Raw genomic sequence first — 115,343 nt, 5'->3', positions numbered from 1 at the left:
CACATCTTTTTGTGTTTTAATGCCGCCACCAAAGTCTATTACCAAACTGGTATTAGATGCTATTGCTTCCAGAACTTTCCAATTTTTTACAGCCCCGGCTTTTGCCCCGTCTAAATCTACTAAATGCAGCCTTTGCAGGCCAGCGGCTTCAAACTGCTTGGCTACTTCTAGCGGGCTTTCGTTGTAAATGGTTTTCTGGGCATAATCACCTTGTGTAAGTCGTACGCATTTGCCATCAATGATGTCTATAGCGGGAATGATAAAGTTGTAAGTCATAAGTCATAAGTGGTAAGTCGTAAGTGATAAGTAGTAAGCCATAAGTAGTAAATGTTTAAGTAAGCTACTCACTAAATAATCATTTATTCATTACTTACGACTTAACACTTATTACTTACTACTTATCTATTTTTATAAAATTTCTCAATATTTGTTCACCAACCTTTGCAGACTTTTCCGCATGGAACTGCAAACCATAAAAATTGTCTTTATGGAAAGCCGCACTATACGGCTGCACATAGTTGGTAGTGGCAATGGTATATGGGCTTAAAGGCACATAATAACTATGTACAAAATAGCAGTAACTGTCTTCTTCCAAGCCAGCCATCAAGGGTGATTGCAGGTTGTAAATGGTATTCCACCCAATTTGGGGCACTTTTATGCCCTGCTCATCCATGTTTGGCTTGAATAATTTTACTGGTTGTTCCAATATGCCAAGGCAGGGGGTATCATTTTCCTCAGAAAAAGCACACAGCAACTGCATACCCACGCAAATGCCCAGCACGGGTTGTTTCAGATTTTTAATAACTGCATCCAAGTTATTTTCTTTCAAGCTATTCATCGCACTGCTGGCTTCGCCCACGCCGGGGAAAATAACTTTGTCCGCAGCCATGATGGCTTCGTGATCATCTGTTACCGTGGCTGCACCCCCTATCCTTTCAAGTGCATAAAGCACACTTTGAATGTTGCCTGCATTGTATTTAATAATGACGATGCTGCTATTACTTTTTGAAATAGAAGCATTATTTGAAGTTGTATTTTCCATTATTAATAGTTAATGTGTTTTAAAAAGCTTACAATAAAACACTTTCTAAAAAGTTTTTTGTTGCCAAAGCAACATCCGCAGCCCCATCCAATGCTTTTATATATGCTGTCCCAATAATGGCTCCATTGGCATATTTGCATGCCGCATCAAAAGTGGCTTTGTCTTTTATGCCAAAACCCACCAATATTGGGTTTTTCAATTGAAGGGACTGTAGCCTTTGCAAATATTTTTCAACAGCACCAAAATCTTTTTCATTACCCGTGGTAGAAGATGAGGAAACAGCGTATAAAAAACCACTACTTAGAGCATCTAATTTCCTAACACGCTCCTCGCTTGTTTCTGGCGTTACCAAGAAGATAAAATCAAGTCCATATTTTTTAATGATAGCACCGTATTCTGTTTCAAATTCATATTCTGGCAAATCAGGTAGTATCAATCCATCAACGCCTACTGCTGCCGCATCGGCACAAAACCGTTCAAAGCCATATTGTAAAACCGGGTTCATATAACCCATAAGGATAAGGGCAGCACCCCGCCACCCGCCAACATCCCCTAAAGGGGGGGTAAAGGTTTTCAACTGTTCAAATAGTTTTGCTATAGTCATGCCATTTGCCAATGCTTGTGAGCCACTGGCTTGTATTACGGGGCCATCGGCCAAAGGGTCGCTATAAGGCATACCCAGCTCTATAATGTCAACTCCATTGGCTTCTAATGCTTGCATAATAGGAATGGTACTATCCAAATTTGGGTAGCCTGCCGTGCAATAGACATTTAAAACATTATTCGATTTATGTTGAAAAACGGATTGTAGTTTACTCATCCTGTTATTTTAAGTTCTGAATTTTGAATTTTAAATTAAAAGGCTGTATAACTTATTATAATCCCATCGCTTTCATATACGTTGCCAAGTCTTTGTCGCCCCTGCCACTCAAGCAAACCACAACCACATCTTTTGGGGTAAGTTCCAAATTTTTCAAGGCAGACAAGGCATGGGCTGTTTCCAAGGCGGGGATAATGCCTTCTATCTTCGACAAATGGAACGCTGCTTCCAAGGCTTCTTCATCCGTGGCACTTAGGAATACTCCCCTGCCACTTTTAAAGAGGTTGGCGTGCAATGGCCCTATGCCTGGATAATCAAGCCCTGCGGAAATACTATGTGGCTCCACCACTTGCCCGTCTTTCGTTTGCATTACCAAGCTTTTGCTGCCGTGCAACACGCCGGGTTTCCCCAGCTGGGTGGTAGCTGCGCTCATGCCAGAATAAATACCATGTCCTGCTGCTTCCACGGCTACCAATTGCACATCTAGTTCATCTAAGTAATGATAAAATGCACCTGCTGCATTGCTGCCGCCACCTACACAAGCTACTACATGCGTTGGGTTTTCGCTACCCGTTTTCTCCAATAATTGTTCTTTTATCTCTTTGCTGATAACGCTTTGAAAACGGGCTACCATGTCTGGGTAGGGATGCGGGCCTACTACGCTTCCTATAATGTAATGGGTATCTATTGGGTTATTTATCCAATCCCTTATGGCTTCATTGGTCGCATCTTTCAGGGTTTTGCTGCCGCTAGTGGCAGGTATTACTTTTGCCCCCAATAGTTTCATCCTCGCTACATTGGGTGCTTGGCGCTCAATGTCTTTTTCGCCCATATATACAATGCACTCCATGCCTTTCAGTGCGCAAACAGTAGCTGTTGCCACGCCATGCTGCCCTGCTCCTGTCTCGGCAATAATCCTTTTCTTGCCCAAGCGGATAGCCAGCAAAATTTGCCCGATAGTGTTGTTTATTTTATGTGCGCCCGTGTGGCAAAGGTCTTCCCTTTTCAGGTAAATGTTGCTGTTCAACTCTTTGCTTAATCTTTCCGCATAAAACAAAGGCGTTGGGCGGCCTACATAGTCTTTTAATAGCTGGTTAAATTCCTGCTTAAAGGATGGCTCATCCATTATTTCCAAGTATGCCGCTCTTAATTCCGCCACGTTCCGTTGCAGCATCTCGGGTATGTACGCACCACCAAAACTTCCGTAGTACCCATGTTCATCAGGGTTTTGAAAAAGTGCCTGCTGAATAGTTGCAGGTTCTAATGTTTCTATTGTCATCATATATCTAGAATTCTTCTTTTAAAAAATAATCTGAAAATAAGTTGTTCAGAATAGGCATAAACATCTTTGTATAGTTTTAAGCGGATGTTTAATCACAAAGTACACAAAGTGTTTTCGCAAAGAAACACAAAGGAAACACTCTTTTAAGTAAAACGTTCCACTTAAAGGGTACAAAGAACGGTGCAGCTAGGCTAAATAAGCAATACATTTACTGATGGGTGAACTATCAGATTTGGCAACTTTTGTAAAGTTATCAAATCAAAAAAAGGTAACCTTATTGCTTCATCGCAATGATCGGGTTTGAATTGCTGGTGCCATTAACGCCCCCATTGGCATCGTACAAGACTTTTGTAGTGCCTATTTTATCAATTGTGCCATTGTAATTGTAAGACAAGGGCATACCACCTATGGAAGCAATATTGCCATTGTAGTTATACCCTATGGGCGTGCTGCCTACCGAGGACACCCTGCCTTCATAAGTATATTGCATGGGCAAAGTACCTACATTATCCATTAATCCCCGGTAATTATATTGGGGTGTACCTGTGCCAGATGGAACCGATGTGCTGGCAATCCTCCCAAATGGTGTAAGCGTAACGCTGCTGTTACCGCTGGCAAAAGTAACATTATACTTGCCGTCTGGCGCTAGGGTTACTTTATAATCTGGCCTCAAGCCCGATGGCGTACCCGTATTTTGCGGCTGTTGCTGTGTTGTATTTTGTTGCTGGGCATCCTGCCCATTGGCAGCATCTGTACCTATGGCAGGGCAATTGCAGGGCACTGCAGACGTGGGCTTCCTTCCCCTAGCAGGTTTTGAAGTAGTTTGTTTCACCATTGCTGGCCTCAGTGGCGTAAGCGTAGCCGAGCTATTATCGGGATTAGGGGTATTAGAAACAGGCTGTGGTGGTGGGGTAGTAACAGCTTGTTCCGCCTGTCCAGTACCGTTGTAATTGCCCGAGGAAGGGGTGGTTTGCAGGGGCGGTGAGTAATCAGGGGTAACACTTGCAGGGCTGCTGCTGTATGTTTTATACCTATATGCCTTTCGCCTAGGCACGGGAGCAGTAACTTGCTTTTTTACCCCTGAATCTATAGTAACAGGGACGGGCTTTGCAATCCCCATCCCATATACTTTTGCCTCGCTAAACCCCGATGCAGTCGACGGTGCTGGTGCGCCGCTGGGTGCTGCTACGATTTTTTTTTTTACCTCGTTGTTGTTCCACCTAGTTGCCGGTTGCGCTGGGGCAGAAGGTATATTGCCAGCAGGCACGGCCACGCTGTATTTGGGCAATGGGCCAACTGTTTTCCATGATTGGGTGGTGCTTGTTGGCGGCCATGCTGTATAAGTCCTGCCGCCTTTGTTATAATAAGTATTTCCTCTCCATTTCGTAATAATAACGCCATCATAAGGGTCGTTTGCAGCTATGTCATTGTGATTGGTAACCACCCTGCTTTGTACTGCATAGCCCGATTGGGTGCTTGGTGTGCTAGCTACTTTTGCAGGAGCTACTTTTCTATTGTAGTGGAAACTTGCTGGCGGGGTTAAAGATGTGCCGTTATTGCCATCTACATAAGGCTGCGAAGCCCTTGTTTTGTATTGATAAGTATCTTCACTTGTGGTGGTTGTGCTGCTTCCATCTACCACCGGCTGTGCTGTATTTGAATTATACTGGTAAGTATCACCGCTATTAGTGGTTTTGCTCCTTCCCTTCTTCCCATCCACATAAGGCTGCGGCGCCCTTGTTTTATATTGATATGTACCTTCACTTGTTGTAGTTGTACTGTTTCCATCGAAAACAGGTTTCGATGCATCTGTATTGTATTGGTAAGTATTATCGCTTTTAACGTTTCTTCCCTTCTTGCCATCCACATAAGGCTGTGGGGCTTTTGTTTTGTATTGATAAGTTTCATTTACAGTGGTGGTTGTACCTTGTGGTGTATAGGCATTATCGGTCTGAGCAGCAGGAATTATTGTAGAATCTATTTTGGGCAATAATTCTGGGCATGTAGTTTGAACGTTTCCTGGCGAATAAGTAGTAGCGCATTTAGGTTTTGCAGCAACAGCCCCCGTAACCACTTGCGACTGGCTAAAGAGTGCTATATTCAATGTGAATAAGAAAAATATTATCCCTGCAAAATGCTTCATTTCTTTTTATAGAATAGTTCTAATTACTTTTTTATTTCAGTAACAAAATTCCCGACCTTAGCCATGTCTTTTACGCCTGGCGAGGTTTCAAAGCGGCTATTTACATCAATAGCAAATAAATCTTTGGCAACAGGGTTTTTGCTAAAGGCTTTCAAGGCATCCACATCAGCTGGTTGAATGCCACCGCTTAAGAAAAAAGGCTTGTTGATGTTCAAGTTCAGCAATGCGTCCCAATTAAATTTCTTGCCTGTACCACCGTACCCTGCCCCTTCTGTGTCAAACAAAAACATATCTACTACATCGGCATAATCTTTTATTTTCCAAAGTATATTATCGTCCTCGGTAAGCCTAAATGCTTTGATTACCGAGATATAATCCGATACCTTTTCGCAAGCCCTTGGCCCCTCGTCGCCATGCAGCTGCACCAAGTACAAGCCACAACTGTCAACCGTTTGCAATATTTCATCTGGGCTGGCGTTTACAAAAACCCCCACCTTGTTTATTTTACCTTTTATTTTCTTGATGCCTGCTTGAGGGATATGCTTCAACACATAGCGTGGGCTTTTAGGGTAAAAAATGAAGCCGCAAAATTCTACACCCATGGCATCCAATTGGTTTACCTGTGCTGCATTTGTCATGCCACAAACTTTTACTCTCATCTTTCCTCAGTTTTTTACTGCTTCAATTTCAAGTCAGCCACAAAATCGGCAAACGCAATTGCAGGCTTAGGCTGCTTCATAAAATGCTCCCCTATCAAAAAACCTTTGAACCCAACATCCCGTAAAAATACAATAGTATCTGTATTGCTAATGCCACTTTCTGCCACGGCTATTTTATTTGTTGGTATCTCCTTAATAAGTTGTGCCGAAGCCTCTACATTTACCTTAAAATCCTTCAAATTTCGGTTATTTACGCCAACCATATCGATTTCTTCACATATGTGCAGAAGTTCCTCGGCATGATGTATTTCTAATAACACTTCCAAGCCAATGTTTTTAGCTTCAATGGCGAGCTCTTTTACCCTTTCTGGCGACAGGCAGGCCGCTATCAACAATATGACCGATGCACCATAAGCCTTTGCTTCTACCAATTGGTATTCGTCAATCATAAAGTCTTTGCGCAGCAAAGGCACTTCATTAATGGTGGCTGCCAGCAAATCGTCCAGGTTGCCGCCAAAAAAATGATTGTCTGTTAAAACAGAAATGCCCGATGCACCGTTTTGGCTATAAGACGTAGTTACTTCCGCTACAGTAGCCGTCGCATTGATAATGCCTTTTGACGGCGACTGGCGTTTATATTCGGCTATAATGCCCGTTTTTGTTTCATCTAACAAAAATTGCTTTAGCGACAATGCAGGTTTTGAAAAGTGAGGCATTTGCTTTAGCTCGGCAATGCTTTTCAAAGCTTTGGCTTGAGCTACTTCCCCTTTTTTGTATTCTATAATTGTATCTAAAATAGTCACCGTAAGTTATTTTTAATTTTAAATTAATACCATTTTAGCCTTCGTGGCAATAACCTACTGCAAGGCAATTAATTTTTGCAATGCACTGTATGCGGCTTTGCTTTCTAGGCTGTCAACTGCGGCATCATAGGCAACTTCGTAATTAGCAAATTTGCCAGTGCAGTGCAATGCCATGGCAGCATTGGCCAATACCACTGCGTTTTGCGCCCATGTGCCATTGCCTGTAATAATACTCCTGAAAATGGCAGCAGATTCTTCCACTGTGTTGCCACCATAAATGTCTTGTGCCAACACAGTTCGCTTGCCTAGTTGCTCGGGCGTTTTAATGCTTTCCCCTTCGTTGGTAATTACCTTGGTATCATTGGTCAACGAAATTTCATCGTACCCATCCAAGCTATGGATAATGGTAAAAGCCTTGCCAGTAGGCTGTAATAAGTAATTGTATATCCTTGCCATTTCCAGGTTATATACCCCCACCAGTTGATAAGCTGGCGATGCGGGATTAACCATTGGCCCCAGCATATTGAAAAAAGTCCTTACGCCTAGGTTTTTCCTGATAGCACCTACTGCTTTTAAAGCAGGGTGAAATAATGGTGCATGGAGGAAACAGATGCCAGCTTCCTCTACTTCCTGTTTCAGTTTGTCATTGTCGTTTTTAAACTTATAGCCCAATTGCTCCATCACATTGCTGGCCCCGCTAATGGATGATGCACCGTAATTGCCGTGCTTGGCTACTTTTTGCCCAGCACCAGCCACCACGAAACAGCTTAGCGTGGAAATATTGAAAGAGTTTTTGCCATCGCCGCCTGTGCCTACTATATCCATCAATTGATGGCTGCCCAAGTCTATTTTCACGCATAGCTCCAGTAGTGCGTCCCTAAAACCTTGCAGTTCTTCAATGGTGATGCTCCGCATCAAGTAAACCGTCATGAATGAGGTTACCTCGTGTTCATTGTACAGACTCCTGCCAATGCCCAGCAAAGTATCTTTGGCTTGCTGGTAAGTAAGGGTTTTATGTTCAAATAAATATTGTAGTATTTTTTTCATTGTTTGTTTTTTCGCCACTAAGGCACTAAGGCTCAAAGTGGCACGAAGGAATAAAGAAAAGAGAGAAAGAAAAAGGAAAGAAGAAAGGATTTATTTTAAACTTTTCCCTTAGTGCTTCTTCGGCCTTTGTGTATTCGTGGCTATATTTTACCCAAGCCAGTTACGCATTATTTTTTCGCCATCGGGTGTCAATACGCTTTCGGGGTGGAACTGAACGCCTTGCACATCGTATTTTTTGTGTTGTAGTGCCATGATAAAATTGCTTTCGTCACGGGCAGTTACTTCCAATTCCTCAGGGAAACCTTCATCGCTTACTACCCAACTGTGGTATCGGCCAACAATTAAGCTATCATCAAAACCAGTGAATAGTGAACCGTTGACCGTTGACCGTTGACTGTTGACTGTTATGGGCGTTGCGATACCATGAAAAACAGAAGACAGGTTGGTCAATTTACCACCAAATGCCTGCCCGATAGCCTGGTGCCCTAAGCAAACACCTAAGATAGATTTTCTAGGCGCATACTGCTTAATCAATGGCAATAGCAGCCCCGCTTCTTCGGGGATGCCCGGCCCGGGCGAAAGGATGATTTTATTGTAAGTATCTACATCTTCCAACGGGATTTCGTCATTACGGTACACATCTACCTTTAAATGGGTTATCTTTTCTACTAGGTGTACAAGGTTGTATGTAAATGAATCGTAATTGTCGAATACCAAAATACGCAAGCCATCAAAACCGCCTTTGACAGAAGATTGGTTTTCATTGGTCGTTTCTATGTTTATCCCACTCATAATTTTAATTATATAATTTATAATTAGTAATCGCCATAAATCCCTACCACGGGTTTCACCCGTGGCTACTGTTGTTCAACCCTTTCAGGGTTTTTGGCAAACCCAAGCAATTTAAAATTTCTATTTTGGAAAGCTGTTTAAACAAGCAGTCATATTATATCGCTCCTGCTACTTCAATTGCTTTCTTCAATGCATTCAGCTTGTTGTTCACCTCCTGTAATTCGCTTTCGGGGTTACTTGCGGCAACTACCCCCGCCCCTGCTTGGTAAAACAATGTATTGTTTTTGCTAAGGAAGGTGCGTATCATGATGGCATGGTTGCAACTGCCATCAAAACCCATGAACCCAATTCCGCCACCATAATAGCTGCGGTTGGTGGTCTCAAAACTGTCTATCAAGTGCATGGCTTTTATTTTGGGCGCACCGCTTAATGTGCCTGCGGGAAACGTTTTTGCAAGCAGTTCAAAAGGATTGCTGTTTGGCCGCACAGTGGCATTTACTTCGCTTACCAGATGGATAACATGGCTGTAATACTGCACTTGACGGTAACTTTTTACAGTTACCTCATCGCAAACACGGCTAAGGTCGTTCCGGGCAAGGTCTACCAGCATTACATGCTCTGCATTTTCCTTTTTATCCAGCAGCAAGCGTTGTGCAGCTTCTGCATCCAACAAATCGTTGCCTGTCCTTTTAAAAGTACCTGCAATTGGGTGCACGGTAGCTTTTCCATTGGCAATAACCAGTTGGCTTTCGGGCGAAGAACCCATTAGTTTGTAATCACCATAATCGAAAAAGAACAAATAGGGGGATGGGTTAATATTCCTTAATGCACGATATACGTTAAATTCATCCCCTGTAAAGCTTTGCTGAAACCGCCTGCTGAGCACAATTTGGAAAACATCGCCCCTGAAACAGCTTTGTATGCCTTTTTTCACCATTTCTATATAGGCTTCGTCTGTGATATTAGAGGTTTCCAGGCCTTTGACAGTGAAGGGGTAAGCTGGTACGTCTTTGCTTTTTATCAGGCTTTCCACCATTTGCACATCGCTTTCTATGCCAGCCATCTTGTTTTCGCAAAGGTATAGCTCGTCTTTAAAATGGTTAATGGCAATTACATATTGGTAAAGCCTGTAACGCATCAAAGGAATGTGGGTTGACTGTTGACCGTGAACGGTCAACTTGACACTATCAAAAAACTGTACCGCATCATAAGTAGTATAGCCATACAGCCCTTGGGCAAACTTGGCTGCGGCAGCTTCTAAACTGTTGCTGCCATTTCCAGGCTGTATATTGGCTACCTGAAAATTATTCATAAAGTCCCAAACCAATTGAGGCACTTGCTTGGTATCTTTTATCACCACTTGCTCTGGCTTTTGCCCCGGCAACTTATATTCTATATTGCCTGCATCGGTAATTTCTATGCCTGCAATGGCATTGATGCCTATAAAACTAAAACTGTTTTCGGCCACATGGTTGTCTGTGCTTTCCAGCAGGATAGTATCCCTAAACCTGTCCCTCACCCGCAGGTAAATGCCTACTGGCGTATAAACATCCGCAAGCATTTTTTTAATAGAGGTTGTTATATCAATCTTTTTCATCGTTTTTTGAGTTCTACGTTGTACGTTTTACGTTATAAGTTTTACGTTGTAAGTATTATGTTGCTGGGCAAAAAAAAGCCCCGACTAAGTGTCGAGGCTTTTTTCAAATAATATGAAAATGTATTGGCAATGCCACTACAAGCCCCTTGCAAGGTTTGTATGCCACCACCAATTGATATTTGTATTTTTTTGCTTCATTGCAGTGCAAATATGGGCTGTGATTTTATTACTGCCAAATTTTTTTTGTAGGGGCGTATTGCATACGCCCATTACTTAGGTTTATTCGCTTACAATATTTATCAACCCTTTAATGAGGGCGTATGCAATACGCCCCTACCCCCCAAACAATTAATACCCTTGCTGCAAGGCTTTTACAAAATCGGTTACCAAAAAACTAAGCAGCTTGCCAGATGATGTATTTTCTTTTGAGCATTCGCTGATGTGCAGGTATGCGGGCTGGCTGTCCAAAGCAGCCACATGCAGGTATTGCCTGGCTTGTTTTGCGGATATGCCCGTAGGCATAGTTGTGCCATTTTCAATGCAGTTCATGTCTAGCTCTATGCCGCAAAGGGTATCTATGGTAAACTCGGTTGCATGGTTAATGGCTTCTTCAAAAGTCCTTTTTTCATGGAGGAAAATATCTTCATACGTAATGCAGTCTATAAACGGGTTGTTTACCATGTCTATCCATACATTTTGTTGTATCTGGTTTTCTTCCAGCCCTACCACGCAATATTTTTCTAGGTAGCCGTCTTCTTCCGCATAACTAAAGGCATTGCCACTGTGCCGCCCCTCCATGGGGCCATAGTCTGGGCAAGCATCCACATTAATGGCATTTATCTGGGCAATGGGTATCACCCCGCTTTTGAACCAGCCTTTTGCAGCGCCTTTTATACAGGGGTAAGCATTGTTTTGCCCACCACCAACCACAATGGGCAATTTCCTGTTTTGGGTAATGATGTGTATTAGCTGCTCCACTTCATCGTCTATCATGTTCACCGCATGGCGGTAAGCGTCCACTTTTTCATCAATGGTTTGCGCAGATTGTTCTATTACATCATCTACCTCACTAAAATCAAAATGGCCAAGCAACAGTATTTCCTCCCCTCCTAAAAAATCGTTGCTTTGGCTGCTCAAAAAAGACTCCAAGAAAGGTTGCCATGCACTGGCTTCGTTGCAATAACCATGGTTTGCCTTAATGCCAATCCACTCTGGCACACCTACCAATATGTATCTGGCCGAGGTTTGCTGCAGCGATTCCTCCAAGTCCTTTGGGTTTTTAATTACCTGCACTTGCTGCCCTAGCCTAGTCTCAAAGCGGCGTGGGTTGGTATGGGCAAGCACATCTTGCCTTGAATAAATTTTCAGGTGTTGCATATCGTTGGCATTTAAAAATTAAAGTTAGTGGTAATATGGAAAGCCGCATTTATTTTTTCATCGGGATAGCCACAAAGGCTCGAAGGCACTAAGTTTTAAAGGGAGGATGGAATACGATGGGCGCGTTTCAAATCTTCGCTTTTTATTGCCCTTTTTTATTTATTTCCTGTTTTTCGGTGTTTTATTTTTTTTTGCTATTTCCCATTTTTGCCTACAACTCATTGATATTCAGCTATTTTTTATTTTTTTAACCTCATTTTTTATGATAATTTAAGTGAATTTTATGATAGTGTATTGATAATGGAATGATAGTTTTATGATAATGTAATAATAATTTATTGATAATAAACTGAGAAGATTTAGATGGTGGATTATCATTTTCCCCAGTCAGCTAACAACTGGTGCAGGAGTTAAAGCTAAGATGGCTAGTTCCTGTTTTACTGTAAAGTTGGCATGGTTATGTATAAAGCCAAAAATAAAAATCCTATATGGGGGAAATATGCCCCCATGAGCATCCAAAATTTCCCCCATATAGGATGCTTGTGCCAAATAGAGAATAACAAAAATGAAATTTTGAAATATACCCAAAAGGATAGCTATAATCTTTTCTTCCTTCTTGTTGCTACTTTGAGCCTTAGTGCCTTTTTGGCAATATATCCTCTTAATTTGCACTAAGATTTGAAATTACTACCCCCCATTTAGTTCTCTAATGACAAAAATTGGCATACTATCGGATACACATAGTTTTTTGGACGAGGCGGTTTTCACCCATTTTGCCCAGTGCGATGAAATTTGGCATATCGGCGATTTTGGAGATGCCGAAGTTGCCGAAAAGCTTCAAGCATTCAAGCCCTTAAAAGGCGTTTATGGCAATATTGACGAGGCGGGCATCAGGGAAGCATTCCCCCTTTACAACTCTTTTTTGTGTGAAGATGTGCCTGTTTTAATGACACATATTGGTGGCTATCCACCCAAATACAATGCAGCAAGCAAGGCTTTGATGAAGCAATACCGACCCAAGCTGTTTCTTAGCGGCCATTCGCATATATTAAAAGTAATGTACGACGAAGCCTTTGGCTGCCTGCATATAAACCCAGGTGCCGCCGGCAAGCACGGCTGGCACGCCGTGCGCACATTGATCCGCATAGCCATAGATGGCAGCATTATTAAAAACTGCGAGATTATTGAACTTGGGGGGAGGTGAAAAGACTGAAAATACAATTGCCAGCGTTGCAATTTTTTGTACTTTTAATAAGATTTAAATTATAAAATATGTTATACGGACAAGTAAGCATTGACCCGGAAATAATGAGTGGGACTGCGGTTTTTGCAGGAACCAGGGTTCCAGTACAAAATCTTTTTGACTATATTGAAGGTGGCGACGGCCTGCTAGAATTTTTGGACGACTTCCCCTCCGTTTCCAAAGAAGCTGCAATAGCGGTTTTAGAAATGGCAAAACATACATTGACAACTGAAAAGGCACTGCATGAAAATTTTGCTTGATGAAAGTTTACCCAGAAAACTTAAAAATGATTTTGGGATTACGCATGAAGTTTGGACAGTTCGTGACAAAGGTTGGCTAGGGCAAAAAAATGGGACCTTGCTGAAACTTATGATAGCCGATAATTTTGAACTTTTTATTACCGTTGACCAAAACCTCCCCTATCAACAAAACTTAGAATGGCTTCCCTTGACCATATTTGTGCTTTGTGCACCTAACAATAGGCGGGAAACACTTTCAGCACTTATCCCTAAACTTTTCGCTCGACTTGCGGAAGGCAACTTACAAAACGTAATTAACATAAATTAAGAAATAGCGCAATGCCGCTCAACATTGTTTCCCCTCTTTTCCGCAATTCGATGTTTGTACATACATTATTGTTTTATTTTTGGCTTGTCAAATTAAAATATTAAACAAAAAATTAAAACCCATGAGCTTAATAAGCGATTTACATTGGCGGTATGCCACCAAAAAAATGAATGGCACAAAAGTGCCGCAAGAAAAAGTGGATAGCATTTTGGATGCCATACAACTTGCTGCGTCCAGTTTTGGTCTACAGCCTTATACCATATTGGTAATTGAGGATCAGGCAACAAAAGAAAAATTAGTTGCGGCTTCCTATGGCCAACCACAAATTGCAGCAAGCTCGCATTTGCTGGTATTTTGTGCGTGGAAAGAGGTAACACAAGAAAGCATTGATACTTTTATTGCAGACATTGCTGCAAAAAGAGGGGTACCTTTAGAAAGCCTTGCCGAGTACAAAGCCTATATATCAGGGTCGGTAAGCCATTTGAGTAAAGAACAACAAGCCATCTGGAATGCCAAACAGGCCTATATTGCACTAGGCACTGGCCTTGCAGCAGCTGCAGAAGCAAAAGTAGATGCAACGCCAATGGAAGGTTTTCTGCCAGCACAATACGATGAAATATTGGGCCTGTCAGCACAAGGCTTGACTGCTACCGTAATCATGCCATTAGGCTACCGCGATGAAAGCGATTGGCTATCCAACCTTCCTAAAGTGCGCAGGGACAAAGACTTGCTGTTTAAATTTATATAAAAATTACCACAAAGGTACAAATTGGTTAATCTGCCACAAAGGCACGAAAACACAAAGAGGCACAAAGTTTTAAGGGAAGTAAAAAAAGAAGAAAAATTATGCTATCAATATTTTTCAACCTTTTTTTTCTTAGTTTTTTGGTTTTTTGGCTCTTACTGGCTAATAAAGGCATATTTTATGTAGTGCGTACGGTGTGCAACTTTAAAAAGTTGCACACTTTTTAAAATCTCCCAAAGATTTGGCAAGTTCTGGAAAGTTACCAAATCGAAAAACAGAATTTGGATTACTACCAATATGCCATGCCTACCGCATTTTACGAAGGGCTATACCCCTCGCTGCTCTATGCCGCCCTCGCAACTAGCGTGTATACACAAATCTCATTTAAGCGAATGCTGCCCTCTAGCATGTAAACCTCACCCCCCAACCCCCTCTCCGAAGGCGAGGGGGAGCCAAAGCTTTACAAAATGCAAAAGATTTTATGATAAATTCCCTTTGCAGCTATCAATTTTGGTTAAACTAAAAGAGCTAAAAAGATGTGTATATACGCTAGCTTTCAGGGCTATTTTATATACTTTGCCTATTGCCTTGTGTAAATATAGCCTATCTTACCTTAATTCCTCTTGACTTACGACTTACGACTCCCCACTTTTCCATAATTTAGCCCCATGAAAAAGCTGGTGGTATTAACAGGCGCAGGCATTAGCGCCGAAAGCGGTTTAAAAACATTCAGGGACAGCGATGGGCTTTGGGAAGGTTATGATGTTTATGAAGTAGCCACCCCCCGGGGCTTTGCCAAAAACCCTGAATTGGTATTAAAATTTTATAATGACAGGAGAAAAGATGTGGCAAATGCACAGCCCAATACTGCCCATATAGGCTTGGCAGAGTTGGAAAAGCATTTTGACGTGCATATCATTACCCAAAATATTGACGACCTGCACGAGCGTGCGGGCAGCACGCAAGTAACCCACCTGCATGGGGAGATTTTTAAAATGCGCAGCGTGAAAAATGTAAGCAAGGCTTACCCCATCACGGGAGATATAAACGTGGCCGACTTGGCACCCGATGGCAGCCAGCTACGTCCTTTTATCGTTTGGTTTGAAGAAGCTGTGCCCATGATAGAAGTAGCAGCCGACATTGCCAGCAGCGCAGATATTTTTGCCGTTATTGGCACTTCCTTGCAGGTGTACCCGGCGGCTGGGCTGGTAGACTTTGCACCTACTTCCATACCCAAATATATTATTGACAAAAAGATACCTTATACATCGTCTTTAAGCAACCTTACCACTATAGAAAAAGGGGCTGGCGAAGGGGTAAAAGAATTAACCAAACTATTGTTGAAGGGCTTGAAATGATAGTTTTCCACAACCTGAAAAAATTTTAAAAAATCTTTGTTCAAATTAGCAATATATCCTTACTTTTGCCGACCAAATTTGGGATAGTTATGTTAGCAATAGTAAAAATAGCAGGGCAGCAGTTTAAAGTAGAAGCAGGAGATAGCTTGTACGTTCCTCATTTAGAGGGTAACACTGGCGATAAGGTTGAATTTAGCGAAGTTTTGTTGGTTGACAACAATGGTGTACTTACCGTTGGAAGCGACATAAAAACAATAGTAACTGCTGAAATAATTAAAGACCTTGTACAAGGTGACAAGGTGATAGCTTTTAAAATGAAGCGTAGGAAAGGTTTCCGCAAGAAACATGGCCACCGTACTCATTATACCCGTATCAAAATTGAAAGCATCGCTTAATTTAAAGCGTTGTTTTAAAATTGGATGGCAGCAACATTAATTTAATAAATTCAAATCTTTATAAGATGGCACACAAAAAAGGTGAAGGTTCGGTAAAGAACGGCCGGGACTCGAACAGTAAACGCTTGGGCGTAAAAATATTTGGCGGCCAGCCCGCTATTTCTGGCAATATCCTTATCCGCCAAAGGGGTACACAGTACCACCCTGGCAAGAATGTAGGTTTGGGCAAAGACTTTACATTGTTTGCTTTGACTGATGGCTTGGTACATTTCAGGAAAACAAGAGAAGACAAAACAATTGTTTCTATTACAGAGCCAACTGCGGTTGCAGTTGCTGAATAGTAGTAAAATTGCCACAAAGGCACGAAGGCTCAAAGTAGCACTAAGAAAATAAGTAAGGTAAAAAACATTTTTCTTTGCTTTAAGTTTATAAAATATAAGAATAGAGGTAGTTTGAAAAAGCTGCCGCTATTCTTGTTTTTAGGGTTCATTTCAAAACTTTGCTAATTATATTGTTTTACATTAGCTACCCCCTAACCCCCTCTCTGAGGAGCTACTGTGAGGACACATCTTTTTTTAGTGTAATAAAGTGCCTTTAATAAATGTCTTTTGTGTCTAATGTAGCGGCTTTGCCTATGCTTTGCGTCCTTTGAGCGAAGCGTTTTACCTTTTTTTGTCCCCCTTTGCGCCTTCTTTGCGTAAATAACGCTGCGAATCTTTGCGGTTAAACCCTTCGCTTCAATTAAAATGGCCGCTTATACTGCATAGAAACCACCCCGGCCTACGGCCACCCCTCGAGAGGGGAATTGTGTACGCACAGTAGCTCCTTGGAGGAGGTAGGGGGTGGGTCTAGCAACATCACCTATTTTTACATCTTTCAAGTAGTAAACAATAAAAAAGCAAAGATTTAAAATACACCCTATTTTTACGGCTAATTCTTTATTCTTTTCTTAGTAACGTTTCCGAAATAACTTTCCCCATTTAGGTTAATTTTAAAAGGAATATTTAACCACAAAGAACACAAAGATTTTGCACAAAGAAACACAAAGAGAACCCTATTTAAGTTAAAACGTTTCACTTGCCCCCAACCCCCTAAAGGGGGCAAAGAAAAACACAAAGAACAGTGCAAATAGGCTGATAAAATGAACATGTCCTTATTCGGAAATGGGGAAAGTTATTTTAAAAGCGTTACTTAGTGCTTCTTTGAGCCTTTGTGACTTTGTGGCAAAAAAAGTTACTTATCTTATCAAAACAAAAGTGCTTTTCTTATAAAGCACGCCACAAAACGTAACTGCTTTTATTTCATATATAAAAGCCCCAGAGGCTTGCAGCACGCCATTTACCCTGCCGTCCCAGCAATCGTTTATGTTGTTGGTGGAATATAATTTCTGCCCAAAGCGGTTGTATATATTCATCTGTATGTTGGTAATATTGCTCCAAGTACTCCCCCACCTGCTTATGCCAAAGCAATTGTTTACCGTATTACCAGCAGGGGTAAAAGCCGAAGGCACCAAATAACTTCCGTCTGCACCATTTTTTGTTACATTTACCACAACAAAACTATCAGTCTCGCAGCCTTGGCTCGAGTATCCTTTTACCGTGTATCTAGTTGTTTGGCTCGGTATGGCTATTGGGCTTGCCGTGGTGGCGTTTTTATTCAGCAGCGAATCTGCAGGTGCCCAAATATAATGGTCTGCCCCGCTTGCATTTAGCTTTGCACTGGTTACAATGCAGTCTATATCGTTCGATTTTGTAATGGTAAGCGAGGGTGGGTTGTACACTGTAACAGTGGACGACAATGGGCTGCTAACCGCGCAAATGGTATCCGTTGCGGTTACTTTATAAATAGTTGTAACGAGTGGCTTAAAGGTATTGCTGGAAGAATCGGGGTAATTGGCCAAGGATTGCCATTTGTATTTATTGCCGCCAGATGCCGTGATAACAATAAGGCTGTCTTTGCAAATGCCTGTGTTGGGTGTAATGGAAAAAACAGGCAAAGCTTTCACTTTTACATATTCCGAATCTGTAGCTACGCAATTGTTGCTGCCTGTAACTTGCAAATGGTAGTTGGTAGATACCGCTGGAGAAGCATCGGGGTTTAAAGCACTAGAGTCGCTTAACCCTTTGGAAGGGGACCAAATAAAGCCTTTCGAATTGTTTACATTTGCTTGCAACTTAATTGGCTTGCCTACGCAAACCATCAAAGTATCTTTCGGTATAGTGATATTAGGCAGGCTAAGACCCGTTATAGACACATTATCCGTAGCCTTACACCCTTTGTTGGTATATGCTGTAACCGTGTATTTAACCTTCGACACAGACAAGGCAGTATCTATTGGGCTTTGGGCAGTGTCAGCGGAAAGGCCTATTGATGGCTGCCATACAAAACGGCTGGCATTGCTGGAAATTGTGTTTAAAACAAGCGTAGTTTGCAAGCAAATACTAGTGTCTGACCTTGCCATTACGGTAGGCAATGGCCAAGCGTTTACCTTTACGGAATCTTTTGTTGTACAGCCGTTGTTAATATCGGTTACGGTGAGGTAATAGGTTCTGTTATCAGTAGGCATTGCAAAAGGGTTGGAAATAGTAAGCGACGATAAAGATAAATCCGCTTGCCAACTATAAGTATTTGTACTTGGAGTAGTTATACCTGATAATTGGATACTATCTTTAATACAAACCCCTGTGTCTTTGGTAAGCACCAGGCTGGGAGGATTATTTACCACCAGATTCACCGTGTCGGAAGCAAAGCAACCATAGCCATCAAAGCCAGTTACTATAAAAGAAGTGTCTGCCAATGGCTTTGCAATAGGGGTGGCTATTGTGGTGTCGGACAAATAGCTTGTGGCATTCCACTTATAGGTTGATGCACCTGTAGCCTGCAGTTTAAAGCTATCTGCTTTGCAAATAGCACCAGGTTTGTTTAGTATCTTCACAGGAGGGTTGCTCACGGTTGCCACACGGAAAGTATCGGTAGAAAAACAGCCTTTATCACTATACCGCTTCACGGTATAAGTGGTATTAACTAAAGGGGAAACAGTATCCGCTTTTGTGGTGATACCCGTAATCCAACTATAACTATTTGCGGTTGCAGCTATTAATTGTACAGGCTTACCTGAACAAACCGACGTATTCGTTGTAGCAGAAGCAACAGGTGGGATATTAACCAAAATAGTTACAGAATCCTTTCTACTGCACTTGCTATCCGTAACAGTTACAACATAAGTAGTGCTATCGGTTGGTTTTGCAAAAGGATTGAAGATATTTGATGCAGACAAAGTTAAAAACGGAGACCAACTATAGTTATCTGCATTGCTAGTGGCTAACAATTGGATGCTATCACCTATGCAAAGGCTTGAATTTTTTGTAACTGAAAGTGTGGGAAGCGGATTTATGGTTACTTTGAATGTGTCTAATGCAAAACAATGACCATCAAAGCCTTTTACTATAAAAACGGTATCCTGCAATGGCTTTGCAATAGGGTTAGCAATGGTGGTATCGGATAAATAACTATTAGCATTCCAGTTGTAGGTATTTGTACCAGTAGCGTTTAGCTGAAAACTATCTGCTTCGCAAAACTTTGTAATCGTATTGGTAATTTTCACAACAGGGTTCTTGTTCACTGTTACCCTAAAAGTATCGGTAGAAAAGCATCCAGGCATACTAAAGCGTTGCACAGTATAATCAATGCTTGTAGCTGGGCTAACAATGGCGGTATCATTCGTTGTACCTGTACTCCAATTGTACGACAATGCAGGTGCAGCAATTAGTTGCAGCGTATATCCTACGCATAGCGATGGATTCTTTGTGGCAGAAGGCGTTGGAGGGGCAACCACAGTGATTGTTACAGAATCTCGCTTTAAAATAACTGAGTGGAAAGAAAGGTCGTCAAGGGCAAAGTCATTGCCCGTAGTATCTGTATTTTGGTTGATGATAGAAATAGATGCCATTGTACTATCTCCCGAGTTCCAAGTAGTAAAAAACTGCTGCCAAATGCAAGTGTCTAGGCTTGCATGGAAAGTGTCGCCTACCGTTTTACCATTAATAGAAAATTGCAACCGGGCTGGTACATCTTTATATAAAGACTGAACCCACAACGAAAAAACATAATTGGTATAAGGCAAAACAGGAAGGCTATCCTGCCTCCAAACAACAGTTTTTGGAAAGCGCGCGCCATTTACAATCATCTGTTTCCCTTTGCCAGTGGTATGGTCTGAACAATTAGAGATGAAGAGATGCCAATTATTTACATATGCACTTGTGTTTACAGTATAAGCTCCTTCGGGAAAACCGCCATTAGCAGTATCGCTGTAAGAATAATCAGAGTGAAACAATGTATGACCCATTTCAAAATCAGCATTCTTAATTAAATTGGTATCTATTATCTGCGAATTCAAATAATAAGTAGTGGTAACAAGTGGTTTTGCAATCACATTGCCAGTAGTTGTATTTGACAACCCCGCGGAAGGTGTCCAGCAATAATTAGTCAAAGAAACAGCCTTTAATAATACGCTGTCATTTATGCAAATGGTTGTGTCCTTCTTATTAATATTAATAATCAGATTTTCCGTATTAATCTGTACAGGTATTGTTTTTTTTATAGATGTGATACAGCCATTGGTATTGCGTAATGTGATGGTGTAATTGCTATAGGAAGTATAGAGCTTGCTAGGGTTATCAATTGTACTAAAAGTTCCATCGCCAAAATCCCATGAATAAGAATTGGCGGCGAAGGGATAAGAAATGTTGGTAAACTGAATAAGGAGCGGGTTGCAGTTATCCTGCTTGAAACTAAAATCAAGGTTTGGCGGTGTGCATTGGGCAGAAGAACTGTTTATATAGTGAAAAAAAAGAATAAGCAGGAAAAAGCCCTTTACTATGCGTTTAAAAGAAATACTATAAAAAAAGTTTAGCATAAGTATTTTCTAAAAGAAATAAACATACTAAAACAATCTGAAACAACCATTGATATATATGCAATACCCCTAATTTAAAGGGGTAAGTTACTGCATACCTATACACATATATAAGCTATTCAAATTTTAGGGACACTTTTAGTCCAGGAGTCATGCCACAATAAATTTATATGGTGTTCTTACGGGTGTATAAATGTTTTTTACCTAGGTGATAAAGCGGCTAAACTTCAAAATATTCAAAACTCTTTAAAGGTTTTGAATACTGCAAAAACTTTTATGCACCCATTCAAATCCTAAAAAGCTATTGCGGGGGAGGCGGTAAGGTTAGGGTTGGCAAGCTCAGCAGCTTCTATAATGCTATATTCAGACAATATCAAAGCCTTGCCCTTCTTAACGCACACGTCATGCTCAAAATGAACAGACGGTTTGCCATCCCTTGTCCTTACTGTCCAGCCATCATTATCGGTATATACTTCCTTCTTCCCCATGTTTATCATTGGCTCAATGGCAAGCACTAAATTTTCTTTCAGTTTCATGCCATTGCCCCGCTTGCCAAAATTGGGCATATTTGGGTCTTCGTGCAGGTGTTTCCCCAAGCCATGCCCAACCAGTTCCCTCACCACGCCATATCGGTGCTTGCCCTCGGTGTGTTCTTGTATGGCATAAGCAATATCGCCTATCCGGTTGTTTACAATTGCCTTTTCTATCCCTTTGTACAAACTTTCCTTGGTTACCCTGATCAATTGACTAACCGCATCGCTTACCTCCCCTATCACAAACGTATAGGCATGGTCGCCATGCCAACCGTTCAAAATAACACCTAAATCTATACTTACTACATCACCTTCCTTCAATGGCTTGCTGTTAGGAAAGCCATGTACTACTACGTCATTTACGCTTGCACAAATATTGTGTGGGTAGCCCCTGTATTTATAAAAAGAAAGCGTAGCCTTGTTGTCTTTTACAAATGTGGCACAAAGCGTGTCAATTTCCATAGTGGTCATGCCCGGTTTCAGCACTTTTGCTACTTCTGTCAAAGTCTTGCTTACCAAGGTAGCAGCTTCTCTCATCAACCCAATCTCGTGGTCTGTCTTATAGTAAACCAAGTTTTTCGTGTGGCTCATCTTATTCAATATTTTATAGGTTAAACCTTGCCTAGCATAGTATTAAAAAACAAAACCTGTTAGCTATACCAACAGGTTTCATTTATTAAAATAAATTTGAAGTAATTTTTAAATAGACGTAGTGGTACTAACTGTTTGCCTGCCTTGTACTCGGCCGCTGGTCATTAAACCATCGTACTGGCGCATTAGCAAGTAGGTTTCAATTTGTTGCAATGTGTCTAACACAACACCCACCATAATCAACAAACTTGTACCACCAAAAAAAGTGCTGAACGACTGTGTAACACCTAACCTTTGGGCAAACCCTGGCATAATACCTACCACAGCCAAGAAAATAGCACCCGGCAAGGTAATTTTATCCATGATAGCACCAATATAATCTGCAGTAGGCTGGCCAGGCTTTACACCCGGTACAAAACCATTGTTGCGTTTTAAGTCCTCTGCTATTTGCTTAGGGTTAAATATCAATGCCGTGTATAAGAAGGTAAACCCAACTACCATTACTGAATAAATAACCATGTACCAAGCATTGCTATGGTCGCTAAATATCCTTACAAACCCTTTTGCAGAATCTAAATTGGTAAATGAAACCAATGTAGGTAGGAACATTATAGCTTGTGCAAAAATAATTGGCATAACACCAGCACTATTAACCTTTACAGGCAAAAATTGCCTTGCCCCACCAAACTGCCTGTTGCCAATTATTTGCTTGGCGTAGTTTACAGGTATTTTGCGAACGCCTTGCACCAAGATTATCAACCCAACAATAATTAATATCAAGAATATTAACTCAATAAGGAATATCAACAACCCACCACCAGATTTTTCAAACTTAGCTGTAAATTCTTGGATGAGTGATTGTGGCAAACGAGCCAAGATACCCACCATGATAATAATGGAAGTACCATTGCCCAAGCCTTTGTCTTGTATTTTTTCGCCTAGCCACATTACAAACAAGGTACCTGCTGTTAACGTAACAATGGTAGAAAAAGCAAAGAAAGGCTGGTAAGCAGGTATCAATGCTTCGGCATAGCCAGGGCTTTTTAAGTAAGCCACATAAGCACCAGCTTGGAACATGGTTACCACTATAGTAAGGTAACGAGTCCATTGATTAATTTTTTTACGCCCACTTTCTCCTTCTTTTTGTACTTTCTGCAATTGAGGGATTAATATCGTCATCAACTGCATAAAGATAGAAGCCGATATGTATGGCATAATGCCCAATGCAAGTATAGATGCTTGTGAAAATGCCCCACCAGCAAAGGTATCGAACAAGCCTAGCAACCCATTTTTAGAACTGCCAGCTTTGGCAGCCTCTAATAAATTTGGATTGATACCTGGCAATGTAATTTGAGTACCGAGTCTATAAGTCAATACAAAGGCAAGTGTAACTATTATTTTAGTCCGCAGCTCTTCAATAGCCCAGATATTCTTTAAGGTGTCAATGAATTTTTTCACTTGAGTTAACTTGAATTAATTTAAAAGCCTAAAACCAAAAAAAACGCATCTTTTTGTGATGCGTTGGGCAAAGTAAGCAAAATTATTTTACTATTTCAACACTACCCCCCAAAGACTCAATTAATTCTTTGGCTTTGGCGCTTAAAGCATTTACTTTAAATGCTAATTTAGTTTTTAATTCACCTGTGCCAAGTATTTTTACCTTGTCAGTTTTAGAAATCAAACCGTTTGCATATAAATTTTCTATAGAAAATTCAGGGAATGCATATTTCTCTTGCAATTTTTCAATTTGACCCAAATTGAACACAGTGTATTCTACCCTGTTGATATTTTTGAAACCACGCTTAGGTATCCTGCGCTGAATAGGCATCTGGCCACCTTCATGTGCATTTTTACGTTGATAACCAGCCCTTTGTTGGCTACCTTTATTACCTTTGGTAGAAGTACCACCTTTACCACTTGCTTCACCGCGGCCTAACCTTTTTTCTTTGTGTGTAGAACCTTCTGCGGGTTTTAAATTGTGTAATTTCATGTTTGTTGATTTTTTACTTACGGGGTATCACCCCTCGCATTGTTTTAAAAAAAATTCCAAATTACATTCCTAAAAGGAAAGCATTTGGAATTTAAAAAGATATAGAAATATTAAGCTAACTCTTCCACTTTAACCAAATGACTAACTTTCTTAATCATTCCCAAAATTTGAGGAGTGCCTTCCACTTCTTTTACAGCGTGCATTTTTCTCAATCCTAAAGCAACCAACGTTTTCTTTTGGCGCAAAGACCTGTCAATACCGCTTTTTACTTGTGTTATCTTAACTATCATAAAATTAAATTTGTACTATCAACTGTTGTAAGGCAGCTAATATAATTAACCATTAAATACCCTGCTCAACTTTAAGTTACGAGTTTTAGAAATTTCGATAGGTTCACGGAGCAATGATAAGGCTTTTATTGTAGCTTTTACCACATTGTGTGGATTAGCAGAACCTAAGTTCTTAGCCAAAACGTCTGTGATACCAGCACTTTCCAATACAGCACGCATACTGCCACCTGCAATAACACCGGCACCATGAGCGGCTGGTTTTATTAAAACCTTGGCTGCACCTGCTTTAGCTAATTGCTCGTGTGGTATTGTACCATGAGAAATAGGAACTTTTACCAAGTTCTTTTTTGCATCTTCAATGCCTTTAATGATAGCTTCTTGTACTTCTTTTGCTTTACCCAAGCCTTGTCCTACAACACCTGCTTCATTGCCTACAACTACTAGTGCTGAAAAGCTGAAAGTACGGCCACCTTTGGTTGTTTTAACAACGCGGTTTATGGCAACTACCTTGTCTTTCAACTCTACATCGCCGCCTGCTTTTATTTTAGTATCAATTGGTTTAGACATCTATCTAAATATTATTTTTTGTAATAGGAATTAAAATTGTAACCCGCCTTCTCTTGCACCATCAGCTACTGCTTTGATACGGCCGTGGTAAAGGTTGCCGCCCCTGTCGAAAACACAGGTAACGATACCCAATTCTTTTGCTTTCAAAGCTATTGCTGCACCAACAAATTTAGATTTTTCAATCTTTGGTACTTTTTGGGCAACAATATCTTTTTCCCTTGAAGATGAAGCAGCCAAAGTAACTGCATTTTCATCATCAATTAATTGTGCATATATTTCAGCATTGCTCCTGAAAACAGAAAGACGTGGTTTTGTTGCAGTGCCTGCAATTCTTTTACGAATACGAAACCTTATCTTTTGCCTTTGAACTAATTTACTTTTCATGTTTTTCTATTTAAACCACCCGATTCTGCCGGGCGATAATTTACAATTATTTACCTGCGGCTTTACCAGCTTTTCTCCTAAGCACTTCACCAGCATATTTAACACCCTTGCCCTTGTATGGTTCAGGTTTACGCAAGCTCCGTAATTTAGCAGCTACTTGCCCAATCAATTGCTTATCAATTCCTTCTAAGCTAATCAATGGGTTTTTACCTTTTTCAGTAAGTGTATTTAGTTTCAATTCACTAGGAATCTCAAAAATAATATTGTGAGAATAACCTAGAGCTAAATCTAAAGTGTTGCCAACATGAGCAGCTTTATAACCTACCCCTACTAGTTCCAAGTTTCTTTTATACCCTTCAGTTACACCAGTAACCAAGTTATTTATCAAAGCCCTGTACAAGCCGTGCATGGCACGGTGGCGGATTTGATCTGTTGGACGAGAAATGATTAATTCATTCTCTACTATTTCCAATTTAATATCCCTGTCCACAGCTTGTTTTAATTCGCCTTTAGGACCTTTAACAGCAACTACATTGTCGCTGCCAATTTTAATTGTTACACCTGCTGGTATAACAACTGGTTTTTTACCGATACGAGACATAATAGTGTCTTTTAGAAATTATGAAATGTTAACCTGTTTTCAGCCCCGGTAAAAGGGCTTAGATGATCAGGGAAATTATAAACAATTAGCTGATATAGCAAAGCACTTCGCCACCTACGTTTTGAGCTTTTGCTTGCTTATCTGTCAAGATACCTTTAGAGGTACTAATGATAGCAACACCCAAACCATTGATAACCCTTTTTATTTCAGTAGGCTTCGCATATTGGCGCAAACCTGGGCGGCTCACCCTCTCCAAAGAGCGGATAGCAGGCTGTTTGGTATTAGGATCGTATTTCAAAGCTATCTTTATCAAGCCTTGCTTTGTATCCTCTTCGAATTTGTATTTCAAAATATACCCTTGATCGTACAAAATTTCAGTCATACGCTTCTTTAAATTAGAAGCAGGTATTTCCACAATCCTGTGTCCAGCCATTTGAGCGTTACGAATCCTTGTTAAAAAATCTGCAATAGGATCAGTTACCATACTTTTATGAATTAATCAGTTCTTTAAAATTTATTATTGGTTATTCCCTCGAAAGAAGGATTTACCAGCTTGCTTTTTTTACGCCAGGAATTTTTCCGTTCAATGCCATATCGCGGAAGATAACACGGGATATTCCAAAATAACGCATATAACCTTTAGGCCTACCAGTTAATTGGCAACGATTTTTCAATCGTACAGGTGAAGCATTTTTTGGTAATAAGTCCAAACCTGCATAATCTCCGGCAGCTTTTAAATCTGCACGTTTCTTTGCAAATTTTACCACCATCTTTTCACGCTTTCTTTGTCTGGCTTTAATTGATTCTTTTGCCATGTTATTTAGTTATTATCTTTTTTAATGTTTTTAAACGGCATCCCTAGTTCTTTTAGCAACTCATAAGCTTCTTCGTTAGAAGTTGCAGTAGTTACAAAAGTAATATCCAAACCAGTTATCTTGTTTACCTTGTCAATATCTATTTCTGGGAAAATTATTTGTTCAGTAACACCCAGCGTATAGTTTCCACGGCCATCAAATGCCTTATCGCTAACGCCTTTGAAATCACGCACACGTGGTAATGCTACAGAAACCAAGCGGTCTAAAAATTCAAACATTTTTACGCCACGCAAGGTTACCCTTGCACCAATTGGCATACCCTTACGGAGTTTGAAATTGGATATATCTTTCTTAGAATAAGTTGCAACTGATTTTTGACCAGTGATAGTGCTTAATTCATCAACAGCAATATCAACTAATTTCTTGTCAGTAACCGCACCGTTAACGCCACGGTTAATACAAATCTTTTCTAATTTAGGAGCTTGCATTACACTTTTGTAAGCAAACTTTTTCATTAAAGCAGGTATAACTTCCTTAGAATATTTATCTGCTAACCTCGGAGTATATTTTACTGTATCCATTATCTGATTACCTCCCCTGATTTTTTAGCTATACGAACTAATTTACCTTCTGTCCTGTCACGCTTTACTTTAGTAGGCGTTTTTGTTTTTGCATCCCACAACATCACATTTGAAATGCTGATGGCTGCTTCGTGCTTTTCAATGCCCCCTTTGGTGTTTTGAGCTGTAGGCTTAATGTGCTTAGTAGCCAATGCCACGCCTTCCACAGTTACTTTGCCTTTTTCAACATCAACCTCAAGGACAGTCCTAGGCTTTTTTAAATCTTTATCATCGCCAGCAATCACAACTATGGTGTCGCCTTTCTTGATATTGAACTTAGGTTTAAATCTTGTACTCATTTTATTTAGCATTTAGCTACTAGCTTTAAGCCACTAGCTGATTAACTTATTTACTACTTCTTCTTAGCAGCCTAGCTTGTTTAAAGAACTTCCGGTGCCAAAGAAATGATTTTCATATACCCTTTGTCACGAAGCTCCCTAGCAACTGGCCCAAAAATACGAGTACCACGGGGATCATCGGCATTGTTTAACAATACAACAGCGTTGTCGTCAAAACGGATATAAGAACCGTCTTTCCTGCGCAATTTGTTTTTTGTACGAACAATAACTGCTTTTGAAACTGTACCTTTTTTAATGCCACCTGCCGGTATTGCATCTTTTACAGTAACAACAATTTTATCACCAATTTTTGCATAATCCTGCCCGCTGTTGCCAAGTACCTTTATACAAAGTACTTCCTTAGCACCGCTATTATCTGCAACGTTCAATCTACTTTCTTGCTGAATCATTTTCTTAAGCTTTTAACCTTTTGCAAAGCATCGGTTACTGTTTCAATTTACATTCTTAGCAACTATATGTCAATACAGTTGAGAATAAAAAAAATTATTTTGCTTTTTCAATTACTTCAACCAGCCTCCAGCGTTTTGTTTTGCTAAGAGGGCGTGTTTCCATAATTTTTACAACGTCACCAATTGTACACTCATCTTTTTCGTCATGAGCGTGGAATTTGGTAGTCTTTTTTACGAACTTACCGTAAATAGGGTGTTTCACCTTTCTTTCAACAGCAACTGTAATAGTCTTAAACATTTTATTACTAGTTACGATACCAACCCTTGTTTTCCGTAAATTTCTTTCAAGTACTGTTTCCATTATTGCAGGTTTATTAAGCCAAAGCTCTTTTTTGTAATTCCGTTTTCAAACGGGCAACGTCTCTCCTCAAGCCACGGATACTTACTGGGTTTTCAATTGGGGATATTGCGTGTGCAAATTCCAATTTCTTTAAACGTAATGTATCTTCCTGGATGCGGGCACTTAAATCACCATCGCTCAGGCTTCTAACTTCTTTATTAAATTCTACTTTCTTTACCATTTTATTTCTCTTGATAATGTTAGGGAAATACCAACAATTGTTTACTACCCTTGTAAATCCCTCCGTATTACAAATTTTGTTGCAATTGGGAGTTTTTGAGAAGCAAGCAACATCGCTTCTTTAGCTGTTTCTTCGCTTACGCCATCACACTCGAAAATGATGCGGCCTGGTTCTACTACTGCTGCCCAGTATTCAGGGTTACCCTTACCTTTACCCATCCTCACCTCTGCAGGCTTGTTGGTAATGATTTTATCTGGGAAAATCCTAATCCAAACATTCCCTTCCCGTTTCATGGCACGTGTCATTGACTGACGGGCGGCTTCTATCTGGCGGTTGGTTAACCAAATTGGTTCTAGTGCTTTCAAAGCATAAGACCCAAAAGCTATATAAGAACCACGTTTTGCAACTTCGCGAATGCGGCCTTTCTGCTGTTTTCTATGCTTACTTCTTTTCGGCTGTAACATTTTACTAAAAATTTGATAATGTGATAATTTACTAATTGCTTGGCTGTGCTTGCAGCCATATATTCATTAGTGAATTAGTTCCTCCTTTGTCCGCCACCTGCATTACCGCCTGGGCCTCTTCTGTCTCCACCACCCGCTGGCCGGTCAAAACTCCTCCTGTCGCCACCACCTCTTCTATCATCTCCGCCTCTGCGGTCATCTCCACCTCTCCTATCGCCACCACTCATTTCATTTTTTGCACCTGCTATAGTGTTCGGGTTCAATTCGCGTTTGCCAAGTACTTCACCTTTGCAAATCCAAACTTTAATACCAATTTTACCATAAACAGTTTGAGCAAAAACGCTAGCGTAGTCAATATCCATACGGAAAGTATGCAATGGTGTACGGCCTTGTTTAATTTCTTCGGAACGTGCTATTTCTGCACCACCCAAACGCCCGCTAACCCTTACTTTAATCCCTTCTGCACCCATGCGGAGCGTAGAAGCAATTGCCATTTTGATAGCCCGTTTAAAGTTGATCCTATTTTCAATTTGCCTTGCAATAGTATCGCCAACAATAGTAGCGTCTAGTTCAGGGCGACGGATTTCAAGGATATTGATTTGCACATCATCCTTTTTCGTCAATTTTTTCAATTCTTCTTTAATACGGTCAACCTCTCCACCGCCTTTGCCGATAATGATACCAGGCTTGCTAGTGTGTATGGTTACGATTAGTTTACCTAAAGTACGCTCTATCACAATTCTGGCTATGCCACCCTTGCTAATACGTGCAGTGAGGTATGTACGTATTTTATCGTCTTCGATTAACTTACCAGCGTAATCATTCTTGCTGGCATACCAGTTGCTCTCCCATCCACGGATGATACCTAACCTATTGCCAATCGGATTTGCTTTCTGCCCCATATTATGGTTTCAATTAATTTTTTGAATCTACAATTATTGTTACATGGTTACTACGCTTGCGTATTTTGTAGCCCCTGCCTTGTGGTGCAGGCCTCATGCGTTTTATAACACGGCCACCATCTACGAAAATCGTTTTTACAACCAAATTGCTATCAGCTGCTCCAGCACCTTCATTTTTTTGCTCCCAGTTGTTAATTGCGCTTTTCAGCAATTTAGCCAAAGGGGTAGCATTGTGTTGAGGGTGGAATTCTAAAATAGCCAATGCTTTTTCTACTTCCATACCCCGAACCACGTCTGCAATCAAACGCATTTTGCGTGGCCCTGTTGGGTAATTATTTAATTTAGCTATTGCTTCCATTTTAACCAGTTTCTATTTTTTAAACAGGCAAACCTGTTTGTTTAAACTTTATTTTTTAGCACCAGAGTGGCCCCTGAAATTCCTAGTCGGCGCAAACTCGCCTAATTTGTGGCCTACCATAAACTCAGTTACATAAACTGGGATAAATTTGTTGCCATTGTGTACTGCGAAAGTGTGGCCTACAAAATCTGGAGTAATTGTACTTCTACGACTCCAAGTTTTAATAACACCTTTTTTGCTTTTTCCATCATTGATGTTCAACACTTTTACTTCAAGGTTAGCATCAACGTAAGGACCTTTTTTAATCGAACGACCCATATTTGTGTGTTTTTTGTTTATTCTCCCGTTTTGAGGCGAGATATTTTAACAATTAAAAATTACTTGCTTAATTTTTTGCCATCCCTGCGTTGGATAATCAGCTTATCGCTTCCTTTACCCTTCGTCCTGGTTTTTTCACCCTTAGCATATTTACCAGTACGGCTACGTGGATGACCACCAGAAGCCCTACCCTCGCCACCACCCATCGGGTGATCTACTGGGTTCATCGCTACACCCCTTGTCCTTGGCGTACGGCCTTTCCAACGGTTAACACCTGCTTTACCAGCTTGTTCAAGGCTATGGTCGCTATTAGATACTACACCAATTGTTGCATAACAGTTAATCAATAGCTTCCTCAATTCACCGCTAGGCATCTTGATTACAGCATATTTTTCTTCTTTATTCGCTAATTGAGCAGAAGTACCAGCACTGCGTACCATTTTGCCACCTTGACCTGGCTGCAATTCAATGTTGTGAATCATTGTACCCAAAGGCATGTTCTTCATTTGAAGGGCATTACCAATTTCAGGGGATACTGCATCGCCAGAAATTACTTTTGCACCTACTTGAAGGCCTTGAGGGGCTATGATATACCTTTTTTCGTTATCAGCATATTGCACCAAGGCAATAAACGCTGTCCTGTTCGGATCGTATTCTATTGAAAGAACTGTTGCTTCAAGATTAAACTTGTTGCGTTTGAAATCAATGATACGGTATTGCTTTTTGTGCCCACCACCAATATACCTCATTGAACGACGCCCTTGAGCATTACGTCCACCTGATTTTTTTACAGGCTCCAACAAACTTTTTTCTGGTTTATTGGTAGTAATTTCAGCGTAAGCATTCCCAATTCTCCAACGGGTACCCGCGGTCATTGGTTTGTATTTCTTTAATGCCATTTTTTTAAATTTATTCGGATTTATCGGCTCCGGCTACCCTATTAAATATTTGCGTACAAATCAATTGTTTCACCCTCTGCCACTGTTACAAATGCTTTTTTGTAAGAAGGCTTTACACCTTGTATCAAACCAGCTTTCGTTTGGCGGGATTTGTTTTTCCCTGGGGCTACTGCTGTATTTACAGTTAAAACACTAACACCGTAAAAAGTTTCAACTGCTGTTTTTATTTCTAACTTGTTGGCCTTCCTATCTACTTTAAAAGCATAACAACGCAATTTTTCTTGTTGCTTGTTTGCTTTTTCAGTCAATAAGGGCTTTACCAAAACATCTGTAAGTTTCATCGTAAATTATTTGAAACATTTTTAAATTAAGCTTCTACCAATTCTTCTTCCTCTGTAAAAATATTCACAGCATTTTCTGTAAATACCAATATGTCTGCGTTCATAATTTCGTAAGTATTCACATCTGCCAAAACAGTCGTGGTTACATTAGGAACGTTGCGGGTGCTTAGGTACAACTCATCGTTGTACTCTGGCAAAACAATGATTGTTTTTTTGTTGTCAACATTCAATGCTTTCAAAATGGCCAAGGCTTGCTTGGTTTTTGGGGCATCGAAAGTAATATCTTCAACAACTATTATTGCAGCATCTTTTGCTTTATAAGTAAGTGCAGATATTTTAGCCAAATCTTTCACCTTGCGGTTCAACTTTAAGTTGTACTTGTGTGGTTTTGGGCCAAATATGGTACCACCACCCTTGTACAAAGGGTTACGGATATTACCTTTCCTAGATCCACCAGTACCTTTTTGTTTGTGCAGCTTGCGGCTTGCACCTTGTACTTCAGCACGGGTTTTTACTTTGTGCGTACCTGCACGCCTAGCGGCTAGGTATTGCTTTACAGCCAAATAAACTACGTGGTCGTTAGGCTCTATACCAAAAATACTTTCTGGTAGTTCAACAGTCTTGCCTGTTTTTTGCCCTTGTATATTTAAAACGTCAACTTGCATTGCTCTTAAAAATTAAAATTGATTACTTCTGAATTAAAACGATTGAACCGTTGTGGCCTGGTATAGAACCACTAATAAGGATGTAGTTTTTTTCAGGGAAAATTTTCACGACTTTCAAGCCTTTCATTTTCACCCTGTCGCCACCCATACGGCCAGCCATCCTTAATCCTTTAAATACACGGGAAGGATAAGAAGAACCACCCAAAGAACCTGGGGCTCTTGAACGGTCATGTTGACCGTGAGTAGCTTCACCAACACCAGAGAAACCATGGCGCTTTACAACACCTTGAAAACCCTTGCCTTTTGTAGTGCCAACAACTTCAACAGCGTCACCTTCTGAAAATATATCCAAGGATACAGTTTCACCAATATTTTTTTCGATTGAATAATTGCGGAATTCTTTTACAAAGCGTTTTGGTGCAGTTTGTGCTTTTGCGAAGTGGTTAAGCTCTGCCTTTGTAGTGTGTTTTTCTTTTTTGTCAACTATGGCTAGTTGCAATGCCGTGTAGCCATCTATTTCTACAGTTTTAACTTGCGTTACTGTATTTGGCTCGGCTTCAATGATGGTGCAAGCAGTGTGCTTGCCATCAGCAGCAAAAATGCTGGTCATTCCAATTTTCTTTCCAATAATACCTTTCATCTTTTTTGCGGTTTTGCCCCGCTAAGGTGTTAAGGACATCCCGGTGATGAAACCTGGATTCAATCCCTTGTTTGCTACCGACCTTTTCCTTTGTTTCCTGCTTATTGAAAAGCGGAGGGGAAGTACCGGGAGTAAACAAACCTCGAAGGGCCTGTTTATATGTTACCTTCAACTTATTAGTGTTGAAGAATTTTTTTAATCAGCGCTCTTTTTTTTGGTGTTACCCAAATTGAGAGATGAGTTTTATTTCAATTTTCTTTCCTTTACTATTAAAGGGAGAGTTATGCTTTAATTTCTACTTCTACGCCAGAAGGCAAATCCAATTTACTTAAAGCATCTACTGTCCTTGAAGACGAAGTGTAAATGTCTAACAAGCGCTTGTGGGTAGCTAACTGGAACTGCTCACGGCTTTTCTTGTTTACGTGTGGCGAACGAAGCACAGTGAAAATACGCTTGTGTGTAGGCAAAGGAATAGGACCAGTTACTACAGCACCCGTACTGCGTACGGTTTTAACGATTTTCTCAGCAGACTTATCTACTAAGTTGTGATCGTAAGATTGTAATTTTATTCTAATTCTTTGTGACATAGACTTTAGCCCATTTCGATTTGGGAGTGCAAATGTAGGGGGATATTTTGAAACAATTACTATTCTTCAAAAATATTTTTTTATTTCTTTGAGGAATGTGGATAAGTGTGTGTTATTGGCTTTCACTACATATACATAGGCTTGTCGTATAATGTCTTGGTCGTACCCTTAATGTATTCGTCCATATTTTTATATAGCCCTTCCTTTATTAGCCATTCAGCTTCGCTTTGTTCAAAAGCACTGGAGATAACATGTACCTTAGTCGGAGATTGTGATTGCTTTTTTTAGGGTTCAGTTGCGCTGCCTTTATTGTCATAAATTATATTGCAGGTTCATCAATAATCTATTTGAATTGTTGAAAGATAAATAAACATGATAGGACAAAAAAAAGGGGATTCTCTGGCAAGAATCCCCTTAGGTGGAGCTGAGGGGAGTCGAACCCCTGTCCAAACAAATCCGCCATAAGCCTTCTACATGCTTATCCTATATATTGGTTGTAGGGTACAGGCAGGGAAAAGGCAAACCAATCTGCACCTTAGCTGGATAGTCTTTTGTTGCAGGCACAGCCTACCGCAACAGCAGCTTGTATTTAATTTGAGTCGGCGGGAGGGCATGGTAACAAGCCAACCTGCCCAACGGCCCTAATGAGTGACTAGTCTCTGACTAGGCAGCCATGGCATACTGAGTATTGCCAATTAATGTTTGAATATTCAGATTTAAGTGCTAATTATCCAACGCACTGCATGCTTATACCTACAAAGAACTTTGCTGTCGAAACCAGTACAGCCCCATAGCAAGCCGCAAAAATACGGAACATAAACTGTTTGGGGCATAATAATTTGCTTTGTTTGCCACAAAGGCACTAAAGCACGAAGGGGCACGAAGAAAAAAGAGGCAAAAGATTTTGTGCCAACTATTAAATATTTCCGTACCACAATAACCCTTCAAGGGAATTTGCCACGAATGCACGAATAAACACGAATAAAAAAATTAGTGCCTATAGGAATGCAAAGTTACTACCTCCATTCCGGTCCCTATGTCGTGTTTGGCATCTTTTTTATACGTTTGTACGCATGAAGGATATGGCGGCGGCACAAGTGTATGAGCAACAACTAGAAACCCACTTTAAAAAACTGGCTGGTTTAAACAATACAAAAACTAGGCTTGCATGGGGGCGTTTCCTTTGTGTTGCCATTACTGTTGGGCTAGCTTACCTTGCTTTTCCGTTTTCATTTGCCACAGGGTGTATTATTATTTTGCTTGGTATTGCATTGTTCCTCATTCTGGTAGCAAAAGATGCAAAGAACAGCAAGGCAATAGCACACACAGAAATATTGGTGCAGGTTAACAAAGAGGAACTGAAAATAATGCAGCACCAATACCTGCACCGTGAAAACGGGATAAGCTTCTCCCCTGCCTTGCATGGCTATGCTAACGATTTAGATTTGTTTGGCCCAGCATCTTTGTACCAATACGTCAACCGTTGCAGTACCCAGCAGGGTAAAGCATTGCTTGCAGCTAATTTATTAAGTGCATTGGGCAATAAAGCCATTGCCGCAAGGCATGAAGCCATTAAAGAATTGGCTAGCAATGTACAGTGGCGGCAACAATTGCAAGCCATTGGGCAACAAGAGGCTGTTACCATTGCCACCCAACAAAAAATAAAAGACTGGCTGCAAGACACCCAAGCCCTTTTCCAAGAAAACTACTGGAAATTTGTTTTGCCTATGTATGCTACTTTTACCTTGGGTGCCATACTGTTAAACATATTAGGCTTATTTGCAACTTACCAATTGTCGCTTCTGCTGGCATGCTGCCTTGTTTTTGCCTTTTGGCAAAGCAAAAAAGTAATGAAGCCTTATGAGCAGCTCTCTAAGATAGTGGCAGAAACAAGTGTATTGGCAGCATTGGTTACCTTGATAGAAGATGCGCCATTCAGCACGGCTACTTTAAAAGCATTGCAGCAGCAACTCATCCACAACAATACCAAGGCATCTGTGGAAATAGGCGCATTAAAAAGCATTTTGCAACGTTTTGACCTACGCTTAAATACTTATTTGTTCTTGGTGCTAAACACCGTTTTCTTGTGGGATGTATGGCAAGCTAGGGCACTGAATGCATGGAAACGGGACAACAAACATTTTATCACCCATTGGTTCGAGGCAATTGCAGAAATGGAAGTGATTAACTCATTGTCCATATTATCTTTCAACCACCCAAACTGGTGTTTCCCCAATATTGCAGACAATTATTTTACCCTTGAAGCTACCAATGCAGGGCATCCGTTAATCAACCCTGACAAAAGCGTTGCCAATTCCTTCAGCACCCATGGCACTGGCAAAATATCATTGATTACAGGCTCCAACATGGCTGGCAAAAGCACTTTCCTTAGGAGCATTGGCTGCAACATGGTGCTGGCATTGATAGGCAGCCCCGTTTGTGCCGAGGCATTTACCGTTGCTAACGCAAGGCTGCTGAGCAGCATGAGGATTGCAGATAACTTGGCAGAAAGCACTTCTACTTTTTATGCCGAGCTCAAAAAACTTAGGAGCATTATAGAAGCAGTAAACCAAAAGGAAAAAGTATTGATATTGCTGGATGAAATACTGCGTGGCACCAACTCGCTTGACAGGCACACAGGCTCAAAGGCATTGATAAAGCAATTTATAGCCCAGAACACCGTGGCCATCCTTGCCACCCACGATGTAGCCTTGGCGGCAGAGGAAAGCAACTACCCCCAAAATATTGCCAACTACCACTTTGATGCACAAGTTGACGGCGAAGAACTATATTTTGACTACAAATTGAAAGCAGGTGTTTGCACGAGTTTAAACGCATCTATATTGATGCGGAAAATTGGTATTGAAATGGGGTAATGGTAGGGCAAAACGAATACCCTTGTTCATTTTTTATAATATCTATTTTATCTGGCTTTTTATTAAAATAGTTTTAGTTTTGCTAATTTTGAGCCTTTTTGCGGTTTCAGATTTTTTTTTTAAAATCCAAACATTCTTTGTAAACCATTGATTATCAATATTATTAGCCGATTTTTAGTAGAAAAAATAAGTATCATTTTATGATATTTTACTATCATTGAATAATACCAAAATAATACCAAACTGATAGTAGAATAATAGTTTTATGATAATAAAGTGATCATTTATTGATAAGGGATTATAATACCCTAATTTTAAAAAACTACTATTTTAATATTAGTAAAAAAAGAACTACGATACTGCTGCCTGAAAACTAGCTTTGTAAATGCTTTGTATCAGGTGCATTCATGGCACAAAGATAAGTTTTTTTTAAATAGCCTCTGTTTTTGGAGAAATCAAAAAACGCAGCCCTAGCGAAAAAGTTTTATGCACCCTTATTAATTAGGCGTAAGAAGTAGGTAATATGTAGCAAGAGGTGCATTTCAAATCTTTACTTTTATCTTCATGGAGCGAAGACCAACAAAGGGAAAAAACCGCTTTTAAGCGGTAAAACCTACTACTTTTAACATGCTTATTTCAAGTATATCTCATCCCTAACATAAGTGTTGTTAAGCCAAAAGCATTGTTTTGTATATTCATTTGCCTGTGTTAGCCTGTCTGTTGTGGGCAAAGGGTAAGTGTCTGCCGCATCTTTGGCATGTGGCCTAACGTGTGAAACAGTATTGAATTTTTTATTGGGGAAATTGGTGTAGCGGATATTGTTCTTTATTGCTTTTACAATGGTTCCATTTCCAATAATTTCTTTAGTTTTTGCCCATACCTTTTCAGTTTCTTGAATGTCTGAATAAGGCATGTTCCAAAATTTTACTTTCCGCAAAACAAGTGCTTCATTTTCAAATTGAAAGAATACAAACAAAAATTTGTGTTCCAAAATATCTTTAAAATCCGAATCGTCCCATTCTTGGTGTACAATTTCCTCAAATTTGAAAGCAGGAAACGACATGTCTTCTTTTGGCAAGTTGTTTTCTTTTAGCCTAACCGTTTTTACAAAGATTTCTGCCTTTTCAAATTCTTCAATTTGTTTGTCTAACTCAATGCCCAATATTGCCTTGGTTAAGTTGGCGTAAAAACTTTTTGCCTTGGTGTTTATTTCAGCACCTATTTTATCAAGTATTTGCTGGATGCTATTGTTGTAATATGGCTCGAACTTGGAAATTACAATTTCCTCAATGGTTTGCTTTTTGGCAACGGCAACCGATGGGATAAGTTTGCCATAAATCCCTATTGTTTCCTCGTTTGCTATCGTAGCAATGATATGGTTTACATAACCTTGTTTCAAAGAATAGGCTCTTTGTTTTGCAGGAATATCACAAAACGGTTGTTTTCGTGTGGTGTTTGCATTTGCACCTTTTGTGCAAGCCCCTAAATAAAATGTATCTCCTTCTGAAAGTTCGTGTGCCTTTCCATCTGCAATTTTTTGTTTAATCAGATGCCAATCCTTTTTGATGATTTCCAAATCTGTGTTTGGGAAATTCCATTCATCAACTAACTTGATAACAAAATCAAGTATATCGTAACCAGCTTGGTGCAGGTAAAATATCAAAAGGATGTTGGCATTCTTTTTCCAAAAAGAACTGGTTTCAAATTCTTGGTTTACTACTTCAAGATAGTTGATGATATTGAGTACCAAACGTTCTTTAGAACGGTACTCCTTGTTTTGTAATGATACACATTGTCGGTTGATCAAAACATACAATGAGTATAGGTTTGCATTATGCTAAATGCAGAACTTATTAAGGAATTTGGTTTAAGAATTAAGCAATTACGGATTGATAAAAATTTAAGTCAAGAAAAACTATCTTTTGCAACTGGTTTTCACAGAACTTATATTGGGATGATTGAAAGAGGTGAAAGAAATATTTCTCTCACTAACATGGCTGTATTTGCTAAAGTATTTGAAATCAATATTTCAGAACTTTTGGATTTTAGCTCCATAAATCCAACACATTCTTTTAAAAAATACGAAATTAAAACAGAAGATTAATGTCACGAAAACATTCGTTTATTTTGACATTATCTAACAATGTCACCGAAAAAGAAGGGGTTAATTACCTAATTGAAAATTATACTGGGTTTTTCAAAATTGATTTGGCAACCAAGAAAGAATTGTTAGATTTATTGCAGATTAAACATAGCTTTTTGCAAGCCTTCGATTTAATTTATATTCCAGAAATGGTTGGTAAAATTATAAATACTCATTTTTTACAAACTTATCTTGAAGACATCATTCTAGTTGAACTAAAAACTACAAAAAAATATTTACCTGAAAATCCTAAAGGCTTCTTTTTTGGTGCAACTGAAAATGAATTTAATTTTGGTGCTATTTTAGGTAGTAAATTTCGATTTTGTTTTGTTAGCTTGAATGAAAAAGGTTCTTCTTTTGCTTTACTAACTATTCAAGAATTAGAGCAACGAATTAGGAACAAGAGGATTCAATTTCAAATTAACTTATAGCCTAATTATTATTTCGTTGTAATTGATTTGTTCAATGTGAAAGAGTATGTTTTTATAATCGTCACCATTACATTGACCATTTTCTAATCTTTCAGCTAAACTGAAAACTTTATAATAAGGCTCAAGTGTTTTTTCGCCGTCTTCATCCAATTCCCAATCAAAAGTTTCTGCCCAATCAAAAAGCTCTGGGATTATTTTTTCTATATTGTTTTCTATTAATGTTTTAATGTTCATTTTTATTCTATTTCTCTGAAATGAGTTTGTGTATCGACCACCATAAAACACCTTTCTTCCCGATTAGCCCTTTTGAGTTTTTTAGGGATGTTGCAACTGAATAGTCTTGACAAGGAAACCCGCCCACTAATAAATCGTGGTCTGGAATATCCTCTACTTCAACAGTTGAAATATCTTGGTTGCAATGGTTTTCTTTACCAAAGCGATGCTCGTAAACCAAAGAGGCATATTGGGTTTTAGTGGATGGTTCCCATTGGTTACTCCAAACAATTTCGTATTGCGGTTCTATTTGCTCCTTAAAGCCCGATGAAGCAGATTTGTTTCCCCATCCTTCAAGCCCTATTCTAAACCCCCCAACCCCTGCAAACAATTCAACAACTTTTATTTTATTTTCCATTTTTGAATTGGTTTAAGCTGAACTCCGCAATTATTATCATTATTTGTAAAAGTAAAACCTTATTTGCTGAATTATCAATATGATAGGAATGTATTTACTTAAAATTTGTTTTTTTCAAAATGCTAATATATTTAGTTTACCTTCGTTCAATATTTAGATTAAAGAATGGGGGCAAAACAACCCAAGCTAAATCGTAGTTCTTTTTTTACTAATATTAAAATAGTTGTATTGCCAAAATAGGGTTTTGTTTTATGGGCATAAAATCACTCAGTTTTTCTCACAAATCACTCATAAATCACGCACAAATCACTCAAAAAGTACGCACAAAATACGCACAAAACACGCATAATTTTTTTCCGATATTGTTGATAATCAATGTTTTAAATGAGTGAAAGCGATTTTTCAAAAACGACAAATGAGCAAAAAAAATCGAAAATTGGCAAAACTGAAACTATTTTAATAAAAACCCCAATAAAATGGATATTATAAAAAATGTGCAAAGGTTTTCGTTTTGCCCAGCTAGCGGACGAAGCTAATAATAAAAGTAGTGTTTTTATGAAGCCGTAATTTTAAAATTAAAAAAAAAATATTAATTTCAAATAACTAATAATTTAAAGGTACTTTGGTTGCCTAAAAAGCAGCAGATGAACAATAGTATATCGAAATTACTTCAAAAAAAGCGGAAGCAAATCTTGGAAGATTGGATGACAAGGCAATTGGCCAACGAAACGCTCCGGGAAGATTTGATGAGCAATGAAGATTTAAGGGAACAGTCTAGCGAATTGCTTGATGCTTTGCTAAAGGCTATTACAGATACGAACATGACGGAAGAAAATGCTTCCGATTTTGAAACCGTAAACGAATTATTGTCAGGCATTTCTATATCAAGGGCAAGGCAAGGTTTTTCACCAAGGGAAACAGGCATTTATGTTTTTAGCCTAAAAGACGCTTTTCAGAAAGTTTTGCAGGATGAATTAAAAAGCGACCCCACTGCTTTGTACGAAGCTAGCTTAAAAATAAACAAGTTGATGGACAACTTAGGTGTAACCACCTTTGAAACTTTCATTAAAGGCCGTGAGGAAGTAATTATTCGTCAAACGAGTGAAATTACAGATATTTCAACGCCAGTAATCCGCCTTTGGGATGGCATATTGGCATTGCCTATCATTGGGACTTTGGATAGTTCCCGGACACAAGTTGTAATGGAAAATTTGTTGGAGGAAATTGTACAAAGTGGAAGCACCATTGCCATTTTGGATATTTCTGGGGTACCTGCTGTAGATTCTTTAGTAGCGCAACACTTGATTAAAACAGTGGCCGCAACGAGGTTGATGGGTGCTGAATGTATCATCAGCGGCATACGCCCAGAAATTGCACAGACAGTTGTGCATTTAGGCATCGATTTGTCTAATATTGTTACCAAAGCCACGCTTGCGAGTGCTTTAAAATATGCTTTCGGATTGTTACAATTAGAAGTGAAAAAATCGCTCAAATAAAAAAATATACTATAAGTTATGGACCGTATCCCTATTTTAAAAATGGGCAATTTGCTGCTGGTAACTATCCAAATAGACCTTTATGATCGTTTGGCAACAAATTTGGAAGCAGACCTAGTGCAAATGGTATATAAAACACAAGCGAAGGGTGTATTGATTGATATTTCGGCGCTTTCAATTGTAGATTCGTTCATGGGGCGCATTCTGGGGAATATCGGGAGTATGTCTAAGATAATGGATGCCGAAACCGTGGTAGTTGGGATGCAACCGGCGGTCGCCATTACGTTAATTGAATTAGGCTTGGAATTAAAAGGCGTAAGCACGGCATTGAACATAGAAAAAGGGATGGAATTACTTAAGAAAAAAGTGGGCTCATACGATAAAGAACTATTGGACGATGAAGCTAATACTGAATAAAGATGCAATTCAAATTGAAAAAGAGCAGGATGTGGTGCCTTACCGCAACCGTGTAAAAGAATATGCAGTAAAAATTGGTATGAGCCTGGTAAACCAAACAAAGCTGATTACAGCCGCAAGTGAACTAGCACGTAACATGCTAAAATATGGCGGCGGTGGAAAAGCAACTATAGAAGTGGTAAGCGAAAATCGAAACACGGGCATCCGCCTAATATTTAAAGATGAGGGGCCTGGCATAAAAGATATTGCAATGGCTATGAAAGACGGATTTTCCACTGGCAAAAGTTTGGGGATTGGGTTGCCGGGAGCTAAAAGGCTTGTAAGTGAATTTGACATAAAAAGCATTGTAGGTGAAGGAACAACTGTTACCATTTTAAAATGGAAAAATGGATAGGATTGCCTAAAATAAATAGTTCCTACTCACCACATAGGACATCTAGGTAATTTGCCACGAATGCACGAATAAGCACGAATAAAAACATTAGTGCCATTAGTGCATTCGTGGCTACAAATAAAAGTGACAACTTGATTAGTAATGTATATATAGTTTGAATAATCAACTCAAAAATGGTCAGAAGGTTTCATTCATATTTTAAGGCCGATGATAGAAGCTATTTTGCTATCCTCAAAAAAGAAATCCATGCACTAGCGGTAACTGGTAATTTTTCTACCCGGAAAGTAGGGGAAATAGACATTATAGTGTCTGAACTAGCTAGCAATTTGGTGAAGCACGGGGGCGGGGGCAACATACTGGTAAAACTAATAGAAGAAAACAATATACAAGGAATTGAGATTATAGGCATAGATAATGGGCATGGCATTGCAAACCTAAGCCTTGTTTTGGAGGATGGCATTTCTACAAAAAATACGCTTGGGCACGGCATGGGCGCCATGAAAAGATTATCTGATGTTTTTCAGGTATATTCCCAAAAAGACTGGGGTACCATTACTTTAATCAGGGTTTTTAATGAAGAACCTGCCCTATATATCAAGCCTCCAAAAATAGATATTAGAAACCTTATATTGTCTTTGCATAATGACAATGCCTGTGGCGATGGATTTTATTATACCCTTTCCAATACCCACCTCAAACTTTTTTTAGGCGATGGGTTAGGCCATGGGCCAGAGGCCGAGCTAGCAATTGAAAAAGCAGGGGAAATATTCCTGAAATCTACCGAAATAGAACCCGTGCCAATTATCAGGGATATACATTTGAATGTAAAAAAAACAAGAGGGCTAGTAGGCACCATAGCCGTTTTTGATATTACCGAAAGAAAATGGGCCATCTGTGGCGTTGGCAACATTTCTATTAAAATTATCAATAGCCAAAGTTCAAAAAATTACCTTTCTTACAATGGTATTATTGGGTTAAATTTACCCAATGCCCTCAACACACAAGAAGTTGCTTATGAAAAAGGGCAAACCATTATTATGTGCAGCGATGGCATCAAATCGCGATGGGACTTATCAAAACACCCTGCTATTTCCCGTTATGACCTTTCTGTGTTAACCGCCTGCCTAGTGAAAGATTTTGCCCGCAACACAGACGATACTGCTGTAATGGCCTGTAAAATAAATTTATAAAATGCACGAAATAGCAAAAGTGACCCTTGAAAATGAGATGGATTTAATCATGGCGCATAAGCGCACCATGAAACTTGCAGAAATTGCAGGGCTATCCCTTTCTGCTCAAACCACTTTTGCAACTGCCGTGTCGGAAGTGTCGAGGAATATTATTGATGGAAAAAAAAGCGGGTTGCTTTCGCTATGCGTAGAAAGCGATCAGCATGAAAAGTATATTGTAGCTTGTTTGAAAAATGGGAAAAGCAATGAGCCAAAATCGTTTGATGGCTTAGCACACGCCAAAAAATTAGTAAACAAATACAATATTTCTACCAAGGGCAACCAAACCACCATTGAACTCTACTATTATATTTCTCCACCTTTTAAAATTGACATCCATAAGCTGGATGAATGGAGAAGCCTATTCAGGAACGAACCGCCCATATCACCTTACGAGGAACTGAAGCAGAAGAATGAACTGCTACAGGATTTGGCCGATAAAGTGCAAAAAAGTGAAACACAGTTTAAAACGCTTACCAATTCTTTGCCGCTGATTATATTTTCCATGGATAATGCAGGGCAGCTTTTGTATGCCAATGAATGGTTGCAGGAATTGACAGGCAAAACAACTGAACAGTTGAACAACAACGAATGGAAAACAATTGTACATGAAGAAGAATACGAGGCGTTTACAGCATTATTGAAGAACAATGGAAAGAAAAATGCCGCCGCCTCTAAAATACAAGCCCGCATTAAAAATAAAGATGGCGAAGAATACCTTTGGCATCAAATATCCTTATCCCCCCTTAAAAACGACAAGAATGAAATAATCAACTGGATTGGTTATATTGTAGATATTAATACCCAAAAAATATACGAGGATACTTTAAAAGATAACATTGAACTGAAACAAACACAAAATAAACTGAATGAAAACCAGCAGGCACTTGAAAATATTATCGGGGAACTGAACCGCAGTAATTTGGAATTGCAACAGTTTGCCTTCATTGCATCGCACGACTTGCAAGAACCTGCGCGTAAATTATTATATTATACAGATTACTTGCTCAGTACTTATAAAACAATTGACGAAAAGGGGATTGGCGTTTTAAATACGATGAACTCCTCCGCCAAAAGAATGCGTAGCCTTATCCATGACCTACTTTCCTTTTCACAAATAAATAAAGCAGAAGTAAACTTTAAACAGGTTGATTTGAATGAAGTGGCTTCAACGGCTTTGCAGGATTTGGAAATATTGGTAAACGAGAAAAATGCCATCATTAATATAAGGCCTTTGCCCACTATAAGTGGCGACGAGGAAATGATTAGGCAAGTATTTGAAAACATTATTAGTAATTCCTTGAAATATTCCAAAACAGGGATTGCCCCCCAAGTTGACATTTCCTCAAAAATGGAAGAAGGTTTTTTGGTTATTACTTTTAAAGATAATGGAATAGGCTTTAATGAAAAATATGCATTACAAATATTTACGCTGTTTCAACGATTGCATAGCAGGGAAATTTATAAAGGAACAGGATTGGGGCTTGCTATTTGCCGTAAAATTATAGAATTGCACAAAGGCCGCATTTGGGCAACAGCAGCAGAAGGGGAAGGAGCCATTTTTTGTATTTCATTCCCTACCTCCATTTAATTCCCTTATATTATTAATGAGTATGAATTGGAAAATCCTTTTGGCAGACGATGATCTTGAAGACAGGATGATTATAAAAGAGGCATTAGAATCTTTTGATGCAGGAAACATTATTTTATTTGCCAAGAATGGAGCGGATGTATTAGATATATTAAACAAAAATTACCTTTTAAATAAAATACCCCAACTAATTGTATTGGATTTGAATATGCCTTTGCTGAACGGCACGCAAACATTAACACTGATTATGGCCGACGAACGGTTTAAGCACATTCCCGTTGTGATTTACTCTACCTCTATCAATCCGCTAGAGAAAGAAAAATGTATGCAATTGGGGGCTCGCTACTATATAACAAAGCCTATTTCGTATCAGGAAAGCATACAAACCGCCCGTCATTTTTTGGAATTATGCGAGTGATTGAGTAAGATTGTATGTTAGTAATTTAAACACTTCAAAAGTGCCAAATATTGTAATTGACAAAAAACTTGAAAAATTTAGGGGTAAAAATTTGTTCCCAGAAAAGCTAAAAAGGGCAAATGAAATTTTAGCAAAAACAGGGTTGCCAAAACTTAATAAGTAGAAGGAAACCGCTAGTCCAAGTTAATCCTAGTGTCATAGAGTGCAAGTCTTTGGATTGCACCCTCGATTTGCTATTCCTGCAAATTAAAGGAACAAGCAACCTAAAACATCAAGCGATTAATTTATAGCAGTTCTAACAGCAACCTCATCTACACCAATATGGCTGCCTTGTTTACAACAGGCTGCCCATTTGCAAGGGCAGCAATGTTGGAAAGCGTGGTGAATGCTATTTGCTGCAAAGCCTCGGCGGTAAAAAAAGCTTGATGTGCTGTTACTAACACATTGGGGAAACTCATTAAACGCTGTATCTGGTCGTCCTGTATTATATCCCCAGACAAATCTTTAAAAAACAATTTTTCTTCCTGTTCATACACATCTATGCCAAGGTAGCCAATCTGGGCAGATTTTAAACCTTGTATAGCTGCTGCTGTATCTAGCAGCCCACCTCTGCTGGTGTTGATAAGCATAACCCCTTTTTTCATCATTTGGATGCTGTCTGCATTGATGATATGTTTGGTTTGCTCGTTTAAAGGGCAGTGCAATGAAATAACATCCGCCTGCGAAAATATGTCTGTTAAAGGGTGATATGTTACGCCTATTGCTTCTAGGCGTTTGTCGGCAATTAAATCAAAAGCCATCACTTTACAGCCAAACCCTAGCATAATTTTGCAGAAAGCCTGCCCAATATTGCCTGTTCCCAGCACGCCAATAGTTTTGCCATGCAAATCGAACCCCAACAACCCATTTAACGAGAAATTCTGCTCCCGCACACGGTTGTAGGCTTTGTGGGTTTTCCGGTTTAAGGTCATTATCATGGCGACTGCATGTTCTGCCACTGCCTCTGGGGAGTAGGCAGGCACACGGCAAACCTTTATGCCCAATTCCTTGCACGCAGCCAAGTCCACATTATTGAAACCTGCACATCGCAAGGCAATTATTTTTACGCCATTGCGAGCGAGTGTTTTCACAACCCTAGCATCTAGCTTATCATTTACAAACACACAAACGGCCTGCGATTGTTGCACAATGCCTGCAATGTGTGGGCCTAGGTGGGTATCATAATATTCCAACTCAAAACCAAAGCCTTGGTTGCAAGCAGTAAAAAATTGCTTGTCGTAAACCTGCGTAGAGAAAAAGGTAACTTTTACTTTTTCCTGTATTTCCTGATTGCCCATATAGTGCAAGATAGGTGGCAAACCCTGTGTTCCATATAATTTTATTGCCACACCCCCATGAGCGTTTCAAAATTACAAATCTATAGTTCTGCTAAAAAGGTATTCCTATTGCAAAAAACAAACGCCTAAACAGCTTCCTAGTTAGCAACCAAATTCTTAATAACTAACTGCCAAAAATAAATTTAATCACATTGTATAAGAAATTTATGTTACTTGTAAATAAAGATTGTATATTGTAACAAAGAGTAATTATTTTTACGTAACTTTTTTTCTGCATGGCACTTTACAAACAGATTTTACCCATAGTTCTTATACTATTTTTCATGGCTTCATGTAGCCGGGAAGCAGACCTTACCCCTACTGGAACGGGAACTGCCACTAGCGACCCCACAAAGCCTACTTATACCCCACCTAGCCCGACTGGCGACACTTCAAGCACTGGAGGTGGAACAGGTACAGGTGGCGGCACCACTACAGGAGGTGGCAGTATAGATTCACTTGCTATTGCTTATACAAACCTTACCCCTTGCGCAGCTACCAATTCCGTTGCTTCTTTTACACTCTCGGGCATAAACATCCCATCCAACGCTACTTATGAGTGGTACTTTGGCGATGGGCAATTTGTTACAACAGGCCCGTCCACGGTTTCCAATACTTATAAAACTGCGGGAACATATACCGTTTTAGTAAAAATAGACACTGCTGGCAAATCAATAAAAAGCTATTCAAAGGCTATTACCGTTGTTGGGTCTGCTGGATCGCCTATTGCAGCATTTACGGCACAGTTATTAAACCCAGGCAACATAGGTAACAATTATGCTTTTAATGGCAGCAGTTCAAAAGTAGCATCTGGCACAATAACTACTTTTTTCTGGGATTTTGGGGATGGTTCTAGCAATGCCACAAACAATAGCTATGTTACCCATGCTTACAACCAAACTACTGCATCGCAAGATTTTTCTGTAACCCTCAAGGTAACAAGCGATGCAGGCTGCACAGGTAGCAAAACCACAAGTGTAAATGTGCCAGCAGGTACTGCCAATACAGCTATTAGTGGTAGTTTTTCCAGCACCGCAACAAGCCCATGCTCGCCTAGCACAGAAAAATTCACATTTACAAGCGCAGCAATCAATGTGCCCGCTGGAGCAGTATATAACTGGACATTTGGAGACGGGGCCACGGCTACCGGCAACCCAGTACAAAAAACATATACTACTAGCAAAATATACACTGTAGCAATGAATATTGTTTCTAGCAGCGGTGTTTCTTTGTATTCTGTTTCGCAATCTGTTACTGCTTTTGGGCAAAACGTTAGCCCAGTGGCTTCGATGGATATACAGGCTTTTGGCAACACGGTAAACAGCTTTACTTTCCAAAGCAATTCTTCCGTGGGCAACGGCACTATTACATCAAACGCATGGGATTTTGGGGATGGCTCTACTGCCACTACTCCATCTATAACCAAGACCTATACACAAAATGCCGTGGCTACTACCTATACCGTAAAACTTGTTTCGACATCGAGCGCAGGCTGCACGGCAAGCATTTTGCGTACATTAACCGTACCCGCTAAATAATTTAATGATTACCATTAATTGCTTTTAGCTTTTAAACCTTTTTTATGAAACATTTATTTTACTTCATATTCGTTGCATCCATCCTTATTTCATGTACCAAACAGGTAGATACAAGCGGTATTGCTACCCCCACCACGCCCACCACAGGAAGCACGGTTGCACCGTCTATTAGATTTTTTAATGTGATGGATTATGGGAACGACACGGTGCTAATAAACACGGCAAGCACCGGGGCATTAGCTAGGTACTACCCTACGGCCTACCTAAAAGGAGTTATTGGCAGCAATAATATACAAGTGATTTTTGGGGGCAACACAGTTGTAAATGTAAATGTAAATTTGTTGGCAGGTTCGTCATACTCCTGCTTCATTTACCGTGTAGGGTATGACTGGAAAGTATCGGTAGTTGCAGACGACCTTAGCACCCCTACGGCAGGCAACACAAAAGTACGTGTGTTAGATTTTAGAACCCAGGCTTATTTCAGCTATATAAATGTGCATTTTTCCAGCCCAGGCAACCTGTCGTTAGACTATACTTACAGGAACTTCCTCGATCATCTCAGCTTTGATACTTATACTGTTTTTAAAACGATTACCGCAGGCACTTATACTATTACCTTATCAAATTCTAGCACAGGGGCTACATTAAAAACAGTGTCTAATGTGGTTTTTGCATCAACAAAAATCTATTCTGTGATATTAATGACACAAGCAAGCCAAACGGCTGCTGATGCCTTGAATAATATACAAGTGGATGTGGAGCAGCATTATTAAAAAGGCTTATTTATATAAGGTACCTATTGGATATGCCCCTACATAAATAGAATTCATTATTGTTTCTTTATAAAAAACAACCTTAGCTTTTCTTTTAATACTAGGAATATAAAAACAGAATTGGTTACAAAATATCGCTTAAAGAGCCTTTTTGGTTCTTGTGAAAGGCGGTATAACCATTCAAGGCTATTGCGCTGCATCCACTCTGGGGCTCTTTTTTGGAGGCCAATCATCACAGGCAAAGCCCCTCCTATACCTACCATTACAGCATTTATCTTGCCCCTCATGGAGGCCATCCATTTTTCTTGCTTAGGGCAACCTAGAATTACAAAAACCATACCTGCGCCCGAATGGTTTATCTTGCTTATCACTGCTTGTTCTTCCTCTATTGTCAATGGCCTAAAGGGTGGGGAATAATACCCTATATTGGACAATGCCGGATAATGCTTGCTGATATAAATAGCTGTGCTTGCAATCATCTCATCTGTGCCGCCATAAAAAAAAATAGGCAGTTGCTGATTCTCAGCTTCTTCAAGCAAAGAAGGCAACAAATCCATGCCGGCTACCCTATCCTGTTTTATGCCATATAACCATTTTAAAGCCACCACCAATGGCATACCGTCTGGGGTTGTAATGTCTGCATTGCAAACAATATTTCCAAATACTTTATTTTGAAAAGCTTCTACCAGCATGTGCACATTGGCCACGCATACATAAGCAGATGTTTTAGCTTTTGCTAAATTTACTATCTCGCTTACGAAATTGCCGTAACTACCCAAAGTAAGTTTAATAGATAGGAAATCTTTTTTCAATGCATGATTTTTAAAAAATGTAAAAAGACTTAAATACATTAATCCAGCGACCACAATAATCAATAAAATAATTAGTTACCCAATTATCTTGCCTGGGTTGCCCACAACAACGGATCCAGCAGGCACATCTTTGATAACAACAGAACCAGCTCCTATTTTTACAAAATCGCCAATGTAAATAGGGCCAATAATACAAACATTAGAGCCAATATCTACATTGTTTCCAATTACAGGGCTTTTTGAATAAGTGCCGTCTTTGAGCATTTTGCTGCCCATGGTAGTACAATGCCGAATAATGCAATTATCACCTATTATTGTACCATCATTTATTACTGTAGCTTGGCCGTGGTGTATGGCAAGCCCTTTACCAACTATAGTTTTGTAGGGCAGCTCGGTTCCTAAAAACCATTCTACCAGCACCCTGTACATAATTAAATAAGGGATCAAAATGATAAATAAAACCCTGTTTATAGTAGCGATGTGTGCCAACCTAAATGCAATAAGTATCAACCTTGCCTTGATATTAGATTTGTTAGCAGGCCAGTCTTGGAATATATTATATGATTTTTTTTGAGTTAAGCTCATAAGCATCTATTATGGTATTAAAAATGACAGGTTGTTTTTACTAATATACAGAAACCATCTTCTCTACACTTTCCTTCGTAAAATTAAAATAAGGCAAACTGCTTTTTATATTATCTAAAAGACCCGAATTGTTGTCTGTTGGTCGTTGCTTTTCAAAAAAATTATGATTGAATATTATTTTAGTGGAATCTGTAGCATTAAACCTATAGTCTTCATTTAGGATACCTGTAACTACATTATTTTCAACCGAAAACCCTGCTGAATTTACATCAAAGAAAAACCCATTATTCCTAGAACCTGTGGCTGTTTTTGACCTAGAAATATCATGAATATAATTGTCCTTATAAACTGTGGAAGGTTGGCTGTTTAAGGTGTAAATCCCCCCTCCATCAGCTAACTTGCACATTACGTTAGAAATATTGTTATAAGAAATAACATTGTTTGCATCGCTATTTTTATCTGGGTTCAACCACCATCCACTTGATATGCCCGAGTAAGGCAAATTAGCAATATAATTTTGAGTTATTAAAGTATTATTACTATGCATCAAACAGATACCCGGAGTACCAAGATGGACCAAGCCACAGTTAAAAATAATACAATTAGTAACAATATTATATGATGGGCAATTCTTTAAAGTAAATCTTGTTCCATACCCCATTTTAATTGCTGTGTCTTTACTATTATTCGTAAATTTTATTTGGTTTGCAAGATTATCAAAACCAACAATTACGCCGCCGCCCCCTAGGCCAACAAAACCACAATTAGATATAATATTATGGCTCGTATTCTCGCCAATATGAATCCCATAGTTTTCTGATGCAGTAAACTTACAATTATCAAATGTACAGGAATCAGCATTTTGCACCATTACACTCTGTCCACAAGATATTGAGGCTTGGGCAGTGGAAAAACCTTCGCTAGAATGTATCTTTTTTAAATCAGCTACATAAACATATTTCGACACAGGCTCTGCCTCATGCACACCCCATATAGATGCTGCGTGCGAAAATTTTATATTTCTAAAACTTACATTTTTAGCATGGTTCAATTCACTGCCATTAATAAACACAATTGTTTTAAGAAATGGTACAATAAATTTCATGCTATTAGGGTTAGTAGTAGCATCCCCCCTGTAGTAAAGTGTTTTTTGGTTACTATCGAAATACCATTGGTTCTTTTTTGTAAAAAATTGCCTTGCATTTACAATTTGATACCTATTTTTTTTTGCAAAAAATCCAATAGGGTATAAGCCTGGAGACGCAAGGTTCATAACCCTATTTTTAATATCAGCATCAAACATACTATGCCAACTTGTTTCCCAGCTATTGTACATAATAAGCTTAGCATTTATTAAACCCTGCATTTTATTTACATCAGTGTCTTCAAAAATAAATCCGCTAAATGCAGCAATTGAGTCTTTCATCAATCGTTTTATACCAGCAAAATCATATACTCCACTGCTATGAGCAAATTGCGACAAAGGGCCAACTGTAAATAAGGTATCTGATATTGCAGGCATTAAAAGCTTATTGTTGCAGTAAAGAGAGTTTAAAATCCAAGTATTGGCCAATGAATCGGGTAATACTAATTTCCAAACACCATTGTCCTGACTATTGGAATTGTCTTTTATCCATTTGCTTTCCAGCTGCCTCCCTCCGCTAATAATTACTTTTTCATTATTATAATTAGTATATAACAGCGGTACCGGCTTTTTGCAATTACTATTATTATTTATTAGCAAAGTGTTAGTTAATTGATAGGTACCTGCCCTAAAAATAATTTTTATAGAATCGTATTTACAAGTTGCAATACAATTGTTTACTAGCCGCTGCCCTGCCTCAATAGAATAGAATGGCTTTTGGAACGAACCATCCCAAACATCTTTTCCAGTAGTAGATATATAGATTTGTTTTAAAGTTTGTGCCGGTGAGGCATACATTGCTATACACAAGATAAAAGCAGAAATAAACTTATTCATATTGAGAATATCTATTTATTAATTGATATCAAAAACAAAAACTCCCATAAACTAATTACTTGGCTTTCCAATACTCAAAAAAGACATTGCCTTCGCCTTTAATCCAACTTATGGTTTCGGCAACATTTTCTTCCAAGTTAGGATTGGCAACACCAAATTGGGAAACTGTAATATTTGTTGGGGCATAATAATCTTCTATCATATTATGAAACCGTTCTGCATACAATGGAAAAGGTATGCCAACTTTTCTTAAGATATCTCCTGAAAAAGAAAGGAGCTTAAAAAAACTAATTGGCAAGTGATTTACATTCTTTCCCTTTAACTGGTTAGATATTGTGTTTAGCCATATATAAGAATCAATAGGGTTGTCGCCTACGCAAAAGGTTCTTTTGTTTACTTGTTCTGGAGCTGCAACCATAATGCCGATAATTTGATGCACTATATTTTTAACATAGCCATACGTTCTAATTACAGGCTTTTTTCCTGGATGCATATAAAATCCTTTATCAATCATTCTCCAAAGCTCTTTAGGGTACCTCATATGCCAAGGACCCCAAATATTTGCTGGTCTTATAATAGTCCATACACCTTGAATATTGCTTTCCCGTGTATATTGCTCTGTTTTTACTTTACTATGCCCATATATGGTATGTGGCATATACTCATCATCAGCATCGGGAAATGGCTTGGTTAATGATTTGTAAACATATTGGGTAGAGGTGATGATAGAACGCTCGATAGAAGGTATGGTTTTAATAACATTGAGTACATTTAGCGTGCCAAGAGAATTTTCTTTATAATCTTCTATTTTATCACTTAAGGTGTCTGTACGTGCAGCTAGGTGAATAACAACAGTGGGCTTATATTTTTCAAATACAGCTTGCATCCCTGCTAGGTTCATTATATCGCCTTGTACCCAATATTTTGAGTGTGCCTTTTTTAAAGGGGGGGCTTTATCGAAATTAACTACTTCATAATGATGCTGTAAAAGTTCGTCAATCAAATTGGTACCGATAAATCCAGAACCACCCGTAACTAGTATAATCATGTATTTAAATTTTTAGAAATGCTTTTTCAAGATTTTGTATGTATGATAATAAAGTGTATTTATCTAAGTATAGAGCTCGAGAAGCTTGCCCCATTATATCAATAAGTTCAGGTTTTTTTAAAAATACTTCTATTTTGTCTGCTAACTGGTTTGAATTTTTAATATCTACTAGAAACCCATTTTTTCCATCTTCTACAATACTTTGAATACCACGCCACCTAGTAGCAATTATTGGCAAATTAAATAACATTGCTTCTAACAAAACTATACCAAAGGACTCCGATACAAAAAAACTGGGAAAGCAAAACAAATCAGCCTCTAAAAAGGCTTTTTGTTTTGCATCGCCGGTTACTACGCCAAGATAATCTACTTTTTCTTCGAGCTTATATGTTTTAACCTGGTTAAAAAAAATATCTTTATAGGCTTCGGTTTCAAATTTGCCAGCCAAGCTTAATTTTATGTTATAGCCTTTTTGAGACAGTTTGTAAACTGCATCTAACAAGTACCCTTCACCTTTAGTAGCATTTAATAATCCAACAAATAAAATATGTAAGGTGCCATTCCATGTTTTTTTTAATGCCAGCTCTTTGGCAGTTAGTATATCAGGCACACCCAAGGGGATAACAACTTCTTTTTTGGCTTTTAAAAAAAAGCCGTCATGTGGATTATACAAAGAACTAGTAATGCCGAGGTCTGGTTTGTTTAAGATGCCACGAGCAACTTTTTGTAGCAATGGTTGCATGGTAGGTATATACTCGCTAATACCAGCTGCATGAAAATGGAAAATTGTTTTTTTGAAAAAAGGCCTTGTAAATGCTAAAAAAATAAGGTCGCGAAAAACACTTACAGTTGGCGAGTTGCTTGGGGGGTAATAAAGTATCCCAATATTATGTTTAAACCTTAAGTATATAGACTTGCGAATAATGTCAATTAAATGAGTAATTTTATAAATCGACATTTTGCCTCGTTCATTCATCTCGCGGGAAAAACACATTCGTACATGATAAAATTCTACATGCTCAAACCCCGCTTTTAGCATGTAGTCTATCATCAAAGCCTGACCCCCATAAGGAGGTGGTGTTTGCCCAACAACTAAAATTTTAATCATTATATTTTATAGAGGGGTGAATTAGGTAAGGATTTTATATTAACTATAAAAAAACTATTTTTTATTGTTAATATACTCCATCAATGGCTTTCCACCCCATTTTTTGGTAAATAAATATTGTCGCAAATAATTTCCATTAAACACTTTAATTAATCCATATATTGCTTTAGCATAAGTTTTTGGGTTATTATAACTTAATATTTTGTATTTTTTTCCGAGCCGTATCATGTCATCAGTCCAAATGCTTCCATTTTGTGCAGTTTTGGTCATTTCGTGCCATCTATAGCCACTCAATATTTCAGGCACATGCACTATTTTAGGCATTGCCATAATTTGCCTCATAATATATTCCACATCCATGCAAGCATGGCATGTTTCATCAAGATATCCAAGGTAATCGAACATTTCCCTTTTCCAAAACCAAGAAGGCTGCCCAAAAAAATAAACCCCCCTTCGCCCAAGCCAAAGGCTTTGCTTAGGCAAAAAATGATTGAATAAAATTTTATTATCCTTGTCAATCCTTATTGTCCAGCCAAAGATAACGTCGGGGTTTTTATTGGTAAATACATCATTTATCTTTTGAAGGCAGCCTGGCATGAGAATATCATCGCTGTTTACCCAACCAACTACATCACCAGTTGCTTTTTTAAAGCCTTTATTTATTGCTTCTGTTTGCCCTTTATCTTTTTCAGACACCCAATAAGCTAATCTATCAGCGTATTTTCTAATTATTTCTACACTATTATCGGTTGAGCCACCGTCAATAACTATATATTCCAAGGTATCATATCCTTGGTTTAATACAGACAATATGGTTTGTTCCAAATATTCACCTTGATTGTAGGAAGGCGTTACTATAGTAATTTTCATTATTTATGAGTTCGTTTTATTTAAGTTTCCGTCTATATTTTTCTTATTTAATATAATACCAATTGCACACCACATCAACATATAATTTACTGTGAAGCCTGGAAAATTTTCTATTGCTAGCAGCATAAATTCAACCATTAAATATAAGCTAAGCCTAAAATAAATAGTGTTGAATGAAGAATTTACAAACCCTCGCCAAAGTGCTTTTAAATAAATAATAACAAAAGGAATAAGCATTAATAATCCTCCTTTTAAAAGTATATCAAACAACCCAATCTCAATTGTGAACCTAGTTGAAGAATCTCCACCATCCCCCTTATAGTCCTGAAAAAACTGACTATAATATGTACCAAGATAGCCTCTCCCTGCAATCCAATCTTTATTTTTAAAATCTTGAAAAAATTCAACAAGTAAAAATGATCGGGTATCGGATGTATCAACTGTTTTACTAGAAATAAAATTCGTTACAAAACCAAATATCTCATTAAAATAAAAAGCTATCCCAATGCAAATTGCAATTACAGCTATTACGGCAAGAAATTTAAAAAATTTAACTCGAAAAAACTGGAAGTTATAAAAAATAATCAAAAGTCCCCCCATGGCAAAGCATCGTATTACCATAGTTCGTTCGTCAAACACTTTGGCCATAACCATCAGAAAAATATAAAGAAAGGTTATATATAGTTTTCTACTAGAACTTAATTCTGGAAAAAAAATAAACTCAAATAATATAAAATATGAAAATCTTAGCGTTACAAAAGGTTGACCAGTAGTAACCAAATAGTCAATAAGAAACAATACTAAATATAGGTTATTAACAAGCCTAACAATTAACATCAATTGAGTAAATGCATCTTTTCGTTGATTCAAGGCAACAATTGCAATGGTAAAAGCTAATGATGAAAAAGGATATATAAAAAGGCTTACTAAATCTTTTAAATTAAATTTTATGGAAGTGCAAATTAAAAAAGCAAGTATTAATATATAAAATTTAAGGAGTATATCAGCACGGTTGTATAAATATTTTTTTTTGAAGTTCGCTAAAATATTTACATAAAATAAAATCGCTCCTATTACAGAAATTAACCTAAAAGCAAACATTTTATTCTCAATATAGAACGAGAATGCAAAAGTAGAAAGCATAATAGGAAAATATAAACCAATTGAAAACCAAGATATTTTTTTGGGATTATTGATTTCAGTATAATTTATTGCTTCAATTTGGTCCATAAATATGTGTAAAGAAATAAAGTAAAACCTATACTTTTTGTAAGTATAGCAATTCCAATTTTAAATTAAATACTGCTATATATTATTGCTGTTTCTTCAGAAGATTTTTTCCAATTAAATAATTTCAATCTTTCGGTGCCTTTACTTGTAAAATTGCTTCTTAAACTTGGATTAATTATCAATTTTTCTATAACACTACGCATATCTTCTATACTAAGTGGGTCAAAATAAAATGCACAATCACCTGCTATTTCAGGGAAACAACTTGTATTGCTGAGTGCAACAGGGCATTCTGCACAAAAAGCTTCTAGGATTGGTATCCCAAACCCTTCGTATAAAGAAGGGAAAATAAATGCTATGGCATTTTTATATAAAAAAAACAACTCCTCCTCAGAAGCAAATTTATGAAAGACCTTGCCTGCAATGTGTAATTGGCCAAATAAAATCAATTCTTTAGGAGAAAAAGGCATCCCCGTACATACTATGCTTATATTGTATTTTAGTGCCAATGGAGCTGCAGCATGTATAAAAGTATTGAAATTTTTATATCCTCCCCTCCCTCCAGTAAAAAGAATATAGTTTTTAAAACCACTGTCTATTTGGCGCCCAGGATTTACTAATGAGTTAGCATGATAAACAACAGAAACTTTATCGGGGCTTAGCTTATCATAAGCCTTTAAAATATCTATTTTTGTATTTTCGGATACTGCTATTATATGCTTAGCTTTATAAACCAATAGTTTTTTATTGAAGCTAGTTTTATCCTCCTTTGCCATAATACTAGGGAATTTTTCATGTACCATATCATGAATGGTAAGTACAAATGGCTTTTTATTTTTTTTTAAAAAATAAGGATTGTAATACGTTGGATGGAATATATCATATTCACCTTTTCTAAGGCTTGCTAAAGAGCTTAAAGTATTAGGCAAATTCATCAAAGTGCTTTTTCCTTTAAAATCGTAATTGGGAAGAAGTGGGTTTGCTCTGTTTTTTTTTATGTCCCTTATGTAAATATTATTTGAAAAAATACCTGAACACTGAAAAGAAATGTTGCTTGGCAAATTGTTCATTATTTCATAAAAATACCTTGATATCCCACCAATTTTTTGTATAGTGAAAATTTGATGGTCGTAAAGGATTTTAAGTGGCATAAATTTCATTATTAAAATTAAACGTTACTATATATCAATAAGTAAACTATTAGCTATAAAAAATTAGATTTTAAAATCTTACACTTGCTCAAGCTCCTAAGCTAAAATGAGATAGATTTTAATACAAGTATAAAATAGTAACTATTTCAATATGATAATGCTGGCAAAAAACTTTATAGCATATTTTTTAGGCTTTTTGCATATATAAATACAAGAAAGGCTAATATTAAAATTATCTTTAGCTTAAACTATCAACTTTATGAAAGTACTAATCGCCAAACTCTAATGTTTTTTTCAATGCCTCTATGTATTGTTTTCCAAAAACAATATCTGGCTCCATGTAGTTGCCCTCGGCCCACTCATTCCAAGATTTCAACAATATTATTTTGTTTTCGTCTGGTTTATTTTTCACGCAATCAAGTGCGTCGTTTACATGTTTTTTAAATAAGTCGGGAGTAGAGTTATGTAAAATCCAAGCATTGTTCCCACTTCTAGGGCTATGATCCCAATTAGGCATTATTGTAGGAATAACATTTTCTTGCGAGTCTTCTTCCTTGTTAAGCAGTATTTCTATAGCTTTTTCATAAGGTACTATGTTTAATTTTTTTCTCTTGGTAAAGCTTTTTCCATATTGGTCAATTTTATAAATCGCTTTACTAAAAAAAGACCTAGTTTTCTTTAAATATGCAGGTATCCTACCTAGAGGATAAACTTCCACTGCATTAAAACCTGCCTCTATAAACTTATGATAATCAGCAAAATTGCCTATATGGGCAACAAAATAAAAGCCGTCAGCTAACCCATTTTGTTTAGCTAAATTATTCCACTGCTTTATAAAAAGACCTACGTCTTTAAATTTCTCGGGTTTATATATGAGGAAAAAAGGACGATTATTTACACGTATATATCTTTTATCTTGAAAAGCGCTTAATAAATGAAAAAAATGTTTTTTGTTGTCTTCCTCGCCTAAATATTTTTGCTCTATTAATAATTTATTGTGTTTGGTATCATTCGCATTCCACAACTTATTTTCCCATGATTCGTTTGCCCACCCTAAGCAAAATGGGAAGTCTGGCGATCCACTTTCAACAACTTCTGTAAATGGCCGCTCTATAAGCCTTCGGCCTTCGCCAAACCAGTAATGCCAATACATAAAACCTTCTATTCCTGCATATTTTGCTAATTCGGCTTGGGCACTGCGAACTTCTGGAAGCCGCAAGTCATAATAGCCTAAATCTGCTGGTACTCTAGGTTGATAATGTCCTTTAAACAAAGGTTTTGCTTTGCCTACATTTGTCCATTCTGTAAATCCCTTACCCCACCATTCATCGTTTTCAGCTATTGGATGAAACTGAGGCAGATATATTGCTATTACCCTTGCTTTAATGCTCATAACAATTGATTTTAATAATTATACATTAATTAAAGACTACTATATTTATAGTTTATACTATTTTTTTAAACTATTAAAAAGCAGTCTTTTATTTTCAAATGAAGTGATATAAATATTTGGTTTAACTTTTATTACTTACGAACCGTAAGAATATTTTTTATAAATATTATATCATTTTCATTAAGTATTATTTTGTATATGACTATGGCCGAAGTAAGAGCGAATAAAAGCCCAATAACAATGCAGTTTAAATATATGTTTTGAATAATTATAAACTTGCTTATGTAACTAATAGCCAATGCCACTATTGCTAAACAACTAACTGGTCTTAAAAATGAGTTCATGAAAATTTTTTTACTGTTTAGAAGCAATACATGCTTGTAATAATAACCATAATAATAAATAATTTGACTTGAACAATAAAATAAATAACTTAAAACAACACCCCCAACTTTAAAATATGGAGTTAAAAACCACGCAATGACCAAAGAGGATACCGAAGAAAACGCTGATATATATACAACAGGTCGTAAATCATTTCTTGACAATACTAAACTAGAAAGTGCTGAATTATGAGTTGCTAATAGTGTTAGAACCCAAATATTCAACCATATAACTAAATGCAAATATTTATCTCCTACATACACCAGTATTAAAAACTTCGATATCAAAACAAATGAAAAAGTAATTAGCCCTAAGAAAATTGATATATATTTGGTACCATCATAGGCAATTTGATTTTCCTTTTTTTTATCATTTAAAGAAGTTGCTTTTGTTGCCATGGGCAAAATAACTCCAACAAAACTTGTTCCTAAGAGAAGGACCATGTTAGCAAACCCTTCTAAAATTCTATATTCTGCAACAGCGCCAACGTTTAGACGAGTTCCTAAAATCAAGGGCCTTAGATAATTTGCTGAAAATTGGAAAATACTAAACGAAAATATACTTACACTGTATGGAATCACATTTTTGAAAATAGCATGGTTATATTTAGGCAATATCCGCATTATATAACCTAGACCTTTAATTTTGTAAATACTAAACGGTATAATGATAAGTGACGATAGAGTAGTAAATGCAAAAAATGTAGACATAGACAAATTAAATTTTACTGTATAAAACAATATGCCTAATTGAACAATTTTAGCAAAAATCATTAGCCTTTGCTCCCAACCAATAATTTCGTTTGCCCTCAAAAACTGATCTAACAACGACGATATCCATCCCCAGAAAGCACTGAACATCAGCACATACAACATAATACAAAATGCACTATTTTGTTCATCATCAAGGTGAAACCAACCCTTAGAATATATAGATACCACAAGTAGTACAATGGCATTTATCAACCCAATTACGCCGTAGAATACAAGACTCGATTGAAATAATTTTTCTAAATTTTCATATTCCTTCTTCACTAATAAAATTGAAAAGAAACGGACATTGCCTGATGAAAAGCCCATATCCATCAATCTTAAATACACATTAATTGACAAAGCCAATCCAATTAATCCATATTGCTGCTTACCAAAATGAACTAACAAAATTGGAACTGAAATAAATCCATAAAATGCATTAAAAAGAGCACTCAGGGTTGTCCAAAAAATACCACCCGCAATTACCTTAGAACTTGACATATATTATTTAATTGAACATGGTTAAATATTCTGTAATACCCATCCCTAAATTATAAATCAACGTTTTGGAGACATCGGCATTGATTTGCTCAATGTCGATTTTTTTAAATTTATCTAATTGTTTCATAAAAGAAACTTCATCAAAAAAATTATCATCTAATCCATGAAATACTTCATTCTCAAAAACTGAAAACCTTAAACATATTAAATTATAATACATTGCTTCGAAGTAAGCAGTTGTATTGTATGAAATTGCAAAATTGTATATGCCACTATTTAGTAATTGAAAAATGGTTTCTTTTCCTGAAACAACCGAAATATTACCGTTTTCAGAAGCAGCATTTAATTTTTCAAAATCAGAAAAAGGATGAGGCTTTATTGTAAACTCGATACCATATTTTTTTGCAATTACATTCAGCAGTTTTATCAATTCTATGTTATACTCGTCATAAATGGGCCTTCCTAGGAAAACAACACATTTAGAAAATTCTTTTGAAACATTAATTATTTTTTCTGGATATTTTGGATTACCACAAATTTTTATTGAATCCTCGCCAATATTATAGTTATTTATTAAATCAAGTTTTGACGATTCACCCCATACTGTGATGTTTTTTGCAGTAATATTTTCCCCATTTATAAAATCATACACCGTGTCATATTTGAAGTTTACATAGCTAAGTGCATGAGATATATGTATTACTTTACAGCCTTTGCTTTTAAAAAATTGAGTTAATAAAGTTTCAATATCGTATGCACTATTAAATGGCACATAGACTTTCTCATTAAAATTAAAATGATTAAATAATGAAACCAAGCCGTCAGTTATATTCAGATAATGACTTAAATGAGCAGAGATATAAAGTTTTTGTAAAAAAGTTAAATCCAATTTCCTCGTAAAAACAAAAACTACCGATTGAAGAATATTCATTATTTTAAAACAAAATCGAAAATTCAATTCTTCCAATGAAACTCTATCCCAATCATCTGATTTCTCAAAATATTTATTAATAAGCTCTACGTAATCAGCCCGGTTGGTTACATTTGTTACAACAATCCTATTAGCAGCAAACGCGTCTTTAAGGCTGTGAAAATTGATTGTTTTGAAAAAAGGAGAAACTAAAGATTTTATTTTTTTCTTTTTAAAAGAACTAAGCGAGTATGTAAGCGATACAAATTGCTGTGCTAAAACATGATTATATTTAATGGAGTGTTTATAAAAATCAATATTTTTTTTTAAAGCATTATACTGATGGCGGTTTTTATTCATGAAAAGGTTATATATATTTATAATAATTTTACTTAAACCATAATCTTTATTTAATTAAAAAATAATTTTAATAAATGCAAAGTTATTGTACTTAAAAAAAGGTCATGTTATAACTAGGCATTGAAGATTAATTTAGTCTCAAAACTAATAATTGAACCTTTAAAGTAAATACTCAGGTAATATTCTCTTTAAACAGAGATAGAAACGAATTAGTAACTTTAAAACACATACCTTATCGTAGTTTATTAATAATAGTCGATCCATGGTTTATAAAACCATTTATAATATCTTGTTCATTTACTTTGAGTACATTGATACTTGCTGTTCCATATCTTTCAAAATCATATATAATATACATATCGCCATTATTGCCCTCGGCCATATCAGGATAGCTAACATTTGCACGCCCATCAATTAAAAGGCTATAAGGCCATGTAAGCCCATTATCGTCAGATAAAAAAGCCTTGAGGTTAGTACGAGTTGAACTGTTATTCATAATTAATAGTAACCTTCCTGAATTAAGTTTCCTTAGATGAAACCTTGAACTAGTTGTTGCACCTAAAGCAGTAAACTTTTTACAATCAGTCCAATAAATCGCATCTTTACTTGAACAATAATAAATACCATTATTAGCAGTTCGAATCATTGCATAAAAAGAATTATCCTTTAGTTGCACTATCATGTGTTCGTCAACAAACCTTAATTTATTGGCCAATGGAATTGCACCAACTTTTCTTAAATTAGTAAAACCATTATTTCCAATTTCAGCTTTATAAATAAAAGGCCGCTGCTTTATTGAATCATCAACATACCATCTAGCAATAGGAAAATAAATGCTCGAGGAGTCAGATGATATTATTGGCTTATTCATCATTACCCCAAGGGCTATGTTACTTGGGGGTGTTGCTACTAGCTGCCCTGAAGATTTGTTATAGTAAAGAGAGGTAATCCATAAAGAACCCTTATCAATAGTATCTTTATTCTTGGATACCCAATTTCGTGTAAAAGTAAGGGATAATTTTCCGTATTGGTCATTCTGGAAACATGGGTCATATAACCTATTCGTATCATAATAGTTAGAATCATCTAATGCTACAATCATTTTGTTATTTAGCCAAGTTTTGCCAGAATCTTCTGAAACAGAAACTGTAATATAATTGCCCAGCCCCTCGCCATTGCCTCCTGTGTACCACGCAGCATACATAATACCGCTGTTATCAATGCCAATTGAAGGTATTCCTTGCCATCTTTTTACTGTATATTTTGGATTATCTTGTTGATTGTATAAAATAACACCATAAAAAGGGGTAAATTTTTTAAACGAGGTATCAAAAAAAAAGGAATGACTTTTAACAAAGCTATCAATACTTAGTTTTTTATTGCAAGAAATTGAACATATTAATACGAAAAAGATAATTATCGATTTAAACATACCCGTTTTACTTTTATTTGATTTTGGCAAAAACCAATTTTGCCATTAATTTTATATATTAAAACGTAATATTTTCCAAAATCCATTTTTCTGTTTTTGCAATATCTTCCATTGTATGCACATCAAAACTTTCTTCTATAACTAATGGTTTTATTTTATCCCCCATAAACGTCCAAGGAGCCTGACCTTCATCTGTTAGGGATTCTTTTACGTTTAACACCCAAAAATTATGGCATAGAAAATAGCTTTTTACCAAATCCTGCCTGTTAGTTGATATTTTTTCGCCAGAGAAATTAAAGAAAGTACCAAGAAACCCATTTGCCTCTAATTTTTTAGCCCTATATGGGTGATGGTCAGTATCCTCAACAACTGGAACAGTTGCAGAAACTGTTGCATTAGCTAGAATCATTTCTATACATTCATCTATCCAGTCTGTTTTAATAATCCCATTGTTTGCCAAAACAACTACCAATATATCAGGTGCAATACCATCATTTTTCATAATTTCCACTGCATGCCTTATTGTGTCAACATGCTGGGAATCAGGCAATGCAAGTTCCTTAGGCCTTACTATTGTCCTGTACCCTATCTCAGCCGCTGCTTCTAATATTTTACTATCATCGCTGCTAACATATAAGTGAGTAACATGTTTTGACTTTTTTGCAGCAATTGCAGGATAGTAAAGTAATGGCCTCCCCAAAACAGGAAGTACATTTTTGTCTTTTAATGTGTTATTGCCTCTACCGGTTAATAGTGTAACTATATTCATATTATGTTGATTGGTTTTTAAATACTAATCCATTTCTTTCGAAACTTGATGGCGAATATATAGCAAAAAGGGCTAAACATGGGCTAAAAAGGGCTAACTGATCCTTTTTTTCCTATAAAATATCTTGAAACCTTGGATTTTGCAAGGGTGCACAAAAAGTTTTTCACTTTTTAGTAAAAATTCACCATAGCACAATCCTACTCCAATCCGATCCCACTTATCCAGGAAGGTAGTGACAAATTCTTGCTCCGGAGAGTGGATAAGCAGGGGAGGGAAAATGAGAACACATGTGTGTTTTTCACAATATCTATATTGCTGGTGTTTTTATTAAAATAGTTTAAGTTTTGCCTGTTTTCGGTTTTTTTTATTTTTTTGTCGTTTTTAAAAAATCGCTTTTGTCAATTTAAATCATTGATTATCAATAATATAGAAAAATTTTTATGAGTAAAACATGCGTATTTTGTGCGTACTTTTTGAGTGATACATGCGTATTTTATGCGTGTTTTGTGAAATAAAGTGAGTAATTTAATGCACATAAAATAAATCCCTATTTTGAGTCTACAACTATTTTAATATTAGTAAAAAAAGAACTAAGATACTACTGAAGGGACACTAGCTTTGTAAATTTTTTTATATAAATGCATTTTATACATCAAAGATAAGGTTTTTATAAATTAGGGGACGTTCAGGTCAAATCAAAAAGGCAGTCCAAGCGAAAAACTTTTATCCACCCTTTTGCAAATTCCAAATAAATTCCTACATTTGCACTCCTAACAATGGCTGCGTAGCTCAACTGAATAGAGTACCTCACTACGGATGAGGGGGTTTTAGGTTTGAATCCTAACGCGGTCACCAAAAAAATCCTAGTCATCAATTTATGACTGGGATTTTTTGTTTCTGACAACTTTATTCTACTGCACATTTTAAGTAGGAATTCGCATGACTAAATTATGCTTAAAGAGGTTTGTATAAAAAGGGTCCGATCCTAAAATAGGTTGACAAAAAATTAAACATTTTCAACAACACTATGGTTTTCAAGAAACAAGCAGGCTGTCTAAAAATGGGCAGTTACCCGAAGGGCAGCAGTAAAAAAGGAACATTTAAAACATAAGTCCATAACAAAAAAGGTCAAGTATTTCAGTACAAGGCAGTTGGACGACACCGTACCATTTAGGTTTTCCAACTTGTTTGGCACGAAATTAATTACGCTAACAAACAAATAATTGCAATAACCATGGGAAATTCAGTAAGCCATATTTCCGGTAACAGGTATCATATTGTTCTGGTTCCTAAAACGCCATTAGAAATGGGCGGTTTACAAGCCATGAATGCAGAAGATTTGCAACTGCAATACCATGCTGCTGTAAAAGAAAAGCTGGGTGATTTGGCAATCCTGCTATGTATTGAGGAGGATAGCACTGAAGCCTTTGCTGTTTTTGGACAAATAGCAATGAAATAAGTAGGTACCCCCTACTAGCTCGAACCGGTTTTTCAACAAAATATTATCAGGGCATTGCTTTAAATTTCTACATTGGAAATATTTTTTTACAGGAATGCCATAAAACCATATCAGGAGTATTCTCTTCATGAATAAAAATATTCTGTTTTTTGGTGAAAAAATTATCCAAACAACTCTGCAAGCCTTTCGTCTGTATAATCTGCTACAAAAAACAAGATATTGTTGTACTGGGAAAATTCTTCTTTTTCGTGCATGGTGGTTAAAGCCACGCATTTCATTCCTGCGTTGGCAGCGGCTTCCACGCCTTTTGGAGCGTCTTCAAACACAATGCAGTCTGTCGGGTTTAAACCCAGCTCTTCTGCTGCTTTTAAAAATGTTTCAGGATGTGGCTTGCTAATAGCAACATCATCGGCACTTACGATAGACTTGAAATATTTGTGCAAAGCCAGCCCATCTAAAATATAATTGATGTTAAACATAATAGCAGCAGACCCAATAGCCATTGCAATGCCTTTTTCTGCCGCTTTGCCTGCAAATGCCTGGAAGCCCTCAATTGCTTTCATGTGTGGCGTGAATGCTGCTTGGTAAGCCAGTTCCTTTTGCATCGAATAAGCATCTATCTGCTCTGTTGTAAAAGTGCCTTCGCCAAACACCCTGGCAAAAAACTCTGCGTTTTTGCCATACATTTGTTTATTAACCTCTTCCCACGAAAGCCCAGCTTTTAGTTCGTTGTTCACAATATTCTCCCATGCAATGGCATGATAGCCCATATCGTCGATAATTGTACCGTTGAGGTCAAAAATAAAAGCCTTCGCCATAATCCTTTTTACTTGGTGAGGGGCAATATTAGTATTTATGGTGCATATCCCCTCATAGGAATAATATCAACCCAACTTTTCTCAACATTATTTATTTTTAAGGCTTATTTTTGAAAAATTTGCAGATAATTATATAATAGTATTGAAGAATAGCTCTTTTAATAGAACAATTGGGGTATTTATTAGGCTAATTAATTTATAATTCATTACTCATCATACATAACTTAATAATACAATGGACAATATGGAAGGCAAGGAAAAAGAGTTTATGCAAGAGGCTATCCGCCTCTCTGTAACAAATGTAACCGAAGGAAAAGGTGGCCCCTTTGGCGCAGTAATAGTAAAAGACGGCAAAATAATTGCCCGCGGGGCAAATGAAGTAACCAGCAGCAACGACCCTACTGCTCACGCAGAAGTAGTAGCTATACGCAATGCCTGCAAAGAATTAGGCACTTTTCAATTAGATGGCTGTGATATATACACCAGTTGCGAGCCATGCCCTATGTGCCTGGGCGCTATCTATTGGGCAAGGCCACACCGCTTGTATTATGCGAATACAAAAGTAGATGCAGCAGACATTGCATTCGACGACCAATTTATTTATGAAGAAATAGCCAGGCCATTGATTGAACGCAAATTGTTTACCAAACAAATGATGCGTGACGAAGCCCTAGAGGCCTTCAAACTTTGGAGCGAAAGCAATGCAAAGGTGGAATACTAGGATATAGGATTTGCCACAAAGGCACGAAAGCACAAAGAAACACAAAGGAATATGAATTAAATTAAGGAATAAAAGAATACCTACGGCTCAATACTTACTACTTATCACTTACGACTTACGACTCATTCTTATGGTTCAGTTTATATTAAATAACCAATTGGTAACAGCCAACCAGGCGGATGGCAGCACGGTGCTGGACTATGTACGCTATTTCAAGCAATTGAAAGGCACTAAGATAGGCTGCCGTGAAGGGGATTGCGGTGCCTGTACCATATTGGTGGGAGATTTTGAAAATGGCAACCTCGTGTACCGTTCTATGACCAGTTGTCTAATGCCATTAAGCAATGCCGGGGGTAAACATATTGTATCGGTAGAAGGCATTAATATGGCTACATTAAGCCCTGTCCAGGAAGCTATGGCAGCCACCAATGGCACGCAATGCGGCTTCTGCACTATAGGCTTCGTCATGTCCCTAACAGGCTTTGTTTTAGGCAAGGAAACTAAAGAATACGACCAAGCCATTGCTTCTATAGATGGCAATATTTGTCGCTGTACAGGATATAAATCCATTGAACGTGCTGCCGCTATGCTGACTGAAAAAGTAGCAGACAAGCCTAACGAAAAAACAGTTGAATGGTTGGTAGCCAATGGCTTTATCCCTGATTATTTCCTAGATATTAAAGAACGATTGACAACCTTAAAAGAAAAGTTAGCTGCAACAGCCAGTGCCAACCCATCGGGTGAAATGGTTGTAGGTGGTGGTACCGATTTGATTGTTCAAAGGCACACTGCTGTAAAAAAGGCAACCATTGTAAATGTATTTGACAATGCCACCCTCAAAAACATCAGCTTTGAAAATGGTCAGTGCCATGTTGGTGCATCGGTAACGGTAACCTCTTTTGCAGAGTCCGATATCATTAAAGGCTTTTTCCCTGATATTGCAAAGCACACCAAGCTTATATCCTCCACCCCTATCCGCAACATGGCCACTCTGGCGGGGAACTTGGTGAATGCCTCACCCATTGGCGACATGAGTGTTTATTTATTGGCTTTAGACAGTAGCATTGTATTGGAAAAAGATGGTAATACACGTACTATTTCATTAAAAGACTTTTACAAGGGTTATAAGCAACTAGATAAATTACCCGGTGAGAAAATCACCAACATAATATTTACACCTCCTTCTAAAAATTCTGTTTTCAACTTTGAGAAAGTTTGTAAGCGTACCCATCTCGATATTGCGAGTGTAAATAGCGTTTGCTTATTTGAAAAGGACAGCGAGGGTATTATTACCAATATACATATCTCTGCGGGTGGCGTAGCTCCTTACCCTAAATATTTGACCAAAACAGTTCAATTCCTAAAAGGTAACAAATTGACCGCTGACACTATTTCAGAAGCCATCGATATAATGAATGCCGAGATTGCCCCCATCAGCGATGCAAGGGGCACGGAGCAGTATAAAAGATTATTGCTGGAGCAATTGTTCCAAGCACATTTCCGCACCCCTATTAGTTCAGAAAAGGAGACCGTTAAAATTCCTGATTTTACATTGGGTTTAAATTCAACTAATTTAAACTATGCCAATTTAGATGCCCCCATGCACGTTACGGGTAAATCCATCTACACGGATGATATACCCGTGATGGAAGGCACTTTGTTTGTAAAAGTGTTCGACTCCCCTATTGCCCATGGGCATATCAGGAGCATTGATTATTCCAAGGCAGAGCAACTAGAAGGTATTGTAAAAATATTCAGTTATAAAGATGTTACGGGCGAAAACCAGATTGGAGGCATCATCCCCGATGAGCCTTTGCTTGCTGACCATGAAGTGCATTTCCGTGGGCAACCTATCCTGCTGATTGTTGCAGAAAATGAAGATGCTGCAGAAGAAGCCTTCCATTTAATTACGATTGATATTGACCCACTCCCCGTTATAACCGACCCGCGTGAAGCGTTTGCCCAAGGCAAGTTGCTTAGCCCTTCCCGCAAGTTTGTAAAAGGCAATGTGGAAGAAGCTTTCAGCAAATGCGAATATGTGTTTGAAGGCGTTGCAGCTTCTGGCGGTCAAGAACATTTATACTTGGAAACACAGGCTGCCTACGCTTATCCAACCGAGCATGACAGTGTAAAAGTATTTTCTTCTACCCAAGGTCCTACGGCCGTGCAACGCACTATCGCCCGTGTTTTGGGCGTAGGAATGCATAAAGTGGAAGTAGATGTTGCACGTTTGGGCGGCGGTTTTGGCGGCAAGGAGGACCAAGCATCAACATGGGGTGCAATAGTTGCTTTGGTAACGTATGTGCTAAAAAAACCTTCCAAATGCGTGCCTCATCGCATGGAGGACATGCGCATGACAGGCAAACGAAACCCCTACAACAGCGATTATAAAATTGGGCTGGATAAAGATTATAAAATCATTGCCTATCAGGCTACTTTCTATCAAAATGGTGGTGCAGCGGCTGATTTATCACCTGCCATTATGGAAAGGACATTGTTCCATGCCACTAATACTTATGGCATTGAACATGTGTTTGTAACAGCCCATTCTTGCCGGACAAACCTTCCTCCCAATACTGCCTTTCGTGGTTTTGGTGGGCCACAGGGTATGTTCCTGATGGAATCTGCAATTGACCGTGCCGCTAAGGAACTGGGCGTGGCCACAACCTTTATCCAGCGCAAAAACCTCATGGACAATGGCTATGAGCTAAGCTATGGCCAAGTAATTGAAAGCTGCGAAGCCAAAAACTGCTGGGATCAAGCTGCTACAAAATATGGACTGGCAAAATTGCAGAAAGAAGCAGCAGACTTCAATGCCAACAATAAACTATTCAAAAAAGGTGTTTCCATGATGCCGATTTGCTTTGGCATTTCCTTTACAAACACCATGATGAACCAAGCAAGGGCATTGGTGCATGTATATTCCGATGGCAGCGTGGGCGTAAGCACGGGTGCTATTGAAATGGGGCAAGGCGTTAATACAAAAATGTTGCAGGTGGCTTCGGCCTGTTTTGGCATCAGCTACAAACGCATCAAGTTGGAAACCACCAATACCAGCCGTGTTGCCAACACCTCCCCGACTGCTGCAAGTGCTGCTGCGGATTTGAATGGCAAGGCCGTGGAAGTGGCTTGTAATGAAATAATGGGTCGATTGAAAGAAACGGTGAAGGAAATTAAAAGCCTGTCTTCAGAAGCGGTAGTAACCATAAAAGACGAGCAGGTGTTTATTGATGGGGAAGCCAGTGATTTAACTTGGCAACCATTGGTACTGCAAGCTTTTATGAAGCGGATTAACCTTAGTTCCAAAGGGCATTATGCAACGCCGATGATCCATTTTGACAAGACAAAAGAGAAAGGCCATCCATTCGCTTACCATGTGTATGGCTCTGCATTGACGGCCGTAACGGTAGATTGTATTCGTGGCACTTATGAAATAGATGCGGTGCATGTAGTGCATGACTTTGGTACCAGCATCAACAGGGCAATTGATTTGGGTCAATGCGAAGGTGGCCTTGTGCAAGGCATTGGTTGGATGACGATGGAGGAAGTGGTATATAATAAAGAAGGCCGCCTGTTGTCCAACGCCCTTTCCACCTATAAAATCCCTGATATTTATTCCGTGCCTAAAGTATTGGACATTGACTTTTTGCATACCGATGGCAGCGAACTGGCCATATTCAAGTCAAAAGCCGTTGGTGAGCCACCGTTGATGTATGGCATAGGGGCTTATTTCGCCATACGCAATGCGGTGCTGGCTTATAATAAAGATGCGGCCATTACTTATAATGCACCTATTACGCCGGAAAAGGTTTTGATGGGGTTGCATACGAGTAAGGGGGAAAGTGCAGAAGTAATTGCAGTAAGTAAGCGTATTAATGAAAGTCCATTGGCAGTTTAATCAATTAAGGCACAGGGAAATATTATTCTGATAGGCAAAAATGTTGTTCTGTTGCCAATAATTGTTATTCAAAAGCCCAATCGGGTCATTCTGATGGCAAAAATTGTTACTCTTTTGCCCAAAAATGTTATTCCGTTGCGCAAAATTGTTGTTCTGATGCGTAAAATTGTTATTCTTTTGGACAATCTGGCGGCTTTTTCGGGTATTTGAATAAAAAAAAGGATTTCAGGAAGACAAATTGTCGGTAGATGGATAGAAAACTTTCAGGTTGTTAGCAGACTTTTTGGGTTAATAAAGCATCTCAGGCGATATTGAATAGATTTTTTGCATTCGATAGAAGGACTTGCCGATGTTTTGGGAGATTTCTCCTTCGTCGAAATGACGGGATGAGGAACCGCTTCGATAAAAGCCCAATAGATAGCTAAACCTTGAACGGTGCTATCGCCGTAAAAGCTCAATAGTAAGTTGTTAGCTGGGACAACAGAAAGGTTTCTTTGGAAAGTGTGGAGAAATATTGAAGAAAATAAAATCACAATGAGAAAAATATTTAGTTCACAATGTTGGATAGAAGGCAAATTGCAGCCAGCAACCATTTCCATAGAAAATGGATTGATAGCTAGCGTGGAATTAGGCCAAACAGCAGGTGCAGAAATTGTGGAAGGCATATTGATGCCCGGTGCCATTGATGCGCATGTGCATGTAAACGAACCCGGCCGCACGGAATGGGAAGGCTTTTTTACGGCTACGCAAGCAGCAGCGGCAGGTGGCATTACAACGATTGTTGATATGCCATTGAATGCCAGCCCCGTTACTACAACATTGGCAGCTTTCAAAGAAAAGCAAGCTGCAACCGAAGGAAAACTGCACGTAAACTGTGGGTTTTATGCGGGTTTGATACCAGGCAATAGCGGCGATTTGCCAGCGTTGATGGATGCAGGGGTATTGGGCGTAAAATGTTTCTTGGTTCATTCTGGGATAGATGAATTTCCCAATGTGGAGGAAAAAGATTTGAGCGAGGCTATGCCCTTAATTGCCAAATATAAATTGCCTTTGCTGGCACATTGTGAGGTATCAGACGGTTTTGTGTCAAAGGAATTTTTGGAGAACCCTACCAGTTACCAAGCATATTTATCCAGCCGTCCGCAGAAATGGGAAGTAGATGCAGTAGATTTGGTGATTGGATTAAGCAAGAAACATGAATGTGCCGTGCATGTGGTGCATGTATCGGCAGCGGATGCGATACACAATATTGCTGTCGCCAAAAGTGAAGGCTACCCGGTAACGGCAGAAACTTGCCCGCATTATATTTATTTTAATGCAGAAGCAATCCCTGATGGGCAAACACTCTACAAATGTGCGCCGCCCATTCGTGAAAAAGCAAACAACTTGTTGCTAAAAAAGGCATTGAAAATGGGTATACTGGATTTTGTTGCCAGCGACCACTCCCCTGCCCCGCCTTCTATCAAAGCGATTGACACGGGCAATTTACTAAAAGCATGGGGCGGCATTGCAGGCTTGCAATTTTTATTACCCGCCAGTTGGACAAGCCTAAAAGGCATGATGACAGTGGAAGAATTTATCCCATTAATTGTAGACCATCCTGCCAAATTCCTGAAAATAGATAACAGAAAAGGTAAAATAGCCGTTGGCTACGATGCTGATTTAATTATTTGGAAACCCGAAGAAACTTTTGAAGTAAAACCTAAAGCTATTTTACACAAGCACCAACCTAGCCCTTATACAGGAAATGAATTGTTTGGGAAAGTGTCGGAAACAATAGTGAATGGCACAACGGTTTATAAAGACGGGGCAATTGTGGGGAATAGCGGAAAGATGGTATTTAGCAAGGGTTCTAAACTGTAGTTAGAAATTTGCGTTTAGATAATTTACTCGCGTCATTTCGACGCAGGAGAAATCTAACCGCATGAAAGCCTTCTGCATCTAATTAAGTTGCTTATAATAAGCTTGTACATGTTCGATGAGATTTCTCGTTCCTCGAAATGACGGGAAGATTGAAGCGATTGGCTTACATTCAAAATTTAAAACTCAAAATTCAAAATAAATAGAAATGGCTGTTTCATCAGTAAAAGAAATTATTAAAACCGCACCTGCATTTGCACAATTGACAGACCTTGCAGCAGAACGTTTGGGCGGGCAAGTATTATATGCAACGGATGATTTTTTCGCAGAAAAAGAAAACCTGCTGAAAAAAGGGCGTGGTATTTTTATCACGGATAAATACACAGAGCGTGGCAAATGGATGGACGGCTGGGAAAGCCGCCGCAAACGCACAACCGGCCATGATTGGGCTGTAATTCAATTGGCAACACCGGGAAAGATTGTTGGGTTTGATATAGATACCAACTTTTTCTTGGGCAACCACCCACCCCATGCTTCTGTGGAAGGGGTTTATTTGGATGATGCTTCCTCAATAACAGATTGGGAAGCTGTGACTTGGGAGGAAATACTGGGAAAGTCACATCTGGATGCGGGCAGCCAGAACTTTTACGAATGTAAAAGCGAAAAATTATATACCCACTTGCGCTTGCACATTTACCCAGATGGTGGTGTGGCAAGGCTTAGGGTTTATGGAAATGTATTTAAGAACTGGAATGTTGTAGGTGCTGACGAAACCATAGATTTAGCCGCAGCTATTAATGGCGGCCAAGCGATTGCTTGCAACGATATGTTCTTTAGCGACATGAGTAACCTGATTATGCCCGGCCGTGGCGTAAACATGGGCGATGGTTGGGAAACCAAGCGTAACCGTACACCCAACAACCGTGACTGGGTAATTTTGCAATTGGCTATACCCGGCATTATAAATAAAATATTGGTGGATACCTGCCATTTTAAAGGCAATTATCCTGACAGGTGTTCTATTGAAGGATGTTTAGTTGCAACAGGCGAAAATCCTTTGGCCGAAGGCACCAATTGGGTAACCATTTTACCCGAACAAAAGTTAAGCGCAGATACGGAACATTACTTTGAAAAACCTTTTGTGAGTACAGGTAACTTCTCTCATGTAAGACTAAACATTTTCCCTGATGGCGGCGTTAGTAGGTTACGCTTATTTGGGAACAAGGCATAAAAAACAAGTTTCAGGTTACTGGTTTCAAGAACTAGTAACTAGTAACCTGAAACTTGCAATAATTAAAGAATTAGCTTATGATCATTAGTGGAATTTTAATAGCAGTACTGGCGGGCATTTTATTGATGTTGGTTATATTGACCTATTACCTACATGCTTTAAAAAAACAACACGCCACCGCATTTGACGAAACAGACAATCCCATTGAAGAAGAAAAAAGGGAACAAGTAGGCGTGATACGCTCTTGCGTGTACGCTGCTATCGTTTTGGTTTCTGTAACACTCGTGGGTGCATTGTACATGGGCGTAAAAGGAACAATCTATGAAGGCCATGTGATGGAATGGATGAACATTGTTGTCCGCTTGATGCACATAACATTCGGTATTGCATGGATTGGGGCATCCTTCTATTTTGTGTTCCTCGAAAATGCTTTGAACAGAACAAAAGACGTGCGTCAAGAACTAGCGGGCAACCTTTGGGCGGTACATGGAGGAGGGTTTTATTATGTAGAAAAATACAAAGTAGCCCCAAAAGAAATCCCAAAAGATTTGCATTGGTTTAAATACGAAGCTTATTTTACTTGGTTAACAGGTTTCAGTTTGTTGTTTGTGGTGTATTATTTCAATGCATCGGCCATGCTGATTGATAAAAATGTTTGGGACATCCCTAATTGGGAAGGTATTTGCATTGGAATCGGTTCTTTTATTTTGGCTTGGTTGATTTATGCTACGCTTTGCAAAACGCCATTGGTAAAGAAAGGTTTATGGTTTGCAATCATTGGCTTTTTGCTTTGCACAGGTTTTGCATATTTCTATGCCCATGTTTTCAATAGCCGTGCTGCATATATCCATTTGGGGGCAATGATTGGGACCTTGATGGTAGGGAATGTGTTTTTTGTAATCATCCCTGCACAAAAAGCAATGGTAAAAGCTGCAAAGGAAGGTAGTTTTTTAAACCCTGAATTAGGTAAACACGCCGGGCTTCGCTCATTACACAATAACTATTTTACACTGCCTGTTTTGTTTGTGATGGTGAGCAACCACTTCCCTAGCACGTTTGGCAATGACAATCCATGGTTAATCCTCGCCATATTTTCTTTAGGTGTTGCGGGTGTAAAACATTACTTAAACCTAAAAGAAAAAGGGCAATTGACGTATTGGGTAATGCCGGTTTCTGTTTTGATTTTATTATCTGCCGCTTATATCAGCGCACCGCAGAAAGAAGGGGAATGCAGGTCCAATGTAAGTTTTGAGGAAGTAAACAAAATCGTTCAGAAAAGATGCGTGGCTTGCCACTCCTCCCACCCTACTGACGATGTATACACAAAAGCACCTAACGGTGTCATGTACGATACACCAGAAGCCATTGTAAAACTGAAGGACAAAATCATGCAACGAGTGGTGATTACGAAAACAATGCCGCAGAATAACAAGACCAATATCACGCAAAAAGAAAGGGATATGATTAGGTGTTGGATAGACCAGGGAGCGTCGATAAAGTAATGATGAGTTATGAGTTGAAAACAACTCTGTCTAGTTTTCGAATATTAGAATTTCAGTAAAATGCAAGTGCCATAGGCACGATTGATATTGTAACCTCTGATTTTAATCGGAGGAAAATAATAAACAAATACATAATGACTCTTATAAATTTAAATAATTTACCCAGGGAAGAAGCCATCAAACAATTGGCTACTTGCAACGGCTCTACAAAATGGCAGCAATTATTGGCGCAGGCATTACCAATTGAATCAGAAGCTGCACTGGTTGAAAAAGCAGCCGAAATTTGGTATGAACAATGCACCGAAAAAGACTGGCTGGAAGCCTTTAACCACCACCCAAAAATTGGCGACATCAAAAGCCTCACGGAAAAATTTGCTTCTACACAGCACTTAGCGGGCAATGAACAATCTGGCGTGCAAACAGCTACAAAAAACGTATTGGAGTCTTTAGCCCAAGGCAATGAGGATTACGAAGAAAAATTTGGTTTCATTTTTATTGTTTGCGCCACAGGCAAAACTGCAGATGAAATGTTGCGTTTGCTGCAAGACAGGATTGTAAATACGTACGAGGAAGAATTAGCAATCGCGATGGGCGAGCAACAAAAAATAAGCATCCTGCGTTTCAAGAAATTAATGACCGAAGGCAATTGGGGTTCTTTAAAGGCAAGCCATATCACAACGCATGTACTGGATACTTCTTTAGGCAAACCCGGACAAAATATTACAATCCGCTTACAGAAGCCTGTAGATGGTGGCTGGCAAACCATTACGCAAGGAGTAACCAACGCCGATGGCCGTATTGGCGATTTATTGGCTTCTGGCAGGTTTTTAAAATCAGGCTCTTACAGAATGTTATTTGACACGGCCAGTTATTATGTCAGCCTTGATACAAAAACATTTTATCCCGAAGTTCCTATCACCTTCACAGTTTTTGACAATACGCATTACCATGTGCCTTTGTTGATTAATCCGTTTGGGTATTCTACTTATAGGGGGAGTTGAAATATTAAAAAAAGGCAAAGAACAAACACAAATCACTTCGCATTTACTCTTTGCCCCTTTGCCTATACCCTCATTGCCTCGAAATAAAAATTAATATCCGAAATAGTTTTTTGCGTTGAAGTGGCTAATGTCCTGGATTACTTTACCTGTCCATGCTATGTCGTTTGGCATTTCGCCGTTCTCAATTTCTTCGCCAAATAGGTTACACAATATCCTGCGGAAATATTCGTGGCGTGGGAATGATAGGAAGCTACGGCTATCTGTTAGCATTCCTACAAACTTGCTTAGCAAGCCCATGTTGGATAAAGCATTCATTTGCTTAATCATACCATCTTTTTGATCCAAGAACCACCATCCGCTGCCCCATTGTACTTTACCTGCGATGCTACCATCGTTGAAGTTGCCTATCATGGTGGCAAACAATTCATTATCGGCAGGGTTTAAGTTGTAGATAATGGTTTTGGCCAATTGGTCGTTGGTTTCTAACCTGCTTAGGAAGGCAGACAATGCCTTGCCTTGCTTGAAATCGCCAATGCTATCGAAACCTGTATCTGGCCCCAAAGTCCTTAGCATTCGGCTATTGTTGTTGCGCAATGCACCAAGGTGGAACTGTTGTATCCAACCCCGAGCATGATCCCATTCTGCAAAAACAACTAGCATAGCACTCCTAAACTTGTTTTGTTCAGCCAAAGAAAGTGATGCACCACCATATACTTTGCTGAAAATAGCTGCTACTTCAGCCTCTGTATATTCTTCTGCATATAATTCTTCCAAACCGTGGTCGCTTACATTACTGCCCATAGAGTGGAAAAAATCGTGACGGGTTTTTAGTGCGGCTACGTATTCTTTATAGTTTCCAATACTTACATTAGCAACCTTTTCAATCCTCTTTACATAGGCAGCAAAATTAGCAGGGTTGTTAACGTTCATTGCCGAGTCTGGACGGAAGGCTGGTAGAACAGGCACTTCAAAACCTTGGTCTTTCAGTTGTTGGTGATATGCCAAATCATCTGCAGGATCATCTGTAGTACAGATTGTTACCACATTCATTTTCCGAATCAGGTTTTTTACACTGTATTCTTTGGAGCGCAACTTTTCAGAGCAGTTGTCATAAATTGCTTTTGCGCTAGAAGGGTTTAGCACTTCGTATACATCGAAATAGCGTTGCAATTCCAAATGTGTCCAATGGTACAGCGGATTGCGAAGTGTATATGGCACCGTGGCAGCCCATTGTTCAAACTTCTCGTAATCAGTTTTATTACCTGTGCAATAACCTTCGCTAATACCGTTGGTACGCATTGCACGCCATTTATAATGATCGCCATATAGCCATGCCTGTGTAATATTTTCAAAGTTTTTATCTTCGGCTATTTGCTGTTGTGGCAAGTGACAGTGATAGTCGATGATAGGCAATGCCTTTGCATACTCGTGGTACAATGTTTCTGCTGTTTTATTTTTCAGCAAGAAATTCTCGTCTAGAAACTTTTTCATAATCCAGTCTTTTACGTTTAGGGGTCAGGGGTACTATTTTTTGTTTTCCGAAACCATACCCATTATTATTAATGCTTACCACCTTTTGTTAGACCTCACCCCAACCCTCTCAAAAAGGAGAGGGGGCAGGAACAAGGAAGAGGGAGCCAGACCCCCACAAAAAGCAAGAACCTTATTTTTGTTTACTTCATTTACAACGTACTTAAAGACATTCCTATATTCGGTTAGATTTCTCCTGCGTCGAAATGACGAGGATGATCAAAGCGACAAGGGCAACCGCAATGGATTGCCGTTACAACGCTCCATTTATAATTACTAAAGGCTTACCCCTCTTTTCCATGGGATAAAGTCATCCTGATTTAGCAATACTGCTTTAGGAATTACTTCACCACTTGCCGCTTTGATACAGTATTCCAATATTTCTTCACCCATTTGTTCTATGGTTTTCTCCCCTTCTATCACAGCACCTGTATTGATATCTATGATGTCGCTCATACGCTTGGTTAGCGCATTGTTGGATGACACTTTAATGGTTGGGCAAACAGGGTTACCCGTTGGAGTACCCAAACCAGTGGTAAACAGGATAAGGGTAGCACCACTTGCTGCTTTACCAGTAGTTGCTTCCACGTCGTTACCGGGTGTACATACTAGGTTTAGACCCGGTTTTACAACAGGCTCTGTATAATCTAATACATCTACCACTGGTGCGCTACCGCCTTTTTTGGCAGCACCCGCGCTTTTGATGGCATCGGTAATTAAACCATCTTTAATATTACCCGGTGAAGGGTTCATGTGGAAGCCAGAACCTACACGCAATGCTGAATCGCTATAGGTTTTCATCAGATGGATGAATTTTTGGGCAGAAGCTTCGTCTTTTGTCCTGTCAATCAATTCTTGCTCAACACCACATAATTCAGGAAATTCAGCCAGTAATATCTTACCGCCCAAAGCCACTACCAAGTCGCTGCAATAGCCCACGGAAGGGTTGGCAGATATGCCGCTAAAACCATCGCTGCCACCGCATTTTACGCCAATGGTCAATTTATCTAGCGTGGCAGGTTGCCTTTCAAGCTTGTTTATTTCTACAAGCCCCCCGAATGTTTTTTTGATGGCATCGCTAATCAATTGCTCTTCGCTTTGCGATTGTTGTTGCTCAAAAATATAAAGCTGCTTATCAAAATGAGGGTTGTGCTTTTTCAAATCTGTCATAAAATCCTGCACTTGCAGGTTCTGGCAGCCAAGGCTTAGTACGGTTACACCAGCCACATTCGGATGGTCTGCATAGGCAGCCAATAGCTTGCTCAATACAGCCGCATCTTGCCTGATGCCACCACAACCACCTTGGTGGTTAAGGAATTTGATACCGTCTACATTTTTAAACGGACGCTCTTTTGTTATGGCAGCAGGTGCAGCAAGATTTATACTATCTAAGGATTCGCCTTTATTATACGCTTCCAATAAATGGTGTGCAAAGGATTTATATTTCTCCGTAACTGCATAGCCTAACTCATTGTGCAAAGCTTCACGAATTACATCCAAGTTCCTGTTCTCACAGAAAACAGTTGGGATAAACAGCCAGTAATTGGCCGTGCCTACACGTCCATCGGAACGTAGGTAGCCATTGAATGTCCTGCCAGCAAATTTGGATACATCTGGTGCATGCCATTCGTAGTTGGATGTGCGGAAATAATAAGGCTCGGCTGCATGTTTCAGGTTTTCTGTATTCATCCAAGAGCCTTTAGGTAAATCCATTTGTGCCTTACCTACCAATACCCCATACATAATTACCTCCTCACCTTGTTTCATGTCGTAAGCATAAAACTTATGTTTGGCCTTTACATCGTCTTCCAATATGAAAGTTTCGCCATTATATACCACTACATCGCCTTTTTTAAGGTCTTGCAAAGCAACAATTACATTGTCCTTTGGGTTTACTTTTAATACTTTATGATTCATTCTACACTATTTTACTATTATGTCTGAACTGGGATTTTTAGGATTACTGAGATTAAAGGGAAAACTTACAGCGAAGAATTATATCGTACCTTATATTGCCTAAAAATCCGGGTTATAACATTTCTTCTTAAACTCGTTTTCGCTATTGCTTATGCAAGACCCTTTACCGCTGCTTCAAAGCCCTCGTCTATCAAAATGGCTAACTGCGTGGTTACAGCATCCGAAAAACCTGGCAGGGACGATAAATCCAAATCCCATAGGCTCACGTCTTTCAATATAAAATCTACTACTGTGGCTGCATCACTGCCTAGCCAATGGTCATGCAATACATGCGCATAATCATCCGTTATGGTGTATTTTTTGCCGTTTAATGTGCCAACATATTTGCCTTCTTCGTTTTGATGGCTTTTCATAAACAAGATATAAGCAGCAAAACCCAATGCCATATACTTAGGCGGTGTATCATTCGCCGCAAAATATTTATGAAGGATGGGCACATTGCGCATCTTCATCTTGGAAGTGTATTGCACAGAAATACTTAACCATAAATGCTCTATGAATGGGTTGCGGAACCTATCCAGCACTTTACCAGCAAATGCCCTTGCATCTTCTATGGTAATATTTTTATTCAAAATGGCGGGTGCCATTTCGTTGTTGGAAACATTGGTGATGAAGTTGGAGAATGTTTCATTAGCCATCGCTTCTTTTACTGTGGTGAAACCACCTGCAATTGCCAGCCCAGTGGAAAACGTATGTGTACCATTCAGCAAACGCAGTTTAAGCTCCCTGAATTTGTTGATGTCTGGCACAATCACCACTCCTTCTACATCGGCCTTGCTGAAAGACAATATCCCCTTGCTCCGCTCGCTGGATGTTTCGATAGCCCATAAGCGGTAGCACTCGCTCATAATCAACAAATCATCGGAATAGCCCAAAGCAGTTTCTGCTGCTTGCTTATCAACATCAGAAGGCTTGCCCGGTACAATCCTATCTACCAATGAATTACAAAAATCATTTGCGGTTTCTAACCAGCTAATAAATGCTTCGCTTAGGCCATTCAACACAGCCAATTCTTTTACGATGCCTTTTAATTTAATGCCATTATCAACTACCAATTCTGTCGGCACAATCACAAAACCACTTTCCGGAGTGCCGCCAAATGTTTCATAACGTTTTAGAAGCACAGCCAATAACTTGCCTGGGAAAGATTTTGGTGGGGCTGCAGTAACTTTATCTTCTGGCAATAGGGCAATGCCTACCTCTGTGGTATTGGAAAAAATAATTTGCAGGTTTGGGCTTGCGGCTATCTTCAATATTTCAGCCCACTCATCGCTAGCGGCCAACACACGGCTGATAGAGGAGTTGATAACAATCTCATCTACCTTAGTGCCATTGTCTATCCCTTTTATCAATTGGGTGAACAGACCGTCTTGCGTAGCAAAAGCATCCGTACCGCCTGTACTTGTACTTTTTACCACTACTATCCTTCCATTGAATATGCCTGTACGATTGGCTTTGTCAACAAAATCGTCTATCAAGCCACGTAATAACACGCCTGTGCCAAATTGCAATATTTTTTCAGGCAATTCAAACACATTTTCTACTGGTTTTTTTACACCTGCTTTTGTAATACTCCCTAAGCTTTGTTTGGACAAAATCATTTTGAATTCATTTTTTTATAGTTATGAGAAAGTTGCGATAAATATAAAGTGCCATGTAATACAAAAAAGAACAATTTGGGTTTAATACATTTGTTTAAACATTTAAGCCACCAAAAATTAACTATTTTACCCCTTTAAGGCACAAACTAGCCCTTTAATAACCTTTCCGCAAGGCCCAATTTCAATTCTTTAATGCCTTCTACTGCAAGCCCTGCCATTTTTTTTGCCCCAGCCGGGCTAAAATGGGTATCGTCTTTTTTCCCATTTGGGTAATTGACATTGCCCGAATCAACATAATTGTACAATTGCTTGGAAGTCTCATCCCCCAACCCACTTACATACTTTTTACTTTTTTCAAGCATATCAATCAACGGCACTTTTAATGAATCGGCCACAAAAATGGTTGTTTCAGCATACTTACCATGCGTGTCTGTGAGTACGCCATTTTTAAAGCTGCGGCGAGTTATAGGCGTTAATAAAACGGGTATCCCTTTTTTTTCTCTTGTTTCCAGCACAAACTTTACCAAGTTGGCCTTAAATTCAGGTATAGTTGTGCCAACGCCTGGTTTATCAATTTTTTCGTCATTGTGCCCAAATTCTATGAAAACATAATCACCTTCTTTCAAATTATCTAAAATCGGATCCCAGCGTTTTTCATTGATAAACGATTTGGTACTGCGGCCATTCAATGCACAGTTATCTATAGTTACGCTTTGGTCAAAAAAATGCCCAAACTCCATCCCCCAGCCTGTTTCGGGGAATGCTTTTTCCAGTTTGTTTGCCATAGTGGAATCGCCAATCATCCAAACCGTTATTTTCGGTTTTGGCACAATAAACGACATGGCTACTAGAAGCAGCAAAGCCCAATATTTTTTATTCATTATTATCTTCATTAAGCTATTTATTACTTTTTATTTCCAATTTGCCCCACTACCCAACTTACCAAATCGTTGGCGGCTTTAAAATTCTCAAAATCTGCAGGCAGTTTACGCCCATCTGTATATTCATTATAAAACCAAGGATCACCTACCGCAAACACAGTGCCTTTGCCATATTTTGCTGTTGCAATAATCACATCGCCTTTATCTGTTAATGCAGACACGGCAGGTGGCGTAACTTTCAGCGTACTAATTTCCTTTAAGTATACTTTTTTAGCCGTTTCAAAAATGGTATTGCCAGCGGGAATATAAATGGCACCTTGTTCAAAATTGGGTGTCTTTACATGGTTGCGGCTATCTTCCTTAAACTGCATACCAAATTTTGCCATCAAAGTGTTCAGGTGTTTAAATTCTGCATTACCGGTATCATTGTTAAACACAAGCAATACCCCACCCGCTTTTACCCATTCGCTAATGGCTTTTACATGGCTTTGCTCCATGTATTTTGCATCGGAGTTTTCTTTTGGCACATCCGCATCAACAATTATATAAACTGACGCTTTTTTCAAATTAGTGACTGTAGGTGCTTCATTTAATGTGGCCGTTTTTAAGCCATAATTATTGAATATATGCCCAAACAAAGAAAAGCCATCATTGTCCATTTCATCCCATTTGTAATGGTATGAAATAAGCTTGCTCGTATTTTTATCTGTCTTGTGTTCATCGTTGAAATAACTATCCAACAATACTGTTTTTCCTTTACCGTCTGTAACGTGCGCCAAACGCTCTATCTCAACCGCCGCCTGGATAAATGCACCAATACCTTTTGCATCGTTTTGTACTACTTTCTCGCTGAGATAGTATTGGTAGGTGCCATCACGATAAGGTGTGCCACCCAAACCAGCTACACTAACAGTACCATTCAGATTTACTTGTCCGTTTGCATCCGTTTCAATGAACTTGTTTACAATACCTGTATACCCTTTTTCGGCTACAGGTTGGTAGCTAGTTGGCAAATAACCTTGTCGTACACTTTTCGCCAATGCATAAACAAACATACAAGAGGCAGAAGCCTCCAAATAATTACCCTTTTCTGTTTCCTTGTCCAATACTTGGTACCACAAGCCTGTTGAGGCATCTTGGTATTTTTGGATGGCGGTAGCCAAACGGCCAAGAATAGCCAGCAACTCACCACGCTTAAGGTGGTTCATGGGTATTTTGTCCAATACATCTACCAATGCCATGGCGTACCAACCGTCTGCCCGACCCCAGAAATTCTGGGAAAGACCCGTTTTTGGGTCAGACCATCTTTCTTTTTTGCTTTCGTCCCAACCATGATATAACAAGCCTGTTTTAATATCACGGGCATGGTTTTCCATGTAAATGAACTGGTTGGCTATATCGTTGTAATCTTCTTCCTCATTGAATAGGGTGGCATATTCCGCATAAAAAGGCTCACACATGTACAACCCATCCAGCCACATTTGATTTGGGTAACGCTTTTTGTGCCAAAAACCGCCTTCGTTAGTACGGGGTTGGTTTTTTATTTGCCTACGCAATTGCATGGCTGCTTTGTAGTATTTTTCTGAACCCAATACTTTATACAATGTCAATACAGCCCTGCCAAGCAGTATATTATCTATATTATAATCATCTTCTTTATACCCTTTTATTGCCCCATCTGCCCCAATTAGGCCATCAAGGTAATTTTGCATGTATTTAAAGTATTTTTTGTCGCCTGTTAGTAGCCAAACCTCCTCAATGCCCCGCATAAAAACACCTTGCTCATATGCCCATTTATTAGCAGAAGCCGTGTCTTTCCACACGTTCATAACCGTAGAAGCCGCTTTTTCGGACCATGGCTGTGCTTTTGCCTTTTGCGAGGCAATAGCCAGCAAGCATACGCAGTACAACCCTGATAATAATATTTTCCTGATTTTAATACACATTCAAATCAATTTGCTTTTTTTGCCACAAAGGCACTAAGGCTCAAAGTGGCACTAAGGAAAGAAAAAAAAGAAAGAAAGAAACGTTTTAATATACTTTAAACGTTAAAAAAAACTTCGACTACTACTAATTCATAATTTATAACTCATAACGTTACTTTATGCTTTAGTGGCTAATTATTCTTTTGCCAACACATTATTCCCCACCGCCCATTTTTGCTGCCATTGCTTGTACTTGTTCAATACCTTTTGTGGCTTATAGTTGTACCAAGAGTAGCCATCCCTGCGCTCACGGCTTACTTCGGCAAGGGAATAGACTATTTTACTATCCCTATTACAAAAAATAGGCTTATGTGTTTTTAACTCGTAATAACGAGTCCAGATAGGCGGTGCCGTACTGTCGATCATCACTACTCTGTCTTTCCGAGAAATCCTGTAAGGTGTCTGCATTTCTGGTGCTGGCACGGTAAGCACTTTGGTATTATAAATTTCAGATTCTTGAAACCAAGCCACTGCATTTTGTACCGCCTCAATTATTGGCTTTGAAGGTTTCTTTATCCGCATCAAGAAAAGAACTATATCCGAACTCTCCCCATTGCAAATGCTAGGCGGTTCAAATTTTCTTGCCCAAGCGGGTTGCAAGGTTATTTCATCATATTGCTGACACCAAGCTGTAGGCTTGCCTACATCATTTATTTGTGTTTTCAAAATGCAGTCCAGCCCTTTGTCAAAAGCCTTCTGCAACTTCAAACGGCATTTGCCTACAACAAAAGCATAGATAGGTTTATGGTCAATAATGTCTTTCAGCAAAGACATAATACCTTCCATCACCCCATCGTTATAGGTAATTTCCCTGCTATAGCCCTCCTCCAATGGATAATATTGTGGCCAGCCACCATTTGCATACTGGGCGTTCAATATATAATCCAGCCCATCCAAAGTGCCTTTTTTATATTTTTCTGCTTTTGTTGCATTGTACACCGTAGCCAAAGCTGCTATTTGCGTGTAGCATGTACCATTATCAAATGTTGTACTTAAGTCGTTTTTTTTAGCCGTTACCGCTTGTTTTTGGTCATCTGTCAGCTTCGCAAACATATCGTAGTTCTTAGGCCAACCGCCATTTGCTTTTTGGAATAACAAGATATTGTCGCCAATGTTTACCAAATCTGTAGGCTGGCACCTTGGCCTGTTAGGCAAGGCATTAATCATGTTCTTGCTGTCTGCAATGGAATACCAATGCCCTGTATTAGCATTAAATGGCCCATATTCTATCCTTTGCTGCTTGCCAGCATTGGCACTATCCTGCCCGTAACACAAGCCAAAAACCAATACCAACAGGATAGCGGATATTGATTTTATAAAACGGGGATAGTTAATTAAATATTTCATTTTCATCCTTTTTTGCACCCAACTACACTATTTATATATAGATAAGATGCACTATGGGTTGGCAAAAAGCATTACCCAGAATCATAATAAAATGCCATTTATCATAGCAAGTATTTTTACTGTGCGGCAAAGCATCGTTCTTAATAGGCAATAAAATTACCATAAACAACACGCCAACAATCCTGCACTATCCTGCTAGGAATAAAAAGTGGTTTATTTCTAATATCTTGGTTCGCACCCCTGCTTGCCTTACCTTGCAGCTATTCCATTTATGAGCAACTCAAAAAATAGCAGCCTGTTTTCATCCGCAACCTTGCAACCGGGGCAGACATATTTATATGCCGAGGTTATCATCCCCCTGCTGCTCCCCATTACTTATACATGGGCCATACCGGGGCATTTGCAGGAAGCGGCACAAATTGGGATAAGGGTAGAAGTAGATTTGCGGAACAAGAAATATGCGGGCATCATTAAAACCATCACCAAGGAAAAGCCCGCTGCTTTCCAGCCCAAGGAACTGCTGAATATTTTGGACGATGAGCCATTGCTATACCAAAACCAGTTGAAGCTGTGGAATTGGATGAGCCAGTACTATATGTGCAGCGAGGGCGAAGTGATGCAGGCCGCAGTGCCGGCCAACCTGAAACTCTCTAGCCAAAGCATCTTGATTTGGAACGAGGAAACCAATTTCGACTTGAACGATGGCTCCTTGCTTTCTGACAATGAGTTTATCGTGGCACAGGCACTGGAAATAAAAAAGGAGCTACGACTAAGCGAAGTGCATGAATTGCTGGACACGAGCAATGTTTACCCCGTTATTAAAAAATTAATAGAAAAGCAAATTTGTTTTGTTTGGGAAGAATTGCAGGAAAAATATAAAAGCAAAACCGAAACATACATATTGCTAAACCCCATTTACCACGATGAGGAAAAATTGTCTGCCCTTTTCAACGAAGGCAAAAATCCTGCCCCCAAGCAAATGGAGCTGCTGCTGGCTTATTTGCACATCATTAAAATAGAAGGTGAGGTTACGCAGCCTGTGCTGCTTAAAAAAGCCAATGCCAGTGCTGCCCAACTAAAGGGATTGATAGACAAAGGCATTTTAAAAACCGAAAAAAGGGCTACTGACCGCATTAAAACCCTGCTGCATGGCATAGACATGAATTTTGAATTGTCAGCAGTGCAGCAGGCGGCTTTGGATGCCATCAACACTGCTTTCACAGAAAAAAATGTATGCCTGCTGCACGGCGTTACGGCCAGCGGCAAAACGCAGGCATATATGAAACTGATAGAGCAATACATGCAGCAAGGCAAGCAAGTGCTGTATATGCTGCCTGAGATTGCCTTGACCGCACAGATGATCAGGCGGCTGCAAGTGCATTTTGGTGGCAATATTGCCATTTACCATTCCAAGTTCAACCCTAACGAGAGGGTAGAAATATGGAACAAGGTAAAAAGCGGGCAAACCAAAGTGGTGCTTGGGGCAAGGAGTTCTATTTTCCTGCCGTTTAAAAACCTAGGTCTGATAGTGGTGGATGAGGAACACGATGCCAGCTACAAGCAGCAAGACCCCGCCCCCCGCTACCATGCCCGGGACTCAGCCATATATTATGCCTCGCTATTTGGGGCTAAGGTATTATTGGGCAGTGCCACGCCTTCTATTGAAAGCTATTATAATTGCCTCCAACATAAATATAGCTTGGTAACCCTTGCCGAAAGGTTTGGCAACGTGGGGATGCCCACGATTGAATTGGTTGACCTGAAAAAAATAGCCACAAAAGACAAAAGCAAAATAGCCCTGTCGCCACAGATGATTGCGGCGATAGAAGTATCGCTATCGCAAAAAAAGCAAGTAATCCTTTTCCAGAATAGAAGGGGGTATAGCCCTTACATGATCTGCAACAATTGTGGATGGATACCGCAGTGCCAGTACTGCAACGTGAGCCTTACCTACCACAAATCTAAAAACAAACTTAGCTGCCATTATTGCGGCACTACCTATCCTGTGCTGCATACCTGTGCGGCGTGCGGCAGCCATAATTTTATACAAAAGAATTTTGGCACGGAGAAAATAGAGGAAATGGTGGCGGAGCAATTCCCTAATGCAAGGGTTGCACGCATGGATTACGACACCGTGAAAGGCAAAAACGCCCACGACAACCTGATAAAGTTATTTGAACAGCAGCGCATAGATATTTTGGTAGGCACGCAAATGGTGGCAAAGGGGCTAGACTTTGAGCATGTGAACCTTGTGGGCATTATTGACGGTGATGGTATACTGCATTTTGCCGATTTTCGTGTAAATGAACGTGCCTTCCAGCTAATGGAACAGGTAAGCGGCCGTGCTGGGAGAAAGGATGGGAAAGGCAATGTACTGATACAAGTAAGTAATGTTCAGCACCCGGTGCTGGCTTTCGTGCAAAACCACAACTATCTGCAATTGTACAACTACGAAAACGAAGGAAGGAAAGCTTACCAATACCCACCTTTTTTTAGGATTATACAACTTACCTTCAAGCACAAAGACAGTTATGTGTCAGAGGAAGCAGCCAATATATTATTAGTAGGCATGCAAAAAAATTTCAAGCCCTATCTTCATGGTCCGGCACAACCGCCTGTGGACAGGGTACGCAACCAGTATCTCTGGGAAATTTTAATAAAATTACCGAAAGATGCAGCCACCATCCAGCAATGCAAACGAGAAATACAACAGCAGATAGCCATTATACAAAGCGACAAAAGATATAGGGCTGTAAGTATTGTTGTAGATGTGGACCCTGTATAACCACTCAATTAATATCTCCAGCTTTTACCTTTGCCCTTACCCTTGCAATGTCTTCGTTGCAATATTTATTGCCTTGGGCTTTGGCTTTTAGATACCATTCCAACGCTTTTTTATTATCCCGTTGCACGGCCATGCCATTTTCGTAATAGGCAGCCACATTTTTAGTGGCATCAACATTGCCGTTTGATTTGCCTTCGTTGTAAGCCTGGTTAAAATAATAAAAAGCCGTTTCTAGGTTTACCCCTACCCCTTCGCCAGCTTGGTTCAACAGCCCTAGACGGAACATTGCAGAATATTTAGACGCCGAGGTAGAAACGCAGCCACTTGATTTTTCCCAGAAAAAGCGAGCATCGCCAAACTCACCTTTTTTGTACGAATCCCAACCCATCAAGTAATAAATATCTGCGCTATCGGTTGAGTTGCTAATGTCCACCGCTTTTTGTGTTGTGGCGGAACGATGATAAACCCTTTTCTTCGTAGTGCTTTTTTTTGTTTGTGAATATGCGGCAAAAAAAACAAATGCAACTACTAATGTGAGAAACAATTTTAATTTCATAAAATCCTGTATTATTTATTTTTTTTAAAAATTATACATAACAAATACCATTCCTTTCCCACCTACAAAAGTATTTTTTTTTTGAATACGTTGTACTATAAAATATTCATGTTAAAAAATTAAAAATTCAACTTGCATGACATATGCTACTTTTAGTATATTGCATCCTGAATAAAAATTTAACATGCTACGATTGCCACTCATTGCAACACTTTTAGTATTGATTATTTTAGGCATTATCCTCATATTGATATGCATAAAAGTATATTACTTTATAAAAATTTATAACCCAAGAACAAAGATGAAGCATTTGTTTTGGTACGAAAAAAACTTAATACACAATTCAAGCTCTACCAAAAAAAAAAAACGAAAGAGAAAGCCAACCAGCTTTCCAAAATAATTGTGGCTCTTATTGGCTGTACCATTATTTCCTTTCTGATCTATTTGTTGTTGATGCAGAACTAACAGCATAAAAAATTGAAAACATGAGGGCAAGCGAGGGGGATTAACTATGCTACAACATTTTCAAATATTCAATTAGCGCTTTCCTTTCTTCCATTGTTAGCTTATCGCCAAAAGTATGGCCGCTATTGCCATAGCCGGGCAGGGTGGTGTTGTAAACTGTTTTCTTTTTGGGCGATGTTGGCGTTTCATATACCCAGCCTAGGTTTTCGTAGTCATATTGGGGACGATTGAAGTCTCGCTTCCAGTAAACGGGGCGTTCCTTGCTGTTTAGCAATGCTTCTAAAGTAGGCACAGAACCATTGTGCAGGTAAGGGGCAGTAACCCAAACCCCATCTAGCGGTGGGGCTATATAGCCATTAAAAGGCTGTAGCCTAGCAGGGTTTTGCCCCTGTGCAAACCAACTTTTGTTGAACCATTGTATAAACTGCGGGTTTTGCTGGTTGCCTTTGTACAACAACGAATCTGTTTTAATAATAGAAGCAGGAATAAGCAGGTTGGGGTAATAACTATTTTCACCATAAGTACCATGGCATCTGCTACAATTATTGATAAAGATTTCTTCCCCTTCGTTTGCAAGTGTTTGATCGATGGCTTTGGGGTATTTAGGTGGGTTGATTGTTTTTAGGTATGCCAGCACATCGCCAAAATGGCTGTTTACTTCCCTTGCCTCGCTGGTGTCTTTTACGGTGAGTATATTGCTCAGCATCAGGAACTTGGCAAAATCGCCCCGGCCAAAGCCATTGTAAAACATGGCATTTTTCTTTTTCAGTAGCCACCATGCTGGCACATCGGTAGGTATTACGCCTTTGGGTATGTCTAAAATTGGTTTGCTTTGCCATTCCAGCGTTTGCGGGTCCCGGTGGGCAACCAATACTGCGGCCAAACGGTCTGCGGAATTCACGCCCTTTACCTCCGTTTCTATTTCAGGCAATACTGCATCGAATGAATTGAAGATAGGCAAAGCTGCCTCATATTGCTTAGGTGTAAAAGTGGCCATTACCCTTGCCCCAAAATTTGTTACGGGGTTATTTGCTTGCCCAATATGGGTAAAATCCTGAAAAGTATTGCCCAAACCCATTACCAATTGCCCATCAAAAACTTGTGCATGGCATTGCAGGCAGGTAGGCACTACTACCACCACATTATTTGGTGCATTTACTACATTGAACCCAAAAGGCACAAGGGCATTTTTGCCTGTGCGATGCAGGTAATTGCTAGTGTCTTTTGCATTGAACAATTTGTAATAACTATATGGCACGCCGCTTTTTAAGTAATCGCCAGTGGTAAGGTAGTCATAGCCTTTGGCTGCATTGCCACTGCGCTGCTCGCTAGGTGGTATAGGCACAGGCTTGTCTAAACCTGGCATTTCCGTTGTAAAAGCAACACATAGTGCCGACAAAAAGGCGATGAAAAAAAATATGGTGGATTGCTTGGTGTGCATTATTTATGTAATTGCTAATTAAAACAGTATAAAAGTAGTTTTGTTTTAGCAGTATTTATAAAACAGTCGGAAACTTGTAATTTCCTATTCGAAAATCATTTTTGTGCAAATACCTGTATTGCTTTGTTTTTAATACTTCTTCTGTCTAGGCTTTTGGAAATATTTTTAAACTCCTAATTATGACGAGTGCATTTTAAATCTTCGCTTTTTATTCCCCCTTTTTATTTATCAGCAAGATATATAATTGATGGTGATAGGCGTACCCTAATTCCCGACCTCGCCCCAACCCTCTCCAAAGGGAGAGGGTGCAAGAACAAGGGAGGGAATAAGAAGAACTAAGCGAAGATTTCAAATGGGTTATTTTTCTTCTTTTTCCGTGATTTATTTTTTCAGAGCTTATCTTTTTTGCTTTTAACTCATTGCAAATCAACTATTTTTTATTTTTTTTGCCTCATTTTTTATGATAATTTAAGTGAATTTTATGATACTCTATTGATAATGGAATGATAGTTTTATGATGATATAATGATAATTTATTGATAAGAAACTGATAAGATTTTGATGGTGGATTATCATTTTCCTAAGCAAGTTACCATCCGATGCGGGAGGCAAGTCCAAGATGCCCTTAGTTGCTCCTTTAATGCAAAGTTGGCATGAATAGGTATATAGTCCAAAATGGAAATCCTATATGGAGGAAATATGCCCCCATGGGTATCCAAAATTTCCCCCATATAGGATGCTTGTTAAACCTAGATTTTGCAGTTAAAATCTATTGAAAACAACAAAAAAAGAAATTTTGAAATGCTCCCCCTTTAAAGTGTTTCAAAAAAACAATTTTATATTTCGCTTTACCGCTTATTTCTTCAAGTAAAAACTTATTTCGTCAAAGCTTTCATTGCCTAAATAATCGGTAGCGGTAATTTTTATGGTGTGTTTTGCATTGTGCTTCAACCCTGTGATGGTGGTGCTATACAATTTTTCTGGCTGGCCATCTACTGAATACATGATTGTTTTCAAACCGCTTAGCTCGTCTGTGCCAGCCAAAGAAAGCCCGGCAGAAGCAGGGTAAACCGCTACCCCATTTTTTGTATCGATGCTGCCTACGGTAAAGTAATGATAAATTTCTGGCCCTGTATTGTCTGTAATAAAATAAAAAGCATCAGGGTTACGGTTGTTCACATTGTCGTAGCCAAAATATTCGAGCAAGTGATAACCATCTTTGTCCATGCTTATCGGCGTTTTGTAATCGTTTTCAATCAACTGCCCATCAAAACTGTAGGTTATTTTCTGCAAGCCCGATTCTGGGTCTGTGGCACTAAGCACTATTTTGTTTTTAGGCCCAAGCAGCATGGTATCCCTCCTGAACGTAACATCGCCTAGTATCTTGTGGCTCATAGTTGGGCCTGTTAAATCCACATATACCTTCGTTACATTATGCTTAAACTCCTCATACCCCGAGCCATCGGCGGAAGTGGTTTGGTTGTTTAAATTATCGACTGAATAAAATTTTATATCGTGCATACCAGACACATTGGGCAGGTAAAAAGGTTGCGTATAGGTTTTGAATGTTTCGCCATCAATAGCATAGCGCACTTCTTTCACACCTACTTTATTGTCTATAGCAGTTAATTTCAGCTTTGTTTTCCCAGAAAAATAAACGGTGTTGTTGGCAATAAATCGGTCGCCTAAAATATCAGCCGCCATGATTGGGGCACTTTTGTCCAAGTAAAAATCAAATAGTTTTGGTTCTTCTTTGTTGCCAACTTTATCATCAGAATAATAGCTAATTAAGTGCTTGCCTTCTGACAAACGACTTATATCCAATGCACGGCCATTGTATTGCTCAAACGAGGTATTGTCAAACTTAAAATAGGTATTGTTAATGCCAGAAACCGTGTCTATCTGGTTGATATAAATTTTTGTGGCAGGGGATATCTGGTTGCCAACGGATATGCCATTCACATTGATGTTGGTAAAAGGGGGCGTATTATCAACTGTAAATACATGCTGCTTTACCTTGCTGGCGTTGCCCACATTGTCAGTAGCATAGAACTGGAGATTATAATCGCCTTGCTCACTAATGATTTGTTTATCGTTGAAAGCAGTAAATGGCTGCCCGTTGATGGAATAAAATATGTTTTCCACGCCACTGGTTTTGTCTGTAGCGTTTACTGTAAAAGACAAGGACGGCCCGTAATACAATACCCCTTTGGCAGAAGTATATTTTTTGTACGCATCCAAGGCAATGTTTGTTTCCGGGGCAATGCCATCGGCATAAATTTCCAGCATTACTTCCTGCAAAGGCTTTGCAGTTTCCTTGGTATCGGGATCCACTGCATTTTTAGAGCGTATATAATTGGGTCCTTCCGTATCTAAATAAAACGGCACAGAAACCCTTGTATTGGGCGATTTTTTAAGCGGTTCTTCTGCATGGTCGGGCTGGCTCGATACCCATAGATATACTGGTTGCGACCTGTTCCAATACAACTTGCCAGTGGCAGTGTCTGTGTAGTGCTTAGGGTTTTGTTGCTGGGCTATGCCAACGTTTGTTATTGCAAGCAGGCCTGCAATGAATGCTATTGTGTACCCCCGTCCCCTAAAGGAGGAGAAAAAAACCGGTACACAATGCGAAAAACTTTTGTTTGCTTTTAATTTAATAATTATTAATTCCATTTTCATCATACGCCATTTAGTTTAAGGGTAAATGTAGTGCCTTTATTTATTTCGCTGGCTACGCTCAATGTGCCACCGCAGGTTTTTGTAAGGTCATAGCAAAGCACCAAGCCTAGCCCTGTGCCTTTTTCGTTGGATGTGCCATAGGTAGATTGATTGCTTTTCAAACTAAACAAACTGGCTAGCTTTTCTTGGCTCATACCCACGCCATTGTCGGCTACGGTTATGATTGTTTTATTAGCTGCTGACTCCCCTTTTACGGTAATTGTACCGCCCGATTTGGTGAATTTAATGGCGTTTTGTATCAAGTTCCTTACCACGATTTTTGTCATTTCTGCATCTGTCATGGCCAAAAGCCCTTCTGGCACTTCGTTGATGATTGAAATTTGCTTTGGCTCTGCAATAGGTTTCAACAAAGTTACATTTTCGTTTACTATACCATATATATCCGAAGGCGCAAATACAGGTTTGAGCTGAGCCATTTGGGTTTTTGCCCAGTTTAGCAGGTTGTCCAGTATATTGAATACATTTTTGTTTTCTGCTGCCAGTTGGCTTATTACTTCCCTTAGCTCGTCTTGCATCTCAAACATATCCATCATACTAAAGAATGTTTGCATAGATCCTATTGGTCCACGGAGGTCGTGGGCGATGATTGAGAATATCTTGTTTTTTACGCTGTTGGATGCTTCCAGTTGGTTTTTCTGTTCAATAATGGCCAAGTTTTGCTGCCGTAAAAGTTCATTTTTGCGCTTTATTTTTTTATAATCAGCATACTTTATGCTTGCTATGGTTACCAACGACACCACCACTATCAATACAATGCACCAGCTATACAGTTTTTCTTTTTCCAATGCTTTGTTCTTTGCTTCCACCACACTAGCATTGGCGTGTTCTACTTTCAATGCTTCTTTTTGCAGCTCTATTTCTATTTCAGTGCGGCTAAGGTTTTTGTACAAATTGCTGTTGGCCGTTTTTATTGTATTAAGCTGTAACCCTTGTTTTTGCAAAGTGGCTTGGTTTTTCAGCAATTCAAATTCCTTGTTTTTTGCTTCTGCTTCCGCCAATTGTTTTTTCAGGCTTTCCGATTCTAATTCTCCTGCCAGCTTGGTTACTTCTTTCTTTTGCAACTGGTCATGGAAAGATTTGTACAAGGCAAAATATTTGAGCGACTCGTCTATATTGCCCATTTTCTCGTTGGTCTCGCTTAGCATGGCATATACGCTAGCCATCTGTTTAATGTCGTTCATTTCCCTTGCAAGGGTCAATGCCTCTTGCAATTGATCGACGGAAGTGGAGTATCGCTTTAAATTGTTATTGACAATAGAGCAATTGATTAAGGAGGAGATAATACTTACAGGTTCTTTTTGTGCCTTGCGGGTAGCCAATGTTTGCGAGAAATGGGCGAGCGATTTTTCATATTCGCCAATGTCGGCGTAGAGCATACCTAGGTTGTTGTGTATCATGGCAATGCCATTGCCGTTTTCAATACGCTTGTTCAGCTCTAGGCTTTTCTCGTAATAGGTGATGGCTTGGTTGCTTTGGTTGTAGTTCCAATAGATGTAAGCAGCTTCGTTCAGCATCCGGGACGCCTCTTTGTAATTACTGGCAGCCAGTTGCTGGTTGTACTGTGCAAGATAAGCGGCCACCTTGCCCGAATCTGTACGGGAAAGCGGCAACACCTGAGCATAGGCAGTGCCAGTTACCATTAAAAAAATAAAAAGTAAAATTCTTGCCATTTATAATATTCGATACTATTCAGGATTTTTCACCGCAAAGGCTTATGCACCTGCTAATCGGGTGCATAAAAGTTTTTAGCATTTTTTAGTTAAACCTCACCTCAACCCCTCTCCAAAGGCGAGGGGCAAAGCGAAAAACTTTTATGCAGCTATTAGCAATATTACAAACAAACATAATTAAAGTTGGCCTTAATTATTGAAAAAAATGGGCGAGGAAGTTGAGGTTTAGTAAAAGGCAAACCTATGCTGGGCGGAATTCATAAGCAAATGAAAATTTTTTATTTTTATTAATCCTAGAGCTGCATTCCTGTCATTAGTAAGCGTATCGTAACCATGCAAAAATTATAAATACAATTGGCAATATTGTAAAAATAAAAAGCGGAACAAGCCGTGGAGTAGTCTGTTTTGAATTTTTATAGATTAGAAAAGACCAAAGCGTAAGTATTGAGTAATAAATAGCCCCAACCATTGCCGCCAACTCAACAATATCCCCAAATAGGGGTGTTTCACCATACAATTCTAAATCTTCAGTAAGATCTTTATGCTGCATATACCAGGTTATCAAAAAATAGAAAAACAACAGAAAGTTCCAGGATAAAAAAATCAATGCTTTTGTTGTTGGTTTCATCTATGCTTATGTTTTACTTAAAACTTTGTGCCTCTTTTTGTTTTCGTGGGTTTGTACCAGATTAACCAAAATCACACTTGAGTAGCAATAAGTAATTTAAAAACAATTAAAGGCAGCTATTGCCAAACATTAGCCCCTACCTCCCACCTCCCGGGCAATGTTCTTTTAAATATTTAGTATATAAAGTTACCAAATGCAGCCCCGTGCCAGCACCTTCGCTAAGGCCGTGGGTGCGGTTGGGGTAGCTCATTAGCTGGAATTGCTTGTTGTATTTTACCAGTTCGTTAATCAACAGTTCTGTATTTTGGTAATGCACATTGTCGTCGCCAGTGCCGTGTATTAGCAGCAGGTTTCCTTTCAGCCCTTTAGTATAGGTAATTGCAGAGGCTTTTATATAATCGTCCCTGTTTTCCTGTGGCAGGCCCATGTAGCGTTCCTCATAAATATTATCGTAGCTAAGCCTGTACGCTACGGGGGCTATAGCTATGCCTGTTTTGTATATGTCGGGGTACTGGAACAATAGGTTTAGTGTGGTAGAGCCGCCGCCGCTCCAACCCCATACTGCTATGCGGCTGGTGTCGACAAAGCCCCACTGCATTATTTTGCGGGCAGCCATAGCTTGATCGTGGATGTTTAATATGCCCACTTTCCGGTAAATGCTTTTGCGCCAGGCTGCACCTTTAGGGGTTGGCGTGCCACGCCCATCTAGGCTTATTTGTATATAGCCATCGGCTGCCATATCGCCATAGTATAGAAAGTTGCCCACATTTCCATATTTGTCAGCCACGGTAGCTTCGCCGGGCTCGGTATATACATAAAACACCACCGGGTATTTTTTTGTGCTGTCAAAAGGGGTAGGCTTTATCATCCAGCCATCCAAGGTGATGTTGTCTTCCGTGGTTACCTGTATCATTTCCACATTGGCATCTTTGTCTTCCACGGCTTTTTTGCTGCTTTCCTTAATTGTTTTATGCGTTGGCAGGCTTACCCACTCGCTGATAGGCGCAATGTTGTGGCTAGAAAATGTATGCTCGGCAAACAAACCATTGGGCGATACTTCGTACCCATGTACCCCTTTTTGCCCTGTTGGGGAAACCAGATCCATCGTTCCCTTGCCATTCAAAGGCACTTTGTACAAATACCGCTGCGTTGCATTGTTTGGCGAAGCCATAAAATACACAAAGCCGTGTTGCTCATCCACGGCTTGCACGCTGGTGATGTCGTAATTGCCATTGGTAAGCAAGGTTTCCTTTTTGCCAACCATGGAAATGGCATATAGATGCCGCCAACCATCTTTCTCGCTAACCCATACAAATGCTTTGCCCTTGTTGATAAAATCCCAGCCCTTGGGGTTGTCATCGTCCCAAGTGCTTTTAATGTCTATCCATGCTTTGTCTGTTTCTGTGTAGATAGTGCTTGCTGCTCCAGTAGTTGGGTTTAGCAGCCTGATATTGCTTTCGTTTTGCTTGCGGTTTAGCTGCTGGATAATCAATTGTCCACTGGGTGCCCATTCCATCCGGGGTATGTAGTGCTGCACTGCATCTCCAGGTACGTTCATCCATGTGGTTTTAGCAGTGGCAACAGCAACAACGCCTACTTTGCAAGACGAAGGATTCTCGCCTACCTTGGGGTATTCTACGGGCTTGGTAAATGAATAAATGCTGTCGGTATTGTCAATCAACAAGAAATTGCGGATATGCGTGGCATCTATCTGCCAATAGGCAATTTGCTTGCTGTCGGCACTCCATCTAAACCCGTCACGGCAGCCAAATTCTTCCTCATAAGCCCAGTCGAAAGTTCCGTTGATTATTTTATCAGTGCCATCAAACGTGAGTTGCTGGATGGTATTGGTTGCCAAATCTTCCGCATAAATATTATGCTTGCTTACATACGCTACTTTGCTGCCATCGGGCGAAAACTTGGCAAACATCAGCGAAGCCGTGGGGAGGCTTTTGCCTATTTGAACCAGGCTATTTGTTGCAACATTATACACCCAATAATCCCCCCTTGTTTCGTATCGCCAAACTTTTTTGCTGTTGGTGTATATCAATATGTTGCTGCCATCCTCGCTAAAGAAAAAGTTTTTGATATATATGGTTTTGCCTGTTGCTTTATCCAACAGGTTTTCTTTAGCCAAAATGCTTTTTTTAGAAAATTCAGGCAGGCCAATTTGCACAATGCCCCCATTCTCTATTTCAAAATAAGCATTGCCCTCTTTTGACCAATGTATTCCTTTGGATGGTTGGGCTTGCAATACTGTAATGGAGGCGAATAGATAAAAAACAAGGGATGATAAACGCATACAATAAACAATTTGAGAGATGAAAATAAAGGTTTTACAAAGATGAATTTCAGATACCTTATTTTTTGTCTAATTAATGTAGTATTATATTTAAGAAGCAAATGCTTTATCGAACGAACATATTAAAAAGATATGGGGGGATTTATGAAAAGCATAAAATAATGCCCACTTTCTCTTTTCATTAATATTGGCTATATTGTCTTATTCCGTTAATCCATAACTTGCAATAACAGTATGGAAACAATTAATTGGAAAGTAGAAGGCATGACTTGCAGCAACTGCGCCCTGAGCGTGAATAAAGTGCTGCAAAGGCAGGGGATGCAAAAAGTGCAGGTAAACGCCATTTCCGGGGAAGTATCTTTCGCCAACCCAAACAACCCTGACATACTTGGCATTGCCCAAAAAAACATTAACGACCTTGGCTACCATGTGGTTGACGATTCACAACCAATAATTGCCAAAAAGAAAAAATTCCTTGGCAGTTATTTAGATAAGTTTTGGTTTTGCCTGCCTTTTACGCTGGTATTAATGGCGGGGCATTGGGGCATGGCACTGGGCATCCATTTCCTGCACAGCCCTTGGTTGCAACTAGCCATTAGCCTGCCTGTGATGGTAGTTGGCATGGACTTTTTTGGGCGTAGTGCCATTAAAAGCCTAGCCAAAGGCATACCCAATATGAACGTGCTGGTGGCTTTGGGTGCATCGGCAGCATTTGTTTATAGCCTGATAGGCACTATTACAGGGGATGAAAACAAAATTTTTTACGAAACAGCCACTTCTATTTTAACCATTGTGTTTTTGGGTAATTGGCTGGAGCATTATTCTGTACAGAGGACACAAAAGGCTATTAATGAACTGGCCAAAGTAGAAAAAGTAATGGCCAATATGATTGCCTATGATGATGCCCACAACGAGAATATCTTCCCCATAGAAAATACTTTTTTAAAGGTGGGCGACTTGGTGCTGATAAAAACCGGCGAGCAAGTACCCATGGACTGTAAGATACTGAGCGGCGAGGCCGACGCAAACGAGGCCATCATTAGTGGCGAAAGCCTGCCCGTGCATAAAAAACAAGGCGACACGTTGATTGGCGGCAGTGTTTTGGCAAACGGCACGGTAAAATGTTACATAACCGCCACAGGCAAAGACACCGTGATGAGCAGCATTGTGGCCCTGATGAAACAAGCACAGGGGCAAAAACCACCAGTACAGTTGCTGGCTGATAAAATAAGTGCCGTGTTTGTGCCTGTGGTGGTTAGCATTGCGTTGCTTACGATTGTACTAAACTATTACCTATTCCACCAAACATTTGAAGAAAGCCTGATGCGTAGCATTGCCGTGCTAGTAATCAGTTGCCCATGCGCCATGGGGCTGGCTACCCCCGCTGCTATTGCCGTCGGGTTGGGCAGGGCTGCCAAACACGGCATCCTTTATACGCAACCCGATAGCATGGAAATGTTTGCTCAGATAAAACAAATTGTGTTCGACAAAACAGGTACGCTGACAACCGGGGAGTTTCAGATAATGGGATTCCAAATTACTAATGAGGCAATTCAACAAGTTACGACTTACAACTTACCACTTACAACTCCCGACTTTCAACGCATTGTCTATTCCCTTGAAAAATTCTCCAACCACCCCGTTGCCAAAAGCATTGTCAAAGCATGGAAAACAACAGATGTGATAAAATGGAAAAAAATTACGGAGATAAAAGGGCTAGGGATGCAAGCCACAGACAAGGAAGGCAATGAATACATGATAGGCTCGGCTAAAATAGATGATAGCATTACCGACAAAAGCCATCAACTATATGTAAAAAAGAACAATGACATTATTGGCTGGATAGATATAGCAGATGAAATAAGGCCCGAGTCAAAAGCAATAATAGACTTCTGCAAGCAACAGGGCATGAAAACAATATTGCTTAGTGGCGATAACCTAGCCAAATGCCAGCAGGTAGGTTACGCCTTGGGCATAGACGAGATAATAGCAGGACAAAGCCCGCAACAAAAACTGGATGTAATAGAACGCTTATGCAAAACCACGCCTACCGTAATGGTGGGTGACGGCATAAACGATGCACCAGCTTTGGCAAAAGCCACTATCAGCATCAGCCTAAGTGCAGCATCGCAATTGGCCATACAAAGCGCATCGGTTGTGTTGATGAACAGTGGGTTGCAAAAGCTACCAGCGGCAATGCAGTTGGGCAGGCATACCTACAATACCGTAAAAGGCAACTTGTTTTGGGCTTTCTTTTACAATATCATTGCAATACCAGTAGCAGCAATGGGGTTGTTTACCCCTATGGCTGGTGCATTGCTAATGGGGCTTAGCGATGTGGTGCTGGCAGCCAATAGCTTGAGGCTGAACTGGAAGAGGGTGAGATGATTATAAATAAGTTCAGTTTTGAATAAAATTATTTTAATTTAGCCTAAACATATTATTGTTATGATAACTTTATCAGCATTTAAAAATGAAATAAACAGCCTAGGCAATGAGGATTTGGAAAAAATAGAATCCATAATAAAAATGGAAAAAACAAAAAGGAAAATAAACGAGCTTGTAAAAGAGGCACGGCTAGCACGGCTAGAATCTTTAGAAGGAAAGACCTTGGTGGCATCAAATAAAGAAGAACTTCTTGATGTTTTCAAAAAAATGATAAATAATGAAGATTGAGTTTTCTTCACCATATAGAAAATCATTTAAAAAACTAATTTCTAAAAACCCGGATATTGTTTTTGAGGTTTTCAATAAGTTGCTAGTATTAAATACTGATATTAATCATCCTTCTTTAAAATTACATAAACTAAAAAGTGAGCTTAGATCTTATCATGCTATTTCTATTGAATATGATTTGAGGATTATTATGGAAATTAAAACTGATAGTGTTGTACTCATCAATATTGGTAAGCATGATGATGTTTATTAAAAATCATTGCCAAATAATTCCTAATTATTAATTCCTAATTCCTAATTGACTCCTCAAAAAATACTACAACAATATTGGCAGCACAATAGCTTTAGGGGCAACCAGGAAGCTATCATTAATGCAGTGCTGGAAGGCAAAGATACGCTTGCCCTGCTGCCGACAGGCGGTGGCAAATCTATCTGTTTCCAAGTGCCGGGCATGATGATAGAGGGGTTGTGCATCGTAATCTCGCCATTGATTGCGTTGATGAAAGACCAAGTGGAAAACCTGCTGAAACGGGATATACCTGCCGCATCGCTCACTAGCAGCCTCACTACTGCAGAAGTAATAGGCATATTGGAAGATGCGGCCGCTGGCATGTACAAATTCCTGTATTTGTCGCCTGAAAGGCTAGAAACGAATTTGTTCCAAGAATACTTGCCCACGCTTGATTGCAGCCTTATTGCTGTTGACGAAGCCCATTGCGTAAGCCAATGGGGGTACGATTTCAGGCCACCATACCTTCGTATTGCCAATATCAGGAAGCAATTGGGGCATGTGCCTTTAATAGCATTGACGGCTTCTGCAACACCTTTGGTACAGGACGATATTATTGCTAAACTTCAATTAAAAGATGCGGCTGTGTTCCGCCAAAGTTTTGAAAGGGCCAACCTTTCCTATTCTGCTTTTTTGGTTGACAGCAAAATAAACAAAGCCATTGAGATACTTACCAACGTTCCGGGCAGCAGTATTGTTTACTGCCGCAACAGGAGCCAAACCCAACAGGTAGCACATCTTTTGGCCCTGCAAAATATATCGGCAGACTTTTACCATGCAGGCTTGTTGCAGGATGATAGGGCTGCTAAACAACAAAGCTGGATAGAAAACAAAACAAGGGTGATTGTATGCACCAATGCCTTTGGAATGGGCATAGACAAGCCCGAGGTAAGAACAGTTATCCATTTCGACACACCCGAATGCCTAGAAAGTTATTACCAAGAAGCGGGCAGGGCAGGGCGTGATGGCAACAAGTCGTATGCGGTGATATTATATAACTTCAAAGATTTAGAAGCATTAGCGGCACTGCCAGCTACTCGTTTCCCGTCTATGGACGAGATAAGCAAAGTGTACCAGGCACTGGCCGACTTTTTAGGCCTTCCAGTGGGCATTGGCGAAGGCAATTATTACGATTTTGATATTGTTGCTTTTATCAAAAACTTCCAGTTGAATGCCCAACTGGTTACAGCCACCTTGAAAGTACTGGAACAAGAAGGACACATAGCTTTTAATGAAAGTGTTTTTTTGCCTGCAAAAGTGCAGTTTACCGCTCCCAAAAGCCTATTGGAAGATTTTGAAGAAAGCCAGCCACGGTTAGAACCTTTGGTTAAATGCCTTTTGCGTAATTATTCAGGCATTTATGACAATGCCGTTTCTATATCTGAAAAAAAAATAGCCCGCATACTCCGCAGTACAGAACCGATTGTAAAAGAACTGCTGCTTCAATTGCAGGCTTTTGGCATTATTTACTATTTGCCGCAAAAGCAAACCCCGCAATTGCATTTTATACTCAACAGGGCACCTGCCAAGCACTTATACATTAACCAGCAAGCCTACGCTGAAAGAAAAAAACTATTTCAGGAAAGGATAGATAAAATACTGGCTTTTATACACCTAAAAAAGGAATGTCGGGGGCAGTTTATAGCAGCTTATTTTGGAGATAGCGATGCAAAAGCATGTGGTATTTGCGATAATTGCCTGCACCTAAAACAAAAGCCCATTACAAGGGATGATGTTGTTTCAATACATGAACAAATACATACTTACATTCAAACAGGAATACCTACAGTAAAAGGGCTTTTGGAAAGTATGCCCACCATTGCCAAAAACAAAATATGGGAAGTATTGCAGTTATTGCAAGACACGGGAGAAATTAAGATTGATGACCGGGGAAAAATTAAATCTTGATAAAATGCTTTTTTAGCCACAAAGCCTCGAAGGCACAAAGCAGCACGAAGAAAAAAAAGAAGGTCAAAAGTTATTGATAACATAATCTTTCTTCTTTCTTTTCTTTTCTTTTCTTCTTCTTTTAAAAATTTGTGCCACTTTGAGTCTTCGTGCCTTTCTGGCAAATAACCATTAAAAAGAAAAACGCACGCTGCCAAACACCCCAAAATGGTTGACTGCCTGGGTGCTTGCATTGGGCGACAATACACGCCACACCAAATCGACCCGAAATATTTTAAAAATATTATCCACCCCCGTACCCACTTCCATATACATTTTACTATCTAGGCTTTTATAAGGGTAATTGCCTACAAAGTTTAGTTTTTCGTTATCGGCACTCAGGCTGCCTACTACGCCTTTTACATTCCAGAATTGCCGCCATTTTAGCTTTCTTGTTAGTGGAATGTACTTAAAAAGCCCACTGCCTATTGAATGTTCTATATTGAACCCAGCGTAAGCATCGCTAATAAATTCAAAGCGGTTCATCAGGTTAAAAGCATATTGGTTGTAATACATTAATTCATTCCCAGGCAGCACTTGGAGAAAATTATACGGTGCAGCCCCATAAATTTTACCACCAAAAACATTATAATACAAATTGCCATAAGGAGCAAGGCTAAGGTAATCAATAACGGAAAAATCAAGCTTGTCGTAGTTGTACGAGCTGTTTAATATGTTTTTAAAAGCGTGTGTGTATTGTAGCTGCACTATGGGTTTGTCGCTGCCAAGGGAAATACGGGTAAAATTATTTTCCAATGCCCTTTCAGCATAAGCATAACGGAATTTTAAAGTACCCTCAAACGAACTGAAAGGATGCCCATTAGATGATGGGAAATAACTTTGCAAAGGCAGGTTTTGCAACGCCTCGAATTGCTTGCTCGACAGCGAAACCCCCAAACCGAAATTCTTATTGGTTTCTTGGTAATATTCTATTTTCTTCTCTTCCGAACGTTGAAACTTATACGGTACATCCTTTCTAAATATGGTTGCAAATACATTGTCTGTGCCAAGCTGGTCATAATATAACTGGCCATTGTCCAAGTCATTTTTATACGTTGCGGCTATATACCCCCATGGGTCCCTACCTAGCACATACTTAGCATCTAATTTCCCTTTAAACTGGCCATCCGTGAAACCATAAGCTCCATAAGTGTGTAAATATAAATGCTTGTTGAAGCCTGTATTCGTGGCTACATCAAAACGCAGCCTTATCCCTTCCCAAGGGTTCCAGCTAGTCCAGTAAAACCATGGCCCAATACGTATATTGCCTAAATCTTTTACGCCCCCCGTTATAAACTGTACGGCATTTCGGTACTCAATGTATTTTTTGTTCCGCTCCAGTGTGTCCAGTAGCTTGTACACCGATTTTTCACTCTTGCTCAATTCCTCGTGGCGATTGCTCTGCCAAAAACTATCCGATCCGTTTGCATAGCCTTTTGCCAGCTCTATCTTGTCTGGTATTTTTGATATGTTTACCAGCTTTTCCACAGTATCCGAATTAACGGTTACATTTTTATAGGTAGTTGTTTTTCGCCCTTTCAGGGCAAGCCTTTTTTTGCCTATAGGGGCAATATCAGCTACAAATTTGTCTTTGTAAATAAACCAAACAGAGTCGTTTATCATCCTAAACTCCTGTATAATAGACAAGCCGCTTAGGAAATTGATATTGGCATCAGCCGCAGGGCGCAACGTTATTTTTTGTAGTGCGTAGGTAGTATCGTGTACCCAGCAATCGCCCTCAAACACATTATCGCCTTTGTTTTTCGGCGTAATACGCAAATGCACCAGCCGCCTGTTAGCAAGGTATTGGGTATCTAAGAGTTTGAAATTGTAAAAGCTAGGCGCATTTGTATTGAATGGGCTAATAAAATTCAGGTTAAAAACGGGTATCGTGTTGTTGAACACATTGATGTTTTGGTACATGCCCCCTAATTGCTTGATGATACTCTCATTGTCAATGCCGTTGGTGCGTGCAGCTTTTATAATTTCACGGGCTTTGTGTGGATTTTTTTGGTAATAATAATCTGAAAGTGTCTCTGTAATATAGGCTGGCAGGAAAGGCTTAGTTTCTGATGTAGAGTCTATATAGTCGAATACAAAGTTCAATGGCTTTAGCAATACGTTTTTGCCTAATTTTTTTGTGTCAATATTTTCTAAATCTACTTCTAGCTTGTTGTAAATTTCATAGCTGTAATTGTCCCAACGGGTTTTGTCATTTTCGGGCTTGTGCTTCATGATGCGCTTCCAAAACGCCAGTGATCGGTTGTATTTTGTTTTTATTATTACTTCGTTTGCAGGCGGCATCACTTCCAGCTTACAGGTAAGCTGGGCACTGTCTGCAAAAACACCAGCCCAGATAGTCAAAGGCTTATAGCCAACGCTGCTAATTTGCAAAGAGTCATTTTTATGCAGGTTTTCCACTTCCAAGACAAATTTACCTGCTGAATCAGTCAGTACCCCTTTGCCGCTTAGCTTAAACTTAGCGGAGGCAAAAGGCAATGGCTCATCGCTTTGCTTGTCTTTTATATAGCCTACAATTACTTTTTTTTGGGCAAAAGCTGCCATTAAAAATAAAAAAGGCAAAAAAACAGCCAGTATAATTCTTATCCCTTTTTTATCCATATTACCAAATATAATACTTCATTAGCATTTTGGGTGTTATGGAATAGGTTAAAATACGTTTTTTGTGTGGGAAAACAGACTTGCAAAGAAAGCCTTTAATGAAGACCAGGCTGTAGATAGAGCTTCTTGGTCAATACTTTCCCGTGCAACTTATTAATTTACAACAAAACAAACACTATGCTTAGATATTTCCACAAATCTAACCTTGCAAAACTGCTTGCTATTTTTTCTGTATATATAATTTCTCGCAATTTATCTTTTATAATCATTAACTACTGTTTTACCCTTATAAAAGTTCATGGCACATTATTAGGGCACCTAATAACAGAACAATGTGGCAATGCAATGTTTACACTAATCCTGTAACAATAATTGCAAAATCCCATTTCAGTTTGCATTTCGTTCATTAAAACAAATATTATGTTCCATCATGTAAAAGAATTACAATTTAATGCAAGGGTTTCTAAACCTGATGTGCATTTCGCTAAACTATTGCTTGAGCAGTTTGGCGGGCCTAATGGAGAACTAAAAGCCGCAATGCAATATTTTGTACAGGCATTTGGCTGCAGGAAAGCAGCACCAGACAAATACGATATGCTGATGGATATTGCAACAGAGGAATTTAGCCATCTTGAAATTGTTGGCGCAACTATTCAAATGTTGTTGACAGGCGTAAATGGTGAATTGAAAAATGCTGCCGACGAATCTGACTTAACTAAAATGCTAGACGGGAAAGCTACCAAAGAGAATTACATACATGAAGCAATGATAAACCCACAGTTTTTTATTGTGAGTGGCGGAACACCTACCCTTACAGACAGTGTTGGCAATCCTTGGAGCGCTACATATATTATGGGCATGGGAGATTTGACTGCCGACCTGCGTTTGAATATTGGTGCAGAAACAAGCGCAAAAATGGTTTATGAAAACCTAATGAAATTTACAGACGATATATATGTAAAGGAGTCTTTGCGTTATTTAATGACTAGAGAAGTTGCTCACTTGCAAATGTTCCAGTCGGCTTTAGATAGCATAAAGCCAAACTTCCCCCCAGGCATATTGCAGAGTGATCCCAAATTTAGCAACAAGTATTTCAATATGTCTAAAGGTGAGGATTTTAAAGGCGCTTGGAACGAAGGCAAAAGCCCCTTGCTGGGGGAAGAATGGAAATTCATTGACGACCCACTGCAACATATCCAAGACACAAATGGTTTGCTTGATGAAAAAGCCGAGGGAACTAACCGTACAGAGAAGTCGGTACAAGCAGCTAACCAAAAATTAAGCGCAAAACGCAAATCACAAATTGATGAAGCAAATGCAGCAAGCGAGGGCATTATGAGTTGGTAGGTACATGATGATGAACAAAAACATAGTGCCGGCAGAAACTATCACATGCCAATAATACTGAGGCAAATTAAGGGGATATTAAAAAGTAGAAAGAAAAACATTATAATTTTTTTTATCATTAATTAAACAATAAATCGGAAAAAATGGAAGACAATCAGAATTTTAAAGCACAAGAAATGAATGTGGCTTACCCTATGGTTACGGGGATGTTTGCAAACCGTGAACAAACGGAAAATGCCTATAACATGCTGCATGAAAAAGGTTACACAAAAGACGACATTAACGTGATAATGTCCGATGAAACGCGTACAACCCACTATTCTCAAGCTGGGGACGAAACAGAACTGGGAAGTAAAGCAGCCGAAGGGGCAGGCACAGGTTCTGCTATTGGGGGAACTATTGGGGCCATTGCTGGGGTGGTTGCAGCTATAGGCACCAGCCTTTTGATACCTGGTCTTGGATTGGTAATTGCTGGGCCTATTGCTGCCGGGTTAGCTGGTGCAGGCGCAGGCGGCATTACTGGAGGCGTAATTGGTGGGTTAATAGGCTCTGGCATACCAGAAGAAAGAGCTAAGATATATGAGTCGGGTATAAAAGATGGCAATGTAGTATTAGGGGTGCACCCACATAGTGAAGAAGATGCCGAGTATTTTGAAAAAAATTGGAAAACTGAACAGCCAGTAATCTAACATCCCTGTTCTTTTAACCTTTTATTGCTACAATATAGAGCCTTTTTTATAACAACCTACATTATTGAAAATTAAAAACAAGCAACTGATATTAAAGCAATGTTCTTTTCTGTGATGCTAAGTTCATGTTGTGTATTAGCAACGGTTTTTTAAAACCATAGTTGGTGTTTTAATTTAGATAGTTACTGTATTTGTAGCAATGAGAGGTGGTAAAAAATAAAACTTAGTCATTATTAAAAAAAGTAAAATGCAAGAAAAAGCAATCCTTGAGCCTACACAAGGACAACAGAAAAAAGTAAGCAACAAAAGTCCAATGCAATCCTCGCAACTCATGAAATTATTTGAAGATGAGTTGAAAGATATTTATTGGGCAGAAAAAGCTTTGACAAAAGCTATCCCCAAAATGATAAAAAATGCCACATCAGAAGCATTGATAGAAGCATTGACCAGCCATTTAGCTGAAACGGTAGCACATGTAGCCCGTGTAGAGCAAGTATTTACAACATTTGGCAAAAAAGCCGAGGCCGTGAGATGTGAAGCCATGACTGGCTTGATAAAAGAAGCAGAAGAAATAATGGAAGAATGTGAAACAGGTGCCATGTGCGATGCAGGCATCATTTCTGCAGGGCAAAAAGTAGAGCATTATGAAATTGCTACTTATGGCACCCTACGCCAATTTGCAGAAATATTGGGTTTGGCAGAAGCAGTAACTTTGCTCGAAACAACACTGAAGGAAGAAAAAGCCGCAGATGCAAAATTAACAGAGGTTGCTGTATCTGCAATAAATGTGGAAGCGGCAGGCATGTAAAGAAGTGATTATTTTTGTCCTTTTATCGTGAAGTGCAGTAAATTATATTTGCTGCACTTTGCTATTTGTTATCCAGGGTAAACGCATCAAAATTCATTTTGCTCGAATCTTCGAGTTTGACACCAGTCCTGGCATAAGCCACCTTATTTTATCCGGTCAGCCGCAGGCTAATTGAAAAAAATGAGCAGCATATTTTTTTCAAAGGATAAAATAGAGTGGCGTTGCCAGGACGAAGCCCGCCGGCTACGAGGCAAAAGGACTGAAAAGAGGTATTTTTGAATAAAATAGGCAATTAGGGGCAGATTAAATTTTGATGCGTTTGCCCTGATTTGTCATCTTGGCAACGGGTGCATAAAAGTTTTTCTCAGTATTCAGAACCTTTATGGGGTTTTGAATACTATCAAGGTTAGCAAACACAACATCCAAGCGAAAAACTTTTATGCACCCTGGGCAAACCACATTATCAAATAAGAAGTACATTAATATTGGATTGGACGCCATGATAACCGCGCAAACAAGAATGAAGTTAGTTGTTGCTACTATTTTTTTCCACCACATAGTTCACATAGTTTTAAGCGAGCAAGAGAAAGAAAAAATGTTTTTGTACTTATTTTCGATAACCCCTGCAAGATATTAAGTGCTCATAGCACTATATTTCTCCTTTTTTCTTCTTCTTGCTATGTGGGTTATGCGGCTATATCGTTAGTGAAACAGTTAGTTTAGTAACGTTTAACCCACATTTTTTATATCAAATATTACATTAGGCCGCCTATACCCTACTTTTGACAGCATTATTACCCACATGAAGCAACAATTATTTATAGCCTTTGAAGGCATAGACGGCAGCGGTAAAAGCACACAAGTAAAATTATTAGCCGAAAAACTGAGGCAAGAAGGCCATAAGGTATATAGCACTTTCGAACCTACCGACAACCCCATAGGCAGCTTGATCAGGAATATTTTTAAAGGCCGCATGACCGCAGACCATAAAACCATTGCCGCCCTGAATGTAGCAGACCGCCTAGATCATTTGTACAATGATGTAAATGGCATTATCAAAAAACTGGAAGAAGGCTATACGGTAATTACAGACCGCTATTATTTTTCTTCCTATGCATACCACGGCGTGCATGTGGACATAGACTGGGTAATTGCTGCCAATGCCATGAGTGCAGCAGCTTTAAAGCCAGCTATCCATATTTTTATAGACGTGCCGCCTGCCCTATCCATGGAACGGCTGAACAGTACCCGCGGCACAATAGACCTTTACGAAACGCTGGACAACCTAGAACAAGTACGGGCAAAATTCATGGAAGCTTTTGAAAAATTGAAAGCAACAGAAAATATCGTTTTTATAGATGGCAACCAAACCATTGCAGCCATTGCAAAAGATGTTTGGGAAAATGTGTCGGACATAGCTAAGTAATAAATTCAATCCAAATCCATCACTTTCTATATAATTTTCAGAAACTTCGCCGCTTGCTCCTTATTTTGCAGTTTATTTCGGCAATAGTGCCAATAAATATAACATAGTGATACACCCGTAAATGTTGTAACCATAAGTCCGCTTGTCTTACGACGTACTAATTATGACTTACCACTTATGACTTTAAAACATAAAATATGACGATTCCTGCAAACAAGAAAGAACAGCTATTTGCGAAACTGAAAGAAGCAAATACTGCTTTCCAAAACATTTACCCCGGCGATAGGCCAGACCGCCAGCCAGTGCATACCCTATATGGCGGTGCAAATTTGTTTAAAGCTGACGCAGCACAGAAAATGGGCTTGCGTTCACTAGAGATATTGAATACCTACGCCCCAGATTTTGTAACCTTTGGCAAAGTTTTCCTTTTGGATGGCATGGAAAAAATAGATGCAAGTTTATCACCAGCTGCGGTGCAATCAGCTTATGAAGCATTAAGCCCAGAAGAACAGCACAAGCACCCAGCTCGTTTGAGCTATGAGGTATATAAAAAAGTAAAAGCAAAGCTAGCTAAGGAAGCCATTGAAGATTTCAGGATAGATTTTGAAGATGGCTATGGCAATCGTAGCAACGAGGAAGAAGATGCTACCGCGGTGGAAGCAGCGACAGAAGTGGCAAAAGGAATGGCCAACAAAACCTTGCCGCCTTTTATTGGAATCCGCATAAAACCCTTTACAGAAGAAATGAAAGAAAGGGGTTTGCGTACCTTAGATATTTTTGTAAGCACGTTGGTAAAAGAAACCAGTGGTAAATTACCTGACAATTTTGTGGTGATGCTGCCAAAAGTTACCATCCCCGAGCAGGTAACTACGCTAATCGACTTATTTGAGATACTGGAAGAAGAACTAAACCTACCAGCCGGAACGCTGAAAATGGAAATGATGGTGGAAACTACCCAAGCCGTGATGGACGAAAAAGGCACTAACCCGTTGTTCCGCTTTATCAAGGCGAGCAGGGGCAGGTGCATTGCCACGCATTTTGGCACTTACGACTACACGGCTTCTTGCAGCATCACTGCTAAATACCAAGAAATGGATCACCCCGTGTGCGATTTTGCCCACCACATGACTAAGGTTGCGCTAGCACATACAGGCATCTGGTTGTCTGACGGGGCAACCAACACCATGCCTATTGGCCCACACCGTGGGGAGTTGACAGCGGCACAACACCAAGAAAACACGGAAGTGGTACACCGTGCCTGGAAAAAAGGCTATGAACATATCCGCCACTCGTTGTGGAATGGTTTTTACCAAGGCTGGGACTTGAATCCAGCCCAGTTCCCGATGCGTTATGCGGCGGTATTTGCATTCTTCTTGGAAAGCTATGATGAAGCGGTTGACCGGTTAAAAACTTTCGTGGAAAAAGCGGCAAGGGCTACATTGATTGGCGATGTGTTTGACGATGCAGCCACAGGGCAGGGCTTGTTGAATTATTTCCTTCGTGCCTTGAACAGTGGTGCCATTACCGAGGAAGAAGTTTTGAAGACAGGGCTTACGCTAGACGAAATCCGTGGCCGCTCTTTCAAAAAAATATTGGAAAACAGGAAACCTGTGTAATCTATTGTTTTGTGTTTTAAGTTTTGAGTAAAGGAAAACAACAAACCTTTACTATGTCAATTTTAAAACATAAAACCAGTTTAATCTATTGTTTTGAGTTGCAAGTTTTAAGTTTTGAGTTAAGGAAAACAACAAACCTTTACTACGGCAATTTTAAAACATAAAACTCAAAACATAAAACTCAAAACAATCTCCCTTGTCCACTTGGCAGTTCATACACAAATACCTTGCACAGCAGCAGCCTGTGCTATTGTTGTATGTGCTATCTAGCGAGGGAAGCTCGCCAGGCAGGCAAGGGTTTAATATGGCGGTTGCCAGCGACGGGCTGTTTGACGGCACTATTGGCGGTGGCATCATGGAATTTAAGCTGGTAGAAAAAGCAAAAATGTTGCTGGCGCAAGGCAAGCAAGAAGTTTTGTTGATGTGGCAGTACCACGACAAAACCCACAGCGACCAATCGGGGATGATTTGCTCTGGCAACCAGCTAAATGCTTTTATACCCCTTTCAATAAAAGATTTACCTGCGGTAGAAGCCATATTATTATCCCTAAAAAATGGCACACAGCAAGTAATAACATTATCCCCGCAAGGCTTAGCACTTGGAACAGATAATAGCACCCTTCTCCCATCCTTGCAGCTTCAATCAGAAAGCAATTGGTTGTACAGGGAATGTATTAATAAAGAATCAGTCATACATATTATTGGGGGTGGGCATGTGGGGCTGGCATTGTCTGAAATGATGGCTTTCCTTGGGTTTTATGTAATTATCTATGATAGCAGGGCAGATTTGACCACGCTTGAACAAAATACTTTTGCCAAAGAAAAACGAATAGTGGACTATGCCTGCATTGGAAATATATTCAACGATAAACAAAATGATTATGTAGCCATTATGACTGTTGGCTACCGTACAGATAAAATAGTTTTGCAGCAGTTGCTGGGCAAAACCTTCGCTTACATTGGCTTGATGGGCAGTCAAAACAAAATAAAAACCTTACTAGCAGAGCTGCTAGCAGAAGGCTATAGCAAAGAAAGCCTAAGTCATATTTTCACCCCCATCGGGCTAAATATTTATAGCCGTACCACAAGGGAAATAGCGGTAAGCATAGCAGCAGAAATTATCAGGGAAAAGAATAAGGGTTTACCAACGGGGAGGAAGTGATTATTTTGAATGACGAATTTTGAATTAAGTAAGTGTAACTCTCGCCACAAAGGCACGAAAACACGAAGAAGCACAAAGAAAAGAAGGTTAAATGTTATTGTATAACATCATTTTTCTTCTTTTCCCTTTTTTTCTTTTTCTCTTAAAACTTTATGCCTCTTTGTGTCTTCGTGCCTTCGTGGGAGATTAAACAAACTTGCAGCTGAGTAGAATTAATCAAGGTTTGGCTTTGAAAGTTGCGCTTCTGCTTTGTGTATTTCCCTGATATATTGATCTTTTAGGGAATCGTAAAATGAATGGCGGCCAACCATATTGGAAACCAAGTTAGCACATAGAGCGGTAAGCATGATATAAAAAATAATATTGTGGCTGTTGGTCATTTCCAACACAAGGATAGAACAAGTAAAGGGGCTTCTGGTAACGCCTGTGAGGCAGCCAGTCATTCCGCACAGAATAATTAAATTGGTTTCTGTAACCGACAAATGCATCCAGCCAGCCAATACCGCACCTATGCTTGCGCCCAAGCTAAGTGCTGGTGCAAAAATGCCGCCTGCTGCACCATTTGAGAATGATACAATCGGCCCAATCATGCGCAGCAGGGGTATATACCAATCTAAATGCTTGTCGTTTGTAAATAAGGTAGCAACCATTATCTCCTTGCCAGAACCAAATGTTTTGCTGCTAATTAAAACCCCAAGCATTGCAACAATTAACCCACAAACTATAGCGTACAAATATTTTTGGTATTCTTTTTTTAAGGATGCTTTCTTTTTAAAAACAAACAGTAATATAGTACCCATGCTGCTGCCAACAATACCAGCAAAAAAAGCTACTGGCAGTATCAATAAAATGATAGATGGGGGTATGCGATCTAATGGAGGATAGCCCAAGTATAAGTATGGTCCCAAGAAAGTTAAGGCGGTAAGCCCAGCTATAATAACCCCCGTAAGCAAGGCAGACTTAAAAAAACTAAAATGCGTTTTGGTAAGTTCTTCTATTGCAAAAACAATACCGCCTAGTGGTGTATTAAAAGCAGATGCAAGCCCAGCAGCAGCACCAGTTACAATCATGTTGCGTTTTGATATTTTGGGGTACCAGGCTGGTAGCCAGTCATTTATCTGCTTGAAAATAGACGCTGAAATTTGTATAGTAGGGCCTTCCCTGCCAACAACCCCACCGCCAAAAACCATTATCAGGCTTGAAATAATTTTCACTATTGCTACCCGCAAACTAAGCAATACGCTTACATTATAACTATGTTTCGGGTTCGATAGTTCCAGTGCTGCGCTTACTTGGGGTATGCCACTACCACGGGAATATGGTGCATATTGCTTTACAACCCACCAAGCCAATAAAAAACATGCTGGCGTAACCAAAAAAAACAACCAGCTTGCCCTATGAAAAAGATAAGCAGTGCCAGACTCTGCAAATGCAAATAATTTGGCATAGCCAACTGCAACAACACCTGTTGCAAATGCGCCTACCCAAAAAGGCAAAGCATTCAGCAGGTTTTCTTTAAACTTACGGTTGTCAATGGCATCGTATTTTTCCTTTAGCTTTCGCTTGATTGCTTGTAGTACATTCATCCTATAAATTGCAGGTGAAAAAAGATTTTCTGGAAAAGGATATATGGTGAAAGGATTTTGAAATAGCATCTAGGCCAAGCCCCATATATTATCAAAGCCTGTCTATAATCCTATGTCAAATGTAGGTTCAATCATTTGCAAGCTACTGCCATTTTTATAGCAGCTGCCAAATAAAAATTATAAGGGGTGGAAAGAAGCATTGGTGTATCACCATTCGGGTGCAATTTTGTGCATTTTGGCACAAAGAGATAAGAAGCCTCAAAGTTATTATGAGAATAAGAAATTGAAAGGCTAATTCTTTCTTGGGGTGCATAAAAGTCCTCCACATGCAACTGGTGTTTAGCTAAAAACAACCAATTAATATAAAAAATTAGTTCTATTCGTGCATTAGTGGCTAATTGGTTATATAGGAGTTTTTTCGCTTGGGCTGCCTTTTTTACTTTGTCCTGAAACATCCCCTAATTTATAAAAACCTTACCTTTGATGCATATATGCACCTG

The 115,343-nt window shown here is 39.2% G+C and carries 105 protein-coding genes, 1 tRNA gene and 1 other RNA gene (1 of these 107 only partly in view); 37 read left to right on the top strand and 70 right to left on the bottom strand.

Annotated elements, in window-relative coordinates:
* The 11 genes from hisA to ACHFIY_RS04620 form a co-directional block, all read right to left on the bottom strand.
* On the bottom strand, nucleotides 1–276 hold the start of the coding sequence (gene hisA, locus ACHFIY_RS04670; RefSeq protein ID WP_410844904.1) for a 1-(5-phosphoribosyl)-5-[(5-phosphoribosylamino)methylideneamino]imidazole-4-carboxamide isomerase. The gene continues 465 nt to the left of window position 1, outside the view; only the first 276 of its 741 coding nucleotides appear in the window; its start codon is at nucleotides 274–276; its stop codon lies off the left edge, out of view.
* Between the two features lie 118 nt (nucleotides 277–394).
* The gene (gene hisH, locus ACHFIY_RS04665; protein ID WP_410844903.1) at nucleotides 395–1,042 is read right to left on the bottom strand and encodes an imidazole glycerol phosphate synthase subunit HisH; all 648 of its coding nucleotides are present in this window, start codon (nucleotides 1,040–1,042) and stop codon (nucleotides 395–397) included.
* 28 nt (nucleotides 1,043–1,070) lie between these two features.
* Nucleotides 1,071–1,862, bottom strand: a complete 792-nt coding sequence (gene trpA, locus ACHFIY_RS04660; RefSeq protein WP_410844902.1) for a tryptophan synthase subunit alpha — start codon at nucleotides 1,860–1,862, stop codon at nucleotides 1,071–1,073.
* 55 nt (nucleotides 1,863–1,917) lie between these two features.
* A complete protein-coding gene (gene trpB / locus ACHFIY_RS04655; RefSeq protein ID WP_410844901.1) occupies nucleotides 1,918–3,144 on the bottom strand; it encodes a tryptophan synthase subunit beta in 1,227 nt (408 codons plus the stop codon).
* A 274-nt stretch (nucleotides 3,145–3,418) separates the two neighbouring features.
* Nucleotides 3,419–5,248: a hypothetical protein gene (locus ACHFIY_RS04650; protein WP_410844900.1), complete on the bottom strand. Its 1,830-nt coding sequence runs from the start codon at nucleotides 5,246–5,248 to the stop codon at nucleotides 3,419–3,421.
* A 62-nt stretch (nucleotides 5,249–5,310) separates the two neighbouring features.
* Nucleotides 5,311–5,946, bottom strand: a complete 636-nt coding sequence (locus tag ACHFIY_RS04645) for a phosphoribosylanthranilate isomerase (RefSeq protein WP_410844899.1) — start codon at nucleotides 5,944–5,946, stop codon at nucleotides 5,311–5,313.
* Between the two features lie 14 nt (nucleotides 5,947–5,960).
* Nucleotides 5,961–6,749, bottom strand: a complete 789-nt coding sequence (trpC, locus tag ACHFIY_RS04640; protein WP_410844898.1) for an indole-3-glycerol phosphate synthase TrpC — start codon at nucleotides 6,747–6,749, stop codon at nucleotides 5,961–5,963.
* Nucleotides 6,750–6,803: 54 nt separating this feature from the next.
* On the bottom strand, nucleotides 6,804–7,796 hold the full coding sequence (gene trpD, locus ACHFIY_RS04635; protein WP_410844897.1) for an anthranilate phosphoribosyltransferase: 993 nt from the start codon (nucleotides 7,794–7,796) through the stop codon (nucleotides 6,804–6,806).
* 147 nt (nucleotides 7,797–7,943) lie between these two features.
* Nucleotides 7,944–8,588, bottom strand: a complete 645-nt coding sequence (locus ACHFIY_RS04630) for an anthranilate synthase component II (protein WP_410844896.1) — start codon at nucleotides 8,586–8,588, stop codon at nucleotides 7,944–7,946.
* A gap of 154 nt (nucleotides 8,589–8,742) precedes the next feature.
* Entirely contained in the window at nucleotides 8,743–10,185 is a 1,443-nt protein-coding gene (locus ACHFIY_RS04625) for an anthranilate synthase component I family protein (RefSeq protein ID WP_410844895.1), read from the bottom strand.
* A gap of 348 nt (nucleotides 10,186–10,533) precedes the next feature.
* Nucleotides 10,534–11,562 (bottom strand): arginase family protein, encoded by a 1,029-nt coding sequence (locus tag ACHFIY_RS04620; RefSeq protein WP_410844894.1) that lies wholly within the window; start codon nucleotides 11,560–11,562, stop codon nucleotides 10,534–10,536.
* Nucleotides 11,563–12,271: 709 nt separating this feature from the next.
* Between ACHFIY_RS04620 and ACHFIY_RS04615 the strand changes: the two genes are divergently transcribed.
* From ACHFIY_RS04615 to rpmA, 7 genes are all read left to right on the top strand, one after another.
* Nucleotides 12,272–12,766: a metallophosphoesterase family protein gene (locus tag ACHFIY_RS04615; protein WP_410844893.1), complete on the top strand. Its 495-nt coding sequence runs from the start codon at nucleotides 12,272–12,274 to the stop codon at nucleotides 12,764–12,766.
* A gap of 68 nt (nucleotides 12,767–12,834) precedes the next feature.
* Nucleotides 12,835–13,065 (top strand): DUF433 domain-containing protein, encoded by a 231-nt coding sequence (locus tag ACHFIY_RS04610; protein WP_410844892.1) that lies wholly within the window; start codon nucleotides 12,835–12,837, stop codon nucleotides 13,063–13,065.
* Nucleotides 13,049–13,372, top strand: a complete 324-nt coding sequence (locus tag ACHFIY_RS04605) for a hypothetical protein (protein ID WP_410844891.1) — start codon at nucleotides 13,049–13,051, stop codon at nucleotides 13,370–13,372. The genes ACHFIY_RS04610 and ACHFIY_RS04605 overlap by 17 nt, the downstream gene beginning before the upstream one ends.
* 121 nt (nucleotides 13,373–13,493) lie before the next feature.
* The gene (locus tag ACHFIY_RS04600) at nucleotides 13,494–14,120 is read left to right on the top strand and encodes a nitroreductase family protein (RefSeq protein ID WP_410844890.1); all 627 of its coding nucleotides are present in this window, start codon (nucleotides 13,494–13,496) and stop codon (nucleotides 14,118–14,120) included.
* A 665-nt stretch (nucleotides 14,121–14,785) separates the two neighbouring features.
* Nucleotides 14,786–15,475, top strand: coding sequence for an SIR2 family NAD-dependent protein deacylase (locus ACHFIY_RS04595; protein ID WP_410844889.1), 690 nt, complete (start codon nucleotides 14,786–14,788; stop codon nucleotides 15,473–15,475).
* 89 nt (nucleotides 15,476–15,564) lie between these two features.
* Nucleotides 15,565–15,870, top strand: a complete 306-nt coding sequence (gene rplU, locus ACHFIY_RS04590) for a 50S ribosomal protein L21 (RefSeq protein ID WP_410844888.1) — start codon at nucleotides 15,565–15,567, stop codon at nucleotides 15,868–15,870.
* 65 nt (nucleotides 15,871–15,935) lie between these two features.
* The gene (gene rpmA / locus ACHFIY_RS04585; RefSeq protein WP_410844887.1) at nucleotides 15,936–16,211 is read left to right on the top strand and encodes a 50S ribosomal protein L27; all 276 of its coding nucleotides are present in this window, start codon (nucleotides 15,936–15,938) and stop codon (nucleotides 16,209–16,211) included.
* Nucleotides 16,212–17,107: 896 nt separating this feature from the next.
* On the opposite strand, the gene ACHFIY_RS04580 is transcribed toward rpmA, so the two are convergent.
* The 25 genes from ACHFIY_RS04580 to ssrA all read right to left on the bottom strand — a co-directional run bounded on the left by ACHFIY_RS04580 (nucleotide 17,108) and on the right by ssrA (nucleotide 34,469).
* Nucleotides 17,108–20,785, bottom strand: a complete 3,678-nt coding sequence (locus ACHFIY_RS04580) for a T9SS type B sorting domain-containing protein (protein ID WP_410844886.1) — start codon at nucleotides 20,783–20,785, stop codon at nucleotides 17,108–17,110.
* A 293-nt stretch (nucleotides 20,786–21,078) separates the two neighbouring features.
* Nucleotides 21,079–21,909 (bottom strand): type I methionyl aminopeptidase, encoded by an 831-nt coding sequence (map, locus tag ACHFIY_RS04575; protein WP_410844885.1) that lies wholly within the window; start codon nucleotides 21,907–21,909, stop codon nucleotides 21,079–21,081.
* A 108-nt stretch (nucleotides 21,910–22,017) separates the two neighbouring features.
* Nucleotides 22,018–23,367, bottom strand: a complete 1,350-nt coding sequence (gene secY, locus ACHFIY_RS04570; protein WP_410844884.1) for a preprotein translocase subunit SecY — start codon at nucleotides 23,365–23,367, stop codon at nucleotides 22,018–22,020.
* A gap of 82 nt (nucleotides 23,368–23,449) precedes the next feature.
* Nucleotides 23,450–23,899: a 50S ribosomal protein L15 gene (rplO, locus tag ACHFIY_RS04565; protein WP_410844883.1), complete on the bottom strand. Its 450-nt coding sequence runs from the start codon at nucleotides 23,897–23,899 to the stop codon at nucleotides 23,450–23,452.
* Nucleotides 23,900–24,009: 110 nt separating this feature from the next.
* Nucleotides 24,010–24,189, bottom strand: coding sequence for a 50S ribosomal protein L30 (gene rpmD / locus ACHFIY_RS04560; protein WP_410844882.1), 180 nt, complete (start codon nucleotides 24,187–24,189; stop codon nucleotides 24,010–24,012).
* 45 nt (nucleotides 24,190–24,234) lie between these two features.
* Nucleotides 24,235–24,756 (bottom strand): 30S ribosomal protein S5, encoded by a 522-nt coding sequence (gene rpsE, locus ACHFIY_RS04555; protein ID WP_410844881.1) that lies wholly within the window; start codon nucleotides 24,754–24,756, stop codon nucleotides 24,235–24,237.
* Nucleotides 24,757–24,786: 30 nt separating this feature from the next.
* The gene (gene rplR, locus ACHFIY_RS04550) at nucleotides 24,787–25,140 is read right to left on the bottom strand and encodes a 50S ribosomal protein L18 (RefSeq protein WP_410844880.1); all 354 of its coding nucleotides are present in this window, start codon (nucleotides 25,138–25,140) and stop codon (nucleotides 24,787–24,789) included.
* A 46-nt stretch (nucleotides 25,141–25,186) separates the two neighbouring features.
* Nucleotides 25,187–25,741, bottom strand: coding sequence for a 50S ribosomal protein L6 (rplF, locus tag ACHFIY_RS04545; protein WP_410844879.1), 555 nt, complete (start codon nucleotides 25,739–25,741; stop codon nucleotides 25,187–25,189).
* A gap of 85 nt (nucleotides 25,742–25,826) precedes the next feature.
* Nucleotides 25,827–26,225, bottom strand: a complete 399-nt coding sequence (gene rpsH / locus ACHFIY_RS04540) for a 30S ribosomal protein S8 (RefSeq protein ID WP_410844878.1) — start codon at nucleotides 26,223–26,225, stop codon at nucleotides 25,827–25,829.
* A gap of 61 nt (nucleotides 26,226–26,286) precedes the next feature.
* A complete protein-coding gene (gene rpsN, locus ACHFIY_RS04535) occupies nucleotides 26,287–26,556 on the bottom strand; it encodes a 30S ribosomal protein S14 (protein WP_410844877.1) in 270 nt (89 codons plus the stop codon).
* 5 nt (nucleotides 26,557–26,561) lie between these two features.
* Nucleotides 26,562–27,137 carry a 50S ribosomal protein L5 gene (gene rplE, locus ACHFIY_RS04530; protein ID WP_410844876.1) on the bottom strand — a complete coding sequence of 192 codons (576 nt, stop codon included), beginning with the start codon at nucleotides 27,135–27,137 and terminating at the stop codon, nucleotides 26,562–26,564.
* Complete coding sequence (rplX, locus tag ACHFIY_RS04525) at nucleotides 27,137–27,475, bottom strand: 50S ribosomal protein L24 (RefSeq protein ID WP_410844875.1); 339 nt, start codon at nucleotides 27,473–27,475, stop codon at nucleotides 27,137–27,139. Before rplX ends, rplE begins: the two co-directional genes overlap by 1 nt.
* A gap of 80 nt (nucleotides 27,476–27,555) precedes the next feature.
* Complete coding sequence (gene rplN / locus ACHFIY_RS04520; RefSeq protein WP_410844874.1) at nucleotides 27,556–27,924, bottom strand: 50S ribosomal protein L14; 369 nt, start codon at nucleotides 27,922–27,924, stop codon at nucleotides 27,556–27,558.
* 94 nt (nucleotides 27,925–28,018) lie between these two features.
* Complete coding sequence (gene rpsQ, locus ACHFIY_RS04515) at nucleotides 28,019–28,285, bottom strand: 30S ribosomal protein S17 (protein WP_410844873.1); 267 nt, start codon at nucleotides 28,283–28,285, stop codon at nucleotides 28,019–28,021.
* A 13-nt stretch (nucleotides 28,286–28,298) separates the two neighbouring features.
* Nucleotides 28,299–28,505, bottom strand: coding sequence for a 50S ribosomal protein L29 (gene rpmC / locus ACHFIY_RS04510; protein WP_410844872.1), 207 nt, complete (start codon nucleotides 28,503–28,505; stop codon nucleotides 28,299–28,301).
* Between the two features lie 44 nt (nucleotides 28,506–28,549).
* Entirely contained in the window at nucleotides 28,550–28,969 is a 420-nt protein-coding gene (gene rplP, locus ACHFIY_RS04505; protein WP_410844871.1) for a 50S ribosomal protein L16, read from the bottom strand.
* A 74-nt stretch (nucleotides 28,970–29,043) separates the two neighbouring features.
* Nucleotides 29,044–29,871, bottom strand: coding sequence for a 30S ribosomal protein S3 (rpsC, locus tag ACHFIY_RS04500; protein WP_410844870.1), 828 nt, complete (start codon nucleotides 29,869–29,871; stop codon nucleotides 29,044–29,046).
* A gap of 13 nt (nucleotides 29,872–29,884) precedes the next feature.
* Nucleotides 29,885–30,229 carry a 50S ribosomal protein L22 gene (gene rplV, locus ACHFIY_RS04495; RefSeq protein ID WP_410844869.1) on the bottom strand — a complete coding sequence of 115 codons (345 nt, stop codon included), beginning with the start codon at nucleotides 30,227–30,229 and terminating at the stop codon, nucleotides 29,885–29,887.
* Nucleotides 30,230–30,277: 48 nt separating this feature from the next.
* Nucleotides 30,278–30,547 carry a 30S ribosomal protein S19 gene (rpsS, locus tag ACHFIY_RS04490; RefSeq protein ID WP_410844868.1) on the bottom strand — a complete coding sequence of 90 codons (270 nt, stop codon included), beginning with the start codon at nucleotides 30,545–30,547 and terminating at the stop codon, nucleotides 30,278–30,280.
* Nucleotides 30,548–30,606: 59 nt separating this feature from the next.
* Entirely contained in the window at nucleotides 30,607–31,446 is an 840-nt protein-coding gene (gene rplB, locus ACHFIY_RS04485) for a 50S ribosomal protein L2 (RefSeq protein ID WP_410844867.1), read from the bottom strand.
* Between the two features lie 41 nt (nucleotides 31,447–31,487).
* The gene (rplW, locus tag ACHFIY_RS04480) at nucleotides 31,488–31,787 is read right to left on the bottom strand and encodes a 50S ribosomal protein L23 (protein WP_410844866.1); all 300 of its coding nucleotides are present in this window, start codon (nucleotides 31,785–31,787) and stop codon (nucleotides 31,488–31,490) included.
* A gap of 26 nt (nucleotides 31,788–31,813) precedes the next feature.
* On the bottom strand, nucleotides 31,814–32,452 hold the full coding sequence (rplD, locus tag ACHFIY_RS04475) for a 50S ribosomal protein L4 (protein ID WP_410844865.1): 639 nt from the start codon (nucleotides 32,450–32,452) through the stop codon (nucleotides 31,814–31,816).
* 22 nt (nucleotides 32,453–32,474) lie between these two features.
* Nucleotides 32,475–33,092: a 50S ribosomal protein L3 gene (rplC, locus tag ACHFIY_RS04470; RefSeq protein WP_410844864.1), complete on the bottom strand. Its 618-nt coding sequence runs from the start codon at nucleotides 33,090–33,092 to the stop codon at nucleotides 32,475–32,477.
* A 281-nt stretch (nucleotides 33,093–33,373) separates the two neighbouring features.
* Complete coding sequence (rpsJ, locus tag ACHFIY_RS04465) at nucleotides 33,374–33,679, bottom strand: 30S ribosomal protein S10 (RefSeq protein WP_026770720.1); 306 nt, start codon at nucleotides 33,677–33,679, stop codon at nucleotides 33,374–33,376.
* A gap of 416 nt (nucleotides 33,680–34,095) precedes the next feature.
* Nucleotides 34,096–34,469: a transfer-messenger RNA gene (gene ssrA / locus ACHFIY_RS04460) on the bottom strand.
* A 283-nt stretch (nucleotides 34,470–34,752) separates the two neighbouring features.
* On the opposite strand from ssrA, the gene ACHFIY_RS04455 reads away from it, so the two are divergent.
* Nucleotides 34,753–36,555: a MutS-related protein gene (locus tag ACHFIY_RS04455; protein ID WP_410844863.1), complete on the top strand. Its 1,803-nt coding sequence runs from the start codon at nucleotides 34,753–34,755 to the stop codon at nucleotides 36,553–36,555.
* 631 nt (nucleotides 36,556–37,186) lie between these two features.
* Here the strand turns inward: ACHFIY_RS04455 and ACHFIY_RS04450 are convergent.
* The gene (locus ACHFIY_RS04450) at nucleotides 37,187–38,371 is read right to left on the bottom strand and encodes a Sau3AI family type II restriction endonuclease (protein WP_410844862.1); all 1,185 of its coding nucleotides are present in this window, start codon (nucleotides 38,369–38,371) and stop codon (nucleotides 37,187–37,189) included.
* An 18-nt stretch (nucleotides 38,372–38,389) separates the two neighbouring features.
* On the opposite strand from ACHFIY_RS04450, the gene ACHFIY_RS04445 reads away from it, so the two are divergent.
* Together ACHFIY_RS04445 and ACHFIY_RS04440 are read left to right on the top strand one after the other, a co-directional pair.
* The gene (locus ACHFIY_RS04445; RefSeq protein ID WP_410844861.1) at nucleotides 38,390–38,659 is read left to right on the top strand and encodes a helix-turn-helix domain-containing protein; all 270 of its coding nucleotides are present in this window, start codon (nucleotides 38,390–38,392) and stop codon (nucleotides 38,657–38,659) included.
* Nucleotides 38,659–39,129, top strand: a complete 471-nt coding sequence (locus tag ACHFIY_RS04440) for a hypothetical protein (RefSeq protein WP_410844860.1) — start codon at nucleotides 38,659–38,661, stop codon at nucleotides 39,127–39,129. Before ACHFIY_RS04445 ends, ACHFIY_RS04440 begins: the two co-directional genes overlap by 1 nt.
* Here ACHFIY_RS04440 and ACHFIY_RS04435 read toward each other — a convergent pair.
* A complete protein-coding gene (locus ACHFIY_RS04435) occupies nucleotides 39,124–39,363 on the bottom strand; it encodes a hypothetical protein (RefSeq protein ID WP_410844859.1) in 240 nt (79 codons plus the stop codon). The two genes, ACHFIY_RS04440 and ACHFIY_RS04435, sit on opposite strands and share 6 nt — an antisense overlap.
* A 7-nt stretch (nucleotides 39,364–39,370) precedes the next feature.
* Nucleotides 39,371–39,760, bottom strand: coding sequence for a DNA cytosine methyltransferase (locus ACHFIY_RS04430; RefSeq protein ID WP_410844858.1), 390 nt, complete (start codon nucleotides 39,758–39,760; stop codon nucleotides 39,371–39,373).
* 644 nt (nucleotides 39,761–40,404) lie between these two features.
* Between ACHFIY_RS04430 and ACHFIY_RS04425 the strand changes: the two genes are divergently transcribed.
* From ACHFIY_RS04425 to ACHFIY_RS04400, 6 genes are all read left to right on the top strand, one after another.
* Nucleotides 40,405–41,256, top strand: coding sequence for an STAS domain-containing protein (locus ACHFIY_RS04425; RefSeq protein WP_410844857.1), 852 nt, complete (start codon nucleotides 40,405–40,407; stop codon nucleotides 41,254–41,256).
* Nucleotides 41,257–41,274: 18 nt separating this feature from the next.
* A complete protein-coding gene (locus ACHFIY_RS04420; RefSeq protein WP_410844856.1) occupies nucleotides 41,275–41,673 on the top strand; it encodes an STAS domain-containing protein in 399 nt (132 codons plus the stop codon).
* Complete coding sequence (locus ACHFIY_RS04415) at nucleotides 41,654–42,067, top strand: anti-sigma regulatory factor (RefSeq protein WP_410844855.1); 414 nt, start codon at nucleotides 41,654–41,656, stop codon at nucleotides 42,065–42,067. The genes ACHFIY_RS04420 and ACHFIY_RS04415 overlap by 20 nt, the downstream gene beginning before the upstream one ends.
* 173 nt (nucleotides 42,068–42,240) lie before the next feature.
* Nucleotides 42,241–43,257 carry a SpoIIE family protein phosphatase gene (locus tag ACHFIY_RS04410; RefSeq protein WP_410844854.1) on the top strand — a complete coding sequence of 339 codons (1,017 nt, stop codon included), beginning with the start codon at nucleotides 42,241–42,243 and terminating at the stop codon, nucleotides 43,255–43,257.
* Nucleotide 43,258: 1 nt separating this feature from the next.
* On the top strand, nucleotides 43,259–44,887 hold the full coding sequence (locus tag ACHFIY_RS04405) for a sensor histidine kinase (RefSeq protein ID WP_410844853.1): 1,629 nt from the start codon (nucleotides 43,259–43,261) through the stop codon (nucleotides 44,885–44,887).
* Nucleotides 44,888–44,909: 22 nt separating this feature from the next.
* Entirely contained in the window at nucleotides 44,910–45,305 is a 396-nt protein-coding gene (locus ACHFIY_RS04400) for a response regulator (protein WP_410844852.1), read from the top strand.
* Between the two features lie 311 nt (nucleotides 45,306–45,616).
* On the opposite strand, the gene ACHFIY_RS04395 is transcribed toward ACHFIY_RS04400, so the two are convergent.
* Complete coding sequence (locus ACHFIY_RS04395; RefSeq protein ID WP_410844851.1) at nucleotides 45,617–46,642, bottom strand: 2-hydroxyacid dehydrogenase; 1,026 nt, start codon at nucleotides 46,640–46,642, stop codon at nucleotides 45,617–45,619.
* Between the two features lie 323 nt (nucleotides 46,643–46,965).
* Here ACHFIY_RS04395 and ACHFIY_RS04390 point away from each other — a divergent pair, with 323 nt between their 5' ends.
* Complete coding sequence (locus ACHFIY_RS04390; RefSeq protein ID WP_410844850.1) at nucleotides 46,966–48,219, top strand: PKD domain-containing protein; 1,254 nt, start codon at nucleotides 46,966–46,968, stop codon at nucleotides 48,217–48,219.
* A gap of 44 nt (nucleotides 48,220–48,263) precedes the next feature.
* A complete protein-coding gene (locus ACHFIY_RS04385) occupies nucleotides 48,264–48,992 on the top strand; it encodes a hypothetical protein (RefSeq protein ID WP_410844849.1) in 729 nt (242 codons plus the stop codon).
* 56 nt (nucleotides 48,993–49,048) lie between these two features.
* Here ACHFIY_RS04385 and ACHFIY_RS04380 read toward each other — a convergent pair whose 3' ends face one another.
* The 13 genes from ACHFIY_RS04380 to ACHFIY_RS04320 all read right to left on the bottom strand — a co-directional run bounded on the left by ACHFIY_RS04380 (nucleotide 49,049) and on the right by ACHFIY_RS04320 (nucleotide 64,278).
* Nucleotides 49,049–49,804 carry a WecB/TagA/CpsF family glycosyltransferase gene (locus tag ACHFIY_RS04380; protein ID WP_410844848.1) on the bottom strand — a complete coding sequence of 252 codons (756 nt, stop codon included), beginning with the start codon at nucleotides 49,802–49,804 and terminating at the stop codon, nucleotides 49,049–49,051.
* A gap of 75 nt (nucleotides 49,805–49,879) precedes the next feature.
* The gene (locus ACHFIY_RS04375) at nucleotides 49,880–50,389 is read right to left on the bottom strand and encodes a serine O-acetyltransferase (protein ID WP_410844847.1); all 510 of its coding nucleotides are present in this window, start codon (nucleotides 50,387–50,389) and stop codon (nucleotides 49,880–49,882) included.
* Between the two features lie 40 nt (nucleotides 50,390–50,429).
* Nucleotides 50,430–52,370, bottom strand: a complete 1,941-nt coding sequence (locus tag ACHFIY_RS04370; protein WP_410844846.1) for a right-handed parallel beta-helix repeat-containing protein — start codon at nucleotides 52,368–52,370, stop codon at nucleotides 50,430–50,432.
* Between the two features lie 55 nt (nucleotides 52,371–52,425).
* On the bottom strand, nucleotides 52,426–53,418 hold the full coding sequence (locus tag ACHFIY_RS04365; protein ID WP_410844845.1) for an NAD-dependent epimerase/dehydratase family protein: 993 nt from the start codon (nucleotides 53,416–53,418) through the stop codon (nucleotides 52,426–52,428).
* A gap of 4 nt (nucleotides 53,419–53,422) precedes the next feature.
* Nucleotides 53,423–54,526: a glycosyltransferase family 4 protein gene (locus ACHFIY_RS04360; protein ID WP_410844844.1), complete on the bottom strand. Its 1,104-nt coding sequence runs from the start codon at nucleotides 54,524–54,526 to the stop codon at nucleotides 53,423–53,425.
* A 54-nt stretch (nucleotides 54,527–54,580) separates the two neighbouring features.
* Nucleotides 54,581–55,396, bottom strand: coding sequence for a glycosyltransferase family 2 protein (locus ACHFIY_RS04355; RefSeq protein WP_410844843.1), 816 nt, complete (start codon nucleotides 55,394–55,396; stop codon nucleotides 54,581–54,583).
* Between the two features lie 3 nt (nucleotides 55,397–55,399).
* The gene (locus ACHFIY_RS04350; protein ID WP_410844842.1) at nucleotides 55,400–56,626 is read right to left on the bottom strand and encodes a hypothetical protein; all 1,227 of its coding nucleotides are present in this window, start codon (nucleotides 56,624–56,626) and stop codon (nucleotides 55,400–55,402) included.
* 65 nt (nucleotides 56,627–56,691) lie between these two features.
* Nucleotides 56,692–57,777 carry a glycosyltransferase family 4 protein gene (locus ACHFIY_RS04345; protein WP_410844841.1) on the bottom strand — a complete coding sequence of 362 codons (1,086 nt, stop codon included), beginning with the start codon at nucleotides 57,775–57,777 and terminating at the stop codon, nucleotides 56,692–56,694.
* A 268-nt stretch (nucleotides 57,778–58,045) separates the two neighbouring features.
* A complete protein-coding gene (locus ACHFIY_RS04340) occupies nucleotides 58,046–59,170 on the bottom strand; it encodes a glycosyltransferase WbsX family protein (protein WP_410844840.1) in 1,125 nt (374 codons plus the stop codon).
* Nucleotides 59,171–59,301: 131 nt separating this feature from the next.
* A complete protein-coding gene (locus ACHFIY_RS04335; protein WP_410844839.1) occupies nucleotides 59,302–60,807 on the bottom strand; it encodes a lipopolysaccharide biosynthesis protein in 1,506 nt (501 codons plus the stop codon).
* Between the two features lie 7 nt (nucleotides 60,808–60,814).
* Complete coding sequence (locus tag ACHFIY_RS04330) at nucleotides 60,815–62,077, bottom strand: hypothetical protein (protein ID WP_410844838.1); 1,263 nt, start codon at nucleotides 62,075–62,077, stop codon at nucleotides 60,815–60,817.
* A 232-nt stretch (nucleotides 62,078–62,309) separates the two neighbouring features.
* On the bottom strand, nucleotides 62,310–63,509 hold the full coding sequence (locus ACHFIY_RS04325; protein ID WP_410844837.1) for a sialidase family protein: 1,200 nt from the start codon (nucleotides 63,507–63,509) through the stop codon (nucleotides 62,310–62,312).
* Between the two features lie 58 nt (nucleotides 63,510–63,567).
* Entirely contained in the window at nucleotides 63,568–64,278 is a 711-nt protein-coding gene (locus ACHFIY_RS04320; protein WP_410844836.1) for an acylneuraminate cytidylyltransferase family protein, read from the bottom strand.
* 778 nt (nucleotides 64,279–65,056) lie between these two features.
* On the opposite strand from ACHFIY_RS04320, the gene ACHFIY_RS04315 reads away from it, so the two are divergent.
* Nucleotides 65,057–65,133: transfer RNA gene (locus tag ACHFIY_RS04315), tRNA-Arg, on the top strand.
* Between the two features lie 379 nt (nucleotides 65,134–65,512).
* On the top strand, nucleotides 65,513–65,737 hold the full coding sequence (locus tag ACHFIY_RS04310; RefSeq protein ID WP_410844835.1) for a hypothetical protein: 225 nt from the start codon (nucleotides 65,513–65,515) through the stop codon (nucleotides 65,735–65,737).
* A gap of 161 nt (nucleotides 65,738–65,898) precedes the next feature.
* Here the strand turns inward: ACHFIY_RS04310 and ACHFIY_RS04305 are convergent, their stop codons facing one another.
* Entirely contained in the window at nucleotides 65,899–66,555 is a 657-nt protein-coding gene (locus ACHFIY_RS04305; RefSeq protein WP_410844834.1) for an HAD family hydrolase, read from the bottom strand.
* 235 nt (nucleotides 66,556–66,790) lie between these two features.
* Here ACHFIY_RS04305 and ACHFIY_RS04300 point away from each other — a divergent pair, with 235 nt between their 5' ends.
* The 6 genes from ACHFIY_RS04300 to uraD all read left to right on the top strand — a co-directional run bounded on the left by ACHFIY_RS04300 (nucleotide 66,791) and on the right by uraD (nucleotide 76,768).
* On the top strand, nucleotides 66,791–67,276 hold the full coding sequence (locus ACHFIY_RS04300; RefSeq protein ID WP_410844833.1) for a nucleoside deaminase: 486 nt from the start codon (nucleotides 66,791–66,793) through the stop codon (nucleotides 67,274–67,276).
* A 130-nt stretch (nucleotides 67,277–67,406) separates the two neighbouring features.
* Nucleotides 67,407–71,174 carry a molybdopterin cofactor-binding domain-containing protein gene (locus tag ACHFIY_RS04295; protein WP_410844832.1) on the top strand — a complete coding sequence of 1,256 codons (3,768 nt, stop codon included), beginning with the start codon at nucleotides 67,407–67,409 and terminating at the stop codon, nucleotides 71,172–71,174.
* Nucleotides 71,175–71,708: 534 nt separating this feature from the next.
* A complete protein-coding gene (allB, locus tag ACHFIY_RS04290; RefSeq protein WP_410844831.1) occupies nucleotides 71,709–73,037 on the top strand; it encodes an allantoinase AllB in 1,329 nt (442 codons plus the stop codon).
* Between the two features lie 205 nt (nucleotides 73,038–73,242).
* Nucleotides 73,243–74,265: an allantoicase gene (gene alc, locus ACHFIY_RS04285; protein WP_410844830.1), complete on the top strand. Its 1,023-nt coding sequence runs from the start codon at nucleotides 73,243–73,245 to the stop codon at nucleotides 74,263–74,265.
* 77 nt (nucleotides 74,266–74,342) lie between these two features.
* Nucleotides 74,343–75,767 carry a urate hydroxylase PuuD gene (locus tag ACHFIY_RS04280; protein WP_410844829.1) on the top strand — a complete coding sequence of 475 codons (1,425 nt, stop codon included), beginning with the start codon at nucleotides 74,343–74,345 and terminating at the stop codon, nucleotides 75,765–75,767.
* A 134-nt stretch (nucleotides 75,768–75,901) separates the two neighbouring features.
* Entirely contained in the window at nucleotides 75,902–76,768 is an 867-nt protein-coding gene (gene uraD / locus ACHFIY_RS04275) for a 2-oxo-4-hydroxy-4-carboxy-5-ureidoimidazoline decarboxylase (protein WP_410844828.1), read from the top strand.
* A 90-nt stretch (nucleotides 76,769–76,858) separates the two neighbouring features.
* Here the strand turns inward: uraD and uxaC are convergent, their stop codons facing one another.
* The 6 genes from uxaC to pelA form a co-directional block, all read right to left on the bottom strand.
* The gene (uxaC, locus tag ACHFIY_RS04270; protein WP_410844827.1) at nucleotides 76,859–78,259 is read right to left on the bottom strand and encodes a glucuronate isomerase; all 1,401 of its coding nucleotides are present in this window, start codon (nucleotides 78,257–78,259) and stop codon (nucleotides 76,859–76,861) included.
* A gap of 315 nt (nucleotides 78,260–78,574) precedes the next feature.
* A complete protein-coding gene (locus ACHFIY_RS04265) occupies nucleotides 78,575–80,215 on the bottom strand; it encodes a UxaA family hydrolase (RefSeq protein ID WP_410844826.1) in 1,641 nt (546 codons plus the stop codon).
* 149 nt (nucleotides 80,216–80,364) lie between these two features.
* Nucleotides 80,365–81,876, bottom strand: coding sequence for a tagaturonate reductase (locus ACHFIY_RS04260; RefSeq protein WP_410844825.1), 1,512 nt, complete (start codon nucleotides 81,874–81,876; stop codon nucleotides 80,365–80,367).
* Between the two features lie 146 nt (nucleotides 81,877–82,022).
* Entirely contained in the window at nucleotides 82,023–82,769 is a 747-nt protein-coding gene (locus ACHFIY_RS04255) for a rhamnogalacturonan acetylesterase (protein WP_410844824.1), read from the bottom strand.
* Nucleotides 82,770–82,780: 11 nt separating this feature from the next.
* Nucleotides 82,781–84,703 (bottom strand): glycoside hydrolase family 88/105 protein, encoded by a 1,923-nt coding sequence (locus tag ACHFIY_RS04250; RefSeq protein WP_410844823.1) that lies wholly within the window; start codon nucleotides 84,701–84,703, stop codon nucleotides 82,781–82,783.
* Nucleotides 84,704–84,877: 174 nt separating this feature from the next.
* Nucleotides 84,878–86,089, bottom strand: coding sequence for a pectate lyase (pelA, locus tag ACHFIY_RS04245; RefSeq protein ID WP_410844822.1), 1,212 nt, complete (start codon nucleotides 86,087–86,089; stop codon nucleotides 84,878–84,880).
* Nucleotides 86,090–86,360: 271 nt separating this feature from the next.
* Here pelA and priA point away from each other — a divergent pair, with 271 nt between their 5' ends.
* Nucleotides 86,361–88,874: a replication restart helicase PriA gene (gene priA / locus ACHFIY_RS04240; protein ID WP_410844821.1), complete on the top strand. Its 2,514-nt coding sequence runs from the start codon at nucleotides 86,361–86,363 to the stop codon at nucleotides 88,872–88,874.
* 4 nt (nucleotides 88,875–88,878) lie between these two features.
* On the opposite strand, the gene ACHFIY_RS04235 is transcribed toward priA, so the two are convergent.
* The 6 genes from ACHFIY_RS04235 to ACHFIY_RS04210 all read right to left on the bottom strand — a co-directional run bounded on the left by ACHFIY_RS04235 (nucleotide 88,879) and on the right by ACHFIY_RS04210 (nucleotide 98,675).
* The gene (locus ACHFIY_RS04235) at nucleotides 88,879–89,430 is read right to left on the bottom strand and encodes a tetratricopeptide repeat protein (RefSeq protein ID WP_410844820.1); all 552 of its coding nucleotides are present in this window, start codon (nucleotides 89,428–89,430) and stop codon (nucleotides 88,879–88,881) included.
* Between the two features lie 514 nt (nucleotides 89,431–89,944).
* Entirely contained in the window at nucleotides 89,945–91,294 is a 1,350-nt protein-coding gene (locus ACHFIY_RS04230) for a c-type cytochrome (protein WP_410844819.1), read from the bottom strand.
* An 897-nt stretch (nucleotides 91,295–92,191) separates the two neighbouring features.
* Nucleotides 92,192–94,009, bottom strand: coding sequence for an OmpL47-type beta-barrel domain-containing protein (locus ACHFIY_RS04225; RefSeq protein WP_410844818.1), 1,818 nt, complete (start codon nucleotides 94,007–94,009; stop codon nucleotides 92,192–92,194).
* Between the two features lie 5 nt (nucleotides 94,010–94,014).
* Entirely contained in the window at nucleotides 94,015–95,745 is a 1,731-nt protein-coding gene (locus ACHFIY_RS04220; protein WP_410844817.1) for a tetratricopeptide repeat-containing sensor histidine kinase, read from the bottom strand.
* Nucleotides 95,746–96,058: 313 nt separating this feature from the next.
* A complete protein-coding gene (locus ACHFIY_RS04215) occupies nucleotides 96,059–96,373 on the bottom strand; it encodes a hypothetical protein (RefSeq protein WP_410844816.1) in 315 nt (104 codons plus the stop codon).
* A 136-nt stretch (nucleotides 96,374–96,509) separates the two neighbouring features.
* Nucleotides 96,510–98,675, bottom strand: coding sequence for a S9 family peptidase (locus ACHFIY_RS04210; protein WP_410844815.1), 2,166 nt, complete (start codon nucleotides 98,673–98,675; stop codon nucleotides 96,510–96,512).
* Nucleotides 98,676–98,909: 234 nt separating this feature from the next.
* On the opposite strand from ACHFIY_RS04210, the gene ACHFIY_RS04205 reads away from it, so the two are divergent.
* The 4 genes from ACHFIY_RS04205 to ACHFIY_RS04190 are packed head-to-tail and all read left to right on the top strand — an operon-like array spanning nucleotide 98,910 to nucleotide 103,548.
* Nucleotides 98,910–101,063, top strand: coding sequence for a heavy metal translocating P-type ATPase (locus tag ACHFIY_RS04205; RefSeq protein WP_410844814.1), 2,154 nt, complete (start codon nucleotides 98,910–98,912; stop codon nucleotides 101,061–101,063).
* Between the two features lie 60 nt (nucleotides 101,064–101,123).
* A complete protein-coding gene (locus ACHFIY_RS04200) occupies nucleotides 101,124–101,351 on the top strand; it encodes a hypothetical protein (protein ID WP_410844813.1) in 228 nt (75 codons plus the stop codon).
* A complete protein-coding gene (locus tag ACHFIY_RS04195; protein ID WP_410844812.1) occupies nucleotides 101,341–101,604 on the top strand; it encodes a type II toxin-antitoxin system RelE/ParE family toxin in 264 nt (87 codons plus the stop codon). Before ACHFIY_RS04200 ends, ACHFIY_RS04195 begins: the two co-directional genes overlap by 11 nt.
* Before the next feature lie 45 nt (nucleotides 101,605–101,649).
* A complete protein-coding gene (locus ACHFIY_RS04190; RefSeq protein ID WP_410844811.1) occupies nucleotides 101,650–103,548 on the top strand; it encodes a RecQ family ATP-dependent DNA helicase in 1,899 nt (632 codons plus the stop codon).
* A gap of 171 nt (nucleotides 103,549–103,719) precedes the next feature.
* On the opposite strand, the gene ACHFIY_RS04185 is transcribed toward ACHFIY_RS04190, so the two are convergent.
* Complete coding sequence (locus tag ACHFIY_RS04185; protein ID WP_410844810.1) at nucleotides 103,720–106,209, bottom strand: DUF5686 family protein; 2,490 nt, start codon at nucleotides 106,207–106,209, stop codon at nucleotides 103,720–103,722.
* A 420-nt stretch (nucleotides 106,210–106,629) separates the two neighbouring features.
* Here ACHFIY_RS04185 and ACHFIY_RS04180 point away from each other — a divergent pair, with 420 nt between their 5' ends.
* The 3 genes from ACHFIY_RS04180 (at nucleotide 106,630) to ACHFIY_RS04170 (ending at nucleotide 109,053) form a co-directional block, all read left to right on the top strand.
* Entirely contained in the window at nucleotides 106,630–107,556 is a 927-nt protein-coding gene (locus tag ACHFIY_RS04180; protein ID WP_410844809.1) for a manganese catalase family protein, read from the top strand.
* Between the two features lie 143 nt (nucleotides 107,557–107,699).
* A complete protein-coding gene (locus ACHFIY_RS04175) occupies nucleotides 107,700–108,245 on the top strand; it encodes a hypothetical protein (RefSeq protein ID WP_410844808.1) in 546 nt (181 codons plus the stop codon).
* 247 nt (nucleotides 108,246–108,492) lie between these two features.
* The gene (locus tag ACHFIY_RS04170) at nucleotides 108,493–109,053 is read left to right on the top strand and encodes a YciE/YciF ferroxidase family protein (protein ID WP_410844807.1); all 561 of its coding nucleotides are present in this window, start codon (nucleotides 108,493–108,495) and stop codon (nucleotides 109,051–109,053) included.
* Nucleotides 109,054–109,356: 303 nt separating this feature from the next.
* Here the strand turns inward: ACHFIY_RS04170 and ACHFIY_RS04165 are convergent, their stop codons facing one another.
* Nucleotides 109,357–109,611 (bottom strand): hypothetical protein, encoded by a 255-nt coding sequence (locus tag ACHFIY_RS04165; protein ID WP_410844806.1) that lies wholly within the window; start codon nucleotides 109,609–109,611, stop codon nucleotides 109,357–109,359.
* A 244-nt stretch (nucleotides 109,612–109,855) separates the two neighbouring features.
* Here ACHFIY_RS04165 and tmk point away from each other — a divergent pair, with 244 nt between their 5' ends.
* The 3 genes from tmk (at nucleotide 109,856) to ACHFIY_RS04150 (ending at nucleotide 113,257) form a co-directional block, all read left to right on the top strand.
* On the top strand, nucleotides 109,856–110,479 hold the full coding sequence (gene tmk / locus ACHFIY_RS04160; protein ID WP_410844805.1) for a dTMP kinase: 624 nt from the start codon (nucleotides 109,856–109,858) through the stop codon (nucleotides 110,477–110,479).
* A gap of 197 nt (nucleotides 110,480–110,676) precedes the next feature.
* On the top strand, nucleotides 110,677–112,095 hold the full coding sequence (locus ACHFIY_RS04155; RefSeq protein WP_410844804.1) for a DUF6986 family protein: 1,419 nt from the start codon (nucleotides 110,677–110,679) through the stop codon (nucleotides 112,093–112,095).
* Nucleotides 112,096–112,291: 196 nt separating this feature from the next.
* Nucleotides 112,292–113,257 carry an XdhC family protein gene (locus tag ACHFIY_RS04150; protein ID WP_410844803.1) on the top strand — a complete coding sequence of 322 codons (966 nt, stop codon included), beginning with the start codon at nucleotides 112,292–112,294 and terminating at the stop codon, nucleotides 113,255–113,257.
* 212 nt (nucleotides 113,258–113,469) lie between these two features.
* Here the strand turns inward: ACHFIY_RS04150 and ACHFIY_RS04145 are convergent, their stop codons facing one another.
* Nucleotides 113,470–114,843, bottom strand: a complete 1,374-nt coding sequence (locus ACHFIY_RS04145; protein ID WP_410844802.1) for a chloride channel protein — start codon at nucleotides 114,841–114,843, stop codon at nucleotides 113,470–113,472.
* Nucleotides 114,844–114,974: 131 nt separating this feature from the next.
* Entirely contained in the window at nucleotides 114,975–115,298 is a 324-nt protein-coding gene (locus ACHFIY_RS04140) for a hypothetical protein (RefSeq protein WP_410844801.1), read from the bottom strand.
* Nucleotides 115,299–115,343 lie beyond the last annotated feature (45 nt).

It is taken from the genome of Parasediminibacterium schistidii (assembly GCF_046546515.1).
Classification (GTDB): Bacteria; Bacteroidota; Bacteroidia; order Chitinophagales; family Chitinophagaceae; genus Parasediminibacterium.
This window is presented reverse-complemented; position numbering and strand designations above follow the sequence as displayed.

Excerpts from the sequence above, each read along its gene's own strand:
- ACHFIY_RS04225 (WP_410844818.1), bottom strand. The coding sequence starts at position 94,009 with ATGGAATTAATAATTATTAAATTAAAAGCAAACAAAAGTTTTTCGCAT.
- ACHFIY_RS04445 (WP_410844861.1), top strand. The coding sequence starts at position 38,390 with ATGCTAAATGCAGAACTTATTAAGGAATTTGGTTTAAGAATTAAGCAA.
- ACHFIY_RS04345 (WP_410844841.1), bottom strand. The coding sequence starts at position 57,777 with ATGCCACTTAAAATCCTTTACGACCATCAAATTTTCACTATACAAAAA.
- ACHFIY_RS04180 (WP_410844809.1), top strand. The coding sequence starts at position 106,630 with ATGTTCCATCATGTAAAAGAATTACAATTTAATGCAAGGGTTTCTAAA.
- ACHFIY_RS04205 (WP_410844814.1), top strand. The coding sequence starts at position 98,910 with ATGGAAACAATTAATTGGAAAGTAGAAGGCATGACTTGCAGCAACTGC.
- ACHFIY_RS04215 (WP_410844816.1), bottom strand. The coding sequence starts at position 96,373 with ATGAAACCAACAACAAAAGCATTGATTTTTTTATCCTGGAACTTTCTG.
- ACHFIY_RS04440 (WP_410844860.1), top strand. The coding sequence starts at position 38,659 with ATGTCACGAAAACATTCGTTTATTTTGACATTATCTAACAATGTCACC.
- ACHFIY_RS04200 (WP_410844813.1), top strand. The coding sequence starts at position 101,124 with ATGATAACTTTATCAGCATTTAAAAATGAAATAAACAGCCTAGGCAAT.
- rplD (WP_410844865.1), bottom strand. The coding sequence starts at position 32,452 with ATGCAAGTTGACGTTTTAAATATACAAGGGCAAAAAACAGGCAAGACT.
- ACHFIY_RS04255 (WP_410844824.1), bottom strand. The coding sequence starts at position 82,769 with ATGAAGATAATAATGAATAAAAAATATTGGGCTTTGCTGCTTCTAGTA.
- rpsC (WP_410844870.1), bottom strand. The coding sequence starts at position 29,871 with ATGGGGCAGAAAGCAAATCCGATTGGCAATAGGTTAGGTATCATCCGT.
- ACHFIY_RS04385 (WP_410844849.1), top strand. The coding sequence starts at position 48,264 with ATGAAACATTTATTTTACTTCATATTCGTTGCATCCATCCTTATTTCA.
- rpsH (WP_410844878.1), bottom strand. The coding sequence starts at position 26,225 with ATGGTAACTGATCCTATTGCAGATTTTTTAACAAGGATTCGTAACGCT.
- ACHFIY_RS04165 (WP_410844806.1), bottom strand. The coding sequence starts at position 109,611 with ATGTGGTGGAAAAAAATAGTAGCAACAACTAACTTCATTCTTGTTTGC.
- ACHFIY_RS04580 (WP_410844886.1), bottom strand. The coding sequence starts at position 20,785 with ATGCTAAACTTTTTTTATAGTATTTCTTTTAAACGCATAGTAAAGGGC.
- ACHFIY_RS04140 (WP_410844801.1), bottom strand. The coding sequence starts at position 115,298 with ATGTTTCAGGACAAAGTAAAAAAGGCAGCCCAAGCGAAAAAACTCCTA.
- ACHFIY_RS04170 (WP_410844807.1), top strand. The coding sequence starts at position 108,493 with ATGCAAGAAAAAGCAATCCTTGAGCCTACACAAGGACAACAGAAAAAA.
- ACHFIY_RS04185 (WP_410844810.1), bottom strand. The coding sequence starts at position 106,209 with ATGGATAAAAAAGGGATAAGAATTATACTGGCTGTTTTTTTGCCTTTT.
- allB (WP_410844831.1), top strand. The coding sequence starts at position 71,709 with ATGAGAAAAATATTTAGTTCACAATGTTGGATAGAAGGCAAATTGCAG.
- ACHFIY_RS04370 (WP_410844846.1), bottom strand. The coding sequence starts at position 52,370 with ATGAATAAGTTTATTTCTGCTTTTATCTTGTGTATAGCAATGTATGCC.
- ACHFIY_RS04625 (WP_410844895.1), bottom strand. The coding sequence starts at position 10,185 with ATGAAAAAGATTGATATAACAACCTCTATTAAAAAAATGCTTGCGGAT.
- ACHFIY_RS04235 (WP_410844820.1), bottom strand. The coding sequence starts at position 89,430 with ATGAAATTAAAATTGTTTCTCACATTAGTAGTTGCATTTGTTTTTTTT.
- ACHFIY_RS04610 (WP_410844892.1), top strand. The coding sequence starts at position 12,835 with ATGTTATACGGACAAGTAAGCATTGACCCGGAAATAATGAGTGGGACT.
- ACHFIY_RS04420 (WP_410844856.1), top strand. The coding sequence starts at position 41,275 with ATGGACCGTATCCCTATTTTAAAAATGGGCAATTTGCTGCTGGTAACT.
- ACHFIY_RS04425 (WP_410844857.1), top strand. The coding sequence starts at position 40,405 with ATGAACAATAGTATATCGAAATTACTTCAAAAAAAGCGGAAGCAAATC.
- rpsJ (WP_026770720.1), bottom strand. The coding sequence starts at position 33,679 with ATGTCACAAAGAATTAGAATAAAATTACAATCTTACGATCACAACTTA.
- ACHFIY_RS04615 (WP_410844893.1), top strand. The coding sequence starts at position 12,272 with ATGACAAAAATTGGCATACTATCGGATACACATAGTTTTTTGGACGAG.
- uraD (WP_410844828.1), top strand. The coding sequence starts at position 75,902 with ATGACTCTTATAAATTTAAATAATTTACCCAGGGAAGAAGCCATCAAA.
- ACHFIY_RS04300 (WP_410844833.1), top strand. The coding sequence starts at position 66,791 with ATGGACAATATGGAAGGCAAGGAAAAAGAGTTTATGCAAGAGGCTATC.
- ACHFIY_RS04430 (WP_410844858.1), bottom strand. The coding sequence starts at position 39,760 with ATGGAAAATAAAATAAAAGTTGTTGAATTGTTTGCAGGGGTTGGGGGG.
- ACHFIY_RS04320 (WP_410844836.1), bottom strand. The coding sequence starts at position 64,278 with ATGAATATAGTTACACTATTAACCGGTAGAGGCAATAACACATTAAAA.
- map (WP_410844885.1), bottom strand. The coding sequence starts at position 21,909 with ATGAGCCACACGAAAAACTTGGTTTACTATAAGACAGACCACGAGATT.
- ACHFIY_RS04595 (WP_410844889.1), top strand. The coding sequence starts at position 14,786 with ATGAAAAAGCTGGTGGTATTAACAGGCGCAGGCATTAGCGCCGAAAGC.
- rplO (WP_410844883.1), bottom strand. The coding sequence starts at position 23,899 with ATGAAATTACACAATTTAAAACCCGCAGAAGGTTCTACACACAAAGAA.
- ACHFIY_RS04435 (WP_410844859.1), bottom strand. The coding sequence starts at position 39,363 with ATGAACATTAAAACATTAATAGAAAACAATATAGAAAAAATAATCCCA.
- ACHFIY_RS04310 (WP_410844835.1), top strand. The coding sequence starts at position 65,513 with ATGGGAAATTCAGTAAGCCATATTTCCGGTAACAGGTATCATATTGTT.
- tmk (WP_410844805.1), top strand. The coding sequence starts at position 109,856 with ATGAAGCAACAATTATTTATAGCCTTTGAAGGCATAGACGGCAGCGGT.
- ACHFIY_RS04355 (WP_410844843.1), bottom strand. The coding sequence starts at position 55,396 with ATGAAAATTACTATAGTAACGCCTTCCTACAATCAAGGTGAATATTTG.
- ACHFIY_RS04630 (WP_410844896.1), bottom strand. The coding sequence starts at position 8,588 with ATGAGTGGGATAAACATAGAAACGACCAATGAAAACCAATCTTCTGTC.
- trpB (WP_410844901.1), bottom strand. The coding sequence starts at position 3,144 with ATGATGACAATAGAAACATTAGAACCTGCAACTATTCAGCAGGCACTT.
- ACHFIY_RS04645 (WP_410844899.1), bottom strand. The coding sequence starts at position 5,946 with ATGAGAGTAAAAGTTTGTGGCATGACAAATGCAGCACAGGTAAACCAA.
- rplN (WP_410844874.1), bottom strand. The coding sequence starts at position 27,924 with ATGATTCAGCAAGAAAGTAGATTGAACGTTGCAGATAATAGCGGTGCT.
- hisH (WP_410844903.1), bottom strand. The coding sequence starts at position 1,042 with ATGGAAAATACAACTTCAAATAATGCTTCTATTTCAAAAAGTAATAGC.
- ACHFIY_RS04360 (WP_410844844.1), bottom strand. The coding sequence starts at position 54,526 with ATGATTAAAATTTTAGTTGTTGGGCAAACACCACCTCCTTATGGGGGT.
- ACHFIY_RS04325 (WP_410844837.1), bottom strand. The coding sequence starts at position 63,509 with ATGTTTAAATCGATAATTATCTTTTTCGTATTAATATGTTCAATTTCT.
- alc (WP_410844830.1), top strand. The coding sequence starts at position 73,243 with ATGGCTGTTTCATCAGTAAAAGAAATTATTAAAACCGCACCTGCATTT.
- ACHFIY_RS04400 (WP_410844852.1), top strand. The coding sequence starts at position 44,910 with ATGAATTGGAAAATCCTTTTGGCAGACGATGATCTTGAAGACAGGATG.
- ACHFIY_RS04410 (WP_410844854.1), top strand. The coding sequence starts at position 42,241 with ATGGTCAGAAGGTTTCATTCATATTTTAAGGCCGATGATAGAAGCTAT.
- ACHFIY_RS04175 (WP_410844808.1), top strand. The coding sequence starts at position 107,700 with ATGGAAGACAATCAGAATTTTAAAGCACAAGAAATGAATGTGGCTTAC.
- rplX (WP_410844875.1), bottom strand. The coding sequence starts at position 27,475 with ATGAGTACAAGATTTAAACCTAAGTTCAATATCAAGAAAGGCGACACC.
- rpmA (WP_410844887.1), top strand. The coding sequence starts at position 15,936 with ATGGCACACAAAAAAGGTGAAGGTTCGGTAAAGAACGGCCGGGACTCG.
- ACHFIY_RS04350 (WP_410844842.1), bottom strand. The coding sequence starts at position 56,626 with ATGGACCAAATTGAAGCAATAAATTATACTGAAATCAATAATCCCAAA.
- ACHFIY_RS04365 (WP_410844845.1), bottom strand. The coding sequence starts at position 53,418 with ATGATTATACTAGTTACGGGTGGTTCTGGATTTATCGGTACCAATTTG.
- ACHFIY_RS04220 (WP_410844817.1), bottom strand. The coding sequence starts at position 95,745 with ATGGCAAGAATTTTACTTTTTATTTTTTTAATGGTAACTGGCACTGCC.
- ACHFIY_RS04305 (WP_410844834.1), bottom strand. The coding sequence starts at position 66,555 with ATGGCGAAGGCTTTTATTTTTGACCTCAACGGTACAATTATCGACGAT.
- rplP (WP_410844871.1), bottom strand. The coding sequence starts at position 28,969 with ATGTTACAGCCGAAAAGAAGTAAGCATAGAAAACAGCAGAAAGGCCGC.
- ACHFIY_RS04330 (WP_410844838.1), bottom strand. The coding sequence starts at position 62,077 with ATGAATAAAAACCGCCATCAGTATAATGCTTTAAAAAAAAATATTGAT.
- rpmD (WP_410844882.1), bottom strand. The coding sequence starts at position 24,189 with ATGATAGTTAAGATAACACAAGTAAAAAGCGGTATTGACAGGTCTTTG.
- ACHFIY_RS04455 (WP_410844863.1), top strand. The coding sequence starts at position 34,753 with ATGAAGGATATGGCGGCGGCACAAGTGTATGAGCAACAACTAGAAACC.
- ACHFIY_RS04390 (WP_410844850.1), top strand. The coding sequence starts at position 46,966 with ATGGCTTCATGTAGCCGGGAAGCAGACCTTACCCCTACTGGAACGGGA.
- ACHFIY_RS04335 (WP_410844839.1), bottom strand. The coding sequence starts at position 60,807 with ATGTCAAGTTCTAAGGTAATTGCGGGTGGTATTTTTTGGACAACCCTG.
- ACHFIY_RS04620 (WP_410844894.1), bottom strand. The coding sequence starts at position 11,562 with ATGCAACACCTGAAAATTTATTCAAGGCAAGATGTGCTTGCCCATACC.
- ACHFIY_RS04605 (WP_410844891.1), top strand. The coding sequence starts at position 13,049 with ATGAAAATTTTGCTTGATGAAAGTTTACCCAGAAAACTTAAAAATGAT.
- rpsS (WP_410844868.1), bottom strand. The coding sequence starts at position 30,547 with ATGGGTCGTTCGATTAAAAAAGGTCCTTACGTTGATGCTAACCTTGAA.
- ACHFIY_RS04260 (WP_410844825.1), bottom strand. The coding sequence starts at position 81,876 with ATGATTTTGTCCAAACAAAGCTTAGGGAGTATTACAAAAGCAGGTGTA.
- rpsQ (WP_410844873.1), bottom strand. The coding sequence starts at position 28,285 with ATGGAAACAGTACTTGAAAGAAATTTACGGAAAACAAGGGTTGGTATC.
- ACHFIY_RS04155 (WP_410844804.1), top strand. The coding sequence starts at position 110,677 with ATGACGATTCCTGCAAACAAGAAAGAACAGCTATTTGCGAAACTGAAA.
- rplV (WP_410844869.1), bottom strand. The coding sequence starts at position 30,229 with ATGGAAGCAATAGCTAAATTAAATAATTACCCAACAGGGCCACGCAAA.
- rpmC (WP_410844872.1), bottom strand. The coding sequence starts at position 28,505 with ATGGTAAAGAAAGTAGAATTTAATAAAGAAGTTAGAAGCCTGAGCGAT.
- ACHFIY_RS04415 (WP_410844855.1), top strand. The coding sequence starts at position 41,654 with ATGAAGCTAATACTGAATAAAGATGCAATTCAAATTGAAAAAGAGCAG.
- trpA (WP_410844902.1), bottom strand. The coding sequence starts at position 1,862 with ATGAGTAAACTACAATCCGTTTTTCAACATAAATCGAATAATGTTTTA.
- ACHFIY_RS04280 (WP_410844829.1), top strand. The coding sequence starts at position 74,343 with ATGATCATTAGTGGAATTTTAATAGCAGTACTGGCGGGCATTTTATTG.
- rplC (WP_410844864.1), bottom strand. The coding sequence starts at position 33,092 with ATGAAAGGTATTATTGGAAAGAAAATTGGAATGACCAGCATTTTTGCT.
- rpsN (WP_410844877.1), bottom strand. The coding sequence starts at position 26,556 with ATGGCAAAAGAATCAATTAAAGCCAGACAAAGAAAGCGTGAAAAGATG.
- pelA (WP_410844822.1), bottom strand. The coding sequence starts at position 86,089 with ATGAAATATTTAATTAACTATCCCCGTTTTATAAAATCAATATCCGCT.
- ACHFIY_RS04210 (WP_410844815.1), bottom strand. The coding sequence starts at position 98,675 with ATGCGTTTATCATCCCTTGTTTTTTATCTATTCGCCTCCATTACAGTA.
- rplF (WP_410844879.1), bottom strand. The coding sequence starts at position 25,741 with ATGTCTCGTATCGGTAAAAAACCAGTTGTTATACCAGCAGGTGTAACA.
- rplU (WP_410844888.1), top strand. The coding sequence starts at position 15,565 with ATGTTAGCAATAGTAAAAATAGCAGGGCAGCAGTTTAAAGTAGAAGCA.
- ACHFIY_RS04295 (WP_410844832.1), top strand. The coding sequence starts at position 67,407 with ATGGTTCAGTTTATATTAAATAACCAATTGGTAACAGCCAACCAGGCG.
- rplB (WP_410844867.1), bottom strand. The coding sequence starts at position 31,446 with ATGGCATTAAAGAAATACAAACCAATGACCGCGGGTACCCGTTGGAGA.
- rpsE (WP_410844881.1), bottom strand. The coding sequence starts at position 24,756 with ATGTCTAAACCAATTGATACTAAAATAAAAGCAGGCGGCGATGTAGAG.
- trpD (WP_410844897.1), bottom strand. The coding sequence starts at position 7,796 with ATGAAAAAAATACTACAATATTTATTTGAACATAAAACCCTTACTTAC.
- ACHFIY_RS04405 (WP_410844853.1), top strand. The coding sequence starts at position 43,259 with ATGCACGAAATAGCAAAAGTGACCCTTGAAAATGAGATGGATTTAATC.
- ACHFIY_RS04600 (WP_410844890.1), top strand. The coding sequence starts at position 13,494 with ATGAGCTTAATAAGCGATTTACATTGGCGGTATGCCACCAAAAAAATG.
- uxaC (WP_410844827.1), bottom strand. The coding sequence starts at position 78,259 with ATGAAAAAGTTTCTAGACGAGAATTTCTTGCTGAAAAATAAAACAGCA.
- rplE (WP_410844876.1), bottom strand. The coding sequence starts at position 27,137 with ATGGATACAGTAAAATATACTCCGAGGTTAGCAGATAAATATTCTAAG.
- priA (WP_410844821.1), top strand. The coding sequence starts at position 86,361 with ATGAGCAACTCAAAAAATAGCAGCCTGTTTTCATCCGCAACCTTGCAA.
- ACHFIY_RS04145 (WP_410844802.1), bottom strand. The coding sequence starts at position 114,843 with ATGAATGTACTACAAGCAATCAAGCGAAAGCTAAAGGAAAAATACGAT.
- ACHFIY_RS04395 (WP_410844851.1), bottom strand. The coding sequence starts at position 46,642 with ATGGGCAATCAGGAAATACAGGAAAAAGTAAAAGTTACCTTTTTCTCT.
- ACHFIY_RS04340 (WP_410844840.1), bottom strand. The coding sequence starts at position 59,170 with ATGAGCATTAAAGCAAGGGTAATAGCAATATATCTGCCTCAGTTTCAT.
- ACHFIY_RS04375 (WP_410844847.1), bottom strand. The coding sequence starts at position 50,389 with ATGAGCTTAACTCAAAAAAAATCATATAATATATTCCAAGACTGGCCT.
- rplW (WP_410844866.1), bottom strand. The coding sequence starts at position 31,787 with ATGAAACTTACAGATGTTTTGGTAAAGCCCTTATTGACTGAAAAAGCA.
- ACHFIY_RS04250 (WP_410844823.1), bottom strand. The coding sequence starts at position 84,703 with ATGTGTATTAAAATCAGGAAAATATTATTATCAGGGTTGTACTGCGTA.
- ACHFIY_RS04195 (WP_410844812.1), top strand. The coding sequence starts at position 101,341 with ATGAAGATTGAGTTTTCTTCACCATATAGAAAATCATTTAAAAAACTA.
- ACHFIY_RS04265 (WP_410844826.1), bottom strand. The coding sequence starts at position 80,215 with ATGAATCATAAAGTATTAAAAGTAAACCCAAAGGACAATGTAATTGTT.
- rplR (WP_410844880.1), bottom strand. The coding sequence starts at position 25,140 with ATGAAAAGTAAATTAGTTCAAAGGCAAAAGATAAGGTTTCGTATTCGT.